Source organism: Arthrobacter sp. TJ-58, from assembly GCF_058269295.1.
On sequence record NZ_JBZCNM010000001.1, the window covers coordinates 1,139,108 to 1,253,562 of the forward strand.

Annotated in this window: 104 protein-coding genes, 5 tRNA genes and 1 other RNA gene (2 of these 110 running past the window's edge); 41 read left to right on the forward strand and 69 right to left on the reverse strand. The window is 65.1% G+C overall.

What is annotated here, in order from left to right; genetic code table 11:
* From AC4D2W_RS05295 to AC4D2W_RS05320, 6 genes are all read right to left on the reverse strand, one after another.
* Positions 1-327 carry the 5' end (the start) of a glutamate-5-semialdehyde dehydrogenase gene (locus AC4D2W_RS05295; protein ID WP_490925838.1) on the reverse strand. It extends 1,047 nt beyond the left edge of the window, so 327 of the gene's 1,374 nt are visible here — the first part of the coding sequence; the start codon lies at positions 325-327; its stop codon lies off the left edge, out of view.
* Positions 324-1,580: a glutamate 5-kinase gene (gene proB, locus AC4D2W_RS05300; protein WP_490925839.1), complete on the reverse strand. Its 1,257-nt coding sequence runs from the start codon at positions 1,578-1,580 to the stop codon at positions 324-326. The genes AC4D2W_RS05295 and proB overlap by 4 nt, the downstream gene beginning before the upstream one ends.
* A gap of 51 nt (positions 1,581-1,631) precedes the next feature.
* Entirely contained in the window at positions 1,632-3,206 is a 1,575-nt protein-coding gene (obgE, locus tag AC4D2W_RS05305) for a GTPase ObgE (RefSeq protein ID WP_490925840.1), read from the reverse strand.
* Positions 3,207-3,314: 108 nt separating this feature from the next.
* Complete coding sequence (gene rpmA, locus AC4D2W_RS05310; protein ID WP_104053918.1) at positions 3,315-3,578, reverse strand: 50S ribosomal protein L27; 264 nt, start codon at positions 3,576-3,578, stop codon at positions 3,315-3,317.
* Between the two features lie 91 nt (positions 3,579-3,669).
* Entirely contained in the window at positions 3,670-3,981 is a 312-nt protein-coding gene (rplU, locus tag AC4D2W_RS05315; protein ID WP_104053917.1) for a 50S ribosomal protein L21, read from the reverse strand.
* A 363-nt stretch (positions 3,982-4,344) separates the two neighbouring features.
* The gene (locus AC4D2W_RS05320; RefSeq protein WP_490925841.1) at positions 4,345-7,929 is read right to left on the reverse strand and encodes an Rne/Rng family ribonuclease; all 3,585 of its coding nucleotides are present in this window, start codon (positions 7,927-7,929) and stop codon (positions 4,345-4,347) included.
* Between the two features lie 427 nt (positions 7,930-8,356).
* Here AC4D2W_RS05320 and AC4D2W_RS05325 point away from each other — a divergent pair, with 427 nt between their 5' ends.
* A complete protein-coding gene (locus tag AC4D2W_RS05325) occupies positions 8,357-8,980 on the forward strand; it encodes a vitamin K epoxide reductase family protein (protein WP_490925842.1) in 624 nt (207 codons plus the stop codon).
* Positions 8,981-9,210: 230 nt separating this feature from the next.
* Here AC4D2W_RS05325 and AC4D2W_RS05330 read toward each other — a convergent pair whose 3' ends face one another.
* Positions 9,211-9,846 (reverse strand): CG0192-related protein, encoded by a 636-nt coding sequence (locus AC4D2W_RS05330; protein ID WP_490925843.1) that lies wholly within the window; start codon positions 9,844-9,846, stop codon positions 9,211-9,213.
* Positions 9,847-9,978: 132 nt separating this feature from the next.
* On the opposite strand from AC4D2W_RS05330, the gene AC4D2W_RS05335 reads away from it, so the two are divergent.
* Positions 9,979-11,088 (forward strand): SDR family oxidoreductase, encoded by a 1,110-nt coding sequence (locus tag AC4D2W_RS05335; protein WP_490925844.1) that lies wholly within the window; start codon positions 9,979-9,981, stop codon positions 11,086-11,088.
* A gap of 86 nt (positions 11,089-11,174) precedes the next feature.
* Here the strand turns inward: AC4D2W_RS05335 and ndk are convergent, their stop codons facing one another.
* The 8 genes from ndk to AC4D2W_RS05375 form a co-directional block, all read right to left on the reverse strand.
* On the reverse strand, positions 11,175-11,591 hold the full coding sequence (ndk, locus tag AC4D2W_RS05340) for a nucleoside-diphosphate kinase (protein WP_490925845.1): 417 nt from the start codon (positions 11,589-11,591) through the stop codon (positions 11,175-11,177).
* Positions 11,592-11,631: 40 nt separating this feature from the next.
* Complete coding sequence (locus tag AC4D2W_RS05345; protein WP_490925846.1) at positions 11,632-12,105, reverse strand: DUF4233 domain-containing protein; 474 nt, start codon at positions 12,103-12,105, stop codon at positions 11,632-11,634.
* Between the two features lie 5 nt (positions 12,106-12,110).
* Complete coding sequence (locus tag AC4D2W_RS05350; RefSeq protein ID WP_490925847.1) at positions 12,111-13,490, reverse strand: bifunctional folylpolyglutamate synthase/dihydrofolate synthase; 1,380 nt, start codon at positions 13,488-13,490, stop codon at positions 12,111-12,113.
* Complete coding sequence (gene ileS, locus AC4D2W_RS05355; protein ID WP_490925848.1) at positions 13,490-16,789, reverse strand: isoleucine--tRNA ligase; 3,300 nt, start codon at positions 16,787-16,789, stop codon at positions 13,490-13,492. The genes AC4D2W_RS05350 and ileS overlap by 1 nt, the downstream gene beginning before the upstream one ends.
* 378 nt (positions 16,790-17,167) lie before the next feature.
* The gene (locus AC4D2W_RS05360; protein WP_490925849.1) at positions 17,168-17,926 is read right to left on the reverse strand and encodes an SDR family oxidoreductase; all 759 of its coding nucleotides are present in this window, start codon (positions 17,924-17,926) and stop codon (positions 17,168-17,170) included.
* Between the two features lie 84 nt (positions 17,927-18,010).
* Entirely contained in the window at positions 18,011-18,490 is a 480-nt protein-coding gene (locus AC4D2W_RS05365) for a GNAT family N-acetyltransferase (protein ID WP_490926030.1), read from the reverse strand.
* Positions 18,491-18,538: 48 nt separating this feature from the next.
* Positions 18,539-19,105 (reverse strand): NUDIX hydrolase, encoded by a 567-nt coding sequence (locus AC4D2W_RS05370; protein WP_490925850.1) that lies wholly within the window; start codon positions 19,103-19,105, stop codon positions 18,539-18,541.
* A 39-nt stretch (positions 19,106-19,144) separates the two neighbouring features.
* A complete protein-coding gene (locus AC4D2W_RS05375; RefSeq protein ID WP_490925851.1) occupies positions 19,145-19,528 on the reverse strand; it encodes a DUF488 domain-containing protein in 384 nt (127 codons plus the stop codon).
* Positions 19,529-19,640: 112 nt separating this feature from the next.
* On the opposite strand from AC4D2W_RS05375, the gene valS reads away from it, so the two are divergent.
* Positions 19,641-22,283: a valine--tRNA ligase gene (gene valS, locus AC4D2W_RS05380; RefSeq protein WP_490925852.1), complete on the forward strand. Its 2,643-nt coding sequence runs from the start codon at positions 19,641-19,643 to the stop codon at positions 22,281-22,283.
* 79 nt (positions 22,284-22,362) lie between these two features.
* Here valS and AC4D2W_RS05385 read toward each other — a convergent pair whose 3' ends face one another.
* From AC4D2W_RS05385 to AC4D2W_RS05410, 6 genes are all read right to left on the reverse strand, one after another.
* A complete protein-coding gene (locus tag AC4D2W_RS05385; RefSeq protein WP_490925853.1) occupies positions 22,363-22,980 on the reverse strand; it encodes a mycothiol-dependent nitroreductase Rv2466c family protein in 618 nt (205 codons plus the stop codon).
* A gap of 85 nt (positions 22,981-23,065) precedes the next feature.
* On the reverse strand, positions 23,066-24,358 hold the full coding sequence (clpX, locus tag AC4D2W_RS05390) for an ATP-dependent Clp protease ATP-binding subunit ClpX (RefSeq protein ID WP_400928123.1): 1,293 nt from the start codon (positions 24,356-24,358) through the stop codon (positions 23,066-23,068).
* 165 nt (positions 24,359-24,523) lie between these two features.
* Positions 24,524-25,195, reverse strand: coding sequence for an ATP-dependent Clp protease proteolytic subunit (locus AC4D2W_RS05395; protein ID WP_490925854.1), 672 nt, complete (start codon positions 25,193-25,195; stop codon positions 24,524-24,526).
* Between the two features lie 48 nt (positions 25,196-25,243).
* Positions 25,244-25,864 (reverse strand): ATP-dependent Clp protease proteolytic subunit, encoded by a 621-nt coding sequence (locus AC4D2W_RS05400; RefSeq protein ID WP_104054784.1) that lies wholly within the window; start codon positions 25,862-25,864, stop codon positions 25,244-25,246.
* A 294-nt stretch (positions 25,865-26,158) separates the two neighbouring features.
* A complete protein-coding gene (tig, locus tag AC4D2W_RS05405) occupies positions 26,159-27,538 on the reverse strand; it encodes a trigger factor (RefSeq protein WP_490925855.1) in 1,380 nt (459 codons plus the stop codon).
* 55 nt (positions 27,539-27,593) lie between these two features.
* Positions 27,594-27,667: transfer RNA gene (locus AC4D2W_RS05410), tRNA-Pro, on the reverse strand.
* Positions 27,668-27,807: 140 nt separating this feature from the next.
* On the opposite strand from AC4D2W_RS05410, the gene AC4D2W_RS05415 reads away from it, so the two are divergent.
* Together AC4D2W_RS05415 and AC4D2W_RS05420 are read left to right on the forward strand one after the other, a co-directional pair.
* Positions 27,808-27,878: transfer RNA gene (locus AC4D2W_RS05415), tRNA-Gly, on the forward strand.
* 177 nt (positions 27,879-28,055) lie between these two features.
* Complete coding sequence (locus AC4D2W_RS05420; RefSeq protein ID WP_490925856.1) at positions 28,056-29,837, forward strand: NTF2-like N-terminal transpeptidase domain-containing protein; 1,782 nt, start codon at positions 28,056-28,058, stop codon at positions 29,835-29,837.
* Positions 29,838-29,969: 132 nt separating this feature from the next.
* Here AC4D2W_RS05420 and AC4D2W_RS05425 read toward each other — a convergent pair whose 3' ends face one another.
* A complete protein-coding gene (locus tag AC4D2W_RS05425) occupies positions 29,970-30,857 on the reverse strand; it encodes an Fpg/Nei family DNA glycosylase (RefSeq protein WP_490925857.1) in 888 nt (295 codons plus the stop codon).
* A complete protein-coding gene (locus AC4D2W_RS05430) occupies positions 30,857-31,333 on the reverse strand; it encodes a ribose-5-phosphate isomerase (protein ID WP_490925858.1) in 477 nt (158 codons plus the stop codon). Before AC4D2W_RS05430 ends, AC4D2W_RS05425 begins: the two co-directional genes overlap by 1 nt.
* Positions 31,334-31,555: 222 nt before the next feature.
* Between AC4D2W_RS05430 and pepN the strand changes: the two genes are divergently transcribed.
* Together pepN and AC4D2W_RS05440 are read left to right on the forward strand one after the other, a co-directional pair.
* On the forward strand, positions 31,556-34,108 hold the full coding sequence (pepN, locus tag AC4D2W_RS05435) for an aminopeptidase N (protein ID WP_490925859.1): 2,553 nt from the start codon (positions 31,556-31,558) through the stop codon (positions 34,106-34,108).
* Between the two features lie 139 nt (positions 34,109-34,247).
* Positions 34,248-34,724 (forward strand): OsmC family protein, encoded by a 477-nt coding sequence (locus tag AC4D2W_RS05440; RefSeq protein ID WP_490925860.1) that lies wholly within the window; start codon positions 34,248-34,250, stop codon positions 34,722-34,724.
* Here AC4D2W_RS05440 and AC4D2W_RS05445 read toward each other — a convergent pair.
* Positions 34,721-35,740 (reverse strand): NAD-dependent epimerase/dehydratase family protein, encoded by a 1,020-nt coding sequence (locus AC4D2W_RS05445; protein ID WP_490925861.1) that lies wholly within the window; start codon positions 35,738-35,740, stop codon positions 34,721-34,723. The two genes, AC4D2W_RS05440 and AC4D2W_RS05445, sit on opposite strands and share 4 nt — an antisense overlap.
* A 108-nt stretch (positions 35,741-35,848) precedes the next feature.
* Here AC4D2W_RS05445 and AC4D2W_RS05450 point away from each other — a divergent pair, with 108 nt between their 5' ends.
* Positions 35,849-36,535, forward strand: coding sequence for a mechanosensitive ion channel family protein (locus AC4D2W_RS05450; RefSeq protein WP_490925862.1), 687 nt, complete (start codon positions 35,849-35,851; stop codon positions 36,533-36,535).
* Entirely contained in the window at positions 36,535-36,978 is a 444-nt protein-coding gene (locus AC4D2W_RS05455; protein WP_490925863.1) for a globin, read from the forward strand. Before AC4D2W_RS05450 ends, AC4D2W_RS05455 begins: the two co-directional genes overlap by 1 nt.
* A 50-nt stretch (positions 36,979-37,028) precedes the next feature.
* On the opposite strand, the gene AC4D2W_RS05460 is transcribed toward AC4D2W_RS05455, so the two are convergent.
* Together AC4D2W_RS05460 and AC4D2W_RS05465 are read right to left on the reverse strand one after the other, a co-directional pair.
* Entirely contained in the window at positions 37,029-37,697 is a 669-nt protein-coding gene (locus AC4D2W_RS05460) for a DUF8185 domain-containing protein (protein ID WP_490925864.1), read from the reverse strand.
* A complete protein-coding gene (locus AC4D2W_RS05465) occupies positions 37,694-38,173 on the reverse strand; it encodes an acyl-CoA thioesterase (protein ID WP_490925865.1) in 480 nt (159 codons plus the stop codon). The genes AC4D2W_RS05460 and AC4D2W_RS05465 overlap by 4 nt, the downstream gene beginning before the upstream one ends.
* 148 nt (positions 38,174-38,321) lie before the next feature.
* On the opposite strand from AC4D2W_RS05465, the gene AC4D2W_RS05470 reads away from it, so the two are divergent.
* Complete coding sequence (locus tag AC4D2W_RS05470; RefSeq protein ID WP_490925866.1) at positions 38,322-39,206, forward strand: acyl-CoA thioesterase; 885 nt, start codon at positions 38,322-38,324, stop codon at positions 39,204-39,206.
* Positions 39,207-39,298: 92 nt separating this feature from the next.
* On the opposite strand, the gene ettA is transcribed toward AC4D2W_RS05470, so the two are convergent.
* The 4 genes from ettA to AC4D2W_RS05490 all read right to left on the reverse strand — a co-directional run bounded on the left by ettA (position 39,299) and on the right by AC4D2W_RS05490 (position 45,415).
* Positions 39,299-40,981 (reverse strand): energy-dependent translational throttle protein EttA, encoded by a 1,683-nt coding sequence (gene ettA, locus AC4D2W_RS05475; RefSeq protein WP_490925867.1) that lies wholly within the window; start codon positions 40,979-40,981, stop codon positions 39,299-39,301.
* Between the two features lie 111 nt (positions 40,982-41,092).
* Positions 41,093-41,602, reverse strand: coding sequence for a DUF6993 domain-containing protein (locus tag AC4D2W_RS05480; RefSeq protein ID WP_490925868.1), 510 nt, complete (start codon positions 41,600-41,602; stop codon positions 41,093-41,095).
* Positions 41,599-42,276: a single-stranded DNA-binding protein gene (locus tag AC4D2W_RS05485; protein ID WP_490925869.1), complete on the reverse strand. Its 678-nt coding sequence runs from the start codon at positions 42,274-42,276 to the stop codon at positions 41,599-41,601. Before AC4D2W_RS05485 ends, AC4D2W_RS05480 begins: the two co-directional genes overlap by 4 nt.
* A gap of 250 nt (positions 42,277-42,526) precedes the next feature.
* On the reverse strand, positions 42,527-45,415 hold the full coding sequence (locus AC4D2W_RS05490; RefSeq protein ID WP_490925870.1) for a glycoside hydrolase family 3 C-terminal domain-containing protein: 2,889 nt from the start codon (positions 45,413-45,415) through the stop codon (positions 42,527-42,529).
* Positions 45,416-45,670: 255 nt separating this feature from the next.
* Here AC4D2W_RS05490 and AC4D2W_RS05495 point away from each other — a divergent pair, with 255 nt between their 5' ends.
* From AC4D2W_RS05495 to AC4D2W_RS05505, 3 genes are read left to right on the forward strand one after another with little or no spacing between them, the layout of a single operon-like run.
* Positions 45,671-47,386, forward strand: a complete 1,716-nt coding sequence (locus AC4D2W_RS05495) for an extracellular solute-binding protein (protein WP_490925871.1) — start codon at positions 45,671-45,673, stop codon at positions 47,384-47,386.
* The gene (locus AC4D2W_RS05500) at positions 47,386-48,426 is read left to right on the forward strand and encodes an ABC transporter permease (protein ID WP_490925872.1); all 1,041 of its coding nucleotides are present in this window, start codon (positions 47,386-47,388) and stop codon (positions 48,424-48,426) included. Before AC4D2W_RS05495 ends, AC4D2W_RS05500 begins: the two co-directional genes overlap by 1 nt.
* Positions 48,423-49,340 (forward strand): carbohydrate ABC transporter permease, encoded by a 918-nt coding sequence (locus AC4D2W_RS05505; RefSeq protein WP_490925873.1) that lies wholly within the window; start codon positions 48,423-48,425, stop codon positions 49,338-49,340. Before AC4D2W_RS05500 ends, AC4D2W_RS05505 begins: the two co-directional genes overlap by 4 nt.
* Before the next feature lie 47 nt (positions 49,341-49,387).
* Here AC4D2W_RS05505 and AC4D2W_RS05510 read toward each other — a convergent pair whose 3' ends face one another.
* A complete protein-coding gene (locus AC4D2W_RS05510; RefSeq protein WP_490925874.1) occupies positions 49,388-50,404 on the reverse strand; it encodes a LacI family DNA-binding transcriptional regulator in 1,017 nt (338 codons plus the stop codon).
* 159 nt (positions 50,405-50,563) lie between these two features.
* Here AC4D2W_RS05510 and AC4D2W_RS05515 point away from each other — a divergent pair, with 159 nt between their 5' ends.
* Both AC4D2W_RS05515 and yicI read left to right on the forward strand, forming a co-directional pair.
* The gene (locus AC4D2W_RS05515) at positions 50,564-52,606 is read left to right on the forward strand and encodes a beta-galactosidase (RefSeq protein WP_490925875.1); all 2,043 of its coding nucleotides are present in this window, start codon (positions 50,564-50,566) and stop codon (positions 52,604-52,606) included.
* Entirely contained in the window at positions 52,603-54,780 is a 2,178-nt protein-coding gene (gene yicI / locus AC4D2W_RS05520; RefSeq protein ID WP_490925877.1) for an alpha-xylosidase, read from the forward strand. Before AC4D2W_RS05515 ends, yicI begins: the two co-directional genes overlap by 4 nt.
* 109 nt (positions 54,781-54,889) lie before the next feature.
* Here yicI and AC4D2W_RS05525 read toward each other — a convergent pair.
* Positions 54,890-54,962 (reverse strand) — tRNA-Arg (locus tag AC4D2W_RS05525).
* A 245-nt stretch (positions 54,963-55,207) separates the two neighbouring features.
* Between AC4D2W_RS05525 and AC4D2W_RS05530 the strand changes: the two genes are divergently transcribed.
* The 5 genes from AC4D2W_RS05530 to AC4D2W_RS05550 all read left to right on the forward strand — a co-directional run bounded on the left by AC4D2W_RS05530 (position 55,208) and on the right by AC4D2W_RS05550 (position 59,057).
* Positions 55,208-56,029 carry a DUF4397 domain-containing protein gene (locus AC4D2W_RS05530; protein ID WP_490925878.1) on the forward strand — a complete coding sequence of 274 codons (822 nt, stop codon included), beginning with the start codon at positions 55,208-55,210 and terminating at the stop codon, positions 56,027-56,029.
* A 120-nt stretch (positions 56,030-56,149) separates the two neighbouring features.
* On the forward strand, positions 56,150-56,866 hold the full coding sequence (locus AC4D2W_RS05535; protein WP_490925879.1) for a class F sortase: 717 nt from the start codon (positions 56,150-56,152) through the stop codon (positions 56,864-56,866).
* Between the two features lie 80 nt (positions 56,867-56,946).
* Positions 56,947-57,519, forward strand: a complete 573-nt coding sequence (locus AC4D2W_RS05540; protein ID WP_490925880.1) for an RNA polymerase sigma factor — start codon at positions 56,947-56,949, stop codon at positions 57,517-57,519.
* On the forward strand, positions 57,500-58,261 hold the full coding sequence (locus tag AC4D2W_RS05545; protein ID WP_490925881.1) for an anti-sigma factor: 762 nt from the start codon (positions 57,500-57,502) through the stop codon (positions 58,259-58,261). Before AC4D2W_RS05540 ends, AC4D2W_RS05545 begins: the two co-directional genes overlap by 20 nt.
* Positions 58,262-58,322: 61 nt before the next feature.
* Positions 58,323-59,057, forward strand: a complete 735-nt coding sequence (locus tag AC4D2W_RS05550; RefSeq protein ID WP_490925882.1) for a M50 family metallopeptidase — start codon at positions 58,323-58,325, stop codon at positions 59,055-59,057.
* A gap of 14 nt (positions 59,058-59,071) precedes the next feature.
* On the opposite strand, the gene AC4D2W_RS05555 is transcribed toward AC4D2W_RS05550, so the two are convergent.
* On the reverse strand, positions 59,072-59,488 hold the full coding sequence (locus AC4D2W_RS05555; RefSeq protein WP_490925883.1) for a DUF3224 domain-containing protein: 417 nt from the start codon (positions 59,486-59,488) through the stop codon (positions 59,072-59,074).
* A 117-nt stretch (positions 59,489-59,605) separates the two neighbouring features.
* Here AC4D2W_RS05555 and AC4D2W_RS05560 point away from each other — a divergent pair, with 117 nt between their 5' ends.
* Entirely contained in the window at positions 59,606-60,877 is a 1,272-nt protein-coding gene (locus AC4D2W_RS05560) for a glycosyltransferase 87 family protein (RefSeq protein WP_490925884.1), read from the forward strand.
* On the opposite strand, the gene mptB is transcribed toward AC4D2W_RS05560, so the two are convergent.
* Complete coding sequence (gene mptB, locus AC4D2W_RS05565; RefSeq protein ID WP_490925885.1) at positions 60,840-62,378, reverse strand: polyprenol phosphomannose-dependent alpha 1,6 mannosyltransferase MptB; 1,539 nt, start codon at positions 62,376-62,378, stop codon at positions 60,840-60,842. The genes AC4D2W_RS05560 and mptB overlap by 38 nt on opposite strands.
* Positions 62,379-62,707: 329 nt before the next feature.
* Here mptB and orn point away from each other — a divergent pair, with 329 nt between their 5' ends.
* From orn to AC4D2W_RS05585, 4 genes are all read left to right on the forward strand, one after another.
* The gene (orn, locus tag AC4D2W_RS05570; RefSeq protein ID WP_490925886.1) at positions 62,708-63,310 is read left to right on the forward strand and encodes an oligoribonuclease; all 603 of its coding nucleotides are present in this window, start codon (positions 62,708-62,710) and stop codon (positions 63,308-63,310) included.
* A gap of 142 nt (positions 63,311-63,452) precedes the next feature.
* Positions 63,453-63,528 (forward strand) — tRNA-His (locus AC4D2W_RS05575).
* Positions 63,529-63,691: 163 nt separating this feature from the next.
* On the forward strand, positions 63,692-64,846 hold the full coding sequence (locus AC4D2W_RS05580) for an acyl-CoA dehydrogenase family protein (protein WP_490925887.1): 1,155 nt from the start codon (positions 63,692-63,694) through the stop codon (positions 64,844-64,846).
* A 58-nt stretch (positions 64,847-64,904) separates the two neighbouring features.
* Complete coding sequence (locus AC4D2W_RS05585) at positions 64,905-65,477, forward strand: peptide deformylase (protein WP_490925888.1); 573 nt, start codon at positions 64,905-64,907, stop codon at positions 65,475-65,477.
* An 81-nt stretch (positions 65,478-65,558) separates the two neighbouring features.
* Here the strand turns inward: AC4D2W_RS05585 and AC4D2W_RS05590 are convergent, their stop codons facing one another.
* The 3 genes from AC4D2W_RS05590 to rnpB all read right to left on the reverse strand — a co-directional run bounded on the left by AC4D2W_RS05590 (position 65,559) and on the right by rnpB (position 68,991).
* Entirely contained in the window at positions 65,559-67,025 is a 1,467-nt protein-coding gene (locus tag AC4D2W_RS05590) for a glyceraldehyde-3-phosphate dehydrogenase (RefSeq protein ID WP_490925889.1), read from the reverse strand.
* 134 nt (positions 67,026-67,159) lie between these two features.
* The gene (locus AC4D2W_RS05595) at positions 67,160-68,443 is read right to left on the reverse strand and encodes an MFS transporter (RefSeq protein ID WP_490925890.1); all 1,284 of its coding nucleotides are present in this window, start codon (positions 68,441-68,443) and stop codon (positions 67,160-67,162) included.
* A 146-nt stretch (positions 68,444-68,589) separates the two neighbouring features.
* Positions 68,590-68,991: RNase P RNA component class A (gene rnpB, locus AC4D2W_RS05600), an RNA gene on the reverse strand.
* Between the two features lie 88 nt (positions 68,992-69,079).
* Here rnpB and AC4D2W_RS05605 point away from each other — a divergent pair.
* Positions 69,080-69,862, forward strand: coding sequence for a YaaA family protein (locus AC4D2W_RS05605; RefSeq protein ID WP_490925892.1), 783 nt, complete (start codon positions 69,080-69,082; stop codon positions 69,860-69,862).
* Between the two features lie 30 nt (positions 69,863-69,892).
* On the opposite strand, the gene AC4D2W_RS05610 is transcribed toward AC4D2W_RS05605, so the two are convergent.
* The 3 genes from AC4D2W_RS05610 to AC4D2W_RS05620 all read right to left on the reverse strand — a co-directional run bounded on the left by AC4D2W_RS05610 (position 69,893) and on the right by AC4D2W_RS05620 (position 72,618).
* Positions 69,893-70,888, reverse strand: coding sequence for a reverse transcriptase-like protein (locus tag AC4D2W_RS05610; RefSeq protein WP_490925893.1), 996 nt, complete (start codon positions 70,886-70,888; stop codon positions 69,893-69,895).
* A 3-nt stretch (positions 70,889-70,891) separates the two neighbouring features.
* Positions 70,892-71,632, reverse strand: coding sequence for a zinc ribbon domain-containing protein (locus AC4D2W_RS05615; protein ID WP_490925894.1), 741 nt, complete (start codon positions 71,630-71,632; stop codon positions 70,892-70,894).
* 71 nt (positions 71,633-71,703) lie between these two features.
* A complete protein-coding gene (locus AC4D2W_RS05620; protein ID WP_490925895.1) occupies positions 71,704-72,618 on the reverse strand; it encodes a Nif3-like dinuclear metal center hexameric protein in 915 nt (304 codons plus the stop codon).
* Positions 72,619-72,751: 133 nt separating this feature from the next.
* On the opposite strand from AC4D2W_RS05620, the gene msrA reads away from it, so the two are divergent.
* From msrA to epsC, 3 genes are all read left to right on the forward strand, one after another.
* Positions 72,752-73,276, forward strand: a complete 525-nt coding sequence (gene msrA / locus AC4D2W_RS05625) for a peptide-methionine (S)-S-oxide reductase MsrA (RefSeq protein WP_490925896.1) — start codon at positions 72,752-72,754, stop codon at positions 73,274-73,276.
* A 112-nt stretch (positions 73,277-73,388) separates the two neighbouring features.
* The gene (gene cysK, locus AC4D2W_RS05630; RefSeq protein ID WP_490925897.1) at positions 73,389-74,324 is read left to right on the forward strand and encodes a cysteine synthase A; all 936 of its coding nucleotides are present in this window, start codon (positions 73,389-73,391) and stop codon (positions 74,322-74,324) included.
* A 53-nt stretch (positions 74,325-74,377) separates the two neighbouring features.
* On the forward strand, positions 74,378-74,962 hold the full coding sequence (gene epsC / locus AC4D2W_RS05635) for a serine O-acetyltransferase EpsC (protein WP_490925898.1): 585 nt from the start codon (positions 74,378-74,380) through the stop codon (positions 74,960-74,962).
* 70 nt (positions 74,963-75,032) lie between these two features.
* Here the strand turns inward: epsC and gnd are convergent, their stop codons facing one another.
* The 6 genes from gnd to AC4D2W_RS05665 all read right to left on the reverse strand — a co-directional run bounded on the left by gnd (position 75,033) and on the right by AC4D2W_RS05665 (position 79,834).
* The gene (gene gnd, locus AC4D2W_RS05640) at positions 75,033-76,469 is read right to left on the reverse strand and encodes an NADP-dependent phosphogluconate dehydrogenase (protein ID WP_490925899.1); all 1,437 of its coding nucleotides are present in this window, start codon (positions 76,467-76,469) and stop codon (positions 75,033-75,035) included.
* A gap of 85 nt (positions 76,470-76,554) precedes the next feature.
* Complete coding sequence (locus AC4D2W_RS05645; protein WP_490925900.1) at positions 76,555-77,460, reverse strand: serine hydrolase; 906 nt, start codon at positions 77,458-77,460, stop codon at positions 76,555-76,557.
* Between the two features lie 290 nt (positions 77,461-77,750).
* Positions 77,751-77,823: transfer RNA gene (locus tag AC4D2W_RS05650), tRNA-Val, on the reverse strand.
* A 153-nt stretch (positions 77,824-77,976) separates the two neighbouring features.
* Complete coding sequence (locus tag AC4D2W_RS05655) at positions 77,977-78,930, reverse strand: NAD-dependent protein deacetylase (RefSeq protein WP_490925901.1); 954 nt, start codon at positions 78,928-78,930, stop codon at positions 77,977-77,979.
* Positions 78,927-79,409, reverse strand: a complete 483-nt coding sequence (locus AC4D2W_RS05660) for a redoxin domain-containing protein (RefSeq protein ID WP_490925902.1) — start codon at positions 79,407-79,409, stop codon at positions 78,927-78,929. The genes AC4D2W_RS05655 and AC4D2W_RS05660 overlap by 4 nt, the downstream gene beginning before the upstream one ends.
* Positions 79,410-79,414: 5 nt before the next feature.
* Positions 79,415-79,834: a DUF3052 domain-containing protein gene (locus AC4D2W_RS05665; RefSeq protein WP_400927994.1), complete on the reverse strand. Its 420-nt coding sequence runs from the start codon at positions 79,832-79,834 to the stop codon at positions 79,415-79,417.
* 368 nt (positions 79,835-80,202) lie between these two features.
* On the opposite strand from AC4D2W_RS05665, the gene aceE reads away from it, so the two are divergent.
* Positions 80,203-82,941: a pyruvate dehydrogenase (acetyl-transferring), homodimeric type gene (gene aceE / locus AC4D2W_RS05670; RefSeq protein WP_490925903.1), complete on the forward strand. Its 2,739-nt coding sequence runs from the start codon at positions 80,203-80,205 to the stop codon at positions 82,939-82,941.
* 108 nt (positions 82,942-83,049) lie between these two features.
* Here the strand turns inward: aceE and AC4D2W_RS05675 are convergent, their stop codons facing one another.
* Positions 83,050-83,745, reverse strand: a complete 696-nt coding sequence (locus tag AC4D2W_RS05675) for a FadR/GntR family transcriptional regulator (protein WP_400927988.1) — start codon at positions 83,743-83,745, stop codon at positions 83,050-83,052.
* 203 nt (positions 83,746-83,948) lie between these two features.
* Here AC4D2W_RS05675 and AC4D2W_RS05680 point away from each other — a divergent pair, with 203 nt between their 5' ends.
* The 8 genes from AC4D2W_RS05680 to fabF all read left to right on the forward strand — a co-directional run bounded on the left by AC4D2W_RS05680 (position 83,949) and on the right by fabF (position 93,230).
* The gene (locus tag AC4D2W_RS05680; protein ID WP_490925904.1) at positions 83,949-85,310 is read left to right on the forward strand and encodes an SLC13 family permease; all 1,362 of its coding nucleotides are present in this window, start codon (positions 83,949-83,951) and stop codon (positions 85,308-85,310) included.
* A 53-nt stretch (positions 85,311-85,363) separates the two neighbouring features.
* Positions 85,364-86,611 carry a CaiB/BaiF CoA transferase family protein gene (locus AC4D2W_RS05685; RefSeq protein WP_490925905.1) on the forward strand — a complete coding sequence of 416 codons (1,248 nt, stop codon included), beginning with the start codon at positions 85,364-85,366 and terminating at the stop codon, positions 86,609-86,611.
* Positions 86,608-88,119, forward strand: a complete 1,512-nt coding sequence (locus tag AC4D2W_RS05690) for a carboxyl transferase domain-containing protein (RefSeq protein ID WP_490925906.1) — start codon at positions 86,608-86,610, stop codon at positions 88,117-88,119. Before AC4D2W_RS05685 ends, AC4D2W_RS05690 begins: the two co-directional genes overlap by 4 nt.
* Positions 88,120-88,239: 120 nt before the next feature.
* Positions 88,240-89,433, forward strand: coding sequence for a PucR family transcriptional regulator (locus AC4D2W_RS05695; RefSeq protein WP_490925907.1), 1,194 nt, complete (start codon positions 88,240-88,242; stop codon positions 89,431-89,433).
* Between the two features lie 108 nt (positions 89,434-89,541).
* A complete protein-coding gene (locus tag AC4D2W_RS05700; RefSeq protein WP_490925908.1) occupies positions 89,542-90,513 on the forward strand; it encodes an ACP S-malonyltransferase in 972 nt (323 codons plus the stop codon).
* Entirely contained in the window at positions 90,510-91,574 is a 1,065-nt protein-coding gene (locus AC4D2W_RS05705; RefSeq protein ID WP_490925909.1) for a beta-ketoacyl-ACP synthase III, read from the forward strand. The genes AC4D2W_RS05700 and AC4D2W_RS05705 overlap by 4 nt, the downstream gene beginning before the upstream one ends.
* 85 nt (positions 91,575-91,659) lie before the next feature.
* A complete protein-coding gene (locus AC4D2W_RS05710; RefSeq protein WP_104053860.1) occupies positions 91,660-91,905 on the forward strand; it encodes an acyl carrier protein in 246 nt (81 codons plus the stop codon).
* A gap of 89 nt (positions 91,906-91,994) precedes the next feature.
* Complete coding sequence (gene fabF / locus AC4D2W_RS05715) at positions 91,995-93,230, forward strand: beta-ketoacyl-ACP synthase II (RefSeq protein ID WP_490925911.1); 1,236 nt, start codon at positions 91,995-91,997, stop codon at positions 93,228-93,230.
* Between the two features lie 104 nt (positions 93,231-93,334).
* Here fabF and AC4D2W_RS05720 read toward each other — a convergent pair whose 3' ends face one another.
* The 7 genes from AC4D2W_RS05720 to AC4D2W_RS05750 form a co-directional block, all read right to left on the reverse strand.
* The gene (locus tag AC4D2W_RS05720) at positions 93,335-93,838 is read right to left on the reverse strand and encodes a DUF3145 domain-containing protein (RefSeq protein WP_490925912.1); all 504 of its coding nucleotides are present in this window, start codon (positions 93,836-93,838) and stop codon (positions 93,335-93,337) included.
* A gap of 298 nt (positions 93,839-94,136) precedes the next feature.
* A complete protein-coding gene (locus AC4D2W_RS05725) occupies positions 94,137-95,066 on the reverse strand; it encodes a tyrosine recombinase XerC (RefSeq protein WP_490926031.1) in 930 nt (309 codons plus the stop codon).
* Positions 95,067-95,181: 115 nt separating this feature from the next.
* Positions 95,182-95,703 carry a methylated-DNA--[protein]-cysteine S-methyltransferase gene (locus AC4D2W_RS05730; RefSeq protein WP_490925914.1) on the reverse strand — a complete coding sequence of 174 codons (522 nt, stop codon included), beginning with the start codon at positions 95,701-95,703 and terminating at the stop codon, positions 95,182-95,184.
* Positions 95,704-95,809: 106 nt separating this feature from the next.
* Complete coding sequence (gene dprA, locus AC4D2W_RS05735; RefSeq protein ID WP_490926033.1) at positions 95,810-97,003, reverse strand: DNA-processing protein DprA; 1,194 nt, start codon at positions 97,001-97,003, stop codon at positions 95,810-95,812.
* Between the two features lie 11 nt (positions 97,004-97,014).
* Positions 97,015-98,565 carry a YifB family Mg chelatase-like AAA ATPase gene (locus AC4D2W_RS05740; RefSeq protein ID WP_490925915.1) on the reverse strand — a complete coding sequence of 517 codons (1,551 nt, stop codon included), beginning with the start codon at positions 98,563-98,565 and terminating at the stop codon, positions 97,015-97,017.
* Complete coding sequence (locus AC4D2W_RS05745) at positions 98,562-98,921, reverse strand: YraN family protein (protein ID WP_490925916.1); 360 nt, start codon at positions 98,919-98,921, stop codon at positions 98,562-98,564. The genes AC4D2W_RS05740 and AC4D2W_RS05745 overlap by 4 nt, the downstream gene beginning before the upstream one ends.
* Positions 98,922-99,068: 147 nt before the next feature.
* Positions 99,069-99,749, reverse strand: a complete 681-nt coding sequence (locus AC4D2W_RS05750; protein ID WP_490925917.1) for a 2'-5' RNA ligase family protein — start codon at positions 99,747-99,749, stop codon at positions 99,069-99,071.
* 47 nt (positions 99,750-99,796) lie between these two features.
* On the opposite strand from AC4D2W_RS05750, the gene AC4D2W_RS05755 reads away from it, so the two are divergent.
* Positions 99,797-100,402 (forward strand): GNAT family N-acetyltransferase, encoded by a 606-nt coding sequence (locus AC4D2W_RS05755; protein ID WP_490925918.1) that lies wholly within the window; start codon positions 99,797-99,799, stop codon positions 100,400-100,402.
* A gap of 9 nt (positions 100,403-100,411) precedes the next feature.
* Here the strand turns inward: AC4D2W_RS05755 and AC4D2W_RS05760 are convergent, their stop codons facing one another.
* From AC4D2W_RS05760 to ffh, 13 genes are all read right to left on the reverse strand, one after another.
* On the reverse strand, positions 100,412-100,735 hold the full coding sequence (locus tag AC4D2W_RS05760; protein WP_400927948.1) for a DUF2469 domain-containing protein: 324 nt from the start codon (positions 100,733-100,735) through the stop codon (positions 100,412-100,414).
* Positions 100,736-100,742: 7 nt separating this feature from the next.
* Positions 100,743-101,498, reverse strand: coding sequence for a ribonuclease HII (gene rnhB / locus AC4D2W_RS05765; RefSeq protein WP_490925919.1), 756 nt, complete (start codon positions 101,496-101,498; stop codon positions 100,743-100,745).
* Positions 101,495-102,241 (reverse strand): signal peptidase I, encoded by a 747-nt coding sequence (gene lepB, locus AC4D2W_RS05770; protein ID WP_490925920.1) that lies wholly within the window; start codon positions 102,239-102,241, stop codon positions 101,495-101,497. The genes rnhB and lepB (AC4D2W_RS05770) overlap by 4 nt, the downstream gene beginning before the upstream one ends.
* Positions 102,242-102,252: 11 nt before the next feature.
* The gene (gene lepB / locus AC4D2W_RS05775; protein ID WP_490925921.1) at positions 102,253-102,975 is read right to left on the reverse strand and encodes a signal peptidase I; all 723 of its coding nucleotides are present in this window, start codon (positions 102,973-102,975) and stop codon (positions 102,253-102,255) included.
* A 5-nt stretch (positions 102,976-102,980) separates the two neighbouring features.
* A complete protein-coding gene (gene rplS, locus AC4D2W_RS05780) occupies positions 102,981-103,340 on the reverse strand; it encodes a 50S ribosomal protein L19 (RefSeq protein ID WP_490925922.1) in 360 nt (119 codons plus the stop codon).
* A 220-nt stretch (positions 103,341-103,560) separates the two neighbouring features.
* Entirely contained in the window at positions 103,561-104,397 is an 837-nt protein-coding gene (gene trmD, locus AC4D2W_RS05785) for a tRNA (guanosine(37)-N1)-methyltransferase TrmD (RefSeq protein WP_490925923.1), read from the reverse strand.
* Positions 104,398-104,979 carry a ribosome maturation factor RimM gene (gene rimM / locus AC4D2W_RS05790; protein WP_400927933.1) on the reverse strand — a complete coding sequence of 194 codons (582 nt, stop codon included), beginning with the start codon at positions 104,977-104,979 and terminating at the stop codon, positions 104,398-104,400.
* Between the two features lie 189 nt (positions 104,980-105,168).
* The gene (locus AC4D2W_RS05795; RefSeq protein WP_104053842.1) at positions 105,169-105,411 is read right to left on the reverse strand and encodes an RNA-binding protein; all 243 of its coding nucleotides are present in this window, start codon (positions 105,409-105,411) and stop codon (positions 105,169-105,171) included.
* Position 105,412: 1 nt separating this feature from the next.
* Positions 105,413-105,820 carry a 30S ribosomal protein S16 gene (gene rpsP, locus AC4D2W_RS05800; RefSeq protein WP_152217816.1) on the reverse strand — a complete coding sequence of 136 codons (408 nt, stop codon included), beginning with the start codon at positions 105,818-105,820 and terminating at the stop codon, positions 105,413-105,415.
* A 394-nt stretch (positions 105,821-106,214) separates the two neighbouring features.
* The gene (locus AC4D2W_RS05805) at positions 106,215-107,102 is read right to left on the reverse strand and encodes a VOC family protein (RefSeq protein ID WP_490925925.1); all 888 of its coding nucleotides are present in this window, start codon (positions 107,100-107,102) and stop codon (positions 106,215-106,217) included.
* A gap of 70 nt (positions 107,103-107,172) precedes the next feature.
* Positions 107,173-107,724 (reverse strand): GNAT family N-acetyltransferase, encoded by a 552-nt coding sequence (locus AC4D2W_RS05810; protein ID WP_490925926.1) that lies wholly within the window; start codon positions 107,722-107,724, stop codon positions 107,173-107,175.
* 10 nt (positions 107,725-107,734) lie between these two features.
* Complete coding sequence (locus AC4D2W_RS05815) at positions 107,735-108,295, reverse strand: NUDIX domain-containing protein (RefSeq protein WP_490925927.1); 561 nt, start codon at positions 108,293-108,295, stop codon at positions 107,735-107,737.
* Positions 108,296-108,433: 138 nt separating this feature from the next.
* Positions 108,434-110,017: a signal recognition particle protein gene (ffh, locus tag AC4D2W_RS05820; protein ID WP_490925928.1), complete on the reverse strand. Its 1,584-nt coding sequence runs from the start codon at positions 110,015-110,017 to the stop codon at positions 108,434-108,436.
* 129 nt (positions 110,018-110,146) lie between these two features.
* On the opposite strand from ffh, the gene AC4D2W_RS05825 reads away from it, so the two are divergent.
* Positions 110,147-111,556, forward strand: a complete 1,410-nt coding sequence (locus AC4D2W_RS05825; RefSeq protein ID WP_490925929.1) for a glucose-6-phosphate dehydrogenase — start codon at positions 110,147-110,149, stop codon at positions 111,554-111,556.
* Positions 111,557-111,629: 73 nt separating this feature from the next.
* Here AC4D2W_RS05825 and AC4D2W_RS05830 read toward each other — a convergent pair whose 3' ends face one another.
* Together AC4D2W_RS05830 and AC4D2W_RS05835 are read right to left on the reverse strand one after the other, a co-directional pair.
* Positions 111,630-111,968, reverse strand: a complete 339-nt coding sequence (locus AC4D2W_RS05830; protein ID WP_400927916.1) for a P-II family nitrogen regulator — start codon at positions 111,966-111,968, stop codon at positions 111,630-111,632.
* A complete protein-coding gene (locus AC4D2W_RS05835; RefSeq protein WP_490925930.1) occupies positions 111,965-113,260 on the reverse strand; it encodes an ammonium transporter in 1,296 nt (431 codons plus the stop codon). The genes AC4D2W_RS05830 and AC4D2W_RS05835 overlap by 4 nt, the downstream gene beginning before the upstream one ends.
* 230 nt (positions 113,261-113,490) lie before the next feature.
* On the opposite strand from AC4D2W_RS05835, the gene AC4D2W_RS05840 reads away from it, so the two are divergent.
* A protein-coding gene (locus tag AC4D2W_RS05840) for a hypothetical protein (protein ID WP_490925931.1) crosses the window boundary here: on the forward strand, positions 113,491-114,455 show its 5' portion. 760 nt of this gene lie beyond the right edge of the window; the window shows 965 of its 1,725 coding nt (coding positions 1-965); it begins with the start codon at positions 113,491-113,493; the stop codon falls past the right edge of the window.

Here is a 114,455-nt window from a genome sequence, read left to right on the forward strand (position 1 = left end):
CAGGCGGTCCAGAAGCGCTGCAGACGTTCCCTTGTCCCGGCCGGCCGCAAGGTCCCGGCCGTTGGCTGCGAGCACGAGGTCCCGCTGGGCAACGATGTTGCGGCCTATCTCCAGCAGACCCAGATCCTTGACGGCGCGGTTTGCCCGGGCCAGGCGGCGGGCGGCAGTCCGGGCACGGTCTGCCAGGGCGTGGACGCCCGACTCGACCTGCTCGGCGGTGCCGGTTACAGGTGCCTCAGCCGCGGCTTCAGCAGTCTCAGTTTCAGCAGTCTCAGTTTCAACAGTCTCAGTTTCAACAGTCTCAGTGCGTGCATTCACGGCGCTCATGCTCCCAGTGTATTGGCGGTTGCGGCGGGTGCAACGGCGGACGACGGCGCCTCCGGGACTTCCGGGGCCGGCGCACCGGACCCGTGGTCCTGCAGGAGAACCAGGTCATTCACGTGCACCACAGCACGTTCATAGCTGCGGCCCAGATCCTTGGACAGTTCGCGGGTGGACCGGCCGAGCATCTGCGGCAGTTCATCGGATCCGTAGTTGGTCAGGCCGTGGGCAATGACGCTGCCTGCCTGATTCGAGATGGCTACTGGATCGCCGGGTTCAAAGTGCCCTTCCACGGACGTGATTCCCGCCGCCAGCAGCGACCGGCGCCGGTCCCCCACGGCTTTGGCGGCGCCGTCGTCCACCACCAGCGTGCCCTGGATCCGGGCCACATGGGCCAGCCACAGCAGCCGCACCGGCTGTCGGCGGCCGCGGCCGGTGAACCAGGTTCCTACGTCCTCACCGGCCAGGGCGGCTGCGGCATTGGAGGTTGACGTGACCAGGGCAGGAATGCCGGACTGGGCGGCGATGGTGGCCGCTTCCACCTTGGTAGCCATGCCGCCGGTCCCCACTCCGGCGCCGCCCACCTTGCCGATCCGCACGTCTTCGAGATCCTGCATGCCGGTGACTTCGGGAATCCGCACGGCGCCTTCGGAGGGCGGGCCGTCATAGAGTGCATCGACGTCGGAGAGCAGGATCAGCGCATCGGCCTTGACCAGGTGGGCCACGAGGGCGGCCAGGCGGTCGTTGTCGCCGAAACGGATCTCGTGGCTGGCCACGGTGTCATTTTCATTCACGATGGGCACGACCCCGAAGTTCAGCAGCCGTTCCATCGCCCGGTTGGCGTTGACGTGGGTGGTGCGCCGCATCAGGTCTTCCACAGTGAGCAGGACCTGGCTGACGGTGACTCCGTGTTTTCCGAAGGCTTCGGTGTACCGGGCCATGAGCAGTCCCTGCCCCACGGAGGCAGCGGCCTGCTGGGAGGAAAGCTGGGTGGGACGCTTGGTCAGTCCCAGCGGTGCCAGGCCGGCGGAAATCGCACCGGATGACACCAGGATAATTTCCGTCCCTCCGGCACGGCGCGCCGCCAGGACATCCGCGAGGCGGGTCAGCGCTTCATCGGAGATGCCGCCGGCAACGGAGGTGAGGGAGGACGAGCCCACTTTCACGACTATGCGCCGGGCGCGGGCAAGCCCGCTGCGGGATCGAAGCGTACGCCGGGGCGCGGAAGCAGTGAGGGGGAAGGCTGTGTTGTCAGTCATGTCCCCACCACTTTATGCGTACTCCGCGCCCCTGCGGGCTGTGTTAAGCCGCTATTCGCCGTCTTTCGGCGCTGCCGGCGGATTGTGCTTATAGTTCACCGATTCGGTCCAGATTCCGGCCTTGCGCTCGGCTTCCAGCTCTGCACGCGCTGCCGCCCGGGCATCACGGCGCTGCTGGTGGTCTTCGCGCTTCTCTTCACGGGTGGGCCGGGAGAACTCTTCGATGCGGATGTCCGAGCCGCGCGGGGACGCTGCAAGCAGTTCCGCGCCGCCGATCATGGTCGGCTCCCAGTCGAAGACGACGCCGTCGCCCTCGCCGATCACCACGGCGTCGCCGGGCTTGGCGCCGGCCTTGAAGAGCTTGTCTTCCACACCGAGCTTGGCCAGGCGGTCGGCTAGGTAGCCCACGGCTTCGTCGTTGGTGAAGTCGGTCTGCTGCACCCAGCGCACCGGCTTGTCGCCGAGGACGCGGAACAGCGGTTCCAGGTTGCGCTCTTCCTTGCGGATGGTGAAGCCGCCCTTGGCGTCAGCGTTGCGTACGCGCAGGGTGGGGGTCTTGACCCGCGGCGGGGCAGTCTTCACGGCGGTGCGGGCGTCGCGGACGATTTCCGCCATGGCGTAGCCCAGGGCCTTCAGGCCCTCGTGGCTGGAGGCGGAGACTTCGAAGACGCGGTAGCCGCGCTTCTCCAGTTCCGGGCGCACAAACTCGGCCATGTCGCGGCCGTCGGGGACGTCCACCTTGTTCAGGGCCACCAGGCGCGGACGCTGGTTCAGCGGCACCACGTCTCCGTCGGTGCCGGCGAAGCTCATGTCCACCGTGTACTTGTCCAGTTCCTTTTCGATGATGTCCAGGTCACCGAGCGGATCGCGGTCTGTTTCCAGGGCAGCGCAGTCCAGCACATGGACCAGCGCGGCGCAGCGCTCTACGTGGCGCAGGAAGTTGTGGCCCAGGCCCTTGCCCTCGGAGGCACCTTCGATGAGTCCGGGAACATCGGCAACGGTGAAGCGGACGTCGCCGGCTTCCACCACGCCCAGGTTTGGGATCAGGGTGGTGAACGGGTAGTCGGCAATCTTGGGCCGGGCAGCGGACATCGCGGCGATCAGCGAGGACTTGCCGGCGGACGGGAAGCCCACCAGGGCAATGTCGGCAATGGACTTGAGCTCCAGGACAATGTCCCGCTCGTCGCCGGGAATGCCCAGGAGGGCAAAGCCGGGAGCCTTGCGCTTCTGCGAGGAGAGCGAGGAGTTGCCGAGGCCGCCCTGGCCGCCGGCGGCGGCAATGTATTCAGTGCCTTCACCAACGAGGTCGGCGAGGACTTCGCCGTCCTTGTTCTTGACGACGGTGCCGTCCGGCACCGGCAGGATCAGCGTTTCGCCGGTCTTGCCGTTGCGCCAGTCGCCCATGCCGTTGCCGCCGTTGGTGGCGTGGCGGTGCGGGACGTGGTGGTAGTCGAGCAGCGTGGTGGCGCTGGAGTCAACGCGCAGGATGACGTCGCCGCCGTCGCCGCCGTTTCCGCCGTCGGGCCCACCCAGGGGCTTGAACTTTTCACGCTTGACGGACACGCAACCATGGCCGCCTGTACCGCCCGAAACATGCAGCACTACGCGGTCTACAAAGCTGGCCATGGTTCTCCTTCAAAGGAACTACTTGATCATGCCAATTCTACTTGGCTTAAAAGACAACGGGGCGGGCCATCAAGGCCCGCCCCGTCGGAAAAGCTAATTTGCCGGTAATTACTCGGCGGCTGCAGCAGCCACGATGTTCACGACGCGGCGGCCACGACGGCTGCCGAATTCAACTGCGCCTGCTTCGAGGGCGAACAGTGTGTCGTCGCCTCCGCGGCCAACGCCCTCGCCCGGGTGGAAGTGGGTGCCGCGCTGGCGAACGATGATTTCGCCTGCCTTGACAACCTGGCCGCCGAAACGCTTTACGCCGAGGTACTGGGCGTTGGAGTCGCGACCGTTGCGAGTGGAACTCGCACCTTTCTTATGTGCCATTTTCTACTGCCTGCCTTTGCTTTACTGATTATGAAACTCAGGGGCGGGATGCTTCCCGCGTTCCCGGCCCCTAGCGGAGCCGGCACGAGAATCAGGAGTTGATGGACGTAACCTTGACCTTGGTCAGCGAGGAGCGGTAGCCCTGACGCTTCTTGTAGCCGGTCTTGTTCTTGAATTTCTGGATGACAATCTTCGGACCCCGAAAATTCTCAACGATCTCTGCCGTCACGGTGACCTTGGCCAGGTCCTGTGCGGAAGAGGTGACCTGGTCGCCATCAACCAAAAGCAGGGCGGGCAGCTCAAATGTGCTGCCGGCTCCACCGGGGACGCGGTCCAGGGTTACGAGGTCTCCGACGGAAACCTTTTCTTGGCGGCCGCCAGCGCGGACAATCGCGTACACCACTTGGGAACTCACTTCTCTCGACGTTAATACTTGGATGCGCATTTGGCTGGGCTAGATATTCGCCCGCCTTGCGCCATGCAGTCACGCCCTGTACCGAAAACGGTTTCGAAGGCGTTCGCACCGAAGTTCAAGGTTACGCTACGCAACCGATAACCCGCAAATGCTGGGGGCTTCCAGGCGCGCCGCCTTTTCGGACGTCACTGCTCTTGTACTACTTTATAGCATTTTCCGCTCCATCGCCGCCGGAGGAAAGAAGGAGGACAGCGAAGGAGGACAAGCCACAGGACAGAGAAGGAGGCGGCCACCCCTGCAAAGGGATGGCCGCCTCCTTCTGTTCGGGCCGGCAGGGCTCCGAAACGCTGTTTACAGCTCCGAGGCCGGGACGCCGACGCCCAGGATCACCGGAGCGGCACCGGCGGACTCGCGGCGCTTCTCCTGCTTCTGGGCTGCCGCAGGAGCGGCAGCAGCATGGCGCACGGCCACGGGAAGCGCAGGTGCGGACTCGGCGGGGCCGGTGTGGATGGCATCTGCGCCGGCCGCCCCCTGAGGGCTGCCCGCAGCACGACGACGGCGGGGCGCCCGTGTGGGCGCGGCGGCGGGAGCTGCGGAAGCCGCAGGTTCGGCTGCCCGTTCGGGAGCCGGGGACGCCACAGGGGCTGCTGCTGCAGGCTGGGCCGCAGCAGGAGCTTCCCTGACCTCAGCCGGGGCCTCCGCGGCCGCAGGAGCCTGGACGTTCCGTGCGGCAGCACTGCTCCGGCGGGAGCGGCGAGGCGCCCGGGCTGCAGGCTGTCCGTTCCCGGCCTCAGCCTGCTTTACCTCGGGCTTGTTCTGCTCAGCCGGCTGCTCCTGGACCTTCTGCTGCTCCGGTGCCGCAGCGGCAGCCACATCGTTGAAGGCCTCGGCGAGGTTCTCCAGCGTGAAGCGGGATTCCTCCCGGACCGGCTCACGCCGGTCACGGCGCGGAACCACCACGGTTTCGCCCTGAATCTTCAGGACGGCTCCCGCATCAGGGTCCAGCGGCTCAACCGGAGCTTCGGCGGCCGAAGCCGCTGCAGCCTGTTCGGGTTTGCTGCGCCCCGCTGCCCTCTCCCCCGCCTCAACGGTGTCGTGGGCGGCGGCGGTGGCAGCAGCAATGGTTGCCAGCGCGGCGCGCGCGGCTTCGGCCTTCGCCAACCGCTCGGCGTCGTCCTGTGCCGGCTCCTCCGTCTTGGCCGGTGCTTCGACGGCCGCGGCAGGGGTCTGCTGCGGAGCGCCGGAGCCGCGGCTGCGGTTGCGCTTGCGGTCACCGCGGGACTGCTTTTCCTGCTTCAGGTGCTGCTGGTGGTTGTCCTCGGACACGGCGTGCGCCACCACGCTGTTTGCGGGGTTGCCGTTGTAGCTGGTGCTGCGGCGGTGCTCCACGGGGATCTCATGGGTGATGACACCGCGGCCGGCACATGCCTCGCACTCTTCCCCGAACACTTCCAGCAGCCCGGTGCCCATGCGCTTGCGCGTCATCTGGACCAGACCCAGCGACGTCACCTCGGCCACCTGGTGCTTGGTCCGGTCACGGCCCAGGCACTCAACGAGGCGGCGGAGCACCAGGTCGCGGTTGGCTTCGAGCACCATGTCGATGAAGTCGATGACGATGATGCCGCCGATATCCCGCAGGCGCAGCTGGCGGACAACCTCCTCGGCCGCTTCCAGGTTGTTCTTGGTGACGGTTTCTTCCAGGTTGCCGCCGCTGCCGGTGAACTTACCGGTGTTGACATCCACCACGGTCATGGCTTCGGTGCGGTCAATGACCAGCGAACCGCCGGAGGGCAGGAATACCTTGCGGTCCAGTGCCTTGGCGATCTGCTCATCGATCCGGCTGGCAGCGAAGATGTCTTCGTCCTTGGTCCACTTCTCGAGACGTCCCACCAGATCAGGCGCCACGTAAGTGACGTAGGCCTCGATGGTGTCCCAGGCCTCTTCGCCCGAAACGATCAGCTTGGAGAAGTCCTCATTGAAGACGTCCCGGACCACCTTGATGGTCAGGTCCGGCTCGCCGTACAGCAGTTCCGGCGCCAGCGTCTTGGTGGACTTGGCCTTGGCCTCAATGGTTTCCCACTGTGCCCGCAGGCGGTTGATGTCATTCATCAACTCTTCTTCGCTGGCTCCCTCGGCCGCGGTGCGCACAATGACGCCCGCGTCCTGGGGCAAGTGGTCCTTGAGGATCTTCTTCAGCCGGTTGCGCTCCACGTCGGGCAGCTTGCGGGAGATGCCGGTCATGGAACCGCCCGGCACGTAGACGAGGTAGCGGCCCGGCAGGGAGATCTGGCTGGTCAGGCGGGCACCCTTGTGGCCCACCGGATCCTTGGTGACCTGCACCAGGACGGAATCGCCGGACTTCAGCGCCAGTTCAATGCGGCGCGGCTGGCCGTCCAGGCCCGCTGCGTCCCAGTTGACTTCACCGGCGTACAGCACGGCGTTGCGGCCGCGTCCGATGTCCACGAAGGCGGCTTCCATGCTGGGCAGCACGTTCTGGACCTTGCCGACGTACACGTTGCCGATCAGCGAGTCCTGCTGGGTGTTGGACACGAAGTGCTCGGCGAGGACGCCGTCTTCGAGCACACCAATCTGGATCCGTTCGTCGCGCTGGCGGACGATCATCTGCCGGTCGACGGACTCGCGGCGGGCCAGGAACTCCGCCTCGGTGATCACGTGGCGGCGGCGGCCCGACTCGCGGGACTCGCGGCGGCGCTGCTTCTTGGCTTCGAGCCGGGTGGAACCCTTGACGCTGGTGACGCGGTCGGACACGGGAGCGTCGGCGTGGGCACGCGGCGCACGGACGCGGGTCACCGTGTTGGGCGGATCGTCGTCGGCTCCGCCGGTCAGTTCCAGATCGGCGTCACCGCGGCGGCGGCGGCGACGGCGGCGCGAGGTCACACCCTCGTGGCCTTCCTCCCCGGCGGGCTTTTCCGGTGCGGCTGCCGCTTCCTCCGGGGCATCCTTGGAGGAATCTTCGGCCTCTGCAGCGTGTCCTGCGGAAGCGTGCTGGGAGTCGGTGCGGGTACGGTTGCGCCCGCGCCGGCTGCGCCGCCGGCTGCGGTTCTCTTCGGAATCCTCATCCTCATCTGCGGCGTCGCCGGCGTCATGCACCGGGGCGGGGCGGACAACGCTGAGGTCCGGGGCGTGGAACAGCGGCAGGGCCGGAACCGCAAACGGGTTCAGGCTTGAAACGGCATCGGCGTCTTCGGCCGCGGCTTCTTCCTGCTGCTGCACTGTTCCGGCCGGGGCTGCTTCGGCAGCCGCAGTCCCAACAGGTGCCGGAGCAGACGCCGAGGCCGCAGAGGCAACGGTGTCATCGGCGGCAGCGACAGCGGCATCAACCGGGGCCTCCGGCGTCTGCTGGGCAGCCTTGGCCGGACGGCGGCGGGCACGGGTCTTGGGCGCAGCCTTGGCCTCGGGGGGCTCTGCAACCACTGTTTCCTCAGCGGCAGGAGATTCGACCGTCTCCGCGACAGGCTCTGCTGCCGCTTTCTTGACGGGCGCACGACGACGGCGGGGAGCCTTCACCGGCGCCTCATCTGCGGGTGCCGCTTCAGCGGGGGTCTGTGCAGCCGGAGTCTCAGCAGCCGGCTCGGCGGGTGCTTCCACAGGTGCTTCCGCGGCGGGGGCTGCCTCTGAGGCCGGAACCGTCTTGCGGCGGGAGGCCCGCACGCGCTTCGGCTTCTCGGCGGGAACGGTTTCTGCAGCGGCCTCGGCGGGAACTTCAGCTGAAGCTTCGGCAGCAGGCGCCTCTGCGGGGGCGGGTGCAGAAGCAGCCACCGACTTGCGGCGGCTGCGGGTGGCTCGCTTGACCGGTTCCTTAACCTCGGGAGCATCTGTCCCGGGAGAATCCTGGCCCTGCGCAGAATCCGCCGCGGGTGCGGGTTCAACGCTGTTTTCGTTTGCTGCTAGGTCATTATTCAGTGCTTCACTCATAAAAGGCTACGCTCCGGCCCCTGCGGCACTGGCCACATTCCAATGCCCAGCGGGCAATGTGTCGGCTGTACGGGGGGCATCAGTTGCCTGCCGTCAGCCGGAAGTCGTCTGGATGTCATCCGAGGTCGCGCCATCTGTAGGGCGCGGTATCACTCGAAGACCAGCGGCGCTTTTCCTGCTACCTGTCGGCACGTAAACGACGTTGCCGCTGCGGGTAGGTCTCATCGGCGGATTCCCTGGTTCCCATCCGGATTGATGGGCGAACTGCTTGGGAAGCGTCACCGACAGAACCGGAAGCCTGTCGCTGGACCGGTGCCGGAATGTGGTTCCGCCATCAGCCACAGTCATTATCTCACACACCCGTCTTTTTGGCCCGCAACAGAGCATAGACTCGACACATATCGCCACCAGCCAAAAGGAGATCTCCGTGCCTTCCACCGCCGCCAGACAGCAAGCCGCTTTCCGGGACACCGAGCAGCGCGCGCCGGAACGGGGCTTCGCCTGGACTCTGCTGATTACCGGCGTCGTCGGCTGGCTGGCCTCGGCCGTCCTGGTCCTGGAACGCCTCCGTGTCTACGCGGACGCCAACTACATCACCAGCTGCGACATCAGTCCCTGGGTTTCCTGCGGCACCGTCTTCAAGACCTGGCAGGCAGCGATCTTCGGTTTCCCCAATCCGCTGATCGGCATTGTGGCCTTTGCCGTTGTCATCACAACCGCCATGGGGATGCTGGCCGGCGCCCGGTACGCCCGCTGGTACTGGCTGGGCATGCAGGCAGGCGTCACGCTGGGCATGGTGTTTGTGGTGTGGCTGTGGAGCCAGGCACTGTTCGACATCTATGTACTCTGCATTTACTGCATTGTTGTCTGGACCGCGATGATCCCGCTCTTCGTCTTCACCACCGTGCGCAACCTTGCGCAGGGTGTTGTCCCTGCCTCTCCCGGGCTGGTGAAGTTCCTCTCGGAGTGGACCTGGGTGATTGTGGCGCTGCTGTGGGTGGCAACCGCGGCAAGCATTTTCTTCCGCTTTATCAACTCCTTCCTCGGCTAGCAGGACGTTCACGCCGTCTGAACCGCGGCGGTTGAAGCCCGCCTTCTGAACTCCGCCTTCTGAACTCCGCCTTCTGGACCCCACCTTCTGGACCCCGCCTTCTGAACTCCGCCGAGTGTCGCGCAAATACGGAAACAGCCGCCCCAGTGCGGCATCTGCGCGACACTGGATGGGCGGTTAGGGCTTTTACGCGACACTCGAACCGGAATGGGACGCCCGACGACGGCTGGTCAGCCGCGCGGCAGGGCCCACGCCAGGAGGACGGGAACGTCCTGGCCATTCCAGGTTGCGGTCAGGGACGGATCCGCCACCGCTTCTCCGCCGAGTTCCAAGATGCGAACCACCGAAAGGTCCCAGTTTTCGGTCCGGATGCGGGCAACTGTCAGGTTATCCGGGCCCGGCTGCGGTCCTTCAGCAAGTTCTTCGCCGTCGGGCAGGCCGCTGGCCACAACGCTGATGGTCTCAGGGATGTCCTCCCGAACGCCGTCGTTCAGGAAATACTGCGCGGCCTGCCCTTGGCCCGAGAGGATTGAAACGGCCAGCGCTTCTGCATACACGGGGTCCGCGCATCCGTCGTACACCCAGCGCCGTCCCAGCACTGAATGCTCCATCGTGCTGATGAGGTACTGTTCTGCGCCCTCCAACGGTGCCCCGCGGTAGGTCAGCGGAACCTGGACCACGTTGGCTCCGACGGCAACAAGATGGGTTTCGATGCCCACATCTCCGTCCGGGTCATCGAATCGAAAGGAACCCACGCGCTCCAGGGGCAGCTCGCCCGTGCGGGGAAACCAGGAGGTTGTGGGCAACCAGGACGCGAGAATTTCCATTTTGTCCGGGTGCAGGTCTGCGTGATAAATGAGTGCCATGCGCCCAGCCTAGGGGCTCTGCGTCCGATCGTCAGGAATTTCTCCCGCCGCCGGCCGGTTGTCGCCTTCAAAGCCCCCGGCAGGTTGACCCTGCCGCGTCCGGCTGAACGCACCATTTGATCCAGGAGAACCATGCTTAGAACTGTCCCGACGGAAAACGCCTCATCCAACTCTGCGCGCACCGCGCTGGTGGCAGGTGCCACCGGAATCGCCGGTGCCGCAATTGTGGATCTCCTCTCCGCGCAGGGATGGACCGTCCTGGCCCTGTCCCGCAAAGGCGGCGCCCCCGACCCGGCGCGCCCCGGCGTCGTGCCCGTTGCCGCGGACCTGACCAATCCGGAAAGCCTCACCGCCGTGTTGGAAGACAAGCATCCGACGCACGTCTTCTTCACCTCCTGGTCCCGGCAGGAAACGGAAGTGGAGAACATTGCCGTCAACTCCGCAATGGTCCGGAATCTGCTCACCGCCCTGGAGCATGCGCCGCTGGAACACGTCGCCCTGATGACCGGGCTCAAGCACTACATGGGACCATTCGAGGCTTACGGCGAAGGCCCCATGCCTGACACTCCGTTCTCTGAAGAAGAGCCGCGCCTGCCGGTGGACAACTTCTACTACGCGCAGGAGGACGAGCTCATGGCCGCCGCCGAGCGGCAGGGTTTCGCCTGGTCCGTTCACCGCGCGCACACGGTGATCGGCTTCGCCGTCGGCAACGCGATGAACATGGGCCAGACGCTGGCCGCGCAGGCAACACTCTGCCGCGAGCTGGGCCTGCCCTTTGTCTTCCCCGGCTCGGAAACCCAGTGGAACTCCGTCACCGATATGACTGACGCCGGTCTGCTCGCCGAGCACATGCTCTGGGCTGCCACCGATCCGAACACCGCCAACGAGGCCTTCAACGTGGTCAACGGCGACGTGTTCCGGTGGCGTTCCCTGTGGCCGCGCCTGGCGGAATACTTCGGCGTGGAACCGGCCGGCTTCGATACCAAGCCGCGCCCGCTCGAGGAGCAGATGGCGGGCATGGACGAGGCGTGGGAGAAGCTCGCTGCCCGCTACAACCTGGCGGAACCGAATCTTTCCCGCCTGGCCACCTGGTGGCACACCGACGCTGATCTTGGCCGGAACATCGAGGTCCTCACGGACATGAGCAAGAGCCGCGTGGCCGGGTTCACCGGCTACCGCCGGACCGAAGATGCCTTCAAGGAGCTCTTTGACCGGCTGCGGGCCGAGCGCCTGATTCCGTAAGCCAAGCAAAGACGCAGAAGGGGCCGGCACCAATATTGGTGCCGGCCCCTTCTGCGTGTTTACAGCAAGGTCATGTACTGCGGGTTCTACTTGAACCAGATGCCGATTTCACGGGCAGCAGATTCGGGTGAATCCGAGCCGTGCACCAGGTTCTGCTGGACAGCAGTTCCCCAGTCGCGGCCGAAGTCGCCGCGGATGGTGCCCGGAGCCGCCGTGGTGGGGTCCGTGGTTCCGGCCAGGGAGCGGAAGCCTTCGATGACGCGTTCGCCTTCAAAGATCGCCGCCACAATGGGACCGCTCAGCATGAACTCAACCAGCGGTTCGTAGAACGGCTTGCCCTCGTGCTCCGCGTAGTGCTCTTCGAGCACCTCGCGGGTTGCATTGACCTTCTTCAGTTCCGCCAGGGTGTATCCCTTGGCTTCGACCCGGGCCAGGATTGCGCCGGAGAGCTTGCGCTCCACGCCGTCGGGCTTGATCAGTACGAGTGTGCGCTCAGTGCTCACGGTGTATCTCCTTGCGAAGTTGCGGTTTTCGAGTCTAAGCCTAGTCCGTGGCTGCGTCGCCGGCAGTGCCTGCTTCCCTTGTTGCCTCGGGATGGGCTTTTTCCCATTCCGCCTGCTCACGGTCCCGCTCCCGGTTCTCCCGGTCCAGGCGCATGCCGGTCTTCAGCCCGTACCACCAGGTGGCGGCAAAGACTGCACCAATCAGGAACATCATCGGTTCCAGGAAACCGGTGGCAATGATGACCAGCTGCAGGATCCAGCCGATCACCGGACCGGCCGGTTTGGACAGAATCGCGCAGGTACCGATCAGCACGGCGAAAAGGACCAGCCCGCCGGTGAGGATAATGGCCGGGGACAGGGCGTCGCGCTGCGTGCCGAAGACGGCCAGCGTTGCAAAGAGCACGAGGAACGCTTCCAGGACCAGAACGGTGGAAGCGAACATTGTGCGGATGGAACGCCGTTTCTTGGGCATTCCGGGACGCCACTCGCGCTGCGCCTTGGTGAGTTTTGCCATCGTGCTTACTTTCCGAGAAGGGTGCGCGCTTCGGCCACCAGGGTGATGGAGCCGATGATCAGCACGCCTCCGGCGAGGTCATTGTTTTCCTCGGCCTTGGCCACCGCCCACTCAATGGCGTTGTCCAGGCCGGGTTCCACCTGCAGGTCTTCGTCGGCAAAACCTGCGTCGACGGCGTCCTGGACCAGGTCTTCAGCCGAAAGGGCGCGCGGCGAGCTGGACTGCGTGAGGCAGACGCCGGCGATTTGGTCGCCCAGGGTCTCCCTCAGTTCCGTAAGGATTCCCACGGAATCCTTTTCGGCAAGGATGCCGACCACAAGCACCAGCGAGGTGAAGCTGAAGGCTTCCAGCACCGCTTCGGCTGATGCCTTGGCACCGGCGGGGTTGTGCGCGGCGTCCACCACGATGGTGGGCGCAGTGCGCACCACTTCCAGCCGGCCGGGCGAGGAGACGGTGGAGAATCCGGTGCGCAGCAGTTCAACGTCCAGTTCCTTCGTGCCCCCGCCGATGAACGCCTCCAGCGCTGCCACGGCGACGGCGGCATTCTCCGCCTGGTGCTTGCCGTGCAGCGGCAGGAGCAGGTCCTCGTAGCGTCCGGCAAGTCCGGCGATGGTGAGCATCTGTCCGCCGACCGCCATCACACGGGATTCGACGCCGAACTCGACGCCCTCGAAGCGGTACGGAATGCCCACTTCACGGGCCTTTTCCAGCAGGACCTGTGCAGCTTCCATCGGCTGGGCGGCGCTGATCAGGAAGCCGCCCTCCTTGATGATGCCGGCCTTTTCCATCGCAATGTCAGCGACGTCGTCACCGAGCAGTTCCGTGTGGTCCAGGGAAATCGGCGTCACAACCGCAACGGCGCCGTCGCCCACGTTGGTGGCGTCGGTGATGCCGCCCAGGCCCACCTCGATGACCGCAACGTCCACGGGTTCGTCGGCAAACACCGCAAACGCGAGGATGGTGACGGCCTCAAAGTAGGTCAGGCGCGGTTCCCCGGCCGCCGTCAGTTCGCCGTCGACGATGTCCAGGTACGGGTGGATCTCGTCCCAGATCCGCACGAACGTTTCGTCGGAGACGGGCTCGCCGTCGATGCTGATCCGTTCGGTGACCTTGCTCAGGTGCGGGCTGGTGTACCGGCCGGTGCGCAGCCCGTAGGCCCGCAGCCCGGCCTCGATCATCCGTGCCGTGGAGGTCTTGCCGTTGGTTCCGGTGATGTGGATGATCGGGAACGCCTTGTTCGGCTCCCCCAGCACCTCCATCGCGCGGAACAGCGGCGCCATGCGCGGCTCCATCTTGTTCTCGGGGGCGCGGCTCAGCAGCTCGGCGTAGACGCTTTCGACGGAGAAACCGTCGATGGCCCCGGAGGGTCCGTCAGACATGCTCATTAGATCTTCTCCACAGTGACGGTGAATTCTTCAGCGTCGTCGGCAAGATCGACGGCGGTGACCACCAGTTGGTCGGTCAGGGTTTCGGACTTGATCAGCTCCGCATTGGCTTCAAGAGCCGCGGCGGAAGCCTGCGAGGTGGTGACCTCGGTCCGGATGTGATCGCTGATGTGCAGGTCTGCGTCGCGGCGGGCCTGCTGGATGGCGCGGATGCCGTCGCGGGCGGTGCCCTCGGCGGCCAGCTCCGGGGTGACTTCGGTGTTCAGCACCAGGAAGCCGCCGCCGGGCAGCACGGACACTGCCTTGGCGGATTCGCCGTCGGCGGTTTCCACCACTGTTTCCAGGGTGTATTCCTGCGGCTGCAGTTCCAGGCCGCCTGCGGTGACCGTGCCGGCGTCGTCCACCGACCAGTCCCCGGATTTTGAGGCCTTGATGGCGGTCTGGACATTCTTGCCCAGGCGCGGACCCGCGGCGCGGGCGTTGACCACCAGCTTCTGCGTGATGCCGAATTCGGCCGGATCGGCGGCAGCAGCCTCCATCAGCCGGACGGACTTCAGGTTCAGCTCATCGGCAATGATTGCCGCGAACTGGCCCTGCAGCGCCTCGGCGTTCGGAGCGACAACCGTCATTTCGGACAGCGGCAGCCGGACCCGAAGGTTCGCGGCCTTGCGCAGGGATGAGCCCACCGAGGCGATGCGCCGGGTGCGGTCCATCCGGTCCACCAGGGCGGGATCCTGCGGGAACAGCCCGGCGTCGGGCCAATCGGTCAGGTGCACGGAGCGTCCGCCGGTGAGTCCGCGCCAGATTTCCTCGGTGACCAGCGGCAGCAGCGGAGCTGCCACGCGGCACACGGTTTCCAGGCAGGTGTAAAGCACGTCGAACGCCTGGGTATCTTCATCAAAGAACCGGGTGCGGCTGCGGCGGATGTACCAGTTGGTCAGCGTGTCCATGTACTGGCGCAGGGTTTCGCAGGCTTCGGAGACGTCATAGCTGTCCAGCTGCGAGGTCATGGTCCGGACCAGGTCGCCGGTGGCGGCCAGCATGTAGTTGTCCAGCGGTTCGCTGGACTCGTAACGCGGCTTCGCCTCGTACCCGTTGCCGTTGTTCGCGGCGTTGGTGTAGAGCGTGAAGAAGTGCCAGACGTTCCACAGCGGCAGGATCACCTGGCGGACGCCCTCGCGGATGCCCTGTTCGGTGACGATCAGGTTGCCGCCGCGCAGGATCGGTGAGGCCATGAGGAACCAGCGCATGGCGTCGGAGCCGTCGCGGTCCAGGACCTCGGAGACGTCCGGGTAGTTGCGCAGGGACTTGGACATCTTCTGCCCGTCCGAACCCAGCACAATGCCGTGGCTGATGACGTTGCGGAAGGCCGGGCGGTCAAACAGCGCCGTGGCGAGCACGTGCAGCGTGTAGAACCAGCCGCGGGTCTGGCCGATGTACTCCACGATGAAGTCGCCCGGGTTGTGGTGCTCAAACCAGTCGGCGTTCTCATGCGGGTAGTGCACCTGGGCGTAGGGCATGGAACCGGAGTCGAACCAGACGTCCAGTACGTCTTCGACGCGGCGCATGGTGGACTGGCCCTCTTCGGGGGTGCGCGGATCGTCCGGGTTGGGGCGCGTCAGTTCGTCGATGAAGGGGCGGTGCAGGTCCGGCTGGCCCTCATGGTTCAGCGGCAGCCGGCCAAAGTCGGCCTTAATTTCTTCCAGCGAACCGTACACGTCGGTGCGCGGGTAGTTGGGGTCATCGGAGACCCACACCGGGATGGGGCTGCCCCAGTAGCGGTTGCGGCTGATGGACCAGTCGCGGGCGTTTTCCAGCCACTTGCCGAACTGGCCGTCCTTGACGTTCTCCGGGATCCAGTTGATCTGCTGGTTCAGTTCGACCATGCGGTCCTTGATCTTGGTGACCTCCACGAACCAGGAGGAAACAGCCTTGTAGATCAGCGGGTTCCGGCAGCGCCAGCAGTGCGGGTAGGAGTGCTCGTAGCTGGCCTGGCGCAGCAGGCGGCCGTCGGCGCGCAGCACCTTGGTGATGGGCTTGTTGGCGTCGAACACCTGCAGGCCGGCGATGTCGGACAGCGGTCCGTCGGAGAACATGGGCAGGAACTTGCCGCCCTCGTCCACGGACAGGATCACGGGGATGCCGTTTTCTTCGCAGATCTTCTGGTCGTCTTCACCGTAGGCCGGAGCCTGGTGGACGATTCCGGTGCCGTCGGTGGTGGTGACGTAGTCGGCCGTGACAATCTGCCAGGCGTTCTTCGTGCCCCACTTTTCGGTGTCGGTGTAGTAGTTCCACAGCGGCTCATAGTTCAGCCCGGCCAGCTCGGTGCCCAGGTGCACGGAGGTGACGGCCGCGCGGGCGGCCTCGGCGTCGTCGTACCCCAGGTCCTTGGCGTAGGCACCCACCAGGTCTTCGGCCAGCAGGTAGCGGGCCTCCGGGTTCTCCTGCGGCGTGCCGTTGGGTCCGGCGGGCACGACGGCGTAGCGGACCTTGGGCCCGACGGCGAGGGCCATGTTGGTGGGCAGGGTCCAGGGAGTGGTGGTCCAGGCGATGGCGAGGACGCCGTCGAGCTCCGCGGAAAGCGCGTTGTCACCGGCAGTGAGGGGGAAGGTGACCGTGACGGTCTGGTCCTGGCGGTCCTTGTAGACGTCGTCGTCCATGCGCAGTTCATGGTTGGACAGCGGAGTCTCGTCCTTCCAGCAGTACGGGAGCACCCGGAAACCGCTGTAGGTCAGGCCCTTTTCATGCAGGGTCTTGAAGGCCCAGATGACCGACTCCATGTACTCGACATTGAGGGTCTTGTAGTCGTTCTCGAAGTCCACCCAGCGGGCCTGGCGGGTGACGTAGTCCTTCCACTCGCCGGCGTACTCCATCACGGAGGCGCGGCAGGCGTCGTTGAACTTGTCGATGCCCATCTTTTCGATCTGGACCTTGTCGGTCATGCCCAGCTGCTTCATCGCTTCAAGTTCGGCGGGCAGCCCGTGGGTGTCCCAGCCGAAGCGGCGTTCCACGCGGCGGCCGCGCTGGGTCTGGTAGCGGGCCACCAGGTCTTTGACGTAGCCGGTGAGCAGGTGACCGTAGTGCGGCAGGCCGTTGGCGAAGGGCGGGCCGTCATAGAAGACAAACTCGTTGGAGCCGTCCTTGCCGGCGGACCGGGCGTCGATGGAGGCCTGGAAGGTGCCGTCCTCGGCCCAGTACTTCAGAACCAGTTCTTCGAGTTCCGGAAACCGAGGGGAAGAAGGGGCGGCGTTTTCTGCCGGAGCGGCGGCCGTAGTGGCCTTGGGATAGATAGAGGGCATATTCGTCATCCTGATAGCGGCAAGTAAATCTGGCTGTAAGAAACAGGATGCGAGGGCGGACTCCCCGTCGGCTTAATGCCGGCTCAGAATCCGCGGTACCACCTCGCTTGCCGCCGTCGTCGTCGTGCCGTGCTTGATGCACTGCGCCGCCGAGTCGGGCTGCCGCTCGTTGACTGCTGTGACGGGCTTACCCGTCCGGTTCTACTGGGTGCACGATCATCCCCAGACATCTGCAAAAGGGGTGCGGCGCCGTTCTTCCGGAAGCTCACCGGTGATAGCCGGGTCAAAGCTGCTTCCGCCAGTTTAGGCCACACCCCCGGGGTTGTCGAAGTTAGGGCCGGCGCAGTTAGGCATTGTCCAAGTTAGGGCCGGCGGAGGTTACGCCTGGGCCGGCTGGCGGCGGATGACCTTGTGGTTGGCTGCCTGGGCCAGCGGTCGCAGCACCACCTTGTCCAGGTTGATGTGGTGCGGAAGGTTCAGGGAGTAGGCCATGACGTCAGCGACGTCCCCTGCTGTGAGGGGTTTCTCCACTCCGGCGTAGACCTTTTCCGCCGCATCCTTGTCTCCGAGCCGGTTCAGGGAGAACTCGTCCGTCTTGACCATGCCGGGGAGGATCTCGATGACGCGGACGTTGTTCTCCGCTTCTTCCAGCCGGAGAGTTTCGGCGAGCGCCTGCTCAGCGGACTTGGCGGCGCAGTATCCGCCGCCGCCTTCGTAGGAGGCCAGGGCCGCGGTGGAGGTCAGCATCAGCACCGAGCCTTGTCCGGAGCTCCGCAGCGCGGGCAGGAAAGCCTGCGTGACGCGGAGGGCTCCGAGCACGTTCACGTTGTACATGGCTTCCCAGTCGGCGAGCTTTCCTGTTGCCACGGAGTCCACACCCCAGGCTCCGCCGGCATTGTTGATCACGGCGTCCACTCCCCCGGTCGCCAGCACCTCTTCGGCCATCCGGGCCACGGACCCGCCGTCGGTCACGTCTGCGGTGATGGCCTGCGCACCGGTCTCCTCGGCAAGCGCCTGCAGCCTGTCCCCGCGGCGGGCCACGGCCACCACGTCCCAGCCTGAATTCCGCAGGGCCCGTACGGCCGCCGCTCCAATTCCTGAACTTGCTCCGGTCACTACTGCGCGCTTAGGGGTCATGGCACCACCCTAGCGACTTCCCCTCCCGGGCACGCTTCTATGTTGCGGTGTTGCGGTGTTGCGGTGACCCGGCTGGGCGTGCGGCTACAGCTCCATGCTGAGGACCGTCCGGACCAGCGGGGACGACCCGCCCCGGTCATCTGCAACGCGACGCATTCCAATTTTCTCTGCTACCCGCTCAGAGGCACGATTATCCGGATGAATGATGGCTACCAGTTCAGCGGTTTCAACATGTTCCCGTGCGTAATCCCGACAGGCCGCGGCGGCTTCGGTTGCGAACCCCCGGCCCTGCACGTTGGAGCGCACGTGGTACCCGACCTCAAGCTTCTGCTCGGCATTTACCTGCTGCCAGGTCAAGCCGCAGTCCCCGATGAACTCTCCACCGTGCGTCTGGACAATCCACAGGCCGTACCCGTGCTCCGCATAGTTTTCCTGGTTCCACCGAATCCAATCCGCGGCTTCCCTCCGGGACTTAGGTGCAGGGTAAAAGCGCATCACCTCGGGGTCCCCCAGCAACGCGGCCATGTTGTCGACGTCGGCGTCAGTCATCTCACGGAAGCGCAGCCGGTCAGTCGGAGGCGGAGCCGGTCAGTCGGAGGCGGAGCCGGCATGTCAGTTACCGGCCGGGGCGCCAGGCAGTGACATGGCCGTGCGCCGGACATGCTCCATACGGGCACCGAAACCTGCCGGCACCTGCGCCGGCACTGCGGAAACCGGGAACCAGCGGACGGCCTCGCTTTCATCGCTGACCGAAATCACGACGTCGGGGCTAACAACTGCCGCGTATCCCACGTCCCAATGCGCTGAGCAGGAGAAGCCCCCGTGCAGATCGTGCCGGTCAAGGTCCATGAGTACGGGGGCAGACCCGGCAGGAAGCAGGATCAGGTCACTGATTCCGGACTCCTCACGGGCCTCCCGTTGGGCGGCTTCCGCCACTGTTGCGTCGTTCGGCTCAATGTGCCCGCCGAACTGGACCCAGAACTGCCCCTTGCGGTGGAAACACAGGAGCACATGATCGAAGTCGGGCGAAAACACGAAACACGACCCCGTCACGTGTTCCGGGCCGCCGCCGCGCCGCAGGGAGGCATCCCCTGCGGCGTTCAGGAACTGCAGATATGCGTCCCGCGGTCCTGATTGGGGAAGCGCGCTGAGGCTGAGGAGAAGATTTTCCAGAGGCATCCTGCCATTTTGCCGCACCGGCCAATAATCATCCGAATGTCACGGCTGGCCGGTCAGACCCAGGCCCAACAGGTAGTCGCGGAGCACCGCCGCTTCATTCTCCGTCCCGGAACGCGCCCCGTAGAGCAGCACCGTGTCCGCCCGGGAGGCACAGGCCCGGGAAAAATCCGCAACCTCCGGATTCGCGGCGAGCTCCTCCCGGTACCGGTCCTGGAATCCGGACCAGCGCTCTTCCTGGTGACCGAACCACCTGCGCAGGTCAGTGCTTGGCGCGAGGTCCTTGAGCCATTCGTCCAGGTCTGCCCGTTCCTTGGAAACACCGCGCGGCCACAGCCGGTCCACCAGAACCCGGTAGCCGCCGTCGGGCGGTTCATAAATGCGGCGGATGCGGATGGAAGCCGGATTCTCCTGGGTCTTTTCCATACCCCGGATGCTACGGCGGGCGGGCCGGACCGGACAGGGCCGCACCGGAGGAACCGGGCCGGACAGCGCAACAGTTCCCCGCACCCTCCCGCCCGCATGGAAGAATGGCAGTATGGCTGAAAACTTTCCGGGCACAGACACGCCCGACAATGAACCCAAGACCGTATCCGTCCCCGACAAGCCCGCCCTTGAAGGGCTGGAAGCAACCCTGAGCCGCCGCTGGCGGGATGAGGGAACGTACGCGTTCAACGAAGACACCGTCCGCGAGGACGTCTACTCGATCGACACTCCCCCGCCCACGGCCTCCGGCTCGCTGCACGTGGGACACATGTTCTCCTACACGCAGACCGACGTCATGGCGCGTTACCAGCGCATGACCGGCAAGAACGTGTTCTACCCGATGGGCTGGGATGACAACGGCCTGCCCACCGAACGCCGGGTGCAGAACTACTACGGCGTCCGCTGCGATCCTACAAAGCCGTACGATCCGGACTACCGCCCGCCGGCTACCGCACCCAAGAACCAGCGCGACTTCGACGTGATTTCCCGCCGGAACTTCATTGAGCTGTGCGAAGAGCTGGCTGTGGAGGATGAAAAGGTCTTCGAGGACCTCTTCTCCACGCTGGGCCTGTCCGTTGACTGGACCCGCACCTACCGCACCATCGATGACAACTCCCGCGCCGTCAGCCAGCGCGCCTTCCTGGAGAACCTCAAGGCCGGGGACGCCTACATGTCCGAGGCTCCCACCCTGTGGGACGTCACGTTCCGCACCGCTGTGGCCCAGGCCGAGGTGGAGGACCGGGAACAGTCCGGCGCCTACCACCGCATCAGCTTCCATGCGCCGGACGGTGAAAAGGTCTTCATCGAGACCACCCGCCCCGAGCTGCTTCCGGCCTGCGTGGCCCTGGTGGCCCACCCCGACGATGAGCGCTATCAGCGCCTGTTCGGCACCAAGGTCACCTCCCCGCTGTTCGACGTCGAGGTAGAGGTGCGCGCACATCCGCTGGCCAAGCCGGACAAGGGCTCGGGCATCGCCATGATCTGTACCTTCGGCGACCAGACCGACGTCACCTGGTGGCGCGAGCTGAACCTGCCCACCCGCGCCGTCGTCGGTCGCGACGGACGCCTGCTGGCTGAGACCCCGGACTGGATCACCACGGAAAAGGCGAAGGAAAACTACGCCGCCGTGGCCGCCAAGACGGTCTTCAGCGCGAAGGAAGCCGTCGTCGAAATGCTGCGCGAAAGCGGAGACCTCGAGGGCGAACCCAAGAAGATCACCCACCCGGTCAACTTCTTCGAGAAGGGCGACAAGCCCCTCGAGGTTGTCACCAGCCGCCAGTGGTACATCCGCAACGGCGGCCGTGACGAGGACCGCCGCGCGGCCCTGATTGCCCGCGGCAAGGAGATCGACTTCCACCCGGCGTTCATGCGTTCGCGCTACGAAAACTGGATCGAGGGCCTGAACGGCGACTGGCTGGTCTCCCGCCAGCGCTTCTTCGGTGTCCCGGTTCCCGTTTGGTATCCGCTGGATGCCTCGGGCAACCCGGATTATAACAACCCCGTTCTGCCGGCATCCGAGTCGCTGCCCGTGGACCCCGCCGCCGAGCCGGCTCCGGGGTACGAGGAATCCTCCCGCAATCAGCCCGGAGGTTTCGTGGGTGATGCAGATGTCCTGGACACCTGGGCCACCTCTTCCCTCACCCCGCAGATTGTGGGCGGCTGGAGCCGCAACGAGGACCTCTTCAGCAAGGTCTTCCCGTTTGACCTGCGCCCGCAGGGCCACGACATCATCCGGACCTGGCTGTTCTCCTCCGTGGTTCGCGCCAATGCGCTCAACCACGCGGCACCGTGGAAGCACGCGGCCATCTCCGGCTGGATCCTGGACCCGGACCGCAAAAAGATGTCCAAGTCCAAAGGCAACGTCGTGGTTCCCACCGATGTGCTCAATGACTACGGATCCGACGCCGTGCGCTACTGGGCGGCCTCCGCCAAGCTGGGCGCGGACACGGCCTACGAGATTGCGCAGATGAAGATCGGCCGCCGTCTGGCCATCAAACTGCTCAACGCCTCGAAGTTCGTCCTGAACCTGGGCGCCACCGAGAAGAACGTCGTCACGGCGGACACTTCGGTGATCACCAACGCCCTGGACTCCGCCCTGCTGAAGCAGCTTGCTGAAGTGGTGAATGCTTCCACAGCAGCGTTTGAGCGTTACGACTACGCCAAGGCCCTGCAGCTGACCGAGTCCTTCTTCTGGTCCTTCACGGATGACTACGTGGAGCTGATCAAGGACCGCGCCTACGGAGCCTTCGGCGAAGAGGAGCAGGCATCGGTGCTGGCCGCCCTGGCGACCACCCTGGATGCGCTGCTGCGCGTCTTTGCACCGTTCCTGCCCTTCGCCACCGAAGAGGTGTGGGGCTGGTGGCGCCACGGCTCGGTGCACCGCGCACCGTGGCCGAACGTTGACGCGCTGGCCACCGCGGTGGCAACGGCCGACGCCGGCATCCTCGCCACCGTGGCAACCGCCCTGGGCGGCATCCGCAAGGCCAAGTCCGAAGCCAAGGTCAAGCAGCGCACCGAGGTCCTCAGTGCCACGGTCACCGCATCCGCTGCACAGGTGGCGCAGCTGCAGGCCGGCCTGGCTGACCTCAAGGCGGCGGGCAACGTCCGCGAGCTGTCCCTGGCTGCCGGTGACGGCGAACTGGCTGTCTCCGACGTGGAGCTGGCTCCGGTGGAACCGGCCCCTGCGCCCGAGTAACAGACACAGCACAGGTTAAAACAGAACGCCCGGCCGGAGATTTCCGGCCGGGCGTTCTGTTTGCTGGAAGCAGCGGGCTTTAGTCGAACTGCGGGCTCTCGGAGCGGCTGCGCTTGAGTTCGAAGAACGCGGGGTTTGAGGCGAGCATGACGGCTCCGTCAAACATCCGGCCTGCTTCCTCTCCGCGCGGGATACGCGTCAGGACCGGCCCGAAGAAGGCGGTGCCGTTGAAAGCCACGATGGGGGTTCCGACGTCGTCGCCCACCTTGGAGATGCCCTCCTGGTGCGAGGCGCGCAGCTGGGTGTCGTACTTGTCGCTGTCCGCGAACTCGGCCAGCTCGGCCGGAAGGCCGACTTCCTCGAGGGACTCGCGGATGACGGCATCGAAATCATCGTTCTGTCCGATGTGGATCCGCGTGCCCATGGCGTCGTAGAGCGGCTTGATGTACTGGTCGCCGTGCAGTTCCTTCGCCGCGGTGATCACGCGCACCGGCTTGATGGCGGCCTTCATGCGTTCCCTGTAGTCGCCGGGCAGGTCCCGTCCCTCATTCAGGACGGACAGGCTCATGACATGCCACTGCGTGCTGACGTCGCGGACCTGCTCCACCTCGCCCATCCAGCGGGAGGTGACCCAGGCAAACGGGCAGATCGGATCAAACCAAAAGTCGGCTTTTGCTGCAGTATCGGGTGAGCTCACGGCACACTCCTTCGGGTCTCAAAAACGAAGCGGGCGGGCCGGTGCTCCCCCGCTGAAAGTAACAGCTGTTTGGGGCAACCGCGGATCAGGCGGATTTGTTCCGGCGCTTGGCTGCCACGGCCTGCGAAATGAGCGTGGGCTCTGCTTTGTTCGTGACCACGTCTTCGGTGATGACCACCGTGGCGACGTCCTCGCGGCTGGGCAGATCAAACATGACCGGCAGCAGGACCTCTTCCAGAATGGCCCGGAGTCCGCGCGCGCCGGTGCCGCGGGACAGCGCTGCGTCGGCGATCGCGTTCAGGGCAGCCGGCTCAAAGGTGAGTTCAACACCGTCGAGCTGGAACATCCGCTGGTACTGCTTGACCAGGGCGTTCTTGGGTTCGGTGAGGATCCGGATCAGCGCCTCGCGGTCCAGGCTGGACACGGTGGTGATGACGGGAAGCCGGCCGATGAACTCGGGGATCAGGCCGAACTTCAGCAGGTCCTCCGGCATGACGTCGGCGTAGGAATCTGCTTCCTTGGCGCTCTCGTTCAGGGGTGCGCCGAAGCCGATGCCCTTCCGGCCGGACCGGGAGCCGATGATTTCCTCGAGGCCGGCGAAAGCACCCGCCACGATGAAGAGGACGTTGGTGGTGTCGATCTGGATGAATTCCTGATGCGGGTGCTTGCGGCCGCCCTGCGGGGGAACGGAGGCGACCGTTCCTTCCAGGATTTTCAGCAGGGCCTGCTGCACGCCCTCGCCGGACACGTCGCGCGTGATGGAGGGGTTCTCGCTCTTGCGCGAGATCTTGTCAATCTCGTCGATGTAGATGATGCCCTGCTCGGCCCGCTTGACGTCATAATCGGCGGCCTGGATGAGCTTGAGCAGGATGTTTTCCACGTCCTCGCCCACGTAGCCGGCTTCCGTGAGCGCGGTGGCGTCGGCGACGGCGAAGGGAACGTTCAGCCGCCGCGCGAGAGTCTGCGCAAGGTACGTCTTGCCGCAGCCGGTGGGGCCGATGAGGAGAATGTTTGACTTGCCAATTTCCACGTCGTCGGAGATGACTGCGTCCGACAGGTTGCCGGTGTTGCGCGGAGCGTGGCCGGCCTGGATGCGCTTGTAATGGTTGTACACGGCGACGGCGAGGGAACGCTTGGCCGGTTCCTGGCCAATGACGTACTCCTGAAGGGAGTCGAAGATTTCCCGGGGCTTGGGCAGCTCGAAGGTGCCCAGATCAGCTACCTCGGAGAGTTCCTCTTCGATGATCTCGTTGCAGAGGTCGATGCACTCGTCGCAAATGTAGACTCCGGGCCCGGCAATAAGCTTGCGAACCTGTTTCTGGCTCTTTCCGCAGAAAGAGCACTTGAGCAGATCCGTGCTCTCACCAATGCGAGCCATAATTCAGTCCCCTTAGATGGTCCATCGTTAAAACAGTGCCGGCATCCGTCCCGTGCGGGACAGCCGAAGGCCGGAGCCATGTTCCACTCTAGGACACTTGGTTCGGTGATACAGCAACCGAAAGGCCCGCGGTGCGTAATTTCGCACCGCGGGCCTTGGGGAGGCTTACATTCGGTTGATGGCCGGAGTCTTGATCTTCCGGGAGTCCAGCACCTGGTCGATCAGTCCGTACTCCATAGCGCCGGCGGCCGTGAGAATCTTGTCACGCTCGATGTCCCGGTTCACTTCTTCGGACGTGTGGTTGGAGTGCAGGGCCAGGGTGTCTTCCAGCCAGGTCCGCATGCGCATGACCTCGGCTGCCTGGATTTCCAGGTCCGATGCCTGTCCACGCTCGCCGCCGCCGAGGGCCGGCTGGTGGATCAGCACGCGGGCGTTCGGCAGGGCCAGGCGCTTGCCCGGCGTACCTGCTGCCAGCAGCACCGCAGCGGCGCTGGCTGCCTGGCCCAGGCAGACCGTCTGGATTTCCGGACGGATGTACTGCATGGTGTCGTAAATGGCCGTCATGGCCGTGAACGAACCGCCCGGGGAGTTGATGTACAGCGTGATGTCGCGGTCCGGGTCGTTCGACTCGAGAACCAGGAGCTGTGCCATCACGTCATCGGCGGAGGCGTCGTCTACCTGGACACCCAGGAAGATGATGCGGTCCTCAAACAGCTTGGTGTACGGGTCCTGGCGCTTGAAGCCGTACGGCGTGCGCTCTTCGAACTGCGGCAATACGTAGCGGTTGGATGGCATCTGCGGTGCCGCACCGCCTGCGGTTCCAAAATTCATGTTCATTGCTTTACTCCTGAAGTCTAAGAAAGGTGCGCTGGGAGGAAGGGAGGGTTAGTCCTCGGCCGGAGCCGCGCCCTTGTCCTGATCCGTTCCGCCGCCGCCGGTGACGCCGCCTGCGTGGGCGGAGATCTTGTCGAAGAATCCGTACTCCAGTGCTTCCTGGGCCGTGAACCACTTGTCGCGGTCGTTGTCCTTCAGGATGGTCTCCACCGTCTGGCCGGTCTGCTCGGCAGTCAGTTCCGCCATGACCTGCTTCATGTGAAGGATCAGTTCTGCCTGAATCCGGATATCGGAGGCGGTGCCGCCGATGCCGCCGGAAGGCTGGTGCATCAGGATGCGTGCGTGCGGCGTGGCGTAGCGCTTGCCCTTGGTACCCGAGGACAGCAGGAACTGGCCCATGGATGCGGCCAGGCCGGTTGCCACGGTGACTACGTCGTTCGGGATGAACTGCATGGTGTCGTAGATGGCCATGCCGGCCGTCACGGATCCACCGGGAGAGTTGATGTAGAGGAAGATGTCCTTTTCAGGGTCCTCGGCGGAGAGCAGCAGCAGCTGAGAGCAGATGGCGTTGGCGTTGTCATCGCGGACTTCAGAGCCCAACCAGATGATCCGCTCACGCAGCAGACGATTGTAGATGTAGTCGTCCCGGCTAGCCGGGTCCACCGTTGCCATTGTGGGTGTGTTGGGTGCAATTGCCATACTGAGTGACCTCTCGCTCTGGCGGGGTACAGAACCGCTAACCGCGTCAGCTGGTCCCGCCGTTTATCTCTTCTAGGACCCTAACCTGTTACGGCTGTGATCTGCTCCCGTTTTGCTGACTGTTCGCTGACGGCGCACGATGCCCGTCACAGCGCTGGACAAGCCCGGTCACACCGTCCCCGGTCAGCAAAAAAGCGCCGCCGGCCCTTTTCAGGGCCGGCGGCGCTTCTGGAGTGACCCGGGGTCACGGTCTCCTCATGAAGGAGACTATGCCTTGTCGTCGCTCTTGGACTCTTCGGCAACCTCGGCCTCGGGGGCTTCGGTTTCAGCTTCAGCGGCCGGTGCTTCTTCGCCTGCGGGGCGGACGAAGTCGGTCAGGTCGATCTTGGCACCGGTGGTGTCGGTGACCTTGGCCAGCTCCAGGACCTTGGCGAGGGCCTTGCGGCGGCGGACTTCGCCAACCATCATCGGAACCTGGCCGCTCTGGTCGATCAGCTGGGCGAACTGGTTCGGATCCATGCCGTACTGGCCGGCAGCGGACACGATGTAGTCGATCAGCTCGTTCTGGCTGACTCCCAGCTCTTCCTTGTCAGCAACTGCATCAAGGATGATCTCGTTCTTGAAGGCAGCGGCGGTGTTCTCGCGAACTTCGGCGCGGTGCTCTTCGGTGTCGTGATCGGCAGCCTGGGTCTGTGCGCCCTCAGAGCTGAAGTGCTGTTCCAGCTGCTCTTCGATGACGGACTCCGGAACCGGAACCTCGATCATTTCCAGCAGCTTTTCCAGGACCTTGTCGCGGGCTTCGACGCCCTGCTCCATGAGCTTGGACTCAGCGGCACGCTTGGTCAGGTCTTCGCGCAGTTCTTCGATGGTGTCGAATTCGCTGGCCAGCTGGGCAAAGTCGTCGTCGGCTTCGGGAAGCTCGCGCTCCTTGACAGCCTTGATGGTGACCGTGACGGTGGCGTCTTCGCCGGCGTGCTCGCCGCCTGCCAGCTTCGTCTCGAAGGTGGCGGATTCCTCGGCGGACAGGCCGGTGACTGCTTCGTCCATGCCCTCAAGCATGGTGCCGGCGCCTACCTGGTAGGACAGGTCCGCAGCGGAGTCGACCTCCTCGTCGCCCACCTTGGCTACGAGATCCATGGTGAGGAAGTCGCCCTCGGCGGCGGGACGGTCAACGGACTTCAGGGTGCCGAAGCGGCCGCGGAGTTCGTCCAGGGCCTTGGTGACGTCGTCGTCGGAAGCTTCAGCCGGCTCAACGGTGACCTCGAGGCCGGAGTAATCCGGGAGCTCGATTTCGGGGCGGATGTCCAGCTCAACGTTGAAAACCAGCTGGCCTTCGTCGGTGGCGGGGTCCGGAACTTCACTGATTTCCACCTCGGGGCGGCTCAGCGGACGGATGCCCGTTTCCTGCACAGCTTCCTGGTAGAAGCCGTTCAGGCCGTCGTTGATGGCGGTTTCCAGGACGTAGCCGCGGCCGACGCGCTGGTCGATGAGCCTGTTGGGGACCTTGCCCTTGCGGAAGCCGGGTACCTGCACCTGGGTGGCGACGGTCTTGTAGGCCTCGTCAATGCTCGGCTTCAGTTCCTCAAACGGAACTTCCACAACGAGCTTTACCCGCGTGGGTGTGAGGTTTTCTACAGCGCTCTTCACAGCGTAGTTCTCCTGAGGGTTCTGGGATTGGGTCTGCACCATGTGTACTACAGAGTCGGGGTGACAGGATTTGAACCTGCGACTTCCTGCTCCCAAAGCAGGCGCTCTTCCAAGCTGAGCTACACCCCGTCAGTGCACCTGACAGCCTACCGGCAGAAAGCGCCCTGTGCACAATTTGATGTGGCCCGGCCGTCCCCGGAGGCCGATTCGGGAAGGGATTTCCGAACCGCTGAAATACCGTGCTAAGGTAAAACCTGCCTCAAGGCGCCGGGGATGTAGCTCAATGGTAGAGCCTCAGTTTTCCAAACTGATCACGCGGGTTCGATTCCCGTCATCCCCTCAGCAAAATATAACCGGCAATTGTCTGCTTCGAAAGGGTCCTGCACTTACGTGCGGGGCCCTTTTTTGTTTGCCTTCACGAACCACAGGCAGGCCCGAAGCGGCCAATAAGGTCCCCGACAGAGCAATTCGAGGCTTTCCCCGTCCCTTTTTCCCTGCGCGCAGCTATTCTTCCCGCATGGGGAAGAACCGCCTGACAGCCGCCATCCTTGCCTTCTCATTCCTGGGCCTTCCGCTGGCCGGATGTTCCACTGAAGAGCGCCCCGGACCGGAAGAAGCCGTCGCCTCGCTGGCGGACGGACTCTCCCGCGTGGACGTCACCGGAAACGAGTTTGCGGGTTCAACCGTCGAGGCCGTGAACGGCATGCTGGAGTACGTGGTCTCCGGCATGAAAATTAAACCCTCCGTCACAGTGTCAAAAATGGACGAAGTCTCAGCCGACGAGGCCGTAGCCACCTTGGAATACGTATGGGACGTCAACGCGTCAACGGAGGACTACAGCTACGAGACCACGGTGACCTTGGAGCGCGGAAGGGACACCGGCTGGCAAACCCGTTTCCGTTCCACCACGGTGCATCCGGACCTTCGTCCGTGGCAGAGGCTGGTGCGCACGGCATCCCCGCCCACGCGTGCGGACATTCTGGGCGCCGGCGGATCCGTGCTGGTGCGAGACTGGCCGGTTTGGCGGGTAGGCCTGGACAAGTCGGTGCTGGGCGGAAATGAATACGCCGCTTCGGTCTTTTACCTTTCCCTCTTCCTTGGGCTGGATGCGGACGCACTCACGGCAAAAGTCCAGGCTGCCGGGCCCGATGAGTTCGTTGAAGTCACTACCGTGCGCCAGGACAAGGTGTCACCGTCCTTCGATTCAGAGATCGCAACCATTCCCGGCGCCGATGCCCTTCCGGAAAGGCAGGTACTGGGCCCCAGCCCCGGCTTTGCGGCAGACCTGTTGGGGACGGTGGGGCCCGCAACAGATGAGATGGCCGCTGACAGTCTGCTGGCTCCGGGGGACCTTACCGGGCTCTCCGGGCTCCAGCGTGAATACGATCCCCAGCTCAGGGGCTCAGACGCGGTGACCGTTCGTGTCCTGAACGCGGACAACACTCCTTCTCCGCCTCTTTTTGAAGCACCGGCGCAACCCGGCGTGGCCCTGGAGACCACCCTTGATCTGGGGATCCAGTCCCAGGCAGATGCCCTCCTTTCCGACACACCCGGTGCTTCACTGGTGGCCGTCCAGCCCTCCACCGGCAATGTCCTGGCCGTCGCCAATTCATCCGGAGGCAAGGGGACCCAGGCTGCCTTGCTGGGCGAATACTCCCTGGGGAGTTCGCTCCTCCCGGTTACCGAGCTGGCCCGGCTCCGTGCCGGCGGAGCGGGAGGAACCGAAGAACCTGACATTCCCGCTGATGCGGAGCTGGCGGCAGCGGCTCGGAGCCTGGGGCTGGGCACAGCAGAGGGTCTGGGGACACCGGCCTTCTACGGCGGAGTGCCCGACGGCGGAGCCGGGCAGAAAGCGGCCGCGGAAGTTCCGGGAACGATACTCGCGTCACCTTTCGGCGTGGCAGCCGTGGCGGCCTCGGTGGGCAGGGGCGCCAGGGTCTCTCCCGTGCTGGTCCTTAACCCTGAGGTTCGGCAGGACTCCGGGGACGGAGAGACTGAGCCCGCATCGTCCGCCGACGACACCCCGGCGCTGTCCGCCGACGAGGCGGAACAGCTGCAGTCGATTCTGCGCGCCAATGTGGCCGGCGGGGGTGCCTCGGAGGAGTTGGAGGTCCTGGGATACGTCTCCGGCAAACCTGTCATGGCCGCGGCAGGCACGGCTGGGACCGGCGGGGAGAAGCCCGACCATGCCTGGGTGGCGGCCATCCAGGGCGATCTCGCCGTCGCCGTCTTCCTGCCCGGAAGCTCCGCTGACGCAGTGGCCGTGGCAGCGGCGTTCCTTGAGGCCCTGGCGGGATAGCGGCAGGACGGGCCCGGGCAGATGCCGTTGGGGCGTCCCAAGCGGGTGCGGCATCCACCATCGGCAACATCTACCGATCCACGGCACCGCCCCTTCCGCGGAATGAACGCGGAGAACGGGAGGAGCTTAGCTTCAGCGTTCCTGGCAACTCGGGCACCAGTACAGCTTCCGGGCGCCCATCTCAGTGCCGGCAACGGCCGTCCCGCAGCGGCGGCACGGCAGGCCGGTCCGCTTGTACACGTAGTGTGCGTCTGCCACCGGCACCGGCTCGGCCGCACTGTCACGGTCCTCAGGAGCGGTGGTGATGATCCGACCCTCGGCCACTCCGTTGCGCATGAGGGCAGCTGTATCAGCCCAGAGGGCCGCTGCCTCGTCTTCCCGCACATCCTTGCCCAGCCGCCACGGGGAAAGCCGCTGCCGGAACAGCACCTCGGCACGGTAGACGTTCCCCACACCGGCCAGAACCTCCTGGTTCATCAGCAGCAGGCCCACGGGAGACGCCCGGCGACGCACCCGGGCAGCGAAGTCCCCGCCGTCGGAACCGTCCTGCAGCGGATCCGGCCCGAGCCGGGCAACTACGGCGGCACGTTCCTGCTCGGTAATCACTTCGCACGCCGTGGGCCCGCGAAGGTCAGCCCAGCCGTGTTCCGAGACGAGGCGCACACGCACCGCCCCTTTGGGCGCGGGCGGGCCGGCGTAGGCACCGCCGTCGTCGTCGGAGGCTATCTCCCGCTCCCCCACCTTGCGCGGGGCACCGATGCTGGAGGCACCCAGAAAGGTGGAGTCGCCGCCGAAATCAAAGGCGCCGTACAAACCGAGGTGGATGCGCAGGTACAGGTCGTTGTCGAAACCCAGGAAGAGCTGCTTCCCGTGGGCCCATGCGTCAACCAGGACGTGGCCGTCAAGACGCTCGGCACCGGCGGCGAAACGCCCCTGCGGACTGGATACTGCCAGCCGGTGCCCGGCAAACACCGAAGTGAACTGCCGGGCAAGCCGGTGGATGGAATGCCCCTCAGGCATCAGGGCGCCGCGATGGTACCGGTGGTCTCGTACTCGGCAATCTTCGCGATGCGGCGGTTGTGGCGCTCGGCGTTGCTGTAGGGCTCGGCAAGGAAGGCCTCGATAATTTCGGTAGCTTCCTCCACCGTGTGCTGGCGGCCGCCCACCGCAATGACGTTCGCATCGTTGTGCTCGCGGGCCAGCTTGGCGGTGGAAAGGTTCCAGGCGAGGGCGGCGCGGATGCCGCGGACCTTGTTGGCTGCAATCTGCTCGCCGTTTCCGGAGCCGCCCAGCACGATGCCCAGAGCCTCAACGCCGCTCTGCTGGTCAACCACCACGGCCTCGGCAGCCGCGATGCAGAACGCCGGGTAATCGTCCTCGGCGTCATAAACCTGCGGGCCGTGATCCACCATCTCGTAGCCCTTGTCCCGAAGGTGCGCCAGGAGGTGGGCACTGAGTTCCATGCCCGCGTGGTCGGTTGCAATGTGGACGCGCATGTTCCATCCGTTTCATGTCTGGGAAAATCGTGCGATTCCACCCTAGCCGGTGGCCGGACCTGTGCCGGCCCGCCAACATTTCCGCGTTCCTTTCTTTCCTGAGCGGGAACCAGTGAGACAATGTTGCAATTGTCACAAACCGTCAGGCCCGGTTCCCTCAGGCGGGGTTCAAGGGACGACGGACATCATTTCGCATATTGGAAAGGCATCACCTTGCCAGGTATGAATCTCACGCGCTCAGAAGCCCGTGAACGAGCAGAACTGATCAGCGTCGAATCCTATGACGTGAACCTTGACCTCACCCGCGGGGATGAAGTCTTTGGCAGCACCACCGTGGTGCGGTTCTCCGCACAGCAGGGCGCGTCCACGTTCATTGACGCCGTTACTTCAGCCGTCCACCGGGTCACCCTGAACGGCGTGGACCTGGACCCCGCCGAGGTCTCCGACGGCGTCCGCATCTCCCTGCCGAACCTCGCCGCATCCAATGAGCTCGTGGTTGAGTCCGATGCCTTCTACATGAACACCGGCGAAGGCCTGCACCGGTTCGTGGATCCGGTGGACAACGAGGTGTACCTCTACTCCCAGTTTGAGGTTCCCGACTCCCGCCGGATGTTCACCGTCTTTGAGCAGCCCGACCTGAAGGCAACATTCCGCTTTACCGTCACGGCGCCGTCGCACTGGGATGTCATCTCCAACTCCGCCACTCCGGAGCCGGTTGCGGCAGGTTCCCTGCAGGAGGGCGGCAAGAACGCCACCTGGTCCTTCGAGCCGACTCCGCGCATTTCCTCCTACATCACTGCACTGATCGCCGGACCGTACCAGTCGGTGCGCAGCGAGCTCACCAGCTCCGACGGCCGAGTGATTCCGCTGGGCGTCTTTGCCCGCAAGTCGCTCATGCAGCACCTGGATGCTGAAAACGTCTTTGAACTGACCCGGCAGGGCTTCGAGTTCTACGAAAAGCAGTTCGGCACGCCGTACCCGTTTGCCAAGTACGATCAGCTGTTTGTTCCGGAATTCAACGCCGGTGCCATGGAAAATGCCGGAGCCGTGACTTTCCTGGAAAGCTACGTCTTCCGCTCCCGCGTCCCCGAGGCCACCGTGGAACGCCGGGCCGTGACCATCCTGCATGAGCTGGCGCACATGTGGTTCGGCGACCTGGTCACCATGCGCTGGTGGAACGACCTGTGGCTGAACGAGTCCTTCGCCGAGTTCATGTCCACTCTTGCCGCAGCGGATGCAACCGAGTTCAAGCAGTCCTGGACCACGTTCGCGTCCATGGAGAAGGCCTGGGCCTACCGCCAGGACCAGCTGCCCACCACGCACCCGATCGTCGCCGAAATCCGCGACCTGGAAGACGTGCAGGTGAACTTCGACGGCATCACCTATGCCAAGGGCGCCTCAGTGCTCAAGCAGCTCGTGGCCTGGGTTGGCCAGGACCAGTTCATGGCCGGTGTCCGCGAGTACTTCGGCAAGCATGCCTGGGGCAACACCGAGCTGAAGGACCTCCTTTCGGAACTGGAAACCGCCAGCGGCCGCGATCTGAAGGAATGGTCCGAGCTGTGGCTGGAAACCGCCGGCGTCAACACCCTGCGCCCGGAACTGGACGTGGACGACGACGGCGTCATCACCTCGTTCACTGTCCTCCAGAGCGCTGTGGCCGAGTACCCGACCCTGCGGCCGCACCGGCTGGCCATCGGTTTCTACGAGACCGGCGAGGACGGCCTGCTGCACCGCACCCACCGTGTGGAGCTGGATATCGACGGCGAACGCACTAACGTTCCGGAGCTCGTTGGACGGGCACGTCCGGACCTGGTGCTGCTGAACGACGATGACCTGGCCTACGCCAAGATCCGGCTGGATGAGCAGTCCCTGCACACCGCAGTCCGGCACCTGCGGGATATTGCGGAATCGCTCCCCCGCACCTTGGTCTGGGCTTCGGCCTGGGACGCTGCGCGTGACGGCGAGACTCCCGCCCGCGACTATGTGGAACTGGTCCTGCAGAACATTGGTTCCGAGTCCGATTCCTCAGTGGTCCAGGTGCTGCTGCGCCAGCTCGCCACCACGCTGGCGTTCTACGTCGCCCCGCCGGAGCAGGAAGCAATGACGGCCGCAGCCGCCGACAGCCTGTGGGAACTGGCCGCTGCCGCGGCTCCGGGCTCCGATTCCCAGCTGCAGTTCCTGAAGTCCTTCGCGGGCCATGCAGTGACGGACGGACACCTGGATACGCTCTGGGGCCTGCTCTCCGGCGACCGGACGCTGGAAGGCCTGAACATTGATGCGGATCTGCGCTGGGAACTGCTGACGGGTCTGGTTGCCGGCGGCCGTCTGGGCGAAGCGGACATTGCCGCTGAGCTGGAGCAGGACGCCACGGCCACCGGTCAGCTGGCCGCTGCCATGGCCCGCGCCGCGGTGCCCACTGCCGAGGCCAAGGCCGCCGCGTGGGAGGCCATCGTGGACCGCACGGACATGCCCAACGCCGCCCAGCGTTCAGCCATTGTCGGCTTCAGCCGCGTCCATGACACGGCACTGCTGGAGCCCTACGCGGAGAAGTATTTCGCGTCCGTGCGCGAGGTCTGGAACACGCGGACCCACGAAATTGCCCAGCAGATTGTCACCGGCCTGTACCCCTCCCGGTTGACCACGCAGGCCACCGTGGACGCCACTGACTCCTTCCTGGAATCGCTGGGTGACGAGGCTCCCTCGCTGCGCCGGCTGCTGCTGGAAAGCCGCGACGGCGTGGTCCGTGCCTTGAAGGCCCAGGCCGCGGACAAGTAGGAGACCGGAAGCAGCAGAAGCCGGTACGTAAGAGAATCAGGTAAGTAAAGCCGACGGCGGTGCGCGCAGGACTGTTCTGCAGCGCACCGCCGTCGGCCTGTCCCAGACGAATTCATACAAACGAGAAATGCCAGGAGCCATGGATCTTTCCGAACACCGGTACGCAATTTCCCTGGAATGGACGGGGAACCGCGGCGAGGGCACCAAGACGTACCGGGGCTACGGCCGCGACCACGTCATCCGCGCTGCCGGCCTGCCTGATCTGGCCGGCACCGCCGATCCCACCTTTCACGGCGACCGGGACCGCTGGAATCCGGAACAGCTGCTGCTCACGGCGCTCTCTCAGTGCCACATGCTGTCCTACCTGCACGTTGCCGTGAAACACGGCATCACCGTGGTGGCCTACTCCGACGACGCCGAAGGCACCCTGCGCCTGAACCGGGACGGCAGCGGCGAGTTCACGGGTGCGGTGCTGCGGCCGCGGGTCACCGTGACAGCAGACAGCTCAGCTGCTGCCGCCGCGGAACTGCACGCGGAAGCCAACCGGCTGTGTTTCATTGCCCGCAGCGTGAACTTTCCGGTGCTGCACCAACCCGAAATACTTGTGGCCGGCTAGACCAGGCCGGTGTTGCCGGTTTCCCCCAGCGCAGCAAGCAACGCCGTTTCCCGGGCAGCGGACAGTCCCGACTTCCGTTCCCGGTGCAGCCCCCGGGCCTGCTCGTCGGCAAGGACGTCGCGGACCGTGTGCTCAACGGGGCGCAGGCTAAGACCCGCCTCCAGTGCAGCGGCATTGGAACGGGTGGAAAAGCCGTCATACTCCGGCGGCAGCCACAGCGGCAGTGATTCGCTGCCCGCCCAGTAGGCAACGCCCTGCTCATGCAGCCACTGCGGGTCCGCAGTGCGGAAGCTCCCGTGAAACTCCGCGGCGTCGGTGGCCAGGGACAGCAGTTCGCCGAAGGGCACAGAGGGACCCATGACGTTGAACGTGCCCGACCTCGCATCCTCGGCTCCGGTGACCAGCCACAGCGCCAGATCACGCACATCCACGGTCTGGGTCATGGCCTCGGCCATGGGCGGCATCAGGACAGGGCTGCGTTCCTGCGCCACGCGTGCCGGCCAGTAACCAAACCGGTCGCTTTCATCTTCCGGCCCGGCGATCAGCCCGGGCCGGGTGATAAGGACATTCGCCGGGCCCAGATCCCGCACCAGGAGTTCGCAGGCAACCTTGGCCCGGCCGTATTCGTTGTCCGCCGGATCCGAAAACACTCCGTCAACTGCTTCCAGCGCAGGAACCAGGTCGGCACTTTCGTCCTCGCCCGGAGTGCTGTTGGACGCGTACACCGAGGACGTGGAGACAAAGGACCAATGGCTGCTGCGTCCGGCCAGCGCCTGCAGCGCGTCCTGAACCTGCGCCGGCTTGCGGGCGACGTCGATCACTGCGTCCCAGCCGCCGTCGAGCCCGTCATAGGCGGCGGCGCCGTTCTCCCGGTCCGCGGAGACAAAGGCCGCGCCGGTGACGGGCGGCCCCGACTCTCCGCGGGCGAGGCATGTGACGTCATGGCCGCGGGCCACTGCCTGCCGGGCAACTTCACGGGACAAAAACCGGGTTCCACCAAGAATGAGGATGCGCATGTTGGGAGCCTATCCCGGTAGCCTTGTCTGTGCCCGCAGCTTGCTTGCCAACACGGCAGACAAGCGACCCCGAATGATTCCCCGAATGAAAGGGACGGTAACCGTCCGTTGCTGACCGCCGCAGAAATCGACACCTCTTCCATCACCATTCAGGACTTTGACTGGTCCGGCCTGATCGAGGCCGGAGTCATTATCGTGATCGGGCTGCTGGTCTGGACGGCAGCGAGGTTCCTGATCAACCGCGTTGTCGAGCGTGCCCAGAAGGGGTATGCGCTCTTCAGCTCGTCCAAGCTGAAATGGGCGCAGCCGGTGATGCGGAACCTGGACAAAAAGCGCCGCGCCCAGCGTGCGGACACCATCGGTGCGCTCCTGCGCAGTGCGGTGAGCCTGTGCATTTGGACCGTGGTGATCATCATGGTGCTCGGCGCCGTCGGCATCAACATCGCTCCGCTGATCGCGAGCGTGGGAATCGTGGGCATCACCCTTGGTTTCGGCGCCCGCGAGCTGATCCGCGACGCCCTGGCCGGATTCTTCATCACCATCGAGGACCAGTACGGCATTGGTGACGTGATTGAGGTGGGCGACACGATCGGCACCGTGCAGTCCGTGGGCATCCGCATCACCCGCATCGTGGATGAGCGCGGCGTCATCTGGTACATCCGCAACGGGGAGCTGGCCAAGGTCGGCAACCGTTCCCAGGGCACCTACCGCGAGCCGGAGGCAGCTCCCGCCGAGCACACCGACGCCGCCGCTGCCCCCACCTCTGCCGCTGCCTCTGCCAAGGGAGATTCATAATGAGCACACCTTCCGAAAACCGGCCCGCCATGCCGCTGTCCGTGCAGCCGGCGTTCTCGCAGCCGGCCTACACGGAGAATTTCTACGAGGCCGTGGGCGGACACGCCACCTTCGTAAAACTCGTGGACGTCTTTTACTCCGGCGTGGCCGATGATCCGCTGATGCGGCCCATGTATCCGGAAGAGGACCTGACCGCCGCCAAGGATCGTCTGCGGGGCTTCCTCGAGCAGTATTGGGGCGGACCCAAGACGTATTCCGAGGAACGCGGACACCCGCGCCTGCGGATGCGGCACATGCCCTTCGCCGTCACGCCCCAGGCACGTGACGCGTGGCTGAAGCACATGCGCGACGCCGTCGACACCCTGGAGCTCTCCCCGCTGCACGAAGCAACGCTCTGGGATTACCTGGAGCGGGCTGCGCACTCGATGGTCAATTCCGCTTAACTCCGCTTAGCCGGCCCGAAACCGCCCCGTCAGCCCAGCAGTCAGCCCGGTCAGCCGAGGACGGAGGCCGAGCGGATCAGGACATGGCCGCGCGGCATGCTCAGGCGTGTCCAGCGGCCGCAGTGGAAGACGGCGGCCTGTCCCTCGGTGTTGGCCGGCAGGAAGCCCAGCGTCAGTGCCGCAAACGCGGCCCCGGCCGGAATGGACGCGCTGACTTCCGGCAAACGCTGGCCCCATACGGCGCCGCGGGCAGTGTTGACCACGGGCGCTCCGGAGCTGGCCGGAACCAACGCCGCCACTTCCCTGATCCCGCGGTGGGCAGCCTGTTCCAGCAACTTGTGGGGAACGTCCTCGCCGCGCTCCCATCCGCTGCGGGGCGCACCCACCCCGGTCCAGCTTTCGGTGACGGTCATGGGCGGGACCGGAAGCACGGTGTCGGACTCCCCCATGCGGGCCAGCCGGTCCGCAACGGAAGCCAGGGACACCGCGGTGTCGAGCTGCGCCGGCGACCCCAGGGGCATGGTCCGCATCCCCAGCACGGTGGGCACATCCTCCCCCAGTGCCCGCGGGCGCAGGGTGCATACATAGGCAGCGAGCACCGATCCCACGGCCTGAAGGCGCACGGCACCGTCATCGGCGGCACGCGCGCGGACCACGAAGGTCCGCAGATCGGCTGCGACCTGGGGATCCGCCAGGACCAGCTCGGTTGACGCCGTCATCGGTTAACCTCGCTCGCCCGGAACGGAACAGGTTCCCCGCGCCAGCCCTCCAACACCCGGATCTGCATATCGGACAGGGCTGTCGGACGCCCCGTTTGGGCATCAGCCATCACCAGTGTGCACTCGGCGTAGGCATAGACCCTGCCGCCGTCGTAGTCGGCAATCCGGAACCCGTACGTCAGGCTGGAAGCACCGATGCCCGTCACCCACACTTCAACCCAGACAGGTTCCGGCCGGTAAACCAGAGGGGCGCGGTATTCGATTTCCTGGCGGGCCACCAGCGTCATCCCGGTGCGGGACGTCACCGAGCGGAAGCTTTCAGCCGGATTATCCGGCGACAAATCCGCACCCAGCGGCAGCAGACTCAGGCGCACCCGGGCCTCTTCCAGGAATTGGACAAAGCGCACGTTGTTCACGTGCCCGTTGGAATCCTCGTCGCCAAAGCGCAATTGGAGGGGGAAACGGTTGATAGGCATTCACCTATCCTCTCAAACCCTGCAGGCTGCAGTGCATTCCTGCCCGGCTTGGGCCGAACCGGCGGGAACGTCTAACCTCGAAGAGGGCCCGGGCGCTTTCCGGGGCCTTCACCACCGCATGAAATTTGTCCTAGGAGACTAACCACCCATGGCTGACACCGCCGATCCCACTGCTTCCCTGCTGAGCCTGTTGAACCTCAGCCCTGCCGACGGCGCGCAGACCGACGAAGACATCTTTGTGGGCGGATCCCAACCGGAGCCGCGCAAACGCGTCTTCGGCGGACAGGTGCTGGGCCAGTCACTCATTGCCGCGGCACGCACCGTGGAACCCGGCCGGCTGATGCACTCCATGCACGGCTACTTCCTGCGCCCGGGAGACACTGAGATTCCCATCACTTTTGGCGTGCAGCGGCTGCGGGACGGGCGGTCCTTTTCAGCCCGCCGGACGCATGCCTACCAGAACGGCAAGCCCATCCTGTCCCTGATTGCGTCCTTCCAGGAACCCGATGAGGGCCTGGACCATCAGGTTCAGATGCCGGAAGGCATTCCGGAGCCGGAGTCCCTGCCCACCACGGCGGAGCTGCTCGAGGGCATCGACCACCCCGTGGCCAAGGCCTGGTCCCATCAGCGGCCCATGGACATCCGCCACGTGGAAAAGTCCGTGTACTTTGAAGCTGCGCCGGAACGGGTGGCCCGCAACGCCGTATGGATGAAGACGTTCGGCCCCATGCCCGATGACCAGAACCTGCACCGCGCCGCTCTCGCCTATGCCAGTGACTACACGCTGCTGGAATCCATCCTGCGGCGGCACGGCCTGCCGTGGTCCACCCCGGGCATGTCCATTGCCAGCCTGGACCATGCCATGTGGTGGCACCGGCCCCTGCGCATGGACGACTGGCTGCTGTACGTCCAGGAATCGCCGAGCGCTTCCGGCGCCCGGGGCCTGGCCAGCGGGCGAATCTTCAACCGCGCCGGAGAACTCGTTGCCACGGTTGCCCAGGAAGGCATGCTCCGCGTTCCGGAAAAGCAGTAACATCCCGGAGCTGAACCAAAAAGAACCCGCCCCGTGCGTACACGGGGCGGGTTCTTCTTGTCCAGCGGGTTCTTCTTATCCAGCGGGTCTGACTAGTCGCGGGTCAGACGGCGGTGGGTCACGCGGTGCGGCGTGGCCGCATCCGGGCCCAGCCGCTCAATCTTGTTCTGCTCGTAGGCCTCGAAGTTACCCTCGAACCAGTACCAGTTCGCCGGGTTTTCCTCGGTGCCTTCATAGGCCAGGATGTGGGTGGACACCCGGTCCAGGAACCACCGGTCGTGAGAGACAACCACGGCACAGCCCGGGAATTCCAGCAGGGCGTTTTCCAGGCTGGAGAGGGTTTCCACGTCCAGGTCGTTAGTGGGCTCATCGAGCAGGAGCAGGTTTCCGCCCTGTTTCAGGGTCATCGCCAGGTTCAGGCGGTTGCGCTCACCACCGGAGAGCACCCCGGCCTTCTTCTGCTGGTCCGGGCCCTTGAACCCGAAAGCGGAGACGTAGGCGCGGGAAGGCATTTCCACCTGGCCGACCTGGATCCAGTCGTGGCCTTCGGACACAACCTCCCACAGGCTCTTCTCCGGGTCGATGCCGCCGCGGGACTGGTCAACGTAGGAGATCTTGACGGAGTCACCGATCTTCAGGTCACCGCCGTCGAGCTCTTCCAGGCCAACGATGGTCTTGAACAGCGTGGACTTACCCACACCGTTGGGGCCGATCACGCCGACGATGCCGTTGCGCGGCAGCGAGAAGGACAGGCCGTCAATGAGCTGGCGGTCGCCGAAGCCCTTCTGCAGGTCCTTGGCCTCCAGCACCAGCGAACCCAGGCGCGGTCCCGGCGGGATCTGGATTTCTTCGAAGTCCAGCTTGCGGGTGCGGTCTGCCTCGGCTGCCATTTCCTCATAGCGGGCAAGGCGCGCCTTGGACTTGGTCTGGCGGCCCTTCGCGTTGGAACGGACCCAGTCCAGTTCCTCGGTGAGGCGCTTGGCCAGCTTCTGGTCTTTCTTGCCCTGGACTTCCAGACGGGCGCGCTTCTTCTCCAGGTACGTGGAGTAGTTGCCCTCGTACGGGTACAGGTGACCGCGGTCCACTTCAGCAATCCACTGGGCCACGTGGTCCAGGAAGTACCGGTCGTGGGTCACGGCCAGAACAGCACCGTGGTAGGCGGAAAGGTGCTGCTCAAGCCAGAGCACACTTTCGGCGTCCAAGTGGTTGGTGGGCTCGTCGAGGAGCAGCAGGTCCGGCTTCTGCAGCAGCAGCTTGCACAGTGCCACCCGGCGGCGCTCACCGCCGGAGAGCAGGGTGACGTCGGCATCGGCCGGCGGGCACCGGAGGGCATCCATGGCCTGCTCCAGCTGGGAATCAATGTCCCAGGCGTCGGCAGCGTCGATGGCTTCCTGCAGTTTGCCCATTTCATCCAGCAGGCTGTCGAAGTCCGCATCGGGCTCCGACATTGCCTCAGAGATTTCGTTGAAGCGCTGAATCTTGGCATAGATCTCGCCAACGCCCTCCTGGACGTTGCCGAGTACGGTCTTTTCCTCATTCAACGGCGGTTCCTGGAGCAGGATGCCCACCGTGTAGCCGGCGCTGAGCCGGGCCTCGCCGTTGGAGGGGGTGTCCAGGCCGGCCATGATCTTGAGGATGGTGGACTTACCCGCACCGTTGGGACCCACCACGCCGATCTTGGCACCTGGGAAAAAGGACATGCTTACGTCGTCGAGGATAACTTTGTCGCCAACAGCCTTGCGGGCCTTGGTCATCGTGTAGATAAATTCCGCCATACGTTCAAGGCTAGTGGGTCAACGGCGATAAGTGCCATTTGACCGCAGGCGTCCCTTCACGGCTACGGCTGGCAGGCGCCCACGGGGTACGGCTGGCCGGCTCCGCAGGAACTACCGCTGGTCGCCCACGAAACAGAATCCGCTGTCGAGCACCGGGAGCACGCTGACCGACACCTGGCCCTCCCGCACCTCGCCGAAGGTGCACGACCCCTGGTCCGCCGCGGCTCCCCGAATGGAATCCACGGCGAGGCCGGTGGGCGTCACGTCCAGCGAGACTTCCACCGAATCGCCGGCAAACCCGGCTGCGATAAAAGCGTCCCGAATCATCGCCCGGTTAGGGCTGGGCTCCGCGGCTGCGAGCGCTTCCATGGCCTCCGTCAGGCTTCGGGCCGTTTTGTCCCCAGTGGCCGGAGGTACCGTCTGCTGAACCCCCTCTATCTGAACTCCGCGGGCCGAGGCGGACGCGGAGGTCACGGCTGATGCCGAGTCCAGGGATGATGCGACGGGCGAGGTGGAAGGCGATGCCGGGGCCGAGGCGGGAGCAAGCAGGCCCACGGAGCTGAGCACCAGTACCGAAAGGACAACTCCGGGAAGCCTGCTGTTGCGGCGTACGCGAATCATCCGCCCATTCTGCCACGCCCCCGTCCCCCAGCCGCCGCAACCGGCGCCCCGGGCATCACGAACGGATCATCCGGCCCGTCTTCGGCAGCGGCAGCCCCGGTGCCCGAGGCACTCACAGCTTCAGATCCACTCCCGGCATCAGCGGCATCAGCGGCATCCCCGCCGATGCCGGCAATGCCGTGCAGGGGCTCGCCGGAGTCCGTTCCGGCCAGTTCACCGGTCTCCAAATCCAGATCCGCCGGCAGGTCATCGGTTTCGGTTTCCCCAGCCCCCGGGCCCGCAGTTTCCTCCGCGGTGCCGGTTGCGGTTCGATCCTGAACGTTGCGCCGGTAATTGGCGGTCCCCCACATGAGGTCGTGGCCGACGCTCTCGGCGTCGATATCCACCGAGGTGCCGCTCCTGCCGTCGTCCGTGGCCCACTGCCGGACCTTGAGCCTGCCGGTCACGATCACCCGGTCCCCTTTGTGAATGCTGAAGGCCGCGTTGGTGGCCAGCTGGCGAAAGAGGGAAACGGAATACCAGTTGGTCTGGCCGTCCGCCCAGCTGCCGGTGTCCCTGTCATACCGCCTTTCAGTGGTGCACATCCGGAACCCGGCTATCGCGAGTCCGCTGTCCGCTGTGGTGCTTCGAACGTCAGTGGCAACGTATCCCCGGATGGTGATGGTGTCGTTCATGTGCTTCCTGCCTGTCTGGGTCTCTGAATCTGGGCCCGGAGTGCGGCCCGGAACTTCCCGGGCCGCACAAGATGTCGGGTGCCGGCGGGGGAAATCCAACGGCATGCCCCCAGTCTCAGCCCCGGCTTACCCTCCGAGCTCCCCTCCCTCCGCGGCTGTGGACAACAGGCGTCTCGCCGCCCTCAGGAACAACCTGTGCAGGAGAAAGAGAGCCTGACAATAAGGACGGGGACATCAAACGATGCGGGCATCAAACCAAGCGCAGTGATGACAGCGTGACGGGCCCGCGAAGCACCACCCGGAATTCCTCCCCGCCCTTTGGCAGCTCCAGGACCACATCCCCGCTGAAACCATCAGGCACGGCAGCGGATGCACCGCCGTGTCCGGCCGGAATCCATCCTCCGGCCCCGTCCATCGCCTGGATTTCCACGCTGCCCCCGGCTGACCGGGCGACTTGAAGTTCCGCGGCGGAGGCTCCGGTGTCCGCCCAGCCCCGATACACAGCCCAGGCCGGGCGGAAGGGATCGGCCGGTGCCACTGCCGTGCCGGCGTCGCGGGTCTCGGGAACCAGCTCGAGGTTGCCGCAGGCGTCAAAACTCTCAGCCCGTACCGGCTTGCCGATGCTGCGCATCGGGCTTCCCTCCCCGCCGACGTCGACCACTGCCTGCTGCGGCAGGTTTCCCGCGGAGGATCCCGCCAACAGGAGATACCTGCCCGGTTCCACCAGCATCCGGCCCGCGCTCACGCTGTATGTCTCGAAGGCATCGCTGCTGACGCTGATCCTCTCGGTCCGCCGCTCCCCCGGCTGCAGCAACACCCGGGCATAGGCCGCCAGGCGGCGCCGCGGAAAGTCGAAGCGGTGGCCCGGAGCAGCAACGTAGAGCTGGATTACCTCGGAGGCCGGCCGCGGTCCGTCATTGGACACTGTGACGTCTACGTCCAGTGCCGCGCCTGCGGGCATGGCCGCACCCGGCTCCGACAGGACGCGCACGCCGTCGTAATGCACGCAGCCGTAGGAGAGCCCGTGACCGAACGGAAACAGCGGCTCCGCTTCGCTGTATTGATAGGTGCCTGCTGACGCGATGATGTCGTAATCCAGGATGTCCGGCAGGTCCGCGTCCGAGGCATACCAGGTCTGCGGCAGGCGCCCGGAGGGTTCAATGTCCCCGGCCAGGACGGCGGCCAGCCCGCGGCCCAGCTCCTGCCCGCCGTGCGAGGACCACACCACGGCGGGCAGGTCGGCGAGCGCGCCGAGCGCATACGGATAGGAGGAGACGATGACCAGCACGGTGCGCGGGTTGGCTTCGCGGACTGAGCGGACCAGTTCGGCATCCGCAGGGGAAAGCTCCAGGGTAGTCCGGTCCAGTGTCTCCCGGCCGCCCAGGTGCGGATCGTTTCCCACGACGACGACGGCGACGTCCGCCGCCGCTGCCGCCTCTGACGCCGCGGGGATCCCGGCCTGCACGGTGCGCAGGATGAACCGGTCCGCATCCGCTTCGGTTCCCCGGATCAATACGGCACTGCCCGTGTGGGCCTCGACGCGGATCCATTTTCCGGTGCCAATGTGCTGGATGGCCACGGTTGCGTCCGGTGCCCGGTGGAAGCGGAAAGTTTCCTGCACCTCCCAGCCGCCCACCCGTTCCGCCGACGGATACAGGTAGGAGCCGCCGGCCCCGCTCAGCAGCAGCCCGTTGGCTGCACTGCGCAGGGTCAGGTCTCCGCTGCCCCAGTCCTTGAGGCTGAAGCGCTCCGGCTCACCGGGCGCGTCCGCGGAGGCTGTGAGGGAGGTGCGGGCGTCGGCTGATCCCAGATACCTGCCGGTGCGCACACTCCTCAGGGCAATGGTGTCCGTTCCCTCCAGGATGCTGACGCGGTCGAAGCGTTCCGCAAGGGCGGCTCCGGGGCTGACCGTGTATTCGGGTGTTCCGCTGTACCAGTCAGTCAGGACCCTGGTGCCCAGCGTGCCGATCACCGCCACACGTCCGCCGGCCGCTGAAAGCGGCAGGAGGGGAGCCGCAGGCTCAGCCTGTCCCGCAGGGGCGGAACCTTCTGCCGTCCGTGCGGCCGCGGGTTCGTTGCGGAGCAGTACCACCGACTTTGCCGCAGCCTCAGCGGCGAGGGCACGCGCGGAGATTCCCGCGGATTCGGGGGTAGCAGGTGTGGTGGTTGCCGCAGATGCAGCAGGTACTGCAGATACAGCCTTCTTCTGGCCGCTGAACTCCCCCGTCCGTGCGCGCAGCAGCAGCAGGCGCAGTACGCTGCGGTCGATATAAGCCTCCGAAAGCTGGCCGCTTTCGAGGGCCGCCAGCAGATAGCCCACGGTCGGGGCGGAGTTCTCGCCGTCGTCGGTGAAGTTGTCCACCCCGGCCAGGACGGCGGCGGCGTGGGCTGCCACGGCGTCGGGAAAGTATTTCTCCGCGGTGTACAGGCTGGTGGGCGCCCCCGCGTCAGTGACCACCACCAGGTCCTCTCCCCCGGTCCACCGGCGCAGATGGTCCCGGACCAGGTCACTGACATGGGCCGGGCGCCCGTTGACCAGGTTGTAGGAAAGCATGACCGCTCCGACGTCCCCGCCCTCCACGGGAATGCGGAAAGCCGGGAGCTCATACTCGTGCAGCACCCGCAGCCGCAGCTGGGTGGAAGAAACGCTGCGGTCCGTTTCATTGTTGTAGCCCAGGAAGTGTTTCAGGGTGGGAACCGTCTCCCACCGGTTCCCCTCTCCGCGCAGGCCGCTGCAGTACGCGGCGGCAAGCAGGCCGGTGAGCCGCGGGTCCTCGGAAAACCCTTCCTCATTGCGGCCCCAGAGCGGATGCCGCAGCGGGTTGACCACCGGCGCCCACACGTTGAGGCTCACGGTGGGATCGAGCATCTTTTTGGTGCGCACTTCAGCTGCCACAACGCTTCCCACCCGCCGAATCAGATCTTCGTCCCAGGTGGCAGCCAATCCGACGGTTTGGGGAAACACCGTGGCCGTTCCGAGCCAGGCCACACCGTGGGCAGCTTCCGTGCCGGTGCGGAACTCGGCCAGCTCCGGATCGTCCAGCTGAGGCGAGTGTTGGTGGAGCAGTGCGGCCTTTTGGCTCACCGTCAGCGCCGCGAGGAGCGATTCAGGCGTACGGACTGCCGGGGGTGTTGCCATGTGGTCTTCCAATCATTGGTATTTGTCGAACCGCTTCTCCGGATGGAGCACCCGCATTTCCGCTTCTGCAGCGTTGAAAAGCGCCGGTGGTGCGCTGAAGTACTGCCATCCTACGGCGTGTCACAAATCACACGAGATGCTTGCATCCAACCCATGCCTGCTTTATGGTCAACTCAATCGAATCGCTTCGATACTATTCACGGTCGTGATCACGCCGATCACCCGCCCCGCCTTCTGACCACAAAGGAGTGGACCATGCCGCTCAACAGATCCACGCGCAACCATCCGCAAACCACGCAGCCGGGCACCGCAGCGTCACTCCTGGGCCAGCTTGGCCAGCGCCCGGTGAACCGCCGCTCCTTTCTGGGACTCCTGGGCGGCGTCGCGGTGGCAGCCAGCATCCCCGCCGCGCTGACAGCCTGCGGCAGCGGAAGCTCGACCACCCAGATCACTTCCTCCTCGGGATTGGGCGAGAGCATCGCCAAGCTCATCCCCAACTACTATCCGATTGACCTCGTCACGCCGGACATTGCCGGCGTCAACGGCTCCACTCCCGGTTTCACCACCGTCCCGGCTCAGCTGACAAAGTCAGTTGCCTCCACTCCGGGTAAGGGCGGAACCTACACGGCCATGTCACCCGCCTGGTGGTCGGTTCCACCCGCGGCCCCGGGCAACAGTTACTACGCAGCGGTGAACAAGGAACTGGGCGCCACCATCAACTTTCAAGTCAATGACGGCAACACTTACGGCGACAAGATCCAGACCGTACTGGCCTCGCCCAAGGATGTTCCGGACTGGGTGGTCATTCCCTCCTGGAACCTGCCGCCCCGGTTTGGGCAGGCGGCCGAGAACCTGTTCACAGACCTGTCCGAATACCTCGCAGGAGACAAGGTCAAGAAATACCCCAACCTTGCGAACCTTCCCACCGATGCCTGGAAATACAGTGTTTTCAGCGGCGGGCTCTACGGCTTGCCCTACCCCGGCACCCTGCTCAACGACGCCCTCTTCTTCCGGGCTGATCTGTTCGAAGAACTGGGGCTGGAGCAGCCCACCTCAGCGGCTGAATATCTGGAGGTCGCCAAGGAAGCCACCGATGCGTCCAAGAACCGGTGGGGATCGGAAGACGTCTGGAACCTGGCGCAGATCATGCACGGCGTAGTGCCGATGTGGAAGGAAGTGGACGGGAAACTCCAGCACAAGCTGGAAAGCGACGAATACCGCGCCGCCCTGGAATGGACCGCCCAGCTCTTCGCTTCGGGAGCCGTCCACCCGGATGCCGTGGCCGGAAACACTCAAATGGCAAAGTCCCGCTTTGAGTCCGGCGCCACGCTGATGACCGGCGACGGCCTGGGCAGCTGGCATGAGGCCCTGGCCCGGGTGCTGCCCACCAACCCCAACTTCCGGATGCAGGCCATGGACTATTTTGCGCCCGACGGCGGCAAACCGGCCCTGTTCAAGGCCTCCCCCGCCAGCATCTTCAGCTTCATCAAGAAGACCGACGACCCGGCGAAAATCGAAGAAATCCTGGCCCTGGCCGATTACATGGCCGCACCCTTTGGCACGGTGGAAAACCAGCTCATCGTCAACGGCGTCGAGGGGGTCCACTATGAACTGGATGACCGGAACATTCCGGAGGCCACGGACAAGGGGCGCAACGAGGTCACCAGCACCTACGCCTTCCTGGTCAGCCCGCCGGTGGTGAACTCCATGGTGCAGTACCCCGGGTACGTCCAGGAGCGCAGCGAATGGGAAGCGCGGCAGGCCCCCAACGTGCAGGAAGGCCTGTTCTTCGGCATGCAGATCCAGGAAGACACCAAGTTTGCGTCCCTGGGCGCGCCCTTTGACGATCTGGCGAAGGACATCGTCCGCGGCCGCAAAAAGATTTCCGACCTCGACTCCGCGCTGGCAACGTGGAAGAAGTCCGGCGGCGATGAACTGCGCGACTTCTACGCCGGCTTCCTCAGCGCCTGATGAGCGACAGTGCTCCCACCTCCGTGGATCCGGCCGTGCGCAGCGTGACGGCCGGTGCGCCAAGTGCGCCCGCCCCGGCACATATCAAGGACGCACCCCGGAAACCCGGCAAGGTCGCGCCCGCCCGAAGGCTGAGCCTCGGAACCAGGCTGCGGCGGGACCGTTCGATGCTGCTGATGACGCTTCCCGCCGTCGCACTGCTGGTGGTTTTCGCCTATATCCCGATCCTGGGCAACATTGTTGCCTTTAAGGACTACTCACCGTTCATTGGAATAGGTAACAGCCCCTGGGTGGGCCTGCAGAACTTTGCCCGGGTGTTCACCGATCCGGGCTTTTATCTGGCGGTAAAGAACACCCTGGTGATTACTGCCTTCCAGCTGGTGTTCTTCTTCCCCGTGCCGATTGCCCTGGCGCTGCTGCTGAATTCGCTGGTGCGCCCGGGCCTGCGCGCCACCATCCAGGCCGTTGTCTACCTGCCCCACTTCTTCTCCTGGGTGCTTGTGGTTTCGATCTTCCAGCAGATCTTCGGCGGCGCCGGACTGCTCAACCAGCTGCTCGGATCCAGGGGCTGGGGCGGCATGGACATCATGACCAACCCGGACACCTTCCTCTTCCTCATTACGTCACAGGCCATTTGGAAGGACGCCGGCTGGGGCATCATCGTATTCCTCGCAGCACTGAACGCCATTGATCCGGCGCAGTATGAAGCGGCGGCCGTGGACGGCGCCAACCGCCGGCAGCGGCTGTGGCACATCACCCTGCCCGGACTGCGTCCGGTGATCATCCTGCTGCTGATCCTGAGGCTGGGCGATGCCCTGTCAGTGGGCTTTGAGCAGCTCATACTTCAGCGCGATGCGGTGGGTTCCGGCGCCTCGGAGGTACTGGACACCTTTGTCTACTACACGGGTGTGCAAAACGGCGACTGGAGCTACGCGGCAGCCGCCGGGCTGATCAAGGGCCTGGTGTCCCTGGGACTGATCCTCGGGGCTAACAAGATTGCCCACCTGATGGGCGAAAACGGGGTGTATTCAAAGTCATGACAGTTCTCATGGAAGACAAGGCCCGCGGGCGCTCCACCAGGCCGGCCTGGGAGGAGGAACCGTCCACTGCCGGCAAGATCACCAAAGCCGCAGTACTGGTTGCCGTGGTCCTGGCAGTCCTCGGTCCGCTCTACACCATTGTGCTGACGAGCCTGTCATCACAGGCCACCATCACCGGGGCCGGCGGGCTGGTCCTTATTCCGGACGGGATCACGTTTGATGCCTACCGCCAGATCCTCGACGGCGGAGTGGTGACCCGGGCGGTGGCGGTGAGCGTGGGCGTCACAACAGTGGGAACGGTGCTGAGCATGGTTGTTTCCGTCCTCTGCGCCTATGGCCTGTCACGGCCGGGAACCTTCGCCCACACCCCCATCCTGTTCACTCTGCTGATCACCATGTTCTTCGGAGCCGGGATGATTCCGACCTACCTGCTGGTATCGGGGCTGGGGCTGATCAACTCCTACTGGGCGCTCATCCTTCCCGGTGCCGTTTCCGTCTTCAACATCATCATCCTGCGCGGATTCTTCATGGGAATTGACCAGGGAATCCTGGACAGTGCGCGCATAGACGGTGCCAGCGAATGGCGGATCCTGGCCCAGATTGTGCTGCCCATGTCCAAGGCGGTTACCGCCGTGATTGCCCTGTTCTACGGGGTGGGCTACTGGAACGCGTTCTTCAACGCCATCCTCTACATCAACGACAGCTCCAAGAATCCGCTTCAGGTGGTGCTCCGCTCCTACGTGCTCCAGGGCGTGTCGGTGCCGGGCCAGATTGACGTGGGGCAGGGTGTCGCAGCGTCGCTGGCGCTGCAGATGGCCGTGATCGTGATTGCGATGATTCCCATCCTCTTCGTCTATCCCTTTGTCCAGAAGCACTTCACCAAGGGCGTCATGATCGGTGCGGTCAAGGGTTGAGGATCCGGAGCGAAGCCGCGGCGGTCCCCCATGCGGAAGCTGCGCGATCAGCGCACAGGCGGGGCCGCCGTCGTTCCCCGGATATCGAGGGCCGGAACGATCAGCCGCATTTCCACGGGTTTGTCCGCATTCAGCCGGTGCATCACCATTTCCACCGCGGCACGTCCGATGTCCGTGGCCGGGATACTGACAGCCGTCCAGGGGTGCAGGGATGCCGTGGCCACATCCGAGGGAGCTACGGCCACCACCGAAACGTCCTTCGGAATACTCAGGCCCAAACCGCCGAGGGCTTCACGCAGCATCGGAACCAGCCATTCGTTGTGCACCACGAGTCCCGTGACCGCCGGGCCCGCCGCTCCGGCTCCAAAGAGCTCGTCCAGAACGCCGGACAGGTCTGCGGAGGTGGCGCCGCAGGCATGGAGGCTGAAGCTGATGTCCGAACTGCGGCAGGCCTGCTCGAACCCGGCAGCGGCGCGGTCGGCATAGGTGGCGTGGCGGGCGAGGGACGCCGGCGGGGATCCGATGAAAGCGATGTGCCGGTGACCCAGGCCGGCCAGATGCTGCACGGCAATCCGGGACGCAGCGGCAAAATCGAAATCCACGCAGCTCAGGCCCTGTGCGTTGTCGGGAACACCAATCAGCACGGCGGGTTTGCGCAGCTTGGCCAGCCGCGGGATCCGCGGGTCGGCGGCCTCGATGTCCATCATGATCAATCCGTCCACCATCGACTGGGAGGTCACACGCTCAATACCGCCGGCGTCTTCCTGGGTCAGCAGCAGCACATCCTGGTTGAACTCCCGGGCGGCAGAGACGACGGCGGCAACAAACTGCATCACAACGCTCACATTGACGTCCGCGCGCAGCGGCGCCATCAGACCCAGCACATTGGACCTGTTGGAGGCCAGGGAACGGGCGCCGGCATGCGGGCTGTAGCCGAGCCTGTCGATTGCCTCCTGCACCTGGCGGCGGGTCTGCTCGGAGATGCTGCGTTTGCCGCTGAGCACGTAGGAGACGGTGCTCGCGGAGACGCCCGCAGCGCGGGCCACATCACTCATGGTGGGCATCGGCGCAGTTCCTCCTTCACCGCCCGACGCCGTCAGGCGGGGCAGATGTGCTGTCAGTCGTCGAAAGTTTCGACAACTTCTTCTCCAAAATCCTAGCCGCACAAGGGCACTTGCCGGTCTTTTTCCCGTAATTGCAACACAGAAAGTCGAAATGATTCGATGAACTCTCTTCCCGGTATCAACGGCCCCTCCGACGGCCTGCGCTACGGCGCCGACTACAACCCGGAGCAGTGGCCCGAAGAAACGTGGCCCGAAGACATCGCCCTCATGCAGGATGCCGGCATCAATTTTGTGACCGTGGGCGTCTTCAGCTGGGCACAGCTGGAACCCGTGGAGGGACAGTGGAACTTCGGCTGGCTTGACCGCGTACTGGATCTGCTGCATGCGGGCGGTATACAGGTGGATCTGGCGACCCCCACCGCGTCCCCGCCGCCCTGGCTGGGCCACCGGTACCCCGAAACACTCCCCCAGGACGCGGACGGCCACACCCTCTGGTACGGCTCCCGCAACCAGTTCAACCCCTCCTCGGACAAATACCGGAAGGCGGCCGCTGCCGTTACGGAAGCCCTGGCCGCGAGGTACTCCTCCCATCCCGCCGTCGTCATGTGGCACGTCGGAAACGAATTGGGGCAGGTCAGCTTCGACGATGAAAGCGCAGGCGCTTTCCGGCGCTGGCTGCAGGAACGCTACGGCACCCTCGGGGAGCTCAACCGGGCCTGGGGCACCGCCTTCTGGAGTCAGCGCTATTCAGCCTGGGAGGAAATCCTTCCACCGCGCCGGGCACCCTACATCGGCAATCCCGCGCAGAGCCTGGATTTCAAGCGCTTCACCTCCAACGAGCTGCTCTCCCTCTACCGCCTGCAGCGGGACATTATCCGCAGGCACGACCCGCACCATCCGGTGACCACCAACTTCATGGGTTTCTTCCGCGGTGCGGACTATTTTTCCTTCGCACCAGACATCGATGTGGTGGCCAATGACTGGTACACGGATCCCGCCGACGCGGGCTCCCGGGATCTTGGTTCGCTCACCCACGATCTCTGCCGCGGGCTCGGCGACGGCCGTCCCTGGCTTCTGATGGAATCCGCAACGTCGGCCGTGAACTGGCGCGGCCACAACGTCCCCAAGGCACCGGGGACGCTTCGCCTGGATGCGCTGTCGGCGGTCGCGAGGGGCGCTGATGCCGTGTGCTTCTTCCAGTTCCGGCAATCGGCTGCAGGAGCGGAAAGGTTCCATTCGGCAGTGGTGCCGCTGGCCGGCGCGGACACCCGGGTTTACCGCGAAGCCGCAGCCCTGGGGGCAGAACTGCGGCGGCTGGCGCCGGTCGCGGGAACGTCCGTTCCGGCGCGCATCGCCGTCCTCTTCGACTGGGAGAGCTGGTGGGCCGCCGAGGAGAGCGCCCGTCCCTCCGAGCGGCTGCGCGTCATGGACCAGATGCTCTCCTTCTACCGGCCCCTGCGCAGGCACGGCATCACCGTGGAGGTAGTGCATCCCGGCGCGGACCTGGACGGGTTTGCCCTGGTGCTGGTGCCGAACCTGTTCCTCCTGCGGGACGACCATGCGCAGGCGCTGGATCAGTATGTCCAGGGCGGGGGTGCCCTGTTCGTCGGGCCGTTCAGCGCGGTGGCGGACGAAAACGCACGCCTGGCCACCGGCCGCTTTCCGGCGGTGCTGCACAAGTGCCTGGGTGCCAGCGGCGAGGAGTGGGTTCCGCTTCCCGAGCCGTGCCCCGTCACCTTTTCCGGGGGCGCCCACGCTCCCGCTGAGGCGCAGTTTTGGGGTGAGGACCTGCGTCTGGACGGTGCCGACGCTGTGGCATCTTTTGCCGGCGGACCGCTCAAGGGCAAGCCCGTGCTGACACACCACCGCTGGGGTGCGGGCCAGAGCTGGTATCTGGGAGCGGACCTGGACGACGCCGCCATGACGGCGGTGCTGCTGGCTGCGCTCCGCGCTGCCGGCATCCGGCCTGCATTTCCGGAGGGACTGCCCGGGGACGTCGAGGCAGTGGTCCGCGGACAGTGGCTGTTCCTGCTCAACCACGGTCCGCTGGGGCACACCCTCCGCCTCCCGGGACCGGCTGTTGACCTGCTCACGGGCCGGGAGGCCGGCCCGCTCCTGGACCTGCAGCCCTACGGCGCCTGCGTACTTGACGCAGCGGATTACTTCTTGAACGACGACGACGGAGATGAAGGAACGCAATGAAATTCACTGATGGATACTGGCTGCCCAAGCAGGGCATGAGCGTTCTGCGCCCGCGGGACATCTCCGCAGTGGAGGTCGACGGCGACCGGCTGGCGATCTATGCGCCCACGCAGAAGATCAACGGACGCGGCGATGCACTGAATTGTCCGCAGATCACCGTCACCTTCGAGTCTCCCCTGGACAACGTTATCGGCGTGACCATTGAGCATTTCCAGGGCGGAGTGCACCGGGGACCGGACTTTGAGCTTTACCCGTCGCCGGGGCCGGTGAAGATCGTGGAGGACGAATCCCATGTCACCTTCACTTCCGGCGATGTCAGCGCGCGGATCAGCACGGCCGGAGACTGGCAGGTGGACTTCACCGCAGACGGCCGGACGCTCACTTCCTCGGTGCCCCGCAGCATTGGAGTCATCACCGACCGGGAGGGGAAGACCTTTGTCCACGAACAGCTGAGCCTGGGCGTGGGAACGAATGTCTACGGGCTGGGCGAGCGTTTCGGCGCCTTCACCAAAAACGGGCAGTCCATCGATATCTGGAACGAGGACGGCGGCACCTCAAGCGAGCTGGCCTACAAGAATGTCCCCTTCTACCTCACCAATGACGGTTACGGCGTCTTCGTGAACCAGCCGGAGCGGGTGTCCTTCGAGATTGGTTCCGAGGTGGTGTCCCGGACCCAGTTCAGCGTCGAGGGGCAGCGCCTGCAGTACTTCCTGATCTACGGTCCCACGCCAAAGGACATCCTGCGCCGGTACACCGAGCTCACCGGCCGTCCCTCCCGGCTGCCGGCCTGGTCCTACGGACTATGGCTGTCCACCTCCTTCACCACGGACTACGACGAGGACACCGTCATGTCCTTCATCGACGGCATGGAAGAGCGCAGCCTCCCCCTGTCCGTGTTCCATTTCGACTGCCACTGGATGCGGGCCTTCCACTGGAGCGATTTCGTGTGGGACCCGCAGACCTTCCCGGATCCCGAAGGCATGATCCGGCGCCTCCATGCCCGGGGGCTCAAGGTGTGCGTCTGGATCAACCCCTACATTGCGCAGCGGTCGCATCTGTTCGCCGAAGGCCGGGACAAGGGGTATCTGGTCAAACAGGCCGACGGATCCCTCTGGCAGTGGGATATGTGGCAGGCCGGCATGGCACTGGTGGACTTCACCAATCCGGAGGCGGTCCAGTGGTACCAGGACCAGCTGCAGGTGCTGCTGGGGCAGGGAGTGGACTCCTTCAAGACAGACTTCGGCGAGCGCATCCCCACGGACGTGGTGTGGCATGACGGTTCGGATCCGCAGCGGATGCACAACTACTACGCGCAGCTGTACAACCAGAGCGTCTTTGACCTGCTCACCGCCGAGCGGGGGGAAGGCGAAGCCGTACTCTTCGCCCGCTCAGCCACCGCGGGCGGACAGAAGATGCCGGTGCACTGGGGCGGCGACTGCGAGTCCACCTTCACCGCCATGTCCGAATCGCTGCGCGGCGGACTGTCGCTGTCGTCGTCGGGCTTTGGCTTTTGGAGCCACGATATTGGCGGGTTCGAGGGAACGCCGGAACCGGAGCTGTTCAAGAGGTGGATCGCCTTTGGACTGCTGTCCTCACACTCGCGGCTGCACGGATCGAATTCCTACCGGGTCCCCTGGCTGGTCGACGACGAGTCCAGCGACGTCCTGCGCCACTTCACCCGGCTGAAGATGCGGCTTATGCCGTATTTGCTGAAGACGGCGGAGCAGGCGCATTCCGAGGGAACTCCTCTGATGCGCCCCATGTTCCTTGAATTTCCGGAGGACCCCGGCTGTGCGCAGCTGGACCGCCAGTACATGCTCGGGCCTGACCTTCTGGTGGCCCCGGTCTTCACCCCCGGGGGTTCGGTGTCCTTCTACCTTCCCGAAGGCACCTGGACCCATCTGGAATCCGGTGAGCAGCTCCAGGGCGGGCGGTGGCACACCCGGACCTACTCCGTGCTGGAAGCCGCATTGTTTGTGCGCCCGGGAACCGTGCTTCCGATGGGAACCGTGGAAGACCGGCCGGAGTATGACTGGGCCCGAGAGGTGGAATTCCGGGCTTTCCAGGTTCCGGACGGAAAACACCCTGACGTGGTGCTGCCCGGTTCCAGCGGCAACAGTGTCCGCTTCGCCGTGACGGTCAGCGGGGGTGCGGTGTCCGCGGAAGCGGTCTGACCCGGCGGTCTGAACTGGCGGGGGGGGACGACGGCGGGCGGGCGGCCGACGGCGGGCGGCGAAGCCCGGTTCGTTTGAGTCCGGTTCGTTTGAGTCCGGTTCGTTTGAGTCCCCCCGGCGCGACTCGAACGCGCAACCTACGGATTAGAAGGCCGTTGCTCTATCCATTGAGCTACGGGGGGCAACCAAACGATGATACTACGGCTGGAGGAGGAGCCCTTGGACCGCCGCGCCCTGACGCCGCGCCTGTCTCTGCGCGGCATGTCTCCTTCACGCCCCTTGTCCTTCTCCCCCTTTCCGCCTCGTTCCCCGCCTCAAAAAGATTTCTCCTGAAGTTGAATCCAAACCCGGCCCCCCGCAGGTAAAGGAGGTGTAAGCATCACCACACCTTCGCTGCCGGCGAAGAAGCCAACATCAAGGAGACACCATGCGTAAGACCGCCACCGCCCTCGCAGCAGCAGCAGGTTTGACTGCTGCAGTGGGCTTTATGACCCCTGCCGCAGCTGCGGACACCGCCGAGCTCTCTGTGCTGCATGCGATCCCCGACACCACCGTGGACGTGTACGTCAACGGTGCACTCACCCTGGACGATTTCACTCCGGGGACACTTGCCGGACCGCTTGACCTGCCCGCCGGCAGCTACGCGCTGGCCATCACTGCGCCGGACGCCGCAGATGCTTCGGCTCCGATCATTGGACCGGTAAACGTCAACCTGGCTGCCGGCGGGAACTACACGGCCGTGGCCAACCTCGACGCCTCCGGTGCACCGACGGCAAACTTCTACACCAACGACCTTTCCACGGTGGCTCCGGGCAAGGCACACCTGACGGTGCGCCACGACGCCGCAGCACCTGCCGTGGACGTCCTGGCCAACGGAGCCCCGGTCATCACCAACCTGGAAAACCCGGGCGAGAAGACGCTGGCCGTGGACGCCGGAACAATCTCCGCGTCGGTAGCCGCAGCAGGAACCACTGCTCCGGTGATCGGCCCGGCCGATCTGACGCTGCCCGAAGGAACCCACACCTTCGTCTACGCGTGGGGATCACTGGCCGACGGGAACCTCGCCCTTGCCACCCAGACAATCGGCGGCATGGAATCGGCTCCGAACGCCGTTCCGAGTGCGCTGGAAGCCTCTGAAGACGGCAACGGCGCAGCCCTTGCGGCAGGCGCTTCCGTGGCAGTGATGCTCCTCGTCGGCGCAGCCGCAGTGGCACGCCGCAACAACAAGGCAGCAGGGGCCCGGAACTAAGCACCCGGGATTTCCGTGGAACGGCGGCCGGAGCAAACTTCCGGCCGCCGTTTCGGCCACACTCTCCCCTCCCCGGAGCTGGAATTAACAGATCCCACCCTGGAAAGGACGTTTCACCCCATGCCGCATTCCGCCTCCGGGCGCAGATTTTGGGCCGGCGCAGCCCTAGTGGTTGCGTTGTCAGGCGGCTCTGCGGCCTGCTCCGGAGATACCAGCGGGCAGACTGAGCGGCTCCCCGCCGCCGAAACCTCTTCCCCCGCAACCTCGTCCCCCGCCCCTTCAGCTCCGGCCTCTTCCGCCCCGGCACCGGGAGCTTCCGCCCCGCAGACTGTCGCCGTCGATCCTTCCACCATCCCTATCCGCCCCGCGGTGCCGGAGGCCGAGGTCAGCGTGCCGCAGCCGGTACGCGTCACGGTGGACGGGACGGGGATTGATTTGGAGGTGGTTCCGGTGGGAGTCGAGGACAACGGAGCGATGACACTGCCCGACAACCACTATCAGGCGGGCTGGTACAAGTACGGACCGGCTCCCGGGGCTGCATCCGGTTCCGCGGTTCTCGCAGCCCACGTTGATTCACGCACTGAGCAGCTGCCGATTGCCGGACTCAAGGACATTGCGCCCGGCACCATCATCAATGTCACGAGGGAGGACGGCTCCATCCAGCGGTACGCTACCGAAGGTGTGGAGAACATCGCCAAGAAAACTTTGGACGGCCACCGCCTCTTCGAGCGCACCGGCGAGCCCCGGCTTAAACTGGTGACGTGCGGCGGTAAATGGCTCGAAGCGCAGGACGACTACGAAGATAACGTGGTCCTGACAGCGGCACCGGTATCATAGGGAAAACTGCCGACCCCCCTGGCGGGCCAACAGGCCCCGCTGCACGGGAGCGGCTTCCCGAGATCAGGAGTCCGCACCCGATGCCAGCCGGTTCCCCGGAGCAGGATGCCGCACTGGACCGTGCCTTCGCTTCCGGCAGCGAGGCTGCCCTCGCCGAGGCGTACCGGCGGTTTGCTCCCCTGGTCCGGTCCCTGGCCCTGCGGCGCCTCGCCGACGCCGCGGCTGCCGATGACGTGGTCCAGGAAGTCTTCATCCGGGCTTGGAAATACCGGGCCAGCTACTCGCCCGAGCGGTCCACCCTCCTGGCCTGGCTGGTGGGAATCACCCGAAACTTTGCGGTGGGCGTGGGAACCTCACGGACCCGCGAAGAGAGCATGTGGGAGGTGGCGGCATCGCAAAGGCGGGAAGAGGCCGACGACGGAGTCGGCAACCCGGACCGCGTCGCGGACAAGGTGGTGATCGAAGCGGAGCTGGACCGGCTCGGTGAACCGCAGGGATCCATCCTCCGGCTGGCCTTCCACGAAGACCTGACCCACCAGCAAATTGCGGACCGGCTAAAAATGCCGCTTGGAACCGTTAAAACCCATATACGCCGAAGCCTCGTCCATCTGAGGCAACGATTGGAGGTCAGTGATGCAGCACCTGCACGATGACGCGCTCACCCTCCTGGCGTTGGGTGAACCGGCCACCGACGAAGAACGTGCCCATCTGGACGCCTGCCCGCGCTGCCGGGCTGATCTGGGTTCCTTTGAGCGCGTGGTCACCGCCGCCCGGCTGGCGGGAACCGCGCAGGATGACGGCGAAACGGCACCCGATTCCTCTGTCTGGGAGAACATTCACCGTGAACTGAACCTCGATGAAAGTCTTCGCGAAGATCCGCTGGCACCGGCGCACCAGCAGACCCCGCCGGCAGCGCGGCCGGCCGGTTCCACCGCCCCCGTGACGTCGCTTGCCGGGGCGCGGCGGCGCCGCACGGGTACCTGGCTGGCAGCAGCTGCAGCCGCCGTCGTCGTTGCCGCCGCGGGCACCTGGGGTGCGGTCCGCCAGGTCAACCAGCCGGGCCCGGAAGTGGTTGCCTCTGTGGATCTGACACCCCTCGCCGCATACTCCGACACCGGCAGCGCCGTCGTGGACCAGCTTCCGGACGGCAGGCGGGAACTCGTGGTGACCTCCAGCAGCAGTGAGGCACGGGGCTACCGCGAGGTGTGGCTGCTGGCCCCGGACGCGTCGTCGATGGTCAGCGTGGGAATCATGGACGGCACCGAAGGCACCTTTGAGCTGCCTGCCGATCTGGACCTGAAGCAGTATCCCGTGGTGGACATCTCCGATGAACCCGATGACGGCAATCCCGCCCACTCCGGCGATTCGATTCTGCGCGGACAGCTGGACCTGTAGCGCAGCTCATCCGCAGCGGAAGAATCTGCAGCAACCGTTTCTTAGTGGAAAGAATGTATTAGTGGATGCCGGAACTGCCGGGGCCGTCATCGGTGCGTGGTTTTCAAAGGTCGCGGAAGGCTTTACCCGCGGCGATCCGCTGGAAGTGTCCTGGCCGGTTCTGCTGCTGATCGCCGCGGGCGCAGGCCTGCTGACTCTCCCCCGGGGTGTTTGGCGCTGGTTCGGGCTCTTCGTCACGTTTGTCCACGAACTCGGCCATGCCTTTGCCGCGCTGATGACCGGCCAGGTGGTCAAGGGAATCCAGCTGCACTTCGACCATTCCGGCCAGATGCGCAGCATGGGGCGCAGCCGGACCGGGTTCTGGGGTTATCCCGTCCCGGCCGTAGTGGGTGCGCTCCTGATCCGGGCGGCGTTCACCGGCTGGGCGGGCTTTGCGCTCTCCGCCGGGGCACTGATCCTGCTGGCCGCACTGGTGTTCATCCGCAATGCCCAGGGGCTGCTCATCGCGTTCGGCTGCGCCGGCGTTTCCGTCCTGCTGGTGTGGTTTTCTTCGCCGTTTGCGGTCTCGTGCATCACGCTGGGGATCGGCATGGCGCTGCTCGCGGGAGCGGTGCGGGACTGGCTGAACCTGCTCAGCGTCCACACCCGGCGCCGGAGGTCCCTGCAAAGCTCTGACGCCTTCATCCTGTACCAGCGAACCGGGTTGCCGTCGGGGCTGTGGCTGGCGGCCTTTGCCGCAGTCATTGCGGCGTCAGCAGCCGCCGTCTTCTGGTGGGCCTGGCCGGCGTCCGTGTAGCGGAAGGGTTCGGCTTAGGCCTGCTCGGGCAGCGTGATCCGCAGCTCCAGCCGGTGCTGGCCGTCTGGTTCCTGGGTGAAGACAGCCTTGCCGGCAATTCCTGCCAGCCCGTGGGTGCCTGAGCCCGGAATGATGTGGCCGGAGCTGGCCGTCGCCGTTCCCTCCGCCACGCCCCAGTGCTGGATCACCATGGTCCCTTCCCTGCCCGCGATCGATCCGGCAAAGACCTCGGAACACACATAACCGGCGCCGACGGCGTTGCCTGCCATGATGAGGTCCGCAACGCTGGTGCCGACAATGTCCCCTTCAAAAATCTTCACCGCGCGAACGGTGGAAAGTTCACTGTTGGTGCCCTCCACCTGATAAGGCGTGGGCTCCCACTGCGAGACATCAAAATCGGCCGTAATTACCTGTTCAATTCCGTCGGTCATCTTTCCAGTATCCCGTGTCCGGGCACGGATTGCATGCCGCGGCACGGCCGCCGGTACCCTTATCGCTGTGCCTGGACAGTGCACAGCACCTGCATCACCTAAGGAGAACCACCCGGAATGTCGCTGAATAAGTCCTCTGTTCAGGAGCGCTTCATGCGCCGCAAATCGTTATGGATTTGCTTCACGCTGGTCCATTTGGTGTTCTTCGCGGCATTGTCGTCGCTGATCTTCTCCGGCGGAGTCCTCAGTGACATCAACCTGTACCGGCAGTGGGCTTTTGAGGGAATTAACGACGGCGTCTGGCAGGGCATCAGCGCGGATTGGGTCTATCCGATCGGGGCGCTGCTGCCGATGCTCCTTGCCGCGGTTTTCGGCTGGGGAGGTTACCAGCTGGCGTGGTTTGCGATTTTCACGGCGCTGAACGCTGCAGCCGTGGCCGTCATCAGCAAACCGGCAACCCCCGCCCGGTACGCAGCCTCCTACTGGTGGCTGGCAGTCACCGGACTGCTGGGCCCGGTGGCCGTGGGCCGGGTGGACGGGCTCACGGCCCCGCTGGTGATCATCGGTTTGCTGCTGCTCGCCAGCCGCCCGGTGGTTGCCTCCGCCCTGCTGTCCGTGGCCACCTGGATGAAGGTGTGGCCCGCAGCTGTCATTCTGGCCGTTTTGGTGGCCTCCCGCCGCCGCCTGACCCTGGTGCTGACCGGAGCGGCAGTCTCAGTGGTGATGGCCGGAATTGTCATCGCAGGCGGAGGTGTCCGCCACCTGCTCTCCTTCGTCGGCGCCCAGGGCGCCCGCGGCATGCAGATGGAAGCCCCGTTCACCACGCCGGGCCTGTGGCAGGCCATCCTGGGGAACGGTTCCGGGGCGTACATTTTCGAGGACAAAATCATCAATACGCGCGAGGTGCGCGGCGCGCTGGGTGAACCGGTGGCAGCACTGATGACGCCGCTCCTGGCGGTGGCCGCCCTCGCCGTCGTCGTCCTGCTGATCTGGGCGCTGCGCCGCGGGGCAGACGCCGGACAGCTGCTCATCGCCGGGTCGCTGGCTCTTGTGGCGGCGTTCATCGTGTTCAACAAGGTGGGCTCGCCCCAGTTCATGCTGTGGCTGGGCGCGGTTATTGCCGTTGGCGTGGCCTGGGAAGGCCGGAGCTGGCGGGTGCCCGCGATCCTGATGCCGGCAATCGCGGCGCTGACCACGCTCGTGTATCCGATGTTCTATGCCGCCCTGTACAACGACCTCAACGTGGTGGTCGCTGCGCTGCTGACGCTGCGAAACGTCCTGCTGCTGGTGCTGTTCGGCTGGTCAGTGGTGCGCATTGTCCGGCTGACGAAGGCCGGCGGCAGCAGCCGGGTCAGTGCACCCGAAGTTCGCCCGGAGACGGCTCCGTAAGCTTCTTCCGGAACAGGGACTTTGTCTTGGGATCCAGGAAGATCAGGTAGAGCGCGAAGCCCAGCGCCGTCACGGCAGCAATCTGCCGGGCGGCGGTGAGGCTGAAGTCAAAGTAGGGCCAGATGTCCAGCTGATCGCTGATCGCGTAGACCATGAAGAAGGACACCACCAGGTACAGCGTCTTGACCTGCCAGTCGTTGCGGATGCCGGTGACGGCAAACAACGGGATCAGCCACACCACGTACCAGGACTGGATCATGGGCGCGAGCATAACGATGGCGGCAAATGCCAGGGTGAGGCGGCGCACCAGACGGCTGTACTCGCCTACGAACATCTGCCAGAACACGATCAGCAGTGAAGCCACCCGGCCAACGGTGTGCACGATATCCGCGAAGGTCCAGCCCGGAAGCCCGAGCGCGTTGCCCAGGGTGGCAACCAGCATGCCGAGGAAACCCACCGGTGCGTACCAGATCCATACGCTGCCCGGGGTGCTCAGGGCGCCCACCCAGCCGAACCCCAGGCCGTTGACGATGCCGAGGATCCAGAGCAGTCCCAGCGACATTCCTGCCGTCATGAACCAGTAGAGGAACTTGCGCGGCCAGGACGCCCCCTTGCCTGCCCACATCAGACCCACGAAGGGCAGCAGGATCAGCGTGATCGGCTTGATGCCCACGGACAGGGTGATCAGCAGAATGCCGGGAATGGCCCGCTTGGTGGCAGCCAGGTACAGTCCGGCCAGGGCCAGCCCGATCATCAAGGCGTCATTGTGCACGCTGGCAATGAAGGTGGTCAGGAACAGCGGATTGGCCGCGGTCAGCCACAATGCCCGGTTCGGGTTGATGTTGTGCAGTTCGGCGAGCTTGGGCACGTAGTACACGCACAGGGCCACGCCGATCAGCGAGATGAGCCGGAAAAGGAGAACGGAGTATTCCGGCTGGCCGCCGGTCACGCGCACCACGATTTCCTCCAGCCACAGGAAGACCGGGCCGTAAGGGGTGGGGCTCTGCGCCCACAGGTCGTCGGCGCCGATCTGGACGTAGTTGGAAATCTGCGAATAGCCGTCCTTGTACGGATTCAGCCCGCTGACCATCACCAGTCCCTGGGTGATGTAGGCAAAGACATCGCGGCTGAAGAGAGGCAGCGCCACGCACATGGGCGCCGCCCAAGCGACTATGGCCTTGAGAACCACGGGCCGGCTTTCCGGCCCCCAGGACGTAATGCGCTGGCCCAGCCGCAACCATGAACGGACCAGGAGCATCCCGCCCACGGCCAGCATGAACACCGCGAGCACTGCCCCCTCGGGCTCAAAGCGGAGCCACATGATGACCGGGTTCCGGCGCAGGTCATACGAGGCCAGGGAGAGCCATCCGACGCCGAGTGACCCCGCGAGCATCAGCAGGGAACCGATGAGGCCCTGGATAATCGCGACGTTGGGGTTGAGAGCTTTCGCTATCTCCGGGCCCGGAGACGAAGGCTCGGTCGCGGGGACCTGGGCGGTCATCTACGTGGTTCCAATCTTTGGGGTTTGTACAGTTACCCAACGGCCCGCCGGCACAAAGCCCGGGACTGCGGCAAAACCTGTTTTCGCGGGAAGAACTCAGCAGCGTAAATGGTTTTATCGGAAGCTGAAGGACAGGCACCGATCACACCGCGGCGAGGACCGTCAGTAGCCAAGATATTAGCACCGCAGAGTGTGCAAAGCCCGGATGCACGGACGCGGCGGACCGGTTCGGCCGGAGTGAGGGATGCGTCACATACGCCGGAAGCCAGCACATTGCTGACCGCTTTCCGTCCGGCGCATCCCCGGCGGCTGCGCGGTACATTGGTCCTGTGCCAATTACTAATGAACGCATTGTCTGGATCGACTGTGAAATGACCGGCCTGGACATCAAGAATGACGCCCTCATTGAAGTGGCGGTCTTGGTGACCGATTCCGAGTTGAACATTCTGGGAGACGGGGTGGATGTGGTCATCCGGCCCGATGACGCCGCGCTGGCCCAGATGGGTGATTTTGTCCGGAACATGCACACCGCGTCCAAGCTCCTGGATGAGCTGCCCGGCGGAATGACCATGGCCGAGGCCGAAGCCCAGGTCATCGAATACATCACCAAGTGGGTTCCGGAACCGAAGAAGGCCCAGCTTGCCGGAAACTCGGTGGGCACGGACAGGAACTTCCTCGCCCGGGACATGCCCGCGGTCATCGATTACCTGCACTACCGCATCATCGATGTCTCCACGATCAAGGAACTGGCCCGCCGCTGGTACCCGCGTGCCTACTTCCAGGCTCCGGCCAAGACCGGCAACCACCGCGCACTGGGGGACATCGTGGATTCGATCAACGAGCTGCGCTATTACCGGCAGGCCGTTTTTGTGCCCGCTCCGGGCCCGGATTCGGCAACAGCCAAGAAAATTGCGGAGAGCTTCAAAAGTTAGCTCGGTCACATTTGGGCCTCCCGGCGGCAACTTGGTCAGGAGTACTCCAAAAACCGTGTAAGCTTGATTCCGCTGCCTCAGATAAATGAGTTCGCACAGACCACTCGCCTGGACTTTGCGAATATGTTATCCGAGGCACATGGTGGGTATAGCTCAGTTGGCAGAGCGCCTGGTTGTGGTCCAGGAGGTCGCGGGTTCAACCCCCGTTACTCACCCCAAGGAAGCTGGCAGGTCCAGTTTCGCAAAGGCCGTCCCGGTTCATCGGGGCGGCCTTTGTTGTGTTTGCACTTGTGTTTGACTTGATTGGAAAGACTGCCCGGACCGCGCCGCGGCAGCACCGCCGCTGGACCGTACTGCGGCCAAACGTTGAGGAGGCGCCGCTTGGAGCGCAGATTGTTCGAAGAAGACCATGAGCTTTTCCGCGACCTCGCCCGGGAGTTCAACTCCCGTGAAGTCGCTCCCGGGTACGCCCAGTGGGATGCCGAGCACATCATGCCGCGGAAGCTGTGGACGGCCGCCGGAGAGCAGGGGCTCCTGGGACTTGCCGTGCCGGAGGAATTCGGCGGCGCCGGCATGCCGGATTACCGCTACCGCGCCGTGCTGGACGAGGAGTTCGCCAGGGCCAATCATCTCGCCGTCGGCCTGGCCTTCCACCTGCACGATGACATGGTCCTCCCCCATCTGCTGGCCTACGGCTCCGATGATCTCAAGGAACGCTGGCTGCCGGGCATGGTCAGCGGCGAAACCGTCACCTCCGTCGCCTGGACTGAGCCCGGTGCCGGCAGTGACCTGCGCGGCATCCGCACCAAGGCAGTGCGCGACGACGGCGGCTGGCGCCTGAGCGGACAGAAGACGTTCATCGGAAACGGCATCAGCGGTGACGCCTCCCTGGTCCTGGCCCGCACCGACGGCGGAACCGGCCGCGGCGCCCGGGATTCCTTCAGCATGTTCATGGTCGAAAAGACCGAGGGCTACAAGACCGGCGGCCAGCTGGACAAGATGGGCCTGAAGGCCTCGGACACCGCCGAACTGTTCTTCGACGACGTCCGCGTCCCCGAAGGCAACCTGGTGGGCGAGGTGGGCCGCGGCTTGGAATATGCCGCCGGCCAGCTCCCCCAGGGCCGGCTCGCCATCGCCGTCGCATCCTCCGCCGTGGCCCGGCAGATCTTCGAAGCCACTGTGCAGTACACCAAGGAGCGCAGCGCCTTCGGCGAGCGTATTGCCGACTTCCAGAACACCCGGTTTACCCTGGCCGACATCGAGACCGAGGTGGAGGTCACCGAGGCGTACGTGGATGCGGCCATTGTCGCCTTCAACGAAGGAAAGCTGGACGCCGTCTCCGCGGCCAAGGCCAAGCTCTGGGCCAGTGAGCGCGTCAAGTCCATCACCGACCGCTGCCTGCAGCTGCACGGCGGCTACGGCTACATCCTGGAATACCCCGTTGCCCAGGCCTTCCTCGCCGCCCGGCTGCTGACGATTTTCGGCGGCACCTCCGAGATCATGCGCGAAGTCATCGGCCGGAAGATCACCGCCTAACCTGCCTGACCCCCTCCGAAGGCCTTCCACAACCATCCGTCCAACAGAAAGACCAGCAATGACCGTCCGTCCCATCGTCATCCACGGCGAACCCGTCCTGCACCGCCGAGCCGCTCCGGTGGAAAAGTTCGATGATGAACTGCGCTCCCTGGTGGCGGACATGTACGAAACCATGGATGTTGCCAACGGTGTTGGGCTGGCAGCGACCCAGGTGGGCGTGGGCCTGCGCCTGTTCACCTTTGACTTCGCGAACGATGACGACGCCCCGGACCGCGGTGTCGTCATCAATCCCGTGCTGATCACGTCCAAGGTCCCCGGCTCGGCACCGGATCCGGAAGAGGACGCCGAAGGCTGCCTGTCCGTGCCGGGAGAGAACTTCCCGGTCAACCGCGCCGAGTGGGCCAAGGTTTCCGGCTTCGATGAAAACGGAGCGGCCGTGGAGTTTGAAGCCACGGGCTGGTTTGCCCGCGTCCTGCAGCACGAGTACGACCACTTGGACGGCAAGCTGTACGTGGACAAGCTCAACGACCGGTGGAGCCGCAAGGCCCGCAAGACCATCAAGGCCCACGGGTGGAACGTTCCTGGCCTGACCTGGATGCCCGGCGTCGATCCGGATCCGTTCGGCCACTAAAAACTGACCGCCGAAATAGCAGAAGGTGCGCTTCCCAGCCCAGGGAAGCGCACCTTCTGCTATTTCGCGGGTGGAAACCGCTTAGATCGACGCCGCGAGCTCCGCGACGCGCGGATAAGCCGGCGGATTCACATGCGCCATTTCCTCCAGTACGCGGATCACCTGGCAGCTGTATCCGAACTCGTTGTCGTACCAGACGTAGAGGACAGCGTTCTTACCGTTGGAGATGGTGGCCAGCCCGTCCACAATGCCGGCCCGCTTGGAACCCACGAAGTCGGTGGAGACCACTTCCGGTGAATCGATGTAGTCGATCTGCTTGTGCAGGTCCGAATTCAGCGAGGTCTCCCGCAGGAAGGTGTTGATCTCTTCCTTGGTGGTGGAGGTCTCGAAGTTCAGGTTCAGGATCGCCATCGACACATCGGGGGTGGGAACCCGGATAGCGTTGCCGCTGAGCTTCCCGGCCAGCTCCGGCAGCGCCTTCGCCACGGCCTTGGCCGCACCGGTTTCGGTGATCACCATGTTCAGGGCAGCGGAGCGCCCGCGGCGGTCGCCCTTATGGAAGTTGTCGATCAGGTTCTGGTCATTGGTGAACGAGTGCACCGTCTCCACATGCCCGTGGATAATGCCGAACTTGTCGTTGAGCACCTTCAGGACCGGAGTAATGGCGTTGGTGGTGCAGGAAGCCGCAGTGACGATGCGGTCCTCATCGGTGATGGAATCGTGGTTGATCCCGTGCACGATGTTTTTGAGGCTGCCCTTGCCCGGGGCGGTCAGCAGGACGCGGGACACGCCCTTGGCGGCCAGGTGCTGGGACAGGCCTTCTTTATCGCGCCAGCGGCCCGTGTTGTCCACCACCACTGCGTTGGAGATGCCGTAGGCCGTGTAGTCCACGGTGGCCGGATCGTTCGAGTAGATGACCTGGATCAGGGTTCCGTTGGCCAGGATGGTGTTGTTCTGCTCGTCTACGGTGATGGTTCCGTCGAAGGCACCGTGCACTGAGTCGCGGCGCAGCAGTGACGCCCGCTTCACGAGGTCATTCTCGGCTCCCTTCCGGACAACGATTGCCCGGAGCCGCAGTCCCTGGCCGCCGCCGGCGTGGTCGATGAGGATGCGCGCCAGCAGCCGGCCAATGCGGCCAAAGCCGTAGAGCACGACGTCGGTGCTGGTGCGGTTATCGGCGCCGTGCCGGCCCGCTACGTCTGCCAGCTCTTCGCGCAGGAAGTCTTCCAGGTCCCGGTCAGCGCCCTCGGCCTTGTACTTCAGGCTCAGGCGGGCAAGGTCGATGGACGCGGCGCCGAGCTCAAGCTCGGAAAGTGCCTGCAACAGCGGGAACGTGTCGGAAACAGGCAGTTCCACTTCATCGATCTGCCGGGCGAAGCGGTGGGCCTTGAGTATGTCGATAACGGAGCGGTTGACCAGTGGACGGCCGTATACCGAGGTCACCACGCTGTTTTCGCGGTACAGCCGCCCGATCAGCGGAATCATTGCCTCGGCGAGGGCCTCGCGGTCCATCCAGGTATCAAGGCAGGCGTCGGAGATCTGGCTCAAGAGTTCACATCCTTTTTTCAGCCGGCACCGCTTTGTGCCGGTTGGTCGTCCTCCCCAGTGTATTAGGACACATTGGTCCCCTCCGCCGGATTGACGAGATGTCCGTCACATCTGCTGCAGCGCGTGCAGGACGTTTAGGGGGTTTCCGCAGGGCTCAAGTCCCGTTCGGGTTCCAGGTCTTCCAGGTGCCGGATACCCCTCAGCGGACCGAACGCTGCCACGGCCGGCGCGAGGACGGCGACGGCCAAACCGGTGAGAATGGCGCCGCGGATGCCGAGGGCGTCCACCAGAAGACCGCCGATGACACCGGCAATGGCCAGCATGCCCCAGGTCACCATCCGGGAGGCGGATCCCAGCCGGCCCAGCATCTGCGGAGGACACACCCGCTGGCGGAAACTGGTGGAGACCACAACGTTCATGGAGATGGCGTAGCCGGCGAGGAACAAACCGGCGAAACCGGGCGCCATTCCCCAGCCCGGGCTCATCAGGAGCAGGCTGCCGTACCCGGCCGCTGCCGGCACCATGGAAAAACGCCACACGGTTCCTGAACCCAGACGCTGGGTCACCCGTTTCACCGTCAGGCCGCCCAAGGTTCCGCCCAGTGCCGTAGCTGCGGTGAGGAATCCGAGCATTGCGCCGGACTCCCCCAGCGTGCGCACCACAAGGATGACCATCAGCGAGACAACGATGGCGCCGCCCAGGTTCCACAGGGCTCCCACCAGCAGGATGGCCCGCAGGGGCGCGGTGCTGAAGCTGTACCGGAGCCCCTCGCCCATCTCCCGGAAGATCCGAACCGATCCCGGATTGTCGCTGACGGATTCCTGCACTTTGAGGGTTGCCACGGACGCCAGGGATACGGCGGAGGCCGCCACCTGCAGCAGGAGCGAGTTCGATGCGCCCCAGACACCGGTGAGCCAGCCGCCCAGGCCCCTGCCCACTGCATCCGCAGAGGCTGCCGACCCGGTCATCAGCCCGTTGCCTTCAATCAGTTCTTCCCGTTTCACGGCGCGGGGCACCAGCGCGGATTCCGCGAGCATGGAGAAGACCGCAGCCAGCCCGGAGAGGAAGGAGACCACGAAAAGCTGCGCCACGGTGAGGCGGTCCAGCCAGAAGGCCACGGGCAGGGACATCAGTACCGCAATGCGCATCACCAGTGCCGTCAGAACCACGGGCTTGCGGCGGTAGCGGTCCACCAGGACTCCGATCGGAAGCCCGAACAGGAGCCACGGCAGGAATCCCACCCCGGAAAGCGCCGCCACAGCGAAGTCTGTTGCATCCAGTTCCACGGCCGCAATCAGGGGAAGCGCCACTGCCGCCACGGAAGTTCCGAAGATGCCTGCGGTGGAGGAAATCCACAGTGCGCGGAAGTTGGCATTGCGGAGCACCAGCGGCCGCGGTTTGGTAGTAGTCCTGGACATTTCCACACAATAGCCCCGCGGCACCCGGCGAACGCGCTAAGACAACACGCTTGGGCAAATCCTTCGAAAAAACAGTGCCAAAAAACAGGAACACTATTGCCGAAGCGTTCCGGAGAAGAGTCCGGTGTGCGATGGAATGCTGTGAAGGGACGGGTTGGCCGATAAGCCGGGTTTTGTATCCCCGGACCGTTACCGGACCGGAGGCGGCAATCATCCATCTAGGAACGCCGTTGCCGGCGCCCTCAAGCGGCCTACCCGGACGCATCGGGCGAGCAGCCCTCAAACGCGTCCTGTATGGCCTTGCTCCGGGTGGGGTTTACCTAGCCGAACCGGTCACCCGGAACGCTGGTGGTCTCTTACACCACCTTTTCACCCTTACCGAGAAACGCTGATCCAAACGGACCACCGTCCGCGGCGGTTTCTTTTCTGTGGCACTGGCCTGCGGGTTTCCCCGAGTGGGCGTTACCCACCACCCTGCTCTGCGGAGCCCGGACTTTCCTCGGCGGTCCTTCGCAAAAAGGAACCAACGCGATCGCCTGGCCAACCCGTCCAGCCTCTAATGCTACCGTCTCCGCCCTGCCCCTGCTGCCCGGGCAGCCGCGGGGACCAGCAATCCGGCTCGCGTACGATTAATTGGTGTTAATTCTGCTGCCGCCCTCCGAAGGGAAAACGCCCGCCGCAACCGGTCCGGTCTTTGACCCGAACCTGCTGCATTTCCCCGAACTCAACGATGCCCGCAAACAGGTCCTCGCTGCTCTGGCGGAAGCCAGCACGGCGGAGGATGCGCACACTGTCCTCGGTGTCGGTTCATCACTGGCAACTGAGGTGCGCCGGAACACTGTGCTGGCTGAGCAACCGTGCGCCCCGGCTCACCGCATCTACACCGGTGTCCTCTACGACGCTCTGGGCTATGCCTCCCTGACCGCCGCCCAGCAGCGCAAGGCCGACGACGCCGTCGTCGTCATCTCGGGACTGTGGGGCGCGCTGGGGTTTGCTGACCCCATTCCCGCCTACCGGTTGTCCATGGCGGTAAAACTCCCGGAAACGGGCAAACTGGCAGCGTTTTGGAAGAAGCACCTGGAGGAGGTCCTCGCGGACCATGCCCGGGGGCAGCTGGTGGTGGACTGCCGCTCCAGCACGTACGCCGCCGCCTGGGCGCCGGAACCGGCCGCAGCCGCCTCCGTGAACGTTTTCCAGGTACGCAACGGCAAGCGCACAGTGGTGTCCCACTTTGCCAAGCACACCCGCGGAGAGCTTGCCCGGCATCTGCTGAGCCGCACCGGAACCGACCCGCAGACGCCCGAACAACTGCTCGCGGCTGCATCCGAGAAGTGGGAAGCGGAACTGGTCCCGGCCACGGCCCGCAAGCCGTATCAGCTCAACATCATCCTGCCGGGTCAGGCCCCCTCGCCCAGTTAACCGGCAAGCCCAGTCAAGCGGAGTGCCCAGCTAAGCGGAGGGGGAATCCTCCGCCACCAGCTCCACTTCGAAGCCCTCGCTGTTTTCCAGATACGCGGCGTAGTGGCCCTGCCCGCCCGCATGCGGATGCCGGTCGGCGAAGAGCAGCGTCCAGCCGTGGCTGGCCGCCCGGCGGGTGAGCAGGTCCACGTCGGCGCGCGAGCCGGCATGAAAGGCCAGATGGTTCAACCCCGGCCGCCGCCGCTCATGGTCCGCGTCCAGCACATCCGGCCCGGCCTCGATGACAATATAACTGTCCGCTCCCTGCCACCGGGCGCCGGTGTCCCAGCCCTCGGCACGCCGGTATCCCAGCCGCTCCAGGAGCCAGCCCAGCGAAGTTTCCGCTGCGGCGAAGTCGCGGACCCACAGCTCGGTGTGGTGCAGCCGGCCGGAAGGCACCGGAGCCGCTGCCGGCTCTGCTTGTGCCGACTCCGCAGGCACCGCTCCTGCTTCGGGTGCGTCCTGCGGCATCCGATCGTTTGCCGCGCCGCCCTTCTGCACCCACGGAACGCCGGCCATCCCGGCGTCCATGGCTTCGTTGGAGAGCCGGTCGGCATCCTTATTCAGCTCACGGGGAATCCACTGGTACTTCACGCGCCGCGGGTTCACTATTCCCCGGGCCTTCGCGGCCAGTTTTTGCATGTCCTCGTGCTTGATCTTCCAGCGGCCGCTCATTTGCTCCACCACGAGCTTGGAGTCCATCTTGGCGAGGATCCAACAGTCCGGATCAATCTCGTGCGCCATTTCCAGCGCCGCCACCAGACCGGAATATTCGGCAACGTTGTTGGACGCCTTGCCGATGTACTGCGCCTTTTCGGCGAGGATCATCCCGGTGTCCGGATCCCGCACCAGGGCGCCGTAACCGGCGTGCCCGGGATTGCCGCGGGACCCGCCGTCGGCCTCCACAATCAGCGTGCGCCGGGACGCGGAGGGGGCCGCACTCCGGGACGGTTCGGCGGGGGTGTCAGACGGGTCAAACAGGGTCACTTCTCAGCTGCTCCACTCATCGGAGCGCACCAGGATGCAGCCGGAGTCGGGGCAGAAGACAATGTCGTCCTCAGCGGCCCGGCGGATGTCCGCGAGGTCCCCGGGGCTCAGCTGCATGCCGGAGCCTTCCGAGGTGCCGTTGTACAGCCGCGCAGCACCGATGCCGTGCTTGGCCAGCGTCTTTTCGTAGAGAGCGAGCAAGTCGGGCTCGAAGGTGGCGGCGAGTTCGTCGCGGTCAGCAACGACGGCGCGGCGCTCCGATTCAATCTCGGCCAGCTCGGCGTCGCGCTTTTCCTCCAGCGCGGCCATCCGGGCATCCAGGTCGGCAGCTTCCTGGCGGGACTGGTCCTCCACAGCCTTGGCAGCTTCCAGGCGTTCCATGACCTCCAGCTCCACATCCTCCAGGTCGGAACGGCGCCGCTTCAGCGACTCCATTTCGCTCTGCAGCGAGGTGAGCTCCTTGGACGTGCCGCTGCCGCTGTCCAGATGCTTCTGGTTGCGCTCCACGCGGGCTGCCACGGAGGCAACGTCGGCCTCGGCACGGGTCAGTTCACGCGTGATGTCCGCGGCCTCGGTGGCAGCGGCAACGAGCCGGCTCTGTGCTGCGGCCCGCTCCATGGCGAGGTCCGCGATGGCGGAATTGTCATTGACGCTGCGTGCCCGGTTCCGAAGTTTGCGGACCGTACTGTCCAGAGCCTGCAAATCGAGCAGCCGCAGCTGCTCCGCCGACGATGCTTTTGCCACCGAAAAACCTCCACCTATGACCGGGCCACCCGGCCCGGTTCTTCCCCCCTAGCCTATGCCAACGCCGCAGATCAGTTCAGCCCGGGTGTCAGCACAAAATCCCACGGATCCGTGTTGGTGGTGCTGATCCGGATCTCCGTACTGAACCCGTGATCGTTCAGAACGTTCTCCAATGCACGGGCTGCAGGCGTCAACCACAACCATTCACTGCCGAAATGGGACACATCAATCAGATAGGGGCGGTCGTTAACCGCCGCCTCGCGGGCTTCGGAGGCCGGATGGTGGCGAAGGTCAGCTGTGACGTAAACGTCAGCCCGGTGCCGGCGGACGGCGTCGAAAAGGCTGTCTCCGGCACCCCCGCAGACAGCTACGCGGCGCACCAGCCCGTGCGGGTCCCCTGCTACGCGGACACCGCCGGCCACCGCGGGGAGGATGCTGAAGACCAGCTTCGCGAAATCGGCCAGCGTGGCAGCCGCGGGCAGTTCGCCCACCCGCCCGATGCCTTCCTCCGGCAATCCGTCCGCTGCCGGAACCAGGGGCTCCACATGTTTCAGGCCAAAGGCATCAGCAAGCACATCCGAGACACCGCCCACGGCGCTGTCGCCGTTGGTGTGCACTGCCAGCAGCGCGCAGCCGCCCTCGATCAGGCGGTGCACGGCGTCGCCCTTGAAGCTGGTGGCGGCCACTGAATGGACCGGCTTCAGGAACAGCGGATGGTGGGTCAGCAGCAGGTCTGCACCCCATTCAAGGGCTTCATCGATGACCGCTGAGGTGGGGTCCACCGCAAAGAGGATCCGCCGAACTTCCCGGGAGGGCTGTCCGGCCACGAGGCCAACGGCGTCCCATCCTTCCGCGAGGGCTTCGGGCCACAGTTCCTCTGCGACACGGAGCACGTCGCCGAGGGTGGGAACGGCGGGCTGCTCTGCCTGCTCGGGCTGGCTTGTGCGCTCGGGCTGGCCTGTGTGCTCGGGCTGGTCTGTATGCATAGGTCCAGTTCTACCCGCTGGGTTTGCCCCGCTCAATTCGGGCGCGCCGCACTGGCGGCTTTCCCGGCGGCTCTGCCCGGAGCCGCGCGCAAGAGCGGGAATCAATACGGCCGCACATGCATTGATAGAGGGTATGAAGACCTATGTACTTGGCGGAGGCTGCTTCTGGTGCCTCGACGCCCTTTATCAGAAGACCCGCGGCGTGACCGAAGTCGTATCCGGTTACACCGGCGGGCACACCGCCCATCCGGACTATGACAGCGTGTGCTCCGGCACCACCGGGCATGCCGAGGTTGTGGCGGTGACTTTCGACGAAGACATCATTCCGGGCGAAGTGATCCTGGACATGTTCTTCATCTCGCACGACCCCACCACGCTCAACCGGCAGGGCTACGACGTCGGAACCCAGTACCGGTCCTCCATGTTCTACACAAACGAGGCCGAGCGCGAGGAATTCGAGAAGGCGCGGGACCGGGCCCAGTCGCACTGGGACAACCCCATCGTGACGGAAATTTCCCCGCTGCCGCAGTTCCACGTGGCCGAGGACTACCATCAGGATTTTTACGCCAAGCACCCCGAACAGGGGTACTGCCAGGTGATCATCAATCCCAAGCTTGCCAAGGCCCGGAAATATTACGCCGAATGGCTTGACAACTGAGCCATCCCCATGCTTGGGGGTAGGCTAGAACGGGCCCGTTACAGGCTTTCCGGCAGCGCCCCCACAGCCAACAGACTTCCGAACAGACATTCCGACGGATAGAGGACATACCATGGCACGGATTTACGACGACGTCACCCAGCTGGTCGGCGGTACGCCGCTGGTGCGGCTGAACCGCCTGACCGAAGGCCTCGACGCCGAGGTCGCGGTCAAGCTCGAGTTCTACAACCCCGCCAACAGCGTGAAGGACCGCATTGGCGTGGCGATTGTTGACGCAGCGGAAAAGGCCGGGGCGCTCAAGCCGGGCGGCACGATCGTCGAAGGCACCTCCGGCAATACGGGCATCGCCCTGGCCATGGTGGGTGCAGCCCGGGGCTACAAAGTCATCCTGACCATGCCGGAGACCATGTCCACCGAGCGCCGGGTCATGCTCCGCGCCTACGGTGCCGAGATTGTCCTGACTCCCGGCTCCGAAGGCATGCGCGGCGCCGTGGACAAGGCCAAGGAAATCGTGGCCACCACCGAGAACGCCATCTGGGCGCAGCAGTTTGCCAATGCTGCCAACCCCGAGATCCACCGCCGGACGACCGCCGAGGAAATCTGGGAAGACACCGACGGCAAGATTGACATCTTTGTTGCCGGCGTGGGCACCGGCGGTACCGTCACCGGCGTCGGACAGGTCCTGAAGAAGCGCAAGCCCGGCGTGCAGATTGTTGCCGTCGAGCCCAAGGACTCGGCCATCCTCAACGGCGGCTCCCCGGGCCCGCACAAGATCCAGGGCCTGGGTGCCAACTTTGTTCCCGAGGTGCTGGACACCACCATCTATGACGAAGTCATTGATGCGTCCATCGAGGACTCCGTAGCCACCGCCCGCGCCCTGGGAGCCAAGGAAGGAATCCTCGGCGGCATCTCCTCGGGATCCATCGTGTGGGCCGCACTGGAACTCGCCAAGCGCCCGGAAAACGCCGGTAAGCTGATTGTCGCCGTGGTCTGCGACTTTGGTGAGCGTTACATTTCCACTGTGCTTTACGACGACATCCGGGGCTGATTCCCGCACCGTTTCCGGATCCCGCCCGGATCCGCCTGACCAGAAAGTCCCCAGTGAGCTTCCTTGCACGCCTGCGTGAAGACCTCGACGCCGCCGCGTCCCATGACCCGGCCGCGCGCGGTTCTTTCGAGAACCTTGTGGTCTACTCGGGGCTGCACGCCATTTGGATGCACCGGCTGACCCACCGGATGTGGACCCGGCCGGGGCTGCGGTTCCCCGCCCGGATCCTCTCCCAGCTGACCCGGTTTGCCACGGGCATCGAGATCCACCCGGGGGCGAGAATCGGCCGGCGTTTCTTCATCGACCACGGAATGGGCGTAGTGATCGGTGAAACCGCGGAAATCGGGAACGACGTCATGCTTTATCACGGGGTGACCCTGGGCGGACGCTCCCTGGCGCGGATCAAGCGCCACCCAACCCTCTGCGACGGCGTCACGGTGGGTGCGGGCGCCAAGATCCTGGGTCCGGTGGTCATCGGCAAGAACAGTGCAGTGGGCGCCAACGCCGTGGTGGTCAAGGACGCTCCCGCCGATTCCATCATCACCGGGATCCCGGCGCGCTGGCGCCACCGTCAGGTGAAAGAAACCCAGGCAGCCGTGGATCCGGCCGAGTACATTGATCCCGCGATTTACATCTAACGCTGATTAGACGCAGAAAGGCCGCCGGCACCTCTTGGTGCCGGCGGCCTTTCTGCGCTCCGGGCAGGTGCTAGTGGGTGTCCACTGCCTCAACCTCGGAATGGTCCCCGCTCCACAGCGTGTGGAAGGTTCCGTCCGTGTCCACGCGGTTATACGTGTGCGCACCGAAGAGATCGCGCAGGCCCTGGGTCAGTGCGGCGGGCAGGCGCTTGCGGCGCAGGCCGTCGTAGTAAGCCAGGGAAGAGCTGAATACGGGCACGGGGATGCCCAACTGGACTGCCACGGACACCACGCGGCGCCAGGCCGGCAGAGCGGCAGCAATGGATTCGGCAAATGCCGGAGCCAGCAGCAGGTTGGCCGGAGCCTGGTCCCCTGCGTAGGCCTTCATGATGTCATCAAGCAGCTCGGCCCGGATGATGCAGCCGGCACGCCACAGGGAGGCGATCTGGTCCAGCTTGAGGTCCCAGCCGTACTCCTTGGCTGCACTGTTGAGCATGTCGATGCCCTGTGCGTAGCTGACGAGCTTGGAGGCATACAGCGCCTGGCGGACGTCGTCCACGAAGGTGTCAGGGAGTTCCACGGATGCTTCGCCGCCGGCGAGGATTTCCTGTGCCTGCTCCCGCTGGCCGCGCTGTGAAGACAGTGCACGGGCAAAGACGGACTCGGCGATGGCGGATACCGGCGAACCCAGGTCCAGGCCGGACACCACGGTCCAGCGGCCGGTGCCCTTCTGGCCGGCCGAATCCACGACGACGTCTACGAACGGCTTCCCGGTCTTGGCGTCTGTGTGTGCCAGGACCTCGGCGGTGATTTCGATCAGGAAGGAGCTGAGCTGACCGGTGTTCCATTCCGTGAAGATCTTGGCCTGGTCGGCCGGCTCAATGCCTGCTGCCGAACGGAGCAGGTCATAGGCCTCGCCGATAACCTGCATGTCCGCGTACTCAATGCCGTTGTGAACCATCTTGACGAAGTGGCCGGCGCCGTCGGTGCCGATCCAGCTGCAGCAGGGCTGGCCGTCGTACTTGGCGGAAATCTTTTCCAGCATGGGACCGAGGGAGTCATAGGACTCGCGCGAGCCGCCGGGCATGATGGACGGGCCCAGCAGCGCGCCTTCTTCTCCGCCGGACACGCCGACGCCCACAAAATGCAGGTTCTTCTCGGCCAGTGCAGCCTCGCGGCGGCGGGTGTCCTCGTAGTGTGAGTTGCCGGCGTCGATCACAATGTCACCGGGCTCCAGCAGCGGCACCAGCTGGTCGATCACGGAATCCACCGGCGCACCGGCCTTCACCATAATCAGGACCCGCCGGGGCTTTTCAAGGTTGTCCACCAGCTCCTGCAGGGACTCCGTGCGGATGAAGTCGCCTTCATCGCCGTGCGCGGACAACAGCGCATCCGTCTTTTCGATGGACCGGTTGTGCAGGGCTACGGTGTAGCCGTTCCGGGCCAGGTTGCGGGCCAGGTTTGCACCCATAACAGCAAGGCCGGTGACGCCAATTTGTGCGCTCAAGTTCTCTCCAGGATTCTTCGGGTGCCCCGGCAATGGGGGCACAACGATCGGCGCTCACCCGCCGTCTTTATCCTCCAGCCTATGCTTACGGGCCGCTCACCCGCCACACGGGGCCTTCCGTGTCGGCCGTGCCGGTGGTTCCGGTGGTGCCGGTGGATTCAAACGTGTTGATCACACCGGCCACCTCCTCCACCACGGCCACCCCGTCTTCCATGGTGGAGGTTCCTGAGGTCAGGACCACCACGGCATAGTCGTTGTTGTCACCGGCCCGGACAAATCCCATGCTGCCTACGTTCCAGACGTTGTCGTCATCCTGAAGCCAGCCGTTCTTGAGGGCAATCTCCGCGCTGAAGGCGGGAAGCCCGGCACCGATGCCCCAGCTCTGGCCGGCGTCCACGTTTTCCATGAGTTCCACGGCGAAGCCGTGCAGGCTGCCGTTGATCCAGTCCACGCCGTCCAGGACGGCACGGGCGATCCGGAGCTGGTCTTCGACGCCGGTGTCGTTGGCGCCCCAGATGTCAGTGGCTTCCGTCCGCGTCACGCCGAGCAGGTCATAGGTCCGGCCCAGTTCCTCGGCTCCGCCCACCGCCTCATAAAGCGCCGTGGTCGAGTCATTATTGCTGTACTCGATCATCATCACGGCGAGCTCTTCCTCCTCGGGGGTCAGCTCCCGCTGCTCGTCCGTTGCCTGGCGCAGCAGCGTGAGCAGGATGGGCACTTTTACCAGGCTGGCTTCGAGGTAGCTGTTATCCGGGTTGTAGTGCCAGGCCCGGCCCGTGGAGGATTCGTAGACAGCCGCAGAGAATTCGGTGTCCGTCCCCGCCGCGTAGTCGTCAAGAGCGGACGAGAGCAGGTCGGCCTGCTCGGACGGGAAGGGCTGAGAGCCGGGGGCTTCCTGCGTCGCCCCGGGGGCGGGATCCGGATTCGGGTCAGCCGCCTCTGTACAGCCAACCGCGGTGAGCGGGAGAAGCAGCACGGCAGCTGCTGCCAAGGAACGTCTGATTGCACTGTGCATGCCTGCACCCCCTGTTCGTTTCAATCTGCTGGCGAATTACACCTGCCCGGGAGGGTTTTCCGTACCCTGCCGAGTGCAGGGTCCCCTGACTCTTCAGGGATAGCAGTGGACCCTGTTGGAAGGCTGGGAGCGCGGAAGCGCACCCTCGAAAATTCAACGGTCGGCGCTTTGGCGGGTGGCCAAAAACACGCTCCGCAGCCCGTGGGATCCGGACAAAACAAAACCCGCCGTCCGGAGCCGGACGGCGGGTTCGCTGTACTTTTCGGTGGGTCCTACCGGGATCGAACCGATGACATCCACGGTGTAAACGTGGCGCTCTACCAGCTGAGCTAAAGACCCTTTTGTGACCGTTATGCCTTTCAAGTTTCCCTGATCAGCGCCGCATCACGAGGAATTACTCTACCCGACGTTTAGGGAGTTTGCCTAATCGGCTCGAGAAGGCGGTTATTGGACGGTCAGTGCCATCCCACTTCCCGGCCAGTTCCCGGCGGATCAGCGCGGCAAATCAGGAAGCTCGGCGGCCAGATATTCCAAAGCGGTGGCTACGCCGGCATCAATTTTCAGGTCCGCCAGGTCATCTCCGCGCGTGGTCCCGCGATTGATAATAACCACCGGTTTTCCCGTCTTATGGGCATGCTTGACGAACCGCAGACCGCTCATCACCGTCAGGGAGGAACCCGCCACCAGAAGCGCGTCAGCGGCGTTCAGCATGGCAAAGGCAGCCGCCACGCGGTCCCGGGGAACGTTTTCGCCGAAATAGACAAAATCGGGCTTGAGCATTCCACCGCACACCGGGCAGTCCGCCACAACAAAATCTTCGGTATCGGCCACGTCCGCATCCGCGTCCGGGGCAATATCGCCGTCGAGCCGCGCGCGCTCCAGGAAACCGGGATTGAGGTCTTCCAGCAGCTTGGAAATTGTCTGGCGCGAATACCGGGTGCGGCAGTCCAGGCAGATCACCCGGTCGAAGCGCCCGTGCAGGTCCACGGCCAGTGCGCTGCCGGCATCGGTGTGCAGGCGGTCCACATTCTGCGTAATCAGGCCGGTGGTGAGCCCCCGGCGCTCCAGGCGGGCGACGGCGGCATGGCCGGCATTGGGTGCTGCCTGCCGCAGATGGTGCCAGCCCACATGGTTCCGCGCCCAGTAGCGACGGCGCAGCTCGGGATCTCCCACGAACTCCTGATACGTCATCGGGTTGCGCGGCGGCGCTTCCGGACCGCGGTAATCGGGAATCCCGGAGTCAGTGCTCAGGCCGGCACCGGTAAGGACAGCAATGCGTTTTCCGGACAACAGCTCGACGGCGCGGCGGAGCTCCCGCTCCTCCTCCGCCGTGGGCCGCGGTGCCGAGGGTTCCGGATCCGACCGGACAAAGCCGGTCAACCCCAGGCCCGGCCGGGGAGCCGGGTGCGGCTGGGGATCGGTTGATTCAGAAGGTGGGTTTGTCATGGTTCAGCCAGCTCCTTAAAGGCGTCCCGGTAAGCCTGCAGGGGACGCGGCGATCCCGGATCGGAATGCACCTCGGCACGGACCATCCCGGCCCGGTCAATGATGAAGGAGGCGCGCCGCGGGCGGCCCTGCACGGCGTCGAACGCCCTGTAGGCCCCCGCGACCCGGCCGTGGGGCCAAAAGTCGGCCAGCAGATCAAACGAATACCCGCGGTTTTCCGCATAGGCCCGCAGGGAATACTTGGAGTCGCAGGACACTGCCACAATGCGGATGCCTGCCCGGGCAAACTCTGCCCGGGCAGCCTCAAGCTCATCCAGCTCTCCGGAACACACGCCGGAGAACGCAAAGGGATAAAAGACCAGGAGCACCGGCGTTCCGCGCAGGTCCGCCAGCCGGACGGGCTCCCCGAACTGGTTGGGGAGCTCAAAGTCCGGAGCGGCGTACCGTGCGTGACCTGCAGGAACCGTGGCCCGCTCCAAACCTGCTACTTCTTGCGGCGGGCAACCAGGCGCGTGGCGGCCCAGTCGCTGCTCACGGCGGGAGATGTGGTGACGTGCAGCCCCGCAGTGGGAGCAGCTTCCTCAATGTCGGCGGGGGGAACGTACCCTTCCCGGCCGGACTTGGGGGTCAGCACCCAAACAACGCCGCCGTCGTCGAGCGTTGTGATGGAGTCCACCAGGGCATCCACCAGGTCGCCGTCGTCGGCGCGCCACCAGAGGATGACTCCGTCTACAACGTCATGGTCCTCTTCGGTGAGAAGCTCACTCCCCACCAAATCCTCGAGGCCGTCGCGGAGGTCAAAATCGACATCCTCGTCGTAACCGAATTCCTGAATCAGGTCTTGGTCTTTGAAACCCAATCTTCCCGCCACGTTCTTATCCGTGACGGCTTCGGCCTCGCTCACTTCACTCCTCCTGGTTGACTGCATAAATACAAGGGAATCACATATTTGGACGAGATGCGGTGTCTGGGACATAAGCCAACACCTTTTGCCCGGATCCTTCAAGGCTCCGGGGCCGCACTCCGGCGCGCCGGGCGCCTGCGAACCTATCCGCAGGTGGGAGCGCACACCGGTTGCGGGAAACAGGGCTCCACTCATCACAGCCCCAAGCGAACGGGCTACGCAAGAGTTGGCCGTCGGGACTAGAGTGGACCGGAGAGGCTGCGGACGCAATCAGCATCCGCACAGCCACAGTGATCGTCCGGCGAAAGAACCGGATCCCCACAGACGTAATTGGTGCAGACACAATCTGTACATGAGAGAGGTTTGCCGTGGCCGCAGAAGACACAACGGACATCCTGAGCGGGTTGACCAACCAGCTCCCGGACCGTGACCCCGAGGAGACCGCGGAATGGATGCAGTCACTGGATGAACTGATCCGTTCCCAGGGCACCGAAAGAGCCCAGTACATTATGCGTTCGCTGCTCCAGCGCGCCGGTGCGCAGTCCGTGGGCGTGCCCATGGTCACCACCACCGACTATGTCAACACCATCCCGGTGGACCAGGAACCCGAGTTCCCCGGCGATGAAGAAGTTGAACGCCGCTACCGCGCCTGGCTGCGCTGGAACGCCGCCATCATGGTGCACCGCGCCCAGCGCCCGGGCATCGGCGTCGGCGGGCACATTTCCACCTATGCAGGTGCAGCAACCCTGTACGAAGTGGGCATGAACCACTTCTTCCGGGGCAAGGACCATCCGGGCGGCGGAGACCAGATTTACTTCCAGGGTCACGCCTCCCCCGGCATGTATGCACGCGCCTTCCTGGAAGGCCGCCTGTCCGAAGAGGACATGGACGGCTTCCGGCAGGAGAAGTCCCGGGAGGGACACGCGCTGTCCTCCTACCCGCACCCGCGCTCCATGCCGGACTTCTGGGAATTCCCCACCGTGTCCATGGGTATCGGCCCCATGAACGCCATCTACCAGGCCCAGTCCAACCGCTACCTGCAGAACCGCGGCATCAAGGACACCTCGGAACAGCATGTCTGGGCGTTCCTGGGCGACGGCGAAATGGACGAGCCCGAATCGCGCGGCCTGCTCCAGCTGGCAGCCAATGACAAGCTGGACAACCTGACCTTCGTGGTGAACTGCAACCTGCAGCGCCTGGACGGACCGGTGCGCGGCAACGGCAAGATCATGCAGGAACTGGAAGCATTCTTCCGCGGTGCCGGCTGGAACGTCATCAAGGTTCTTTGGGGCCGCGAATGGGACTCGCTGCTGGAGAAGGACAAGAACGGCGCGCTGGTGGACATCATGAACTCCACCCCGGACGGTGACTACCAGACCTACAAGGCCGAGTCCGGCGGCTTTGTCCGCGAGCACTTCTTCGGCAAGAGCCCCGAGACCAAGGAACTGGTCGCGAACCTCACCGACGAGGAAATCTGGCAGCTCAAGCGCGGCGGACATGACTACCGCAAGGTCTACGCAGCGTATAAGGCCGCCATGGAGTTCAAGGGCAAGCCGACTGTCATCCTGGCCCACACGGTCAAGGGCTACGGCCTGGGCACGCACTTCGAGGGCCGCAACGCGACCCACCAGATGAAGAAGCTGACCCTGGATGATCTGAAGGCCTTCCGCGATCACCTGCGCATCCCGATCACGGACGAGCAGCTCGAAGCCGACCCGTACCAGCCGCCGTACTACCACCCGGGCACCGACGCTCCGGAGATCAAGTACATGCTGGAGCGCCGGCGCGAACTCGGCGGCAACGTGCCCGAGCGCCGGGTCAAGCACGCACCTGTGAAGCTGCCGGATGAAAAGGCCTACGAGGTAGCCAACCGCGGTTCCGGCAAGCAGATGGCGGCCACCACCATGGCCTTCGTCCGCCTGCTCAAGGACCTGATGCGGGACAAGGAATTCGGCAAGCGCATTGTGCCGATCATCCCCGACGAAGCGCGCACCTTCGGTATGGACTCGTTCTTCCCGACGGCGAAGATCTACAACCCCAAGGGACAGAACTACCTGTCCGTGGACCGGGACCTGGTCCTGGCCTACAAGGAGTCCCCGCAGGGCCAGATTGTGCACGTGGGCATCAACGAGGGCGGATCCATCGCGGCCTTCACCGCAGCCGGAACTTCCTACGCCACCCACGGCGAACCGCTGATTCCGGTCTACGTGTTCTACTCGATGTTCGGATTCCAGCGCACCGCAGACTACATCTGGGCAGCCACTGACCAGATGGCCCGCGGCTTCCTGATCTCCGCCACTGCCGGCCGGACCACCCTGACCGGTGAGGGCCTGCAGCACGCTGACGGCCACTCCCCGATCCTGGCCTCCACCAACCCGGCAGTGAAGACCTACGACCCGGCCTACGGGTACGAGATCGGGCACATCGTCCGCCACGGTTTGGAAGAGATGTACGGCCCGGATTCCAAGGATCCGAACGTCATCTACAACATCATGGTGTACAACGAGCCGATCCGGCAGCCGAAGGCCCCGGAGGACCTGGATGTTGAAGGGATCCTCAAGGGCATCTACCTGCTGGCTCCGGCCAAGATCGACGGACCCCGTGCACAGCTCCTGGCCTCCGGCGTAGCCGTGCCGTGGGCGCTGGAAGCCCAGCAGATCCTTGCCGACGACTGGGGCGTTTCGGCCGATGTGTGGTCCGTGACGTCGTGGAATGAACTCCGCCGCGACGGCCTGGCCGCCGAGGAAGAATCCTTCCTGCACCCGGAGGCAGAGCCCCGCGTGCCGTTCGTGACCAAGCAGCTCGCCGGTGCCACCGGTCCGGTGATCGCTTCCACGGATTACATGAAGGCTGTTCCGGACCAGATCCGGCAGTTCGTTCCGAACGAATTCGCCACCCTGGGTGCGGACGACTTCGGCTTCGCCGATACCCGTGCCGCAGCACGGCGTTACTTCAAGATCGATTCGCACTCCATGGTGGTCCGCACCCTGGAAATGCTCGCCCGCCGCGGCGAGGTTGACGCCAGCGCGCCGACCGAAGCGATCAAGAAGTACGACCTGCTCAACGTCAACGCAGGAACCTCCGGCAACGCCGGCGGCGACGCCTAACCTCGCGGGACCCTCCCAGCGGGAGGACAAGAAAAGAACCGTCGCATCCGCGGCGGTTCTTTTCTTTTACCCAATTTCGGTCTTTGACCCAATTTCGGCCATGGACCGCTAGATCTCGGTTGCAGCCACCAGGTCTATGTGTGCCTGCATGGCATCTGCTGCCGCCTGCGGATCGCCGGTGCGGATGGCGTTGACTATGGCACGGTGCGATTCCAGCGACTGTTCCGGCCGTCCGGGCTGCCCGAGGGAAGCCAGCCGGGTCTCGCGCACCAGCTCGGATATGAAAGTCATCATGGAAGCCAGGATGGAGGAGTGGGCAGCTGAGGCAACGGCCCGATGGAACTGCTCATCACCGGCGGTTCCGCGGCTCCCGCCGGCAATTTCAGCGGCCATCGTCTCCAGGGCCAGGTCCATGGCCGCCAGGTCTGCACGGGTATGGCGTTCGGCAGCGAAAGCGGCCAGCTTCACCTCCAGGGTGCTGCGGGCCTCCACGATCTCCGGCATCCGGTCCCGGTGCTCACGCAGTTCGCGCAGCACCGCCGCCACACTTGGCCGGTAGACCAGCACCGCACCGGTGCCGTGCTGGACGTCGATGACCCCGAGGACCTCCAGCGCCACCAGGGCCTGCGCCAGCGTGGCACGGGACACCCCCATGCGCTCCGCCAGGTCTCGCTCCGCGGGGAGCAAATCCCCCGGACCCAGCCCCGCGGACGCGATAAAGCCCAGAAGCTGTTCCACGAGCCGCTCATACAACCGGGGCCTCGACACCCGGACAAACCCCTTGCCGTCACCGTTTTCGGGCATCGCATCCTCTTTCTCCGCCTACGGGATCCATGCCTGCGGGATCTGACCTGCCCAGGAATCCCACGGTCCGGGACAGAGTCTATCCGGGATTGACAAAGAGACCCAGAGTCTAAGAGGCTAGTCCAGTGCCGGTGTGGCCTGCGTCACCTTCCTCTCTGGCCGCCGTCGGGATAAGCACCGAGACCATCAATCCTAGGAACCATATGTCCGCTCCAATCCTCTCCATCCTCATCCTGGTGGCCATGTTCCTGCTGGCCACCGTCCTTCCGCTGAACATGGGGGCGCTGGCTTTCGTGGGCGCCTTCCTGCTGGGCTTCGTGTTCCTGGACATGAGCACCGACGAGATCCTCGCCAACTTCCCCGGCGGCCTCTTCCTCACCATTGTGGGCGTCACCTATCTGTTCGCCATCGCACAAAACAACGGCACCATTGACCTGCTGGTCCGCGGCGCCGTCCGGATGGTGGGCAACCGGGTGGCACTGATTCCCTGGATCATGTTCGCCATCACGGCCATCATCACCGCCGTCGGCGCCCTGTCGCCGGCCGCCGTCGCCATCGTTGCCCCGATTGCCCTGGGCTTTGCGGCCAAACACAAGATCAACCCGCTGATGATGGGCATGATGGTGATCCACGGCGCGCAGGCCGGCGGATTCTCGCCCATCGCCGTCTACGGCGTCACGGTCAACGGCATCATTGGCGAAACCGATTTGGAGTCGAGCCCCCTGGCCGTCTTCCTGGCGAGCCTGCTCTTCAATACCTTTATTGCCCTGATCCTGTTCTTCGTCCTGGGCGGCAGCAAGCTTCGCAGCGGCAAGGTGGGCGGCTTCGTGGAAGAGGTTGCCCAGGCCCGGATGAACGCCAGCGCCGCCGGCCGCACCGACGTTGCCTTCAAGGGATTCGGTTCGGACATTTACGGCCCGCGCGACCCGGCCGGAGACGGCCTCACGGCCACCAAGACCCGCGCCGAACTGTTTCCGCAGATCGTGACCATCGCAGGGCTGATTGCCCTGGCAGTTATTGCCCTCGGCTTCAAGGTTGACGTGGGCTTTGTCTCCATCACCATTGCGATGATCCTGGCGCTCGTTTCACCGCAGGCCCAGAAGGGGGCCATCAATAAAATCAGCTGGACCACGGTGCTGCTCATCTGCGGCATGCTCACCTTTGTGGGCGTCCTTCAGGAAGCAGGCACGGTGGAATACGTTTCCGACGCCGTGGTGGGACTGGGAATGCCGCTGCTGGCTGCCCTGCTCATCTGCTACATCGGCGCCGTAGTCTCCGCCTTTGCGTCCTCCACCGCCATCCTTGCGGCCCTGATCCCGCTTGCCGTTCCGTTCCTTGCCTCCGGCGAGATTGGCGCCGTCGGACTCATCTGCGCCCTCGCCGTATCCGCCACGATCGTGGACGTCTCCCCCTTCTCCACCAACGGAGCGCTGGTCCTGGCCAACGCCCCGGAAGGCATGGACAAGGACCGCTTCTACAAGCAGATCCTCAGCTACAGCGGAATTGTCGTCGTCGCAGGACCGCTGGTGGCCTGGCTCATCATGGTGGTTCCCGGCTGGCTCTAAGCCGGACCGCCAGCGCAGCCAGAGCTCCATCCCCCGAACAAAAGGACCCTCCCATGACCACCTCACCAACCTCCCGCGGCCCGCTGGAGGGCTACCTCGTTGTTGATCTGAGCCGCGCCCTTGCCGGGCCCCACGCCGGCATGATGCTTGCGGACCTCGGAGCCCGGGTTATCAAAGTGGAGACCCCGGGAACGGGCGATGACACCCGCAGCTGGGGTCCGCCGTTCGTGGGCCCGGAGGATGACCAGCAGGCCACATATTTCCTTTCCTGCAACCGCAACAAGGAATCCATCAGCCTGGATCTAAAGTCCGAGGACGGCACCGCCGTGCTCCGGGACCTGGTCCGGCGTGCAGACGTCCTGGTGGAGAACTTCCGCCCGGGGGTGCTGGACCGGCTCGGTTTCTCGCCGGCGCAGCTGCATGACATCAACCCCCGGCTCGTCATCCTCTCCATCAGCGGGTTTGGCCACGACGGCCCTGAGGCGACCCGCAGCGGCTATGACCAGATTGTCCAGGGCGAGGCCGGCCTGATGTCCCTCACGGGTTCCGGCCCGGAGGACCCGCAGCGGGTGGGAGTGCCGATCGCGGATCTGCTGTCCGGCATGTACGGCGCCTTCGGTTTGCTGGCGGCGCTGCTGGAACGCGAACGCACCGGCAAGGGCCAGGTGGTCCGCACCTCGCTGCTGGCCGCCGTCGTCGGCGTTCATGCTTTCCAGGGCACCCGGCACACCGTCGCCGGCGAGGTTCCTGCCGCACAGGGCAACCATCACCCGTCAATTGCTCCCTACGGCCTGTTTTCCTGCCGGGGCGGCAAGGTCCAGATCAGTGTGGGCAGCGAAAAGCTCTGGGAGACGTTCGCCGCCACGTTTGGCATCGACACTTCGCGGCCGGAATTTGCCGGCAACGCCCAGCGGGTGCGCAACCGCCAGGCGGTGATAGCGGCCGTGGAGGAAGCGTTCGCGGACTTCGAAGCCGAACCCCTCCTGGAGAAGCTGCGGGCCGCCGGCATCCCCGCAGGAAAGGTCCGCACGCTGGACGAGGTCTATGAGTGGGAGCAGGTCCACTCACAGGGACTGGTGGTGGATGTGGAGCACCCCGTCTTGGGCAAGGTGGCCCTGCCGGGTCCGCCGCTGCGGTTCTTCGACGCCGCCGAAGGCACCGAAACAACCAACCGCTCACATCTGGCCCCGCCGCTGCTGAACCAGCACGGCAGCGAGATTCGGAGCTGGCTTGAGGGCAGCGCGGAACCGGCCGGCACGGCCGAGGCCGAACCGGCCGGCACGGATGCTGGCAAGGCATGAGCGTGCAGGCACGGCCGCGGCGGCTCAACGCCCGCGGGCTGCTGGAACTGGTGGTGGATCCGGGCTCCTTCATCTCCTGGGATTCCCCTGTGGCGTACACCGACCACAGCGAAGCGTATGAGGCAGATCTGGCCCGGGCACGGGAGAAAACCGGAGAGGACGAGTCCGTCCTGACCGGCGAAGGCCGGGTGCAGGGCCGGCGCGTTGCCTTGGTGGTCTGTGAATTCGGTTTCCTCGGCGGCTCCATCGGAGTGGCCGCCGCCGACCGCCTGACCGACGCCGTCGAACGCGCCACCCGCGAAGGCCTGCCCCTCCTGGCCGGCCCCGCCTCGGGCGGAACCCGGATGCAGGAGGGAACGCTGGCGTTCCTGTCCATGGTCAAGATCACTGCGGCGGTCCGCCGGCACAAGGAAGCAGGACTGCCGTACCTGGTGTATCTGCGCCACCCCACCACCGGCGGCGTGATGGCTTCCTGGGGTTCGCTGGGACACATCACCGTGGCCGAACCCGGAGCGCTCCTGGGCTTCCTCGGGCCCCGCGTCTACGAGTCCCTGTACGGGGAACCGTTCCCCGAGGGAGTCCAGACGGCGGAGAACCTCCAGGCCCGGGGCTTGGTCGACGCCGTCCTTCCGCCGGAAGAGTTGGCGGAAACCGTGCACCGCGCGCTATCCATGCTCCTTCCGGAGCAGGCCGCTCCGGTGCCCGCACCGGCATCCCTGGGCAGTGCTCCGGCAGCCGTGCCGGCGTGGGAGTCCATCACCGTCTCGCGCAATCCGCAGCGTCCGGGCGTGCGCCAGCTGCTGCATTTCGGTGCCAAGGACGTGCTGCCGCTGAACGGAACCGGACAGGGCGAAAAGGATCCGGGGCTGCTCCTTGCCCTGGCCAGGTTCGGGCAGACGTCATGCGTGGTGCTGGGCCAGGACCGGCAGCGCGGTTCGCACCGGCCGGCCCTGGGTCCGGCCTCGCTGCGGGAGGCCCGCCGCGGAATGCGGCTGGCCGAGGAGCTGAACCTTCCCCTGCTGACGGTCATCGACACTGCCGGGGCAGCCTTGTCCAAGGAGGCCGAGGAAGGCGGGCTGGCCGGAGAAATCGCCCGGTGCCTGAATGACCTGGTGGGTCTGGACTGTCCCACCGTCTCCGTCCTCCTGGGCCAGGGCGCCGGCGGCGGGGCGCTGGCCCTGCTTCCGGCAGACCGGACTGTGGCCGCACAGCATGCATGGCTTTCATCACTTCCGCCGGAGGGTGCCAGCGCCATTGTGTACCGCGACACGGATCACGGGGCCAAAATGGCCGAGGCGCAGGGTGTGACGGTAGCCGCTTTGGCGGCCCACGGGATCGTGGATCATATTGTCCCGGAGGAGCCCGACGCGGCCGCCGAAGCCCCTGCTTTTTGCCGGAGAATGGCCGCAGCAGTGGAATATGAGCTCTCCTCACTGCGTCAAAGTCCTCCGGCCGAGCGTCTTGCGCAGCGCACTGCACGGTTCCGCAGACTGGGTTCGGCGGGATGATTCGAAAGTCCATCCCATACCCCGGGTTGTAGCCTTCGCACAAAATGGTGGATGTCCGGCGAACGCCGTAAGCTCTGCTTTATGCCAGTGACTCGCAGCACAGCCGCGTCTCGACACGGGATGCATGCCGTCCCAGCGGATCCCTCCACAGTGGAGCGGCTCAAAGACAACATCGGGAAACTATCCACCGCCACCCTGAAGCAGCTGAACCTTTCGCTGCCCTGGTACCGGGGGCTCCGGCCTGACGAACGCTCGGCCCTGGGCATGGTGGCACAGAAGGGCATTGCCTCGTTTGTGAACTGGTATGAGCGCCCGGCCTCCCCCGCCTGGGTGCTCAGCGACGTTTTCGGCACCGCCCCCACCGAGCTGACCCGCTCCATCAGCCTGCAGAAAGCACTGCAGCTGATCCGGGTGGTGGTCCAGGTGGTCGAAGACCTCGTGCCGGAGCTGGCTGAGGACAACGTCCAGGGCCCCTTGCGCGAGGCCGTGCTGCGTTACTCCCGCGAAGTGGCTTTCGCCGCTGCGGATGTCTACGCCCGTGCTGCCGAAACACGCGGTTCCTGGGACACGCGGCTCGAGGCCCTGGTGGTGGACGCCATCCTGCGCGGGGAGAGTTCCGATGCCCTGCGCTCCCGTATTGCGGCGGTGGGCTGGACCTCCACAGCGCCGATCACCGTGATGGTGGGAAGCTCGCCGTCGGACACCAATGCCTCCTTCGTCAACGAGCTGCGCCGCGCCACTGCACGGCTGAGCGAGGACGCCCTGGTGGGAATCCAGGGCGAACGCCTCATCCTCGTGCTGGGCGGCATGGATGACAGCGCCGGCTCCTACACCCGCCTGGCCGAGCTTTTTGGGCCGGGACCGGTGGTGTACGGACCGCGGGCGGATTCCCTGGTGGAAGCCGGACCGTCAGCCCAGGCCGCCTTCGCCGGCCTCACGGCAGCCCGCGCCTGGCCGGCTGCACCGCGCCCCGTCGCCGCCGACGACCTGTGGCCCGAGCGGGTCATGTCCGGGGACGACACCGCCCGGAAAGCTCTGGTGCGCAGCATTTACCGGCCGCTGCTGGGCGCATCCAACGGCTTGGCAGAAACACTCTCGGCTTACCTGTCCCTGGGCCATTCACTGGAGGCGACGGCCCGTGAACTCTTTGTCCATGCCAACACGGTCCGGTACCGGCTGCGGCGTGTCTGCGACGTCACCGGCTGGGATCCGATGCTCCCGCGGGAGGCCTTCGTGCTGCAAACCGCCCTGGTGGTCGGCCGGCTCTCCCCGCCCGGAAAAACCGTCCCGGAACGTCCCGCAACCCGTCCGTAATTGAGTTGCATCGCTTCTCCGCCCTTGTAGACTTCCTACAACGCCTCACCGGGAGCTTGGTGCACGCAAACACCCGGTAACCGCCCCTCTCTTTGGAAAGCTTGATAAGTGCTCGCAATTGTCTGCCCCGGCCAGGGGTCCCAAACGCCAGGTTTCCTTTCTCCGTGGCTTGAACTGCCCGGAGTTCGGGAACACCTCGAATCGCTCAGCGCCATTGCAGGCCTGGACCTGATCGCCCACGGCACGGTCTCCGATGAGGAGACCATCAAGGACACCGCCGTGGCCCAGCCGCTGATCGTCGCTGCGGGACTGATGGCTGCGCGCCTGCTGGTGGACCCGGAGGCGCTCACAGCGTCCACCGTTGTGGCCGGGCACTCCGTCGGTGAGATCACCGCCTCGGCCCTGGCCGGCGCACTCACCGAACCCGACGCCCTCATCTTTGTCCGCGAACGCGCCAATGCCATGGCACGGGCGGCCGCCGAGACACCCACCGGCATGAGCGCCGTCCTGGGCGGGGATCCCGAGGAAGTGGCCGCCGTCCTGGCAGCCGCCGGCCTCACCGCCGCCAACGCCAACGGAGGCGGGCAGACCGTCGCCGCCGGCACCCTGGACCAACTCGCCGCTCTTGCCTCCGCTCCGCCGGCCAAGGCCCGCGTCATCCCGCTGAAGGTTGCCGGTGCTTTCCACACCACTCACATGGCTCCCGCCGTCAGCGTTCTGGAGAACCTCCGTCCGCAGCTGCGTCCCGCCGCGCCCCGGCCCACTCTGCTTTCAAACTACGACGGCGCCGCCGTCGTTTCCGGCGAAGCCAACCTGGACAGCCTGATCAGCCAGGTTTCCCGGCCGGTCCGCTGGGACCTGTGCATGGAATCCATGGCAGCCATGGGCGTGACCGGCATGCTGGAACTGCCGCCGGCCGGTACGCTCACCGGGCTGGCCCGCCGCGGCCTCAAGGGCCTGCCGACGCTGGCCCTGAAGTCCCCCGAAGATCTCGACGCCGCCCGGGAGTTCATTGCCGAACACTCCCCCGCGTCCGCCGCAGCAACAGCAGCAACCACCACCGGAGAAGGTAACGCGTGAGCACGCCCACCCTGAAGCAGTCCCCCGTCCACGAATTCAGCCGCATTCACGGCATTGGCGCATTCCGTCCCGACGTCATCGTCAGCAACGAAGACGTGTGCCAGTGGATCGATTCCTCCGATGAATGGATCCGCCAGCGGACCGGGATCATCACCCGGCACCGTGCGGACAAGGGAACCTCTGTTGTCGACATGGCCGAAGCTGCCGGACGCGACGCCCTGCAGAGCGCCGGCATCGACGGCTCCCAGCTTGGCGCCGTCATCGTCTCCACCGTGACCCACCCCTTTGCCACCCCGTCAGCGGCCGCCGAAATCGCGCATCTGCTCGGCGCCGCGCCCGCCCCGGCCTATGATGTATCCGCCGCCTGTGCCGGCTACTGCTACGGCGTTGCCCAGGCGGACGCACTGGTGCGCTCCGGCGCGGCCGAGTATGTGCTGGTCATCGGTGTGGAGAAGCTCTCCGACTTCATTGACAACACCGAGCGCACCATCTCCTTCCTGCTCGGTGACGGAGCCGGCGCCGTCGTTGTCGGTCCGTCTGATTCTGCGGGCATCGGCCCGTCCGTCTGGGGCTCCGACGGCAGCAAGTCCAGCACCATCGGCATGACGCACTCCATGCTGGACATCCGCGAACTGTCCCTGGCCGCCGAAGCTGAAGGCAACACCGTTGGCGTGGCCGAGGTTGCCGAGCGCGACACCAAGCTGTGGCCCACCCTGCGCCAGGACGGCCAGAGCGTGTTCCGCTGGGCCGTCTGGGAAATGGCGAAGGTTGCCCAGCGCGCCCTCGACGCCGCCGGCGTCACCGCAGAGGACCTCGGCGCCTTTGTTCCGCACCAGGCCAACATGCGCATCATCGATGAAATGGCCAAGCAGCTGAAACTGCCCGAGTCAGTGATCATCGCCCGCGACATCGCCGACGCCGGCAACACCTCGGCAGCCTCGATCCCGCTGGCTACGCACCGCCTGCTCAAGGAAAACCCCGAGCTCAGCGGCAAGCTGTCCCTCCAGATCGGCTTCGGCGCGGGCCTCGTCTTCGGCGCGCAGGTTATCGTTCTTCCGTAACCTGTCCGCCCCACACACCACACCGCTATGCGGTTGGACCATCCACGCCGGTTTATACCGGTACCACGAGAAAAAAGGAGCCACCATGGCTAGCAACGAAGAAATCCTGGCCGGCCTCGCCGAGATCGTCAACGAAGAGACGGGCCTGGCCCCCGAATCCGTCGAGCTGGACAAGTCCTTCACCGACGACCTGGACATCGACTCCATCTCCATGATGACGATCGTCGTCAACGCCGAAGAGAAGTTCGGCGTGCGCATCCCGGACGAAGAGGTCAAGAACCTGAAGACCGTCGGCGACGCCGTGGACTTCATTTCCAAAGCTCAGGCGTAATCCGCCGGCGGCCGCTGCCTTCCCGGCGGCGGCCGCCGAGTCAGCGCATGTATTTCCAGCACCACCAACGTCTTTCGAGAGAGTGAATCATGGCCCGCAAAGTAGTCATCACCGGCCTGGGTGCCACTACGCCCATCGGCGGAGATGTTCCCACCATGTGGAGGAACGCGCTCAAAGGTGTCGCCGGCGCCCGAACCCTCGAAGACGATTGGGTCGCCCAGTACAGCCTCCCCGTAACCTTCGCCGCCCGGGTCTCCACTCCCGCCACCGAGGTCCTGTCCCGTGTCGAAGCCAAGCGCATGGATCCGTCCACCCAGTTTGCGGTGGTGTCCGCCCGCGAAGCCTGGGCCGACTCCGGCATTGAGGACGTGGACCACGACCGCCTGGCCGTTTCGTTTGCCACCGGAATCGGCGGCGTCTGGACCCTGCTGGACGCCTGGGACACCCTGCGTGAAAAGGGACCCCGCCGCGTCCTGCCCATGACCGTTCCCATGCTGATGCCCAACGGCCCCGCCGCCGCCGTCAGCCTGGATCTGGGCGCCCGCGCCGGCGCCCACACCCCTGTTTCCGCCTGTGCCTCCGGCACGGAAGCCCTGCACCAGGGCCTGGAGCTGATCCGCTCCGGCAAGGCCGACGTCGTCGTCTGCGGCGGCGCCGAAGCCGCCATCCACCCGATGCCGCTTGCCGCCTTCGCCTCCATGCAGGCGCTGTCCAAGCGCAACGATGATCCCGAACGCGCCTCACGCCCCTATGACAAGGACCGCGACGGTTTTGTCATGGGTGAAGGTGCCGGCGCCCTGGTGCTGGAAGCCGAAGAGCACGCTCTGGCCCGCGGCGCCCGCATCTACGCCGAACTGGCCGGCACGGCAGTCACCGCTGACGCCTACCACATCACCGCCCCCGACCCCGAGGGCCTGGGCGCCACCCGCGCGCTGAAGGCCGCCCTGTACGACGCCCGCGCGCAGGCCGAGGACGTAGTGCACGTCAATGCACACGCCACCTCCACTCCTGTGGGCGACAAGCCGGAATACACCGCCCTGAAGTCCGCTCTGGGATCCCATGTGGACAACGTGGCCGTATCAGCCACCAAATCCCAGACCGGCCACCTGCTCGGTGCCTCCGGCGCTGTGGAAGCGGTCATGACCGCCATGGCCGTCTTCGACCGCCAGGCTCCGGCCACCATCAACCTGGACAATCAGGATCCGGAAATCCCGCTCGACGTCGTCACGTCCGCGCGGTCCCTTCCCGGCGGCGACATTGTGGTCCTGAGCAATTCGTTTGGATTCGGCGGGCACAACGCAGTCATCGCTCTGCGCAGCTACTAGTACCCGGCGCTGCTAATAGTCCGACAAAAAGCCGCGGCGGTTTCCTTCCGGAAACTGCCGCGGCTTTTGTTGTTGCTGCTGTGCGGGATCTTTGAATATGTCGCTTAGCCCACCTGATGCAGCCAGCGGACGTTTGCGCCGTCAGCGGCGTGCCTGAACGGCTCCAATTCGTCATCCCAAGCCTCGCCCAGGGCGAGGGAAAGCTCGTGGTACACCGCCGAGGGATCCCCGGCACCGTTCTCATAGGCGTAGCGGATGCGGTCCTCCGAAACCATGATGTTGCCGTGCACATCGGTGGTGGCGTGGAAGATCCCCAGTTCGGGCGTGTGGCACCAGCGGCTGCCGTCGGCACCGGCGCTTTGGTCTTCAGTGACTTCGTAGCGCAGGTGCGCCCAGCCGCGCAGAGCGGAAGCCAGCAGCGAGCCGGTGCCCTGAGCACCGGTCCATTCCAGTTCCGTGCGCAGCATTCCCGGGGCAGCCGGCTGAGGGGTCCACTTTAGATCCGTTCGCTTTTCCACGACGGATCCAATGGCCCACTCAATATGGGGGCACAACGCAGACGGGGCGGAGTGTATGAACAACACGCCGTGAGCCATCACAACAGACATTCCATCCTCCATAGGTATAGGTACGTCTTCCCCAACGACCTGCTACCCGAGCGAAATTCTTCTGCTTTGCTGACCTCTTTACGGACTGCGCTTAGTTTTCTCGGCTAATATTTTCCTGTTCCCTTGAGACTCTCATCCGGTACAGACTTAGCCTTATTGTGCCGCAAGTTAACTAATTGCGCCAATAAAATTGTGGGCATCACACATGCCCTCCGGCGTCTGGACCTGATAAGCCGTGATCCCGGGTTCGGGACCTTCGGGCAACGGAACCTGTCCGCTGCCGCTGGCCTCGCCCGCTTCAGGCCCGGGGATGGGCCTGCTGGTAACTGGCCTTCAGCCGGTCCACCGAGACGTGCGTGTACAGCTGAGTAGTGGCCAGCGATGAATGACCCAGAATTTCCTGGACGGCCCGCAGGTCCGCACCTCCGTCAAGCAGATGGGTTGCCGCCGAATGCCGCAGTGCGTGGGGCCCCGTTGCCCCGGTGTCGCCCAGCGCCTCGAAGAGCCCGGCAACCACCGACCGCACCTGCCGCTGGTCCACCCGCCTGCCCCGCTGGCCAAGGAACAGAGCCGGGCCGCTGTCGGCGTTGGCCAGGGCCGGCCGGCCGCGGCGCAGCCAGTCGTCTACTGCGGCAGCCGCGGGCTGCCCGTACGGAACGGTCCGTTCCTTGTTCCCCTTGCCGATCACCGTCAGCGTCCTGCGCTCCGAATTCAGATCATCAACATCCAGGCCGGTGAGCTCCCCAACCCGGATCCCGGTGGCATAAAGAAGTTCCACCAGGGCCCGGTTACGGACCGCCAACGGGTCACCCTCAGCCGCAGCTTCTGCGAGCGCTTCGAAAAGCTCGCCCACCTGCCCTGCCCGGAGTACCGACGGCAGCGTCTTTTCCCGCTTCGGCGCACGTAGCCGCAGCGCCGGGTCGGTGCTGATAAGTTCCTCTCGCAGCGCCCAGCCGGTGAAGCTGCGGGCGGTTGCTGCGCGCCGGGCCAGGGTGGACCGGGCCAGGCCGGCGGCGCTGAGTTCACCCAACCAGCCGCGCAGCACCCCCAGGTCGATCCCGTCCAGTGTGCGCACTCCCCCGGCCAGCGCATGGTTCAGCAACTGGGCAACGTCGCCCTCGTATGCCCGGACCGTATGGTCCGACCGTCCCCGTTCGCTGGACAGGTAGCGGCTGAAACCGCGCAGTGCCTTGCTGAATTCGTTTGGCCAAGCCGGGGCCGCAGCCACGGACTCCGCGTCTGCCGTCGGCCGTCGGGCTTTGCCCGAACCGGTGCCGGCGTTTACAGCTTGATCAATGTTTGAGGGTGTCACCCCTTTACTGTCCTCGCTTCATCCCCCGTCCTCAAGCAGGCACACCGGCAGCAGCGGCACACTGAACGCGCAGTGCCGCGGTGCTTTCCGCACCCTCGTGCTCCAGCAGAAACCGTTTCGAGTCGATGCCGGCGGAATAACCGGTCAGTGAGCCGCGTGATCCAACCACGCGGTGCGTGGGAATGACAATGTTCAAAGGGTTCCGCGAAAGGGCGGCCCCCACGCTGCGCGCCTTCGCAGCGTCCCCCAACCGGATCGCCAGCTCCTTGTAACTGCACGTCTGGCCGTAGGGGATGGCGGACACCTCGGCCCACACCCTGCGCTGGAACTGGGTCCCCTTGGCCTCCAGGTCCAGTTCGAAGCAGCAGCGGCGGCCGGCAAAATACTGGCTGAGTTGAAGCTCAGCCTCTTCAAAGCCGTCTTCCACAATGCGGCCCAGCCCGTGGTCCGCAGCCGGATCGGGCACCCCGGGGAAAACTGCGCACAGGGCTCCCTCCTCAGAGGCGAGGGTGAAGATGCCCAGGGGTGTAACGACGCTTTTATGTATACGCACGATGGTTCCTAACTGTGGGGATGAAACGTGGAGGGGCGGGATATGGGAGGGGACGCGGACGGTCCCGGAGGGCTTCTGCAGCCGCCCGCTCCGTCCCGGCTGCCGCTCATGTGCGGCTCCTTCGCCACGTCCCCTGTCCGTCCCGGGCCGCGAGATCTTCGAGCTCCAAGCGCGCCAGGCCTGCCCGGACGGATGAAACCGAAAGCCCGGCAACGGAGGCGAGCTTTTCCACGGGTGATCCGGTGCGCAGCGGAAGAGCGTCAAGGAGAAGCATGTCTTCGATCGTCAGGCCGTCATGCACGGCCCGTGGACTTTCATGAGCAGTCCCTGCCGCCGCGTCTGTTGCACCCATGGGGCCGCCCAGTTCAATAACTTCGGCTGCGTCCGTCACGCACACGGCGCTGCCGTCCCGCAACAGACGGTGGCAGCCTGCCGAGTTGGCCGAATATACCGACCCGGGAACCGCTCCCACTTCGCGCCCCAGCACCGCAGCGTGGTGCGCAGTATTCAATGCCCCGGACCGCCAGCGCGCTTCAACGACAACCGTCACGGCACCAAGGGCCGCGATGATCCTGTTACGCTGCAGAAACCTCCAGCGGGTGGGCGAAGAACCGGGCGGAACTTCGGACAGGAGCAGACCGCAGCGGGCCACTTCGCGAAGGAGGTCCTCGTTCCCGGCCGGGTAATAGCGGTCAACACCGCCGGCCATCACGGCGATAGTGGGAATGTGTTCGGCGCCGCCGGTCGCCAGCGCCGCACGGTGGGCCTGGGCATCTATGCCGTACGCCCCGCCGGACACCACCGTCCATCCCCTGGTCACGAGACCTGCTGCAATGTCACCGGCCACCGACGCTCCGTACCCCGTGCTGTCGCGGGAGCCGACCACGGCGGCCGTTCGGCGGAGTTCGGGGATGCCTCGGTTGAGGTTCCCTCTGGTCCACAAGCACAGAGGCATCCCCAGCTCCAGTCCGCGCAGCGCCTCCGGCCAGCGGGGGTCCTCGGGAATCAGCAGCTCTCCGCCCAGCCGTGCAACCGTGGCGAGATCACGTTCAGGAGATAAATCCTGCACCCGTGGTGCCCAGCGTTCCAGGGCAGAAGCGACGCTGTTGCCGGATGCGGGAATACCGAAAGCGGCCAGCACTTCCGTTACCTCCCGGGACAGGCCGGCCCCGGCACGGACGCTGCCCGTGGCCACCCGAAGCGCATCCACCGGTCCGGCGGCCGCTACGAGTGCCAAACCAACGTTGTCCGAAGGTTCGAAGACCCGGGACAGGGCGGCCCGGGTCAGCAGCTGTTCCATCCGGGGACTGTTCACGCTGCTGCCCCCTGCTGCCGGAATCCCAGTGCCTGCCCCACGTCGTCTGCGTCCGGCGTCGTATGGCCCGTGAGGTCGGCAATGCTCCAGGCCACCCGGAGCACCCTGTCGTATCCCCGGGCCGTCAGTGTTTGCCGCTCCATGGCACGGTCCAGTGAGGCGGTGGCTCGCGGTGCCGCGCGCAGGGGGCCCCGCAGCAAGTTCCCTGCCACCTCCGCGTTGGCCTCATACCCCCACTTCTTCAACCGCTGGTGCTGGACCCTGCGCGCTTCCGCCACCCGGCCGGCGATATCCGCGCTTGGTTCGGCGGTGCCGTCACCTGCCAGTTCCCGCAGGGAGACCCGCTGTACGGTCAGCTGCAAATCCACGCGGTCCAGAAGCGGTCCGGAGAGCCTGCTGAAGTAGCGCCGGCGCTGCTGCGGAGTGCAGGTGCATTCAATTCCCTTCCCCGAGGCCAGTCCGCAGGGACAGGGGTTGGCTGCCAGGACAAGTTGGAACCGCGCCGGATAGGAGGCTGTTCCTGCGGCCCGGTGCAGATCAACTTTTCCGCTTTCCAGCGGCTGGCGCAGGGCATCCAGGACCCGCCTGTCGTATTCGGGTGCTTCATCGAGGAAGAGCACGCCGCGGTGGGCCCGGGAAGCTGCCCCTGGACGGGCGATGCCCGAGCCGCCGCCGATGATGGCTGCCGAGGACGCTGTGTGGTGGGGACTCTCGAAGGGCGGACGCCGCAGCAGCTGGGAACACGGACGCCCGCCCCATACCAGGGAGTGGATGGCCGTGACTTCCATGGCGTGTGCGTCGGAAAGACCGGGGAGCAGCCCGGGAAGGCGCTCCGCCAGCATCGTCTTTCCCGCGCCGGGCGGCCCCGTCATCAGGAGGTGATGGGCGCCGGCAGCGGCCACTTCCACGGCAAATCGAGCCTCCGACTGCCCTGCGACATCAGCCATGTCGCGGGCGGGGACCGGCACCGCAGGCGGCTCATCGTCAGCGGCGCCCGCCTCCTCTCCCGGAGCCTGCGGAGGGAACAGGAGCCGGTCCGGATCCGCCCCGAGGAAGGCTGCCACTTCTGCGAGTGATCCAAAGCCGTTGACCGCGGCGCCCGGAACAAGGGAGGCTTCAGCGGCGTTGGCTTCGGCGACGGTGATCTCCGGATACCCCGCGTCCACAGCTGCCATGACGGCGGGCAGGATTCCACGCACCGGCCGAAGCCTGCCGTCCAGTCCCAGCTCTGCGATGAATACGCGGCGGCCGCTGCACCTGATGTCTCCCGAAGCGGCAAGAGCCGCCATCACAATGGCCAGGTCGAACCCGGAGCCGCGCTTGTGGACATCCGCCGGCATCAGATTCACGGTAATCCTGCGGCGGCTCAGCGGCAGGCCGGAGTTTTTAGCTGCTGACCGGACCCGGTCCTTGGCCTCGTTCAGGGAGGCATCCGGCAGCCCCAAAAGGACAAATGAGGGCAACGACTGCCCGATGTCCGCTTCAACCTCCACCACGCGGCCGTCCAATCCCATGAGCCCCACCCCGTAGGTTCGCCCCAGCGTCACAGTGCCACTTCCTTCAGGTGTTCGATCACCGGGTTGCCGGCGCCGTCGTCCACAACCGAGACGGCATCCACCCGAAACGAGGCATACTGCCGTCCCTGCGCTTTCCGCCATTTACCGGCCAGAAGGTACAGCCGGGCGAGTTTCTCCGGAGTGATGGCCTCAAGGGGATGGCCGTAGTCGAGGGAGGACCGTGTTTTCACCTCCACGATCACCAGCGTGCCGTGGTCAATGCCCACCAGGTCGATTTCCCCTTCGGGGCACCGCCAGTTGCGGTCTATCACTTCAATTCCGGCTGCCGCCAGATAGGTGGCGGCGAGCTGCTCGCCGTGCCGGCCCAGGGTGTCTTTGGCTTTCATGCAGCCACACTCGCCGAGGACAGACCTGTCCGGCACCCCCGGCCCAGCCGGTGTGGAGAAGCATTACTCCTGCCCGGTGCCGCTGCCGTCCTGTGGAGGACACAGTAACCGGTTGGCAGGGAACCGGTTAGAGGGATCCCTTACAGGTCAGGCAGTTCCGGGGTAGACCACCGGCATGGACTCCAGCCGGACGGGTGCAGGGGTAATGCTGCGCCCCGTCTGCAACAAGCCGTCGGATGGAACGTCCTGCCTGCGCTGCGGCGCGGGAAGGGTACCGGTAAACCCGCGGGCCAACGTGATGTGGGGGCGCAGCCGCGAGGAAAACATGAAGTTGGGATCCTCAGCGGTAAAGGCCGGGACGTCGGTGATCCCGCAGGCATTCAGGAACGTCTCCAGTGCTGCGTAGGCCAGGGTGTGGGAGTGGAGGAGCGCTGCGGAGGGAAAGTATTCCAGGACCAGTGTCCGTCCGTGCCGGCCGAACCGCGACAAAACGGCCGGCTCCAGCAGCACGGGCTGCTGCGGCATGGCGGCTTCGGTCTCAGCGACGTAGCCGGCCAGGAGCTCTTCGTATTCCTCCCGGGAGATGTCCGCCGCGGCCGAAATGAGGGCATACACATCCCGGACTTTCCCGAAGTGGATCAGTGTCAGGTGGACCTGCCGCTCGGGGATCCACCGGGGTGCGCCGCCGTCGTTCACCTCCGGACGGGCTGCCAGGTCCTGCTGCAGTTCCCGAAGATGCTCCAGCGACTCAGCGTCCGGACGCAGCTGCGCATAGAGTCTGCGGTTGCCGGCGAGATAACCGGCCAGCGGCGAGTCGGAAAGCACCATTGGAGCAGTTTAGGAGATGCCGCTCACACCTGCACTAGGGTGGAGCCATGCCTTTCGCCATTCCGGTCCTGTCGGACCGCTTCCTCACCCTGCGGCCCCACCGGGAAGCCGACATCGACCCCGTCCTCGCCCGGTCGGTGGACCCGCGGACACGGCAGTGGACCACCGTCCCCCTGGACTACACGCGGGAGATGGCCGCGGACTACGTGGCGGCGATTTCCGTTCCGCAGGAGGCGGAGATTTCCTGGGCGCTGGAGGCGGACGGTTCCTACGCCGGAACCCTTGACCTGCGCTTCCAGGGGGCCAACTCGGGAAATCTGGGTTTCGTCACCGCCCCGGAATACCGCGGCCGGCGGCTCATGTCCCGTGCCGTGGGTCTGGCCGTTGCCCACGCCTTTGACGATCTGGGCTGGGACGTGGTCACGTGGTCCGCCAATGCGGGCAACGTCGGCAGCTACAAGACGGTGTGGCGCAACGGGTTTCCGCCGCCGATTGCCGTTCCCCATTTTCTGGCGCACCGGGGAAGGATGGTTGAAGGCTGGGTCTCCAGTCTCGCTGCCGGGGATCCGCGGTCCCCGTCGGGTGCGTGGGCGCAGTGGGAGGACGTCGCCGCCCGCCTGCCGGAGGCAACCAGCCCGCTGCTCAAGCCGTAGGCGGGACGCTCAGGCCAGTTCTTCCGGCTTGGGAACGGTCAGGTCATCGTTGCGGGTCAGTTCTTCCACGTTCACGTCCTTGAACGTGATCACCCGGACGCTTTTCACAAACCTCGCCGAACGGTAAACGTCCCAGACCCAGGCGTCCTGCAGGGTCAGATCAAAGTAAATCTCGCCGTCCGCGGAGCGCGCCTGCAGATCCACGTGGTTGGCCAGGTAGAACCTGCGCTCGGTCTCCACCACATAGCTGAAGAGTCCCACCACGTCCCGGTATTCACGGTAGAGCTGCAGCTCCATGTCCGTTTCATAGTTCTCAAGGTCTTCGGCACTCATATTTCCATCATCCCCCAACGACGCTCTCACGGTCCCGGGCATCCGCTTCCGGACGCGACCCCAACTGCCAGGACATCCGGTGCAGGGGCGTGGGCCCGTGCTCGTCAATCGCCAGCCGATGGGACGCCGTGGCGTACCCCTTGTTCACTTCCCAGCCGTACTGAGGATGTGTCATAGCGTAGTCCACCATCATGGTGTCCCGCTCCACCTTTGCGAGTACGCTGGCCGCAGCCACGCTCAGGCAGGTCATGTCCGCCTTGATCTTGGTGTGCACGGGCGCCTGGCAGCCGCCGTCGTCGTTCCCCGGGAGGTCAAAAAGGCTGGCCTGGCGCGCGGGTGAGAGCCAGTTGTAGTTGCCGTCCAGGAGCACGACGTCGGGGGTCAGGTCCGCGCGGATCTGGTCCCAGGCGCGGGTGCCGGCAAGGCGCAGCGCGCCCATGATGCCATGCAGGTCAATTTCCGCGGCGCTGGCATGGCCCACTCCCCAGCTGCGGGCCCATTTCTTGATCTGGGGAACCAGTAATTCGCGGTCCTTTTCGGAGAGCAGCTTGCTGTCCCGCACACCCTTGAGGGAACGCACGGTGGCCAGGTCCACGGCCACCAGGCCAACGCTGACCGGGCCGGCCAGCGCTCCGCGTCCCACTTCGTCGCATCCGGCCAGCACCCGGTGCCCGACGGCGGCGAAGGAGCGCTCGTGCCGCAGCGTGGGGGCCTTGCTGCCGGCGCCCGTCTTGGTCCGGGGGCGGGCCGGAGCCGCCGTCACTTGGAGCCGGCCGGCTGGGAGGCTGAGGGATCGGGAACATTTTCGAAGACTTCCGGATAGCTGCCCACAAAGCCTGCACGGTTCAGCGGCCAGGCTGTCACGGCGGCCTTGCCCTCAATGTCCTCTACATCCACGAAACCGCCGCCTTCGCCCTGGAGATGCTCGCGCGAATCCGCGGAGGCGTTGCGGTGGTCTCCCATGACCCAGACTTTGCCTTCAGGAACCACCACGTCAAAGGGGACATCCGACGGTGTTGCCCCGGGGTAAATGTAGGGCTCGTTCAGCGGCTCGCCGTTGACCGTGATCCGGCCGTCGGCGTCGCAGCAGACGACGTGGTCCCCTTCCATGCCGATCACACGCTTGACCAGGTGCTGTTCCGAAGTATCCGGAACCAGGCCCACGAAAATCAGTGCGTCGCGGATCCAGGTGCCGGGGCCTTCGGTGGCCGGGGCAAGTTCGGGCAGCCAGCCCTTGGTGTCCTCGAAGACCACCACGTCGCCGCGGTTGAGGTCAAAAGGTTCCGGAACCAGAAGATTGACGAAGATCCGGTCATTGATTTCCAGGGTTTCCTCCATGGAACCGGAGGGAATGTAGAAGGCCCGGAACAGGAACGTCTTAATCAGGAAGGAGAGCAGCAGCGCAATGACGATGATGGTGGCCACTTCGCGCAGCCATCCGCCGAAACCGCGCTGCTTGTTGTGTCCGGCGCTGTGGCTGGGCTCTTCCGGGACGTTCTGAGCCATGTGCTGTCCTCTTATTTCGCCGTGTTCCACTCGGCTCCTAACTCTAGCCGTTCAATTTCCGAACTGCGCTCCAGCGGCCACACGATGGCCGTTGCGCGCCCAATGACGCGTTCCTCGGAAATGAGCCCGCCGCCCGGGGCGCCCAGCAGGGACCGGGAATCGGCTGACCGGGAGCGGTGGTCTCCGAGGAGCCACAGTCTCCCCTCGGGAACTATCACGTCAAAGTTCTGCTCGCTTGGGGCGTCTCCGGGATAAACGTACGGCTCGCCCACGGGAGTTCCATTGACCTGCAGCCGCGGTTCCTCCGCTGTGCAGCAGGTGATGCGGTCTCCGGGGATTCCGATGACGCGCTTCACATACACCGAGTCGCTGCCAACCAGCCCCACCCAGCGGGCCAGGGACTTTGCCGCTGCCACCGGGGCAGCGTCGCCGTTGTTGAGCGGGGCAAGGGAACCGCGGCCGTCAAAGACCACCACGTCCCCGCGCTGGATGCCGCCGGAACGGTATTCGGTGCGCGAGACCAGCACACGGTCCCCGGGATCCAGCAGCGGCTGCATGGACTCGGAGGGAATGTAGTAGATGTCCACGACAAAAGCGCGGACCAGGGCCACGAGCACAACTGCCGCGGCGAGGGCGCATAGCACGAAACGCCAGCCCACAAACCTGGACCGGCGTTTCGTGTGCTTCCGGGAAGGATCCGAAGATTCCCCGGAAGCGGATGCTGCGTGGATCAAGAAGATTACTTGGCGGGACGGAAGTCGCGCTTTTCCTTGATCTTGGCTGCCTTGCCGCGCAGATCGCGCATGTAGTACAGCTTGGCGCGGCGGACATCGCCCTTGGAGACCAGTTCGATCTTGTCGATGACCGGGGAGTGAACCGGGAAGGTACGCTCCACGCCGACACCGAAGCTGACCTTGCGGACCGTGAAGGTCTCGCGCAGGCCGTCGCCCTGGCGCTTCATGACGAAGCCCTGGAAGACCTGAACACGGGTGTTCTTGCCTTCAATGATGTTTACGTGAACCTTGACCGTGTCACCGGCGCGGAACTCGGGGATGTCTGAACGCAGCGAAGCTGCATCAAGAGAATCTAGGATGTGCATTGTTTATCACTCCTGGTGAACGCCACAGGTCATCCACTTTGGTAACGGCAGTCAAGGATGCAGCCACGAAGGGCTGCACAGATGCTGCCGAAGCTATGAGACCGGCATAGCCGAGGATTGGCTGCCGGTGTGCACTCTGTTGGCCACGCTCCCCCTGTGGCAGGCGCGGACCCAGATGACACAGTTATCTATTCTGCCATACCGGACCTAACCCCACCAATCAGGAGCGGGGCAGGACCCGGTCCGCAGTCACTTCGTATCCCAGCGCCTGGAGCGCGGCCCGGTCAGCCTTGCTCAGCTGCTGCGCATCGATCTTCTCCAGCAGGTCCGGGCGGCGGGCTGCGGTGCGCTGCAGCTGCTGGTCCCGGCGCCACTGGGCGATTTTTCCGTGGTTTCCGCTGAGCAGGATTTCCGGAACGTTCCGGTCCCGCCAGGATGAGGGCTTGGTGTAGACGGGGTACTCCAGCAGCCCGTCCGAGTGCGATTCCTCCACCAGGGATTCGGGATTGCCGACGACGCCGGGCACCAGCCGGCCAATGGCCTCCACCATGGCCAGGACGGCAACCTCTCCCCCGTTGAGCACGTAGTCGCCGAGGCTGACCGGACGGACGTCAAAACGTTCGCCGGCCCATTCCAGCACGCGCTCGTCGATGCCCTCGTACCGTCCGCAGGCGAAGACAAGGTGCTTTTCTTCAGCGAGCTCATAGGCCATGGCCTGGGTGAACACCGCTCCGGCGGGCGAAGGGACGATCAGGACGGGACGCTTGCCGCCGTCGTCGTTTCCCGCGTCCGCACTTCCCGCGCCCGGATCTGCGGCACCCGGGTTCCCGGCGTCCGCGACGGAGGCCAGCGCCTGCGCCCACGGCTCGGCCTTCATCACCATTCCGGCGCCGCCGCCGTAGGGAGTGTCATCCACGGTGCGGTGGCGGTCCGTGGTGAAGTCCCGCAGGTCATGCACATGAAGATCCAGCAGGCCGTCCTGCCGGGCCTTGCCGATCAGCGACAGATCCAGCGCCGCCAGGTATTCAGGGAAAATGCTGACTACATCAATACGCACTTAGCGGCCGGCCTCGTTCTGAGCGTCCTTGTCCTTACCGGCGCTTTCCTGCTTGTCCTGCTTGTCTTCCGGCAGGTTCAGTTCAAAGAGTCCTGCGGGCGGGGTGAGCAGGACGTAGCCGTCCTCAACGTTGACCTCGGGAACAATGGCTTCCACGAAGGGAACCAGCACCTCGCGGCCCTCATTGTCATCCACGACCAGCAGGTCCTGGACGGTCAGGGTGCGCAGGCCGCTGACGGTGCCCACGACGTCGTCGCCGATCCGGGCCTTCAGGCCAACGAGTTCATGCTCGTACCAGCCCTCGTCGTCATCCTCGCCGTCGAGCTCTTCGGTATCCACGGAAAGCATGGCCCCGCGCAGTTCCTCGGCACCGTTGCGGTCCACTACTTCGTCAAAACCGAGCAGCAGGATGTCCTTGTTCCAGCGGGCGCTGATGACCGTGAGCGGACCCTTGGACGCAGGCTCGACGATGAGCTCGGTTCCGGGCACAAAGCGGTCTTCGGGGGCATCGGTCAGAACCTGGACGGTTACTTCGCCGCGGATGCCGTGCGGCTTGCCGATGCGTGCCACCTGTAACTGCATGGGGAGATCTCCTTGTATTGGTGCGGCGGATCGCCGCAGCCGGGGTTGGGCAGCTTCGGGCCCGGAAACACATCCGGCCCCTCCACCATTATCTGGTGCAGGGGCCGGATGCCGTGAACTGCGTTCAACTGGTACTGCTGTGAAAAAGTGCTGTGAACTGCTGATGCAGTCCGGCCGTGCCGCGGATTATCAGCGGCGGCGGTCGGTATCCACTACATCAACGCGAACCGGCTCTCCGTTCGCGAGGGCGGCGATCACGGTGCGCAATGCACGTGCCGTCCGGCCCTGGCGTCCGATGACGCGGCCCAGATCATCCTGATGAACTCGCACCTCGAGGGTTTCCCCGCGGCGGTTGCTCTTGGCGGAAACCTTGACGTCCTCAGGACTGTCAACGATTCCGCGGACGAGATGCTCCAGCGCTTCGGCCAGCAAGTTACTCAGCCTCAGCCTCTGCGGAAGCTTCGGGAGCCTCGTCCTTCTTGGCCTTCGGGGTGATGGCCTCGGGAACAATCACGGACTTCTTTTCGGGAGCCACGAAAGCTTCCTTGGGAGCCTTGACCTGGAGGGTGCCCTCCTGGCCTTCGATGTTCTTGAACTTCTGCCAGTCACCGGTGATCTTCAGCAGAACTGCGACCTGCTCGGTGGGCTGGGCGCCGACGCCGAGCCAGTACTGGGCACGGTCCGACTTGATGTCGATGTACGACGGGTTCTCGGTCGGACGGTACAGTCCGATTTCCTCGATGGCACGGCCATCGCGCTTGGCACGGGAATCCATGACAACAACGCGGTAGTGTGCTGAGAACTTCTTGCCGAGGCGCTTAAGGCGAATCTTTACGGCCACTTTTGTGGTCACTCCTGATCTGAAATGGGGCGAACCCGTACTTCTGCTCCCGTGGGGCGGGCCATAACGTTGGGGTTCAAAAAGGACAAGATGCATGCGCGGAGAGAGGGGCCACGCAGATCGAGTACTCGACTATTGTGCCAGATGAGTTCATCTTTGGCGACTCGGTACAGGCGGCGCGGCGGGCGACGCTCCCCCGACCCCTGCGGGCTTCGGTACAGAACTTCATGGGCATACCGTGTGCCGAGTGTCGGGATAACGTCGCTTTGATCATTCGATTGTCGAATTGACGGCCTTCTCAGCGGTGCATTCCGGCGCGAGCTCAACACTCGACGGAAGCAAGGTAAGGCGACGCACGGCGGGTTAGCCGACGGCGGGGTCAGGCCGACGGCAGTTAGCCGACGGCGATGCGCAGGCGGTTGCGCCAGGGATCCTCGAACCGCAGTTCAGCACCGGTGTGATGATTGGAGACACCGGCAACCTTCAGCCGGTCGGCCAGCCCGGCGACGTCGTCGGCCGTTGGCACGCTGATCAGCACCTCACCCAGGCCCAAGGTGTCCTTCCGGGGTCCGGCGCCGCGGCTGTTCCACACATTCATGGCCATGTGGTGGTGGTAGCCGCCGGCCGAAACGAAGAGTGCCTGGCCGTGGAACCCGGCGGTGCGTTCGAATCCCAGCGTGTCCACGTAGAAGGCTGCCGCCGTTGCCGTATCCCCGACCTGCAGATGCACGTGCCCCACGCCCGCGTCGGCAGTGCGCAGGGAATTGAGCGCTTCCTCGGTCAGATGCTCACGGAAATAGGTTTGCGGCGACAGGGCGAGCGAGGCCATCCGAACCTCACGCCCGGAGGCGGTTTCATCCCAGTCCCAGGTGTCCCGGGGCTTGTCGTAGTACAGCTCAATGCCGTTGCCCTCGGGGTCGGTGAAGTAGAACGCTTCGCTCACCAGGTGATCGGCAGATCCCACAAACGCGGCCGGATCGTATTGCGCGGCCGCCGCCACGGTGGCCGCCAGATCGGCCTGCGTGCCGAAGAGGATGGCGGTGTGGAACAGTCCCGCCTCGCCGCGCGATGCCACGCGGAGTCCGGGAGCGGGTGCCAAGTGAACCACGGGGACGGTTCCGCGGCCCAGGTACTGGCCGCCGTCGGCTTCGGCGACCACCTCCAGTCCGAGGGCTCCGCGGTAGTAGGCGGAAACCGCCGCCATGTCCCCCACGCGAAGCATCACTGTGCCCATGGTCAGATTGGCGGGCAGCAGGTCGGACGGGTTTAGTTGAAGGTTCATGCAATTAGTTTACTTGAAGCTTCACGTAAACCCAAGGCTGCCGGAAAAGGACGACGACGGCGGGAGCGGACTACGGCGCAGTGGCCGGCGGATCGCGCCGCAGTTCACACCGCATTGCGACGCGTTTGCCCAGAGCATCCAGTCCGAGCTGCCGTTCATGCTCCCGGAGCCGGCCCAGCTCGCCTCCAGGGTTCCAGACCGCCTCAAATCCGCAGGTCCGGTAGAAGGGGGCGTTGAACGGAACATCGAAAAATGTGCACAGTGTCATGGACCGGTATCCCTGCTCTGCGGCCCAGGCCAGTGCGGCGTTCACCAGCCTGCGGCCCAGCCCGGTCCCTGCGGCGTCAGGGGAAACGGACAGCTGCTCCAGATGGGCCTGTCCGTCCACTTCCTCGATGCGGGCGAATCCAACCGGCGGCTCTCCCGCCTCCAGGATGTGGCGGGCGGAGGCCAATTCAGCGGCGGTGGCCGGCGGCGGAAGCTCACCGAGCTGAAAGGATCCGCCGGCGGAACCGGGCAGGCTCAGCCCGTGCAGCAGGGTGTCCGCGGCAGCCTCCAGGGCGGGCAGCAGGGCCAGGTCGCTCTCCGCGGCGCTGCGCACAACCACCGGTCTCACTGCCATGCGCGAAATCCTAACGTCCAAGAACTCCGGAAAAGCCGTCAACGGGCGGCATCATTCGCTGCGAAGACGGCGGCACAAGGGGTTCGCCGCTCACTTGCCGGCCGTCCACCAGCTCCGTCACGGTTCCCAGCTCCAGTGCTTCCAGTGCCGCCCCGAGCCGCACTGCTGAGGACCCGCCCAGAACATCGGGGCATTCCCCGACCGGGAAAAACCGGGCTTCCCGCTCTCCGCCGGCTCCGGTGAATCCGGTCACGGAGGTTGCCAGCGTGCCGCCGTCGAACACAAAAGCGATGGAATCGCCCTGGCCCGCGCTGCCCTGCACGCAGTCCATTACCAGGAGGCGGCCGACGTCGAGCTGGAATCCCAGCGCCTCGCGCGCCATGCGCCGGGCGGCGGAACGGGGGTCTTCGCTGCCTTTCACGACACCGCCGGGAAACTCCCAGTCCCCGGACCCGGCGGACCCGGCCCGCAGCGTCAGGATTCTCCAGTCACTGGTCCGGATCAGCACAAAGGCCACGGTGCTGCGCTTGAACACCGACCCGTAAAAGCCGCTTAGTCCCTGTGCTGCCACGCTGCTCTTCCCCCTGATACCGGACTTCCTCGGTGCACCCTCACAGTATCCGGCGCCGCGGGGCCGGAGCGATAAAAGTGCCGATGCGTTAAACACGCACCGCCGGACCAAAGCCCGGCGGTGCACATCATTTCCCTGTTACTTGCCCAGGAACTTCTCGAAGCCCTTGGGAAGGTTCAGCGACGACGGATCAAAGTCCGCATCCTGGCCGCCGAATGCACTGCCCGTGGGAAGTGCCTTGCGGGCACCGGCGCGCCGTGCCTCCGCCTCGGCGCGTTCCTGTGCAGCCTTGGCCGGGTTTCCGGACTTGGCCTTCTTCTTGCCCTTGGCTGCCTGCTGCTTCTTCCGTGCGCCGCCGAAGCCGCCGGGGCCGGCCATGCCCGGCATGCCGGGGATTCCGCCGCCGGCAGCCATCTTCTTCATCATCTTCTGTGCCTGCACAAAACGCTCCAGCAGGCCGTTGACCTCGGAAACGTGCACGCCCGAACCGCGGGCAATGCGGGCACGGCGTGAACCGTTGATGATCTTCGGAGCCACCCGCTCGTGCGGGGTCATGGAACGCACAATGGCCTCGACGCGGTCAATTTCGCGCTCGTCGAAGTTTTCCAGCTGCTCACGCATGCCGGCGGCGCCGGGCATCATCATGAGCATCTTCTTCATGGAGCCCATTTTGCGGATCTGCTGCATCTGGGCGAGGAAATCGTCCAGGGTGAAGTCTTCCTGGTCGGCGAATTTCTTCGCCATCCGGGATGCTTCGTCCTTGTCCCAGTTCTGTTCGGCCTGCTCAATGAGGGTCAGGACGTCGCCGAGGTCAAGGATGCGGCTGGCCATGCGGTCCGGGTGGAAGACCTCAAAGTCGGTCAGGGCCTCACCCGTGGAGGCGAACATGATCGGCTTGCCGGTCACGGACGCCACGGACAGTGCGGCACCGCCGCGGGCGTCGCCGTCGAGCTTGGTCAGGACAACACCGGTGAAGTTCACGCCCTCGTTGAAGGCCTGGGCCGTGTTGACGGCGTCCTGGCCGATCATGGCGTCAATGACAAAGAGCACCTCGTCAGGATTGATGGCGGCGCGGATGTCAGCGGCCTGCTGCATCAGTTCGGCGTCCACGCCCAAGCGGCCGGCGGTGTCCACGATGACCACGTCATGCAGCTTGGAGCGGGCTTCCTCGATGCCCTGGCGGGCGACGGCAACCGGATCACCGGTGGCGGCCTCAAACTCGGAGGAAACGCCCGGGTGCGGTGCGTAGACCGGAACGCCGGCGCGCTGGCCGTTGACCTGCAGCTGCTTGACGGCATTGGGGCGCTGAAGGTCGGCGGCAACCAGCAGCGGGCTGTGGCCCTGGGACTTCAGGTGCTTGGAGAGCTTGCCGGCCAGGGTGGTCTTACCGGCACCCTGCAAACCCGCGAGCATGATGACCGTGGGCGGGTTCTTGGCCAGGCGCAGCCGCCGGGTCTCGCCGCCGAGGATGCCCACGAGTTCCTCGTTGACAATCTTGACGACCTGCTGGCCCGGGTTCAGTGCCTGGGACACCTCAAGGCCGAGGGCGCGTTCCTTTACGGATGCGGTGAAGGCACGGACCACGGGAACGGCGACGTCCGCGTCCAGCAGTGCCCGGCGGATTTCGCGGACGGTGGCGTCGACGTCGGCTTCGGTCAGCTTGCCCTTGCCGCGGAGGTTCTTGAAGGTTGTAGTCAACCGGTCAGACAGTGAATTGAACACGTGCCGCGCACTTCTTTCGTCAGATCTTCGCCATGTTTGGCAGGCCCAGCTGTTAAGGGTACCAAGGCGAGTTGGAAATCTTCCGCAAAACCCTTACCGGTTGCGCGGCCCCGATGGCAGGGTGGAGCCATGAATGAAACTTCCCCCCTGCGCACCCTTTTGATTCTCGGCGGCACCGGCGACCTCTCCAAGCGGCTGCTGCTGCCGGGGCTGGGCCAGCTGATCGGCAGCGGACGCGCCCCCGCTGAGCTCCGCGTCATCGGTTCCGGTTCCCGTGACTGGGACGACGGCACCTGGCAGGACCTGTTGAAAGAGTCCTTTGCCGCTGCCCGCGGCGAGGCCGACGACGACGGGAAGGAAGCGCTCGATGCCGCTGTCCGGAACGGCAGCTACCTGCAGGTGGATCTGAAGGATCCGGAGCGGCTGGTAAACGACATCCGCAGCCTGGACACACCGCTGGCCGTCTATTTCGCGCTGCCGCCGGAAGTTACGCAGTCCACCGTGGCTGCGCTGAAACCGGGAGACCTGCCCGAGGACACGCGGCTGGTGCTCGAAAAGCCGTTTGCCGGCGACGAAGCCTCGGCCCGTGAGCTGAACCGGATGCTGGCGAAGCTGCTGCCCGAAAGCGACGTGTACCGGGTGGACCACTTCCTGGGCATGGCCACGGTGATGAACGTCCTGGGGCTGCGGTTTACCAACCGGATCCTGGAGCCGGTGTGGAACAACCTTCATATTGAGCGCGTGGAGATTGTTTTCGACGAGAAGCTGGGTCTTGAGGGCCGAGCGAAGTATTACGACGGCGCCGGTGCCCTGCGTGACATGATCCAGAGCCACCTGCTGCACACCATGGCGGTCATTGCGATGGGGGCTCCGGCAACCCTCGGCCAGCGGGATGTGCGGGACCTGATCGCTGCCACGCTTCGGGCATCCAGTGTGCCGGAGGACTATAAGCGAAGTACGCGCCGGGCCCGGTGGTCCGCCGGGGAGATCGACGGCGAAGAAGTTGAGGCATATGCCGAATCGCCCGGGGTAGATCCGGACCGGGAGACGGAGACGCTCGCAGAAGTGGAAATCCGGATCGACAATGAGCGCTGGTCCGGTGTCCCGTTCGTCCTGCGCTCGGGCAAGGCTCTGGGCAAAACGCGGCAGGAAGCCGTCATTACCTTCAAGCCGGTGAGCCATCTGCCCGACGGATTCACCGGTTCCGCGGGCGAAGCCTCACGCCTCCGGATTTCCTTCGCCCCGGCCCGGCTGGAACTGGAGCTGAACGTCAACGGTCCGGAGAACGTGTTCAAGCTGGAGCGCACCGGGCTCAGCGCTCCCATGCACAAATCGGCGATGACGCCGTACGGCGAAGTGCTGGACGGCATCCTTTCGGGTGACCCGCTGGTCTCCGTGCGCGCGGACATCGCGGAGGAATGCTGGCGGATCGTGGATCCGGTACTGAGGTCATGGGCTGACGGCGAGGTTCCGCTCGAGACATATCCCGCCGGAACCATGGGCCCGCCGGAGTGGGAATCCAGCCGCTCGGGATTGTGAAAACCCCCTGGGCCGGCCGCAATCACACGGCCGGTCCAAGGGGCTGCTCCCGCCCAAGGCTGAAGCAAACAACCTACAGCGCGGAATCCCCCCGCTCCCCGGTACGCACCCGGAGCGCTTCTTCCACATTGACCACCCACACCTTGCCGTCCCCGGCCCGGCCCGTGTTGGCCGTGGAGACCAGCACATCCACGATGTCGTTCAACCACTCATTGGCCACCAGGACCTCGATGCGGATCTTCGGCAGCAGGTCCACGGTGTACTCGGCGCCGCGGTAAACCTCGGTGTGGCCGCGCTGGCGGCCGTAGCCGTTGGCGGAGCTGACGGTCAGTCCCTGCACGCCGTAGCTTTCCAGGGATCCGCGGACGGCGTCGAGTTTCTCGGGCCGGACAATGGCCGTTACAAGTTTCATGAGTTGACGCTCTCCTTCGGGGCGGTGCGGACGGTCTCAGGGAGGGGCCGGAAGGAACCGCCCATGCCCAGGCCGCCGAATTCGTATGCGGTTTCAGCGTGTTCGCTCAGGTCCACGCCGTTGATTTCCTGTTCCTCGGACACCCGGAAGCCAATGGTCTTGTGAATGGCCAGGCCGATCACCAGAGTCAGGACGGCCGAGAAGATGATCGCGATGAGGGCCGCCGCCAGCTGTGCGCCAAGCTGAGCGAAACCGCCGCCGTAGAACAGGCCGCCTCCCTCGCCGTCCACGGGCAGGGCAATGAAGCCCAGCGCCAGTGTGCCTACGATGCCGGCCACCAGGTGTACGCCCACCACGTCCAGGGAATCGTCGTAGCCGAGCTTGTACTTCAGCCCGACGGCGAGCGCGGAGAGGACACCGGCCAGCAGGCCCAGGCCGACGGCGCCGAGCGGGCTCACGTTGGCGCAGGCGGGGGTGATGGCCACCAGGCCGGCGACAATTCCGGAAGCAGCGCCGAGGGAGGTCGGGCGCCCGTCGCGCATCTGTTCAATCAGCAGCCAGCCAACCATCGCGGCAGCCGGAGCGGCCATGGTGTTCATCCAGATCAGGCCCGCTTCCTCCGCGGTGCCTGCGGCTCCCCCGTTGAAACCGAACCAGCCGAACCAGAGCAGCGTGGCGCCGAGCATGACAAAGGGGATGTTGTGCGGGCGCTGGCTCGGGTCCTTGCCGAAGCCCTTGCGCTTGCCGATGATCAGGGCCAGCACCAGGGCTGCCACACCTGCGTTGATGTGGACCACGGTGCCGCCGGCAAAGTCGATGGCCTCCCCGACCACGGAGCCGACCGCTCCCTCTTCGCCCAGCAGCCCGCCGCCCCACACCATGAAGGCCAACGGGCAGTAGACGAGGGTGACCCAGACCGGCACGAAGATCACCCATGCGCTGAACTTGGCCCGGTCCGCAATGGCTCCGCTGATCAGGGCCACCGTGATGATGGCAAAGGTGGCACCGAATCCGGCGCCGATGAGGTCTTCGGTGCCAATGAGCGGCTCAAGCCCGAAGGAGGCGAAGGGGTTACCGAACAATCCGCCCACGCCGTCGCCGCCGGTCATGGAGAAGCCCCACAGCACCCAGACAACTCCCACCAGGCCAATGGACACAAAGCTCATCATCATCATGTTCAGTGCTGCCTTGGCGCGGGTCATGCCGCCGTAAAAGAATGCCACTCCGGGCGTCATGAGCAGCACCAGTGCCGCCGAAACCATCACCCAGACGTGACCTGCTGACAGATCCATCTTCACGTCCCTTCACCAACCACGGGCCCTTCCCGCACACTGAACTCTGCCGGGGCAAAGTTTCGGCAACGGCCCGGGCAGGTTGCCGGAACATTACAAACCCCGGTCCCCGGTAAAAAGTCCGTAACGGGAAAGTTTCCACAGCATTTCGCGCCTCTTCGGGAGCACTTGGCGGTGCGGCACCCGCCGCTAGGATGGTCCCTAAGTCTCACTACCGGAGGTAATCCTTTATGCCCGAGCAGTTTCCGACACCGGGCGGTCCAGATCCTCTGGCCGCCGGCGGCGGCCCCAACCGAAATTCCGGCAAGAACAAGAAGAAGTGGATTATCTCCGGGACCGCACTCGCGGCCGTGCTGGCTGCCGGCGCCGTCGTCGCCCCGTTGGTGATGAACGACGACGCCGCTCCCGCAGCGGTGCCCGCCGCGTCAAGCGAGGCCAAGCCGTCCCCCACGGGCACTCCCTTCACCGTGACCCCCGCCCCTGAAACCCTGCCTGCGGCTCCGGCCGTGACGTACTACAACCAGGCGGGACCTCCGGCCGGATCTCCGCAGACCCCTGTGGAGCCGCTGAACATCAAGGTCGCTGCGGAGACCACCGGCACGTCGCTGCCGGAGGGCCTGATCGGGCTCTCGCTGGAAGCCACGGATCTGGCGGATCCGTCCCTGTCCGGCGACAACCCGGAAATGGTCGAGTCCATTTCCGGACTCGGCCGGCCGCTGCTGCGCTTCGGCGGAAACGCCGTGGACCGGCGCTTCTTCTGGACCTCCACCGGCGAGGCCATCCCCGGGAACCTTTCCGGCGACAAATCCCATCCGGTCCGGGTCGTGACACCCGCCGATCTGGAGCGGGTCAACACGCTGCTGGAAGCCGTGGACGGGCAGATTGCCCTGACCGTGGACCTGGGCAATTATGATCCCGCCCGTGCAGCGGACATGACCAAGTACGCCGCCGCCGCCTTCGGTGAGCGCCTGGTGGGCATCACCGTGGGCAACGAGCCCAACGGGTTCGCCAAGACCGGGCTGCGCGACTCCGGCTACGGCATCTCCGATTACCTGACCGAGCTGAAGGCCTACGCCGAAGCCATGTACGCCGTCGCTCCCGAGGTGCCCATTGTGGGTCCGGGAACCTATGAGCAGACCTGGTGGGGGCCGTTCGCCGAGACGCAGCTGCCGCAGCGGAAAATCCTGTCCTTCCA

Bases quoted from the DNA above. Each gene is read 5' to 3' on its own strand.
- proB (WP_490925839.1), bottom strand. From the start codon at position 1,580: ATGACTGACAACACAGCCTTCCCCCTCACTGCTTCCGCGCCCCGGCGT.
- obgE (WP_490925840.1), bottom strand. From the start codon at position 3,206: ATGGCCAGCTTTGTAGACCGCGTAGTGCTGCATGTTTCGGGCGGTACA.
- rpmA (WP_104053918.1), bottom strand. From the start codon at position 3,578: ATGGCACATAAGAAAGGTGCGAGTTCCACTCGCAACGGTCGCGACTCC.
- AC4D2W_RS05320 (WP_490925841.1), bottom strand. From the start codon at position 7,929: ATGAGTGAAGCACTGAATAATGACCTAGCAGCAAACGAAAACAGCGTT.
- AC4D2W_RS05330 (WP_490925843.1), bottom strand. From the start codon at position 9,846: ATGGCACTCATTTATCACGCAGACCTGCACCCGGACAAAATGGAAATT.
- AC4D2W_RS05335 (WP_490925844.1), top strand. From the start codon at position 9,979: ATGCTTAGAACTGTCCCGACGGAAAACGCCTCATCCAACTCTGCGCGC.
- AC4D2W_RS05345 (WP_490925846.1), bottom strand. From the start codon at position 12,105: ATGGCAAAACTCACCAAGGCGCAGCGCGAGTGGCGTCCCGGAATGCCC.
- AC4D2W_RS05350 (WP_490925847.1), bottom strand. From the start codon at position 13,490: ATGAGCATGTCTGACGGACCCTCCGGGGCCATCGACGGTTTCTCCGTC.
- ileS (WP_490925848.1), bottom strand. From the start codon at position 16,789: ATGCCCTCTATCTATCCCAAGGCCACTACGGCCGCCGCTCCGGCAGAA.
- AC4D2W_RS05360 (WP_490925849.1), bottom strand. From the start codon at position 17,926: ATGACCCCTAAGCGCGCAGTAGTGACCGGAGCAAGTTCAGGAATTGGA.
- AC4D2W_RS05370 (WP_490925850.1), bottom strand. From the start codon at position 19,105: ATGCCTCTGGAAAATCTTCTCCTCAGCCTCAGCGCGCTTCCCCAATCA.
- AC4D2W_RS05375 (WP_490925851.1), bottom strand. From the start codon at position 19,528: ATGGAAAAGACCCAGGAGAATCCGGCTTCCATCCGCATCCGCCGCATT.
- valS (WP_490925852.1), top strand. From the start codon at position 19,641: ATGGCTGAAAACTTTCCGGGCACAGACACGCCCGACAATGAACCCAAG.
- clpX (WP_400928123.1), bottom strand. From the start codon at position 24,358: ATGGCTCGCATTGGTGAGAGCACGGATCTGCTCAAGTGCTCTTTCTGC.
- AC4D2W_RS05395 (WP_490925854.1), bottom strand. From the start codon at position 25,195: ATGAACATGAATTTTGGAACCGCAGGCGGTGCGGCACCGCAGATGCCA.
- AC4D2W_RS05400 (WP_104054784.1), bottom strand. From the start codon at position 25,864: ATGGCAACGGTGGACCCGGCTAGCCGGGACGACTACATCTACAATCGT.
- AC4D2W_RS05420 (WP_490925856.1), top strand. From the start codon at position 28,056: ATGGGGAAGAACCGCCTGACAGCCGCCATCCTTGCCTTCTCATTCCTG.
- AC4D2W_RS05425 (WP_490925857.1), bottom strand. From the start codon at position 30,857: ATGCCTGAGGGGCATTCCATCCACCGGCTTGCCCGGCAGTTCACTTCG.
- AC4D2W_RS05430 (WP_490925858.1), bottom strand. From the start codon at position 31,333: ATGCGCGTCCACATTGCAACCGACCACGCGGGCATGGAACTCAGTGCC.
- pepN (WP_490925859.1), top strand. From the start codon at position 31,556: ATGAATCTCACGCGCTCAGAAGCCCGTGAACGAGCAGAACTGATCAGC.
- AC4D2W_RS05440 (WP_490925860.1), top strand. From the start codon at position 34,248: ATGGATCTTTCCGAACACCGGTACGCAATTTCCCTGGAATGGACGGGG.
- AC4D2W_RS05445 (WP_490925861.1), bottom strand. From the start codon at position 35,740: ATGCGCATCCTCATTCTTGGTGGAACCCGGTTTTTGTCCCGTGAAGTT.
- AC4D2W_RS05455 (WP_490925863.1), top strand. From the start codon at position 36,535: ATGAGCACACCTTCCGAAAACCGGCCCGCCATGCCGCTGTCCGTGCAG.
- AC4D2W_RS05460 (WP_490925864.1), bottom strand. From the start codon at position 37,697: ATGACGGCGTCAACCGAGCTGGTCCTGGCGGATCCCCAGGTCGCAGCC.
- AC4D2W_RS05465 (WP_490925865.1), bottom strand. From the start codon at position 38,173: ATGCCTATCAACCGTTTCCCCCTCCAATTGCGCTTTGGCGACGAGGAT.
- AC4D2W_RS05470 (WP_490925866.1), top strand. From the start codon at position 38,322: ATGGCTGACACCGCCGATCCCACTGCTTCCCTGCTGAGCCTGTTGAAC.
- ettA (WP_490925867.1), bottom strand. From the start codon at position 40,981: ATGGCGGAATTTATCTACACGATGACCAAGGCCCGCAAGGCTGTTGGC.
- AC4D2W_RS05480 (WP_490925868.1), bottom strand. From the start codon at position 41,602: ATGATTCGCGTACGCCGCAACAGCAGGCTTCCCGGAGTTGTCCTTTCG.
- AC4D2W_RS05485 (WP_490925869.1), bottom strand. From the start codon at position 42,276: ATGAACGACACCATCACCATCCGGGGATACGTTGCCACTGACGTTCGA.
- AC4D2W_RS05490 (WP_490925870.1), bottom strand. From the start codon at position 45,415: ATGGCAACACCCCCGGCAGTCCGTACGCCTGAATCGCTCCTCGCGGCG.
- AC4D2W_RS05495 (WP_490925871.1), top strand. From the start codon at position 45,671: ATGCCGCTCAACAGATCCACGCGCAACCATCCGCAAACCACGCAGCCG.
- AC4D2W_RS05500 (WP_490925872.1), top strand. From the start codon at position 47,386: ATGAGCGACAGTGCTCCCACCTCCGTGGATCCGGCCGTGCGCAGCGTG.
- AC4D2W_RS05505 (WP_490925873.1), top strand. From the start codon at position 48,423: ATGACAGTTCTCATGGAAGACAAGGCCCGCGGGCGCTCCACCAGGCCG.
- AC4D2W_RS05510 (WP_490925874.1), bottom strand. From the start codon at position 50,404: ATGCCCACCATGAGTGATGTGGCCCGCGCTGCGGGCGTCTCCGCGAGC.
- AC4D2W_RS05515 (WP_490925875.1), top strand. From the start codon at position 50,564: ATGAACTCTCTTCCCGGTATCAACGGCCCCTCCGACGGCCTGCGCTAC.
- yicI (WP_490925877.1), top strand. From the start codon at position 52,603: ATGAAATTCACTGATGGATACTGGCTGCCCAAGCAGGGCATGAGCGTT.
- AC4D2W_RS05530 (WP_490925878.1), top strand. From the start codon at position 55,208: ATGCGTAAGACCGCCACCGCCCTCGCAGCAGCAGCAGGTTTGACTGCT.
- AC4D2W_RS05535 (WP_490925879.1), top strand. From the start codon at position 56,150: ATGCCGCATTCCGCCTCCGGGCGCAGATTTTGGGCCGGCGCAGCCCTA.
- AC4D2W_RS05540 (WP_490925880.1), top strand. From the start codon at position 56,947: ATGCCAGCCGGTTCCCCGGAGCAGGATGCCGCACTGGACCGTGCCTTC.
- AC4D2W_RS05545 (WP_490925881.1), top strand. From the start codon at position 57,500: ATGCAGCACCTGCACGATGACGCGCTCACCCTCCTGGCGTTGGGTGAA.
- AC4D2W_RS05555 (WP_490925883.1), bottom strand. From the start codon at position 59,488: ATGACCGACGGAATTGAACAGGTAATTACGGCCGATTTTGATGTCTCG.
- AC4D2W_RS05560 (WP_490925884.1), top strand. From the start codon at position 59,606: ATGTCGCTGAATAAGTCCTCTGTTCAGGAGCGCTTCATGCGCCGCAAA.
- mptB (WP_490925885.1), bottom strand. From the start codon at position 62,378: ATGACCGCCCAGGTCCCCGCGACCGAGCCTTCGTCTCCGGGCCCGGAG.
- AC4D2W_RS05585 (WP_490925888.1), top strand. From the start codon at position 64,905: ATGACCGTCCGTCCCATCGTCATCCACGGCGAACCCGTCCTGCACCGC.
- AC4D2W_RS05595 (WP_490925890.1), bottom strand. From the start codon at position 68,443: ATGTCCAGGACTACTACCAAACCGCGGCCGCTGGTGCTCCGCAATGCC.
- AC4D2W_RS05620 (WP_490925895.1), bottom strand. From the start codon at position 72,618: ATGCATACAGACCAGCCCGAGCACACAGGCCAGCCCGAGCGCACAAGC.
- msrA (WP_490925896.1), top strand. From the start codon at position 72,752: ATGAAGACCTATGTACTTGGCGGAGGCTGCTTCTGGTGCCTCGACGCC.
- cysK (WP_490925897.1), top strand. From the start codon at position 73,389: ATGGCACGGATTTACGACGACGTCACCCAGCTGGTCGGCGGTACGCCG.
- AC4D2W_RS05655 (WP_490925901.1), bottom strand. From the start codon at position 78,930: ATGACAAACCCACCTTCTGAATCAACCGATCCCCAGCCGCACCCGGCT.
- AC4D2W_RS05675 (WP_400927988.1), bottom strand. From the start codon at position 83,745: ATGCCCGAAAACGGTGACGGCAAGGGGTTTGTCCGGGTGTCGAGGCCC.
- AC4D2W_RS05680 (WP_490925904.1), top strand. From the start codon at position 83,949: ATGTCCGCTCCAATCCTCTCCATCCTCATCCTGGTGGCCATGTTCCTG.
- AC4D2W_RS05685 (WP_490925905.1), top strand. From the start codon at position 85,364: ATGACCACCTCACCAACCTCCCGCGGCCCGCTGGAGGGCTACCTCGTT.
- AC4D2W_RS05690 (WP_490925906.1), top strand. From the start codon at position 86,608: ATGAGCGTGCAGGCACGGCCGCGGCGGCTCAACGCCCGCGGGCTGCTG.
- AC4D2W_RS05695 (WP_490925907.1), top strand. From the start codon at position 88,240: ATGCATGCCGTCCCAGCGGATCCCTCCACAGTGGAGCGGCTCAAAGAC.
- AC4D2W_RS05710 (WP_104053860.1), top strand. From the start codon at position 91,660: ATGGCTAGCAACGAAGAAATCCTGGCCGGCCTCGCCGAGATCGTCAAC.
- fabF (WP_490925911.1), top strand. From the start codon at position 91,995: ATGGCCCGCAAAGTAGTCATCACCGGCCTGGGTGCCACTACGCCCATC.
- AC4D2W_RS05720 (WP_490925912.1), bottom strand. From the start codon at position 93,838: ATGTCTGTTGTGATGGCTCACGGCGTGTTGTTCATACACTCCGCCCCG.
- dprA (WP_490926033.1), bottom strand. From the start codon at position 97,003: ATGGAACAGCTGCTGACCCGGGCCGCCCTGTCCCGGGTCTTCGAACCT.
- AC4D2W_RS05745 (WP_490925916.1), bottom strand. From the start codon at position 98,921: ATGAAAGCCAAAGACACCCTGGGCCGGCACGGCGAGCAGCTCGCCGCC.
- AC4D2W_RS05750 (WP_490925917.1), bottom strand. From the start codon at position 99,749: ATGGTGCTTTCCGACTCGCCGCTGGCCGGTTATCTCGCCGGCAACCGC.
- AC4D2W_RS05755 (WP_490925918.1), top strand. From the start codon at position 99,797: ATGCCTTTCGCCATTCCGGTCCTGTCGGACCGCTTCCTCACCCTGCGG.
- AC4D2W_RS05760 (WP_400927948.1), bottom strand. From the start codon at position 100,735: ATGAGTGCCGAAGACCTTGAGAACTATGAAACGGACATGGAGCTGCAG.
- lepB (WP_490925920.1), bottom strand. From the start codon at position 102,241: ATGGCTCAGAACGTCCCGGAAGAGCCCAGCCACAGCGCCGGACACAAC.
- rplS (WP_490925922.1), bottom strand. From the start codon at position 103,340: ATGCACATCCTAGATTCTCTTGATGCAGCTTCGCTGCGTTCAGACATC.
- rimM (WP_400927933.1), bottom strand. From the start codon at position 104,979: ATGCAGTTACAGGTGGCACGCATCGGCAAGCCGCACGGCATCCGCGGC.
- AC4D2W_RS05805 (WP_490925925.1), bottom strand. From the start codon at position 107,102: ATGAACCTTCAACTAAACCCGTCCGACCTGCTGCCCGCCAATCTGACC.
- AC4D2W_RS05810 (WP_490925926.1), bottom strand. From the start codon at position 107,724: ATGGCAGTGAGACCGGTGGTTGTGCGCAGCGCCGCGGAGAGCGACCTG.
- AC4D2W_RS05825 (WP_490925929.1), top strand. From the start codon at position 110,147: ATGAATGAAACTTCCCCCCTGCGCACCCTTTTGATTCTCGGCGGCACC.
- AC4D2W_RS05830 (WP_400927916.1), bottom strand. From the start codon at position 111,968: ATGAAACTTGTAACGGCCATTGTCCGGCCCGAGAAACTCGACGCCGTC.
- AC4D2W_RS05835 (WP_490925930.1), bottom strand. From the start codon at position 113,260: ATGGATCTGTCAGCAGGTCACGTCTGGGTGATGGTTTCGGCGGCACTG.